Below are 94372 nucleotides of genomic sequence, written 5' to 3'. Positions count from 1 at the left end.
CTGGGCGCGGGCGGGTTCGCCGCCGCGCACGCCGCGGGCGCGGCGATGACGCGGGCCGAGGCCGAGGGCCTGGTGTCCGCGGTCGTCACCGCGCCCGCGGCGGGGCGCCCCGATCAGCCGGCGTGAGCGGCGTCCGGTACGGGCTTGCCGAACATCGCGCAGGTCACGGCGGTCTGGAAGGCGTCGGCGGCCTCGGCGAGCTTCGGGTCGGCATCGAACTCGGCCCAGAAATCCGTCGAGATGAGGAAGCTCGCCGTCCGTCCCCCGGCGCGGTCGGTGAGGGTGGCCGTCAGGTAGCCGGGCATGCCGCCGTCGTGCCCCCAGAACGTGCCGCACGGCGTCGTCCCAGTCGCGATGCCGAGCCCGTAACCGGCGTCCGGCCGCGCGGGGTTCGACGGAACCGTGGTGCGCATCTCCGCCAGCTGCGCGGCGGGCAGCAGCCTTCCGGACATCAGCGCGGTGTGGAACCGGGCCCAGTCCCGCGTCGTGGACACCACCGCCCCGGCCATCCCGCCCCACCCGGGGTCGATGCCGGAGACGTCGACGTGCCCGTTGCGGTGCGGTCCCGCGAAGTCCCGGAACTCGGTCGGTACCCCCGGCGGCATGTGGGCCGCATCCGGTTCGTACCCGTGGGCGTAGGGGCCGCGCCAGGTGCCGTCCGTGGCGAGGTAGGTGTGCTGCAGACCGAGCGGCCGGGCGATCCGGTCGCGGACCAGGTCGGCGAGGCTCGCCCCCGTGACCCGCTCCAGGACGGCGCCGATGGCGGCGTACCCGGTGTTGCTGTACGCCCAGCGCGTGCCCGGCGCGAACAGGGGGTCATGCTTCACCCCCACGGCGAGGAGCTGCGCCGACGTCCACCGCCGCCGGTCCTTGCCGAGCATGGAGGGCAGCAGCTCGGCGTCCTCGGTGTAGTCGAACAGCCCGCTCGTGTGGTTCAGCAGCATGCGCAACGTGATCGCCTTGCCGTTGGGCACCGCGCCCGGCAGCCATTTCTCCACCGGGTCGGTCAGGGCGAGCCTGCCCTCGGCGACCAGTTGCAGGACGATCGTGGCCGTCATCGTCTTGGTGTTGGACCCCACCCTGAACTCGTCCCCCGCGGCGAGCGGGTGGTCGCGTTCGGTCCAGGGGGCGTGTTCGGCGATCTCGAACGGCCGGCCGCCGCCGTCGTCGACCCGCACGATCACACCGGGCGCCCCGGCCTCCACCAGGTTCCGCGCCAGCCGCTGAAGCCGGTCGCGCGGCGTCTCGGTTCCGTTCCGGGACGCGGGCGGCGCGGGCGCGGCGGCGGCCGGGAGCGCCGCGGACACGGCCAGGCTCGCGGCCAGCGCCGACGCGGCGAGCGCGCGCGGCAGGCGGCGCCGCGAGACACGGCCGGACGAGAGATCTCGTTGGGACATGAACCCGTTCCTCCGGGTAATGGGTGACACGGACGACCTCACCCTCCGGCCCACCGCTCACAAACCGCACACAGCCCGCTGTCAGCCGCCCGCCACGCCGCCACGCGGGAGTCTCGCCCCCGCACCGCGCCGCACGAGTGGCCATGACACGACAGGTCCGAACGGATCGATGAACAGACCACCCGGTCCGCGGGTCGTGGGCACGCTGGTGGCTGGGCTCTCCCCGGGCCCGCGGGCTCAGCTTTCGGCGGGTCGGGCCAAGGCTCTCTGAAGTGAGTCCCGGAGCCGTTCCGCGTCCTGCGGATCGAGCGGTGCGAGGAAGGCGCGCTCGGCGGCGTCGCTGGCCTCGGTGCCCCGCCGGAGGGTCTCCCGGCCGTGGTCGGTCAGCTCGATCACGTTGCGGCGCCGGTCACCCTCGTGCGGACGGCGGGCCACCAGACCCTTGCCCTCCAGCACGTCCAGGAGGGCGACCATCGTCGTGCGGTCGACGCCTCCGCGTGGGCGGGGACGACGCGATCGACCTCTGCTACGTCAAGGACACCGCCCGCGCGATCGCCCTCCTCCAGCTCACCGACCGGCTCGGCCACCGCACCTACAACGTCGGATCCGGCCGCGCGACGACCAACGCCGAAGTCATCGACGCCATCAGGACCGTCGTCCCGGACGCCCACACCGAACTCCCCACACGCGGAGCCGGCCCGCAGGCCCACCTCGACATCACCCGTCTTCAGCAGGACACCGGCTACCGTCCCGCCTACGACACCGAGCACGCGGCCGCCGACTACATCGCCTGGCTACGCGCCGGCAACGACGCCTGAGCGCCCCGTCCCCGGAACGGGTGAAGCCGGCAACGCCCCCAACGACGCCGAGCATGTCGAGCGGACTCGAGTATCAGAGCTCTCCGGATGCCTCATGGCCGGGCGGCGACCAGATGATCGACACGATCTGGAGGGCCGCCGTCGCGAGGTGCCGGTCGCCGTCGATGCGGGCGTGCTCGCCGGCCTGTTCGGGAGTGATGCCGCGGGTACATAGGCGCCAGGCGGTGTCGGCGTCGAGTTCGAGCCGCGCGGTGGGCCGGGGGTGCGGCCGGCGGTCCAGCCGCCAGCGGTCGGGTCCGCGGGTGCAGGTCCAGTCTCCGGCACCGGGCGTGGTCACGCTCACCTGGAGGACGGTGCCCGGCGGGGCGGTCACATCGCGCAGCGTGTGCGGCAGAGCCCGGAGGAAGGTGTCCAGGACGGGACCGATGTAGTACGGGTCGGTGAGTCCGGGCCGCCCGGTGGCGTCACAGATCTGCTGGTGGTGCGTCCAGTACTCGGTGTAGTCGCGGGCGACGTCCAGCCACTGGGAATGCGGTTCGGGTCCGGCCCAGCTCACCGGCCGGCCGAGGGCGTCCAGGTCGACGGTCTGCCAGAACTCGACGATCTGGGTGCCGAAGGCGGCCATCAGTTCGACGAGCATCAGCGGGCTGACACGGCTCACGGCGATCACCCACTCGTCGTTGATGCGGTCGAGGAAACGGGGGAACGCCTCGCCGTCCCGCGGATGAAGGACGTGGTGACCGTCGCGGTGGATGGACAGCCGTCCGATGTGGTCGCCGAGCACGTGCGCCGCGACATCTTTGACGCTCCAGCCGGGGCAGACCGTGGGCCGGGACCAGTCATCGGGACCGAGCCCACGCAGCAGGTCGACGAACGCGGCCTGCTGGTCGGCGAGCACGGGCCGGACATCGATGGCGGGCCCCAGCCAGGAGGTATCGGTCATCGCTTCCCCTCAGTGGTCGTTGACGGTGGCGCGTCGGGTGGCTGCGCGGCTGGTCCAGTCTCCGTGCAGACGCGTGGCCAGATGACGGCGCCCCTGCTGTGGACGCCGAGTTCGCGCCTTCCTTCGGCGGGACGGAGGAGCTGAGCGGACGTTTGGGCCGGCGCCCCGGAGCCGCGTGGTCGTCAGTGGTCGGTGGGGTGGGCCCCAGCGCTCGCCTCAGCGGTCTTCTTCAGGGCGCGCAGCCACGCTTCGAGGCCCTGGCCGAGGATCTCGGTCGCGTAGTCGACGTTCGCATCGACCAACTCGCCCGTGTGGGTCTCCTCGGTGCGCACGAGGACGCCGCCCTCGACCTTGACGAAGTTCCACACGTGGACGCCGTCGATCCGGATGCCCTCGCCGATCGCCGGGCCGGTCCAGCGGATGCAGGAGCCGTGCTTGAGCTGCCGGACGGTCGAGGTGATGACCAGGGTGGTCTCGGGCGTCACGGGAGTGGCGGGCACCGGGGTCGTCCACCGGAACGCCGAGCCCTTCCGGAGGGAGCCGTGGTGGTCGAGGCGCTCGCTGGTCTTCACGGGCGCCTGCCAGGACGGCCAGCGCTCCACGTCGGTCTGCACCTTCCACACGGTCTTCAACGGCGCGTGGATCATGACCTCGGTCCTGTAGCGGACGCGGGCCTTGGGGTCGACGCCCTCCCCACGGCACGTGAGCGACCTGGCGGGGTGGGCGGCGGCTCCGGCGGGCACGGCGACAGCGCTCAGGACGCTGACGACGAGCGGGACGGTGAGCAGGGCGGTACGGACGCTGGTCTTGCGGATGCCGGGCATGACTTTCCCCTTGTCAGTTCGAGGCGGCGTTCGCCGTCTGCGCTAGAAGCCGCTGTGTTAGTTAGAGGACGCCGTGTTCGTTAGATAGCACTGCGTTCGTTAGAAGCAACTGTGTTCGTGAGAAGTTATAACTAGCCGAGCCGAGGGACGTCAACCCCGATCGTGATACCTTCTAACTAAATCTTCAGCTTCTAGCTCCCCCGGCCGGAAGGGTGGCACGGCCAGTGGCTCGGACGAGCGACACGACCCCGCGCGAGCGCTACCGGGCGCAGTTGCGGGCGCAGATCAAGCAACACGCCTGGGAGCAGATCGCCGCCGCCGGCGCGTCCGCGCTGTCCCTCAACGCCATCGCCAAGCAGATGGGCATGAGCGGCCCCGCCCTCTACCGCTACTACTCCGGCCGCGACCAGCTGATCACCGAGCTCGTCACCGACGCGTACCAGAGCCTCGCCGATGCCCTCCGCCCGGTGTCCGGCGACGGCCTCGCCGCCCTCGGCCGCGCCTGGCGCGCGTGGGCCCTCGCCGATCCCCAGCGGTACCTGCTCATCTACGGCACGCCCGTCCCCGGCTACCGGGCGCCCGACGACACGACGGCGATCTCGTCCGAGATCATGGCCCTCCTGCTGGACGCCTGCGCCGCGCACTACGGCGACTCCCCCGCGGCTCCGTTCCACGACCACCTCGACGACCACCGAGACTGGGCCGGGGACCATCCCGCCCCGTCGGCGACCCTGCACCGGGCCCTGACCTTCTGGACCCGGCTGCACGGCGTCCTGTCCCTGGAACTGGCCGGTCACTTCACCGGCATGCGGTTCGACCCGGCCCTGCTCTTCGAAGCCGAGCTGGAGAACCTGCTGGCGCACTGACCGCGGACGCCGGCCACCGTCGCCTTGTGACATCGGCGACGGGTGCCTCACGCCACACGGCCTCGCCGTCACGGGATCCAGGCCACCGGCATCTCCATGGATGTCAGGACGCCGCGCGGACGATCGGCGCGGCACCGAACTCCACGAGTGAGGACCATGCCATGGATCCCCGAATGAACCTGATGGCCGGCGAATTCGGCCTCAAGGTGAGCAAGCGGTTCGCCGGCGTCAGTCTCCTGATCCAGCAGTCGTCCCTGCCCCGGGACCTTCAGGAGCTTGTGATGCTGCGCACCAGCCAGATCAACGGCTGCGGCTTCTGCGTCGACCTCCACACCAAGGAGGCGGCGGGTGCCGGTGAGACCGCGCTGCGGCTGCACCTGGTGGCCGTCTGGCGTGAGGCGACGGTGTTCACCGACGCCGAGCGGGCCGCGCTGGCGCTGGCCGAGGAGGGCGCCCGCCTCGCCGACGCCCACCAGGGCGTGTCCGACGAGACCTGGGCCAAGGTCCGCGAGCACTTCGACGACGACCAGCTGGCCGCCCTCGTCTATCTCGTGGCCCTGATCAACGCGGCCAACCGGCTCAACGTGATCGTCCGCAACCAGGGCGGCTCCTACGAGCCCGGAATGTTCGCCGAGTTCGTGAAGTGACCGGCACCGCGAACTGACCGGCATCCCGGACGCGGCCCGGCCCGGAGCGGGGGCGCCGGGCCGCGTCCCTGACTCGGCCAGGGGCATGGGGGGAGCACCCGGCCGCGGGCACTGCGGTGGGCTGCGGGCGGGTGCCTAGCTCCAGGGGTCGAGGGCGTGCTTGCCGCGGGTCTGGCGGGCTTCGAGCCGCTGCAACACCGCCGGCCCCTCGGCCAGGGGGTGAACCTGGGGGGTACCGGGCGGATACACGCCTTGGGCGATGAGCGCCTCGATCTCCACGATCAACGACTGGTAGAGGGACGGTGCCGCCGCCGCGAACCCGGCGATGTGCAGGCCCTTGACCTGGACCGGGTAGGTGAAGATCAGATCGTGGGTGGTCAGGGTGGCGTCGCCGGACGCGGCGCCCAACACCACGACGCGTCCGGTGACGGGCTTGGTGACCGACAGGCTGGTCTCGAACGTGGCCCGTCCCACCGACTCCAGGACCAGGTCGACGCCGCCGGTCAGGCGGGTGATCTCGGCCGCCAGATCGGGGAGCGCGCCGTCCAGGACCTCGTCGGCGCCGAGGGCCTTGACGGTGTCGTGCTTGGCCGGTGACGCCAGGGCGATCACGCGCGCGCCGTAGTGGCGGGCCAGGCGGACCGCGGCCTGCCCCACGCCTCCGGCCGCGGCGTGGACGAGCACCGCCTCCCCCGCCTTGATCTCACCCAGCGGCTTCAGGGCCGCCAACGCGGTCGCCCAGTTCAGGACCAGGCCGAGGGCCTCGGCGTCGCTCCAGCCGGACGGCACGGGGAGCACACCCGCGGCCGGCATCGTCATGAACTGCGCGAAGGCCCCGGGGCCGACTCCGACGACATGGGTACCGAGCTCAAGCGGGCCATCGACGTCCGGGCCGATGCCCACGATCTCGCCGGCGGCCTCGAAACCGGCGGCGTAGGGCGCCTGCGGGCCTCCCTTGTAAGTCCCCCGGGTCTGCATGACGTCGGCGAAGTTGACCCCGGCGGCGCCCACGCGGATCAGGTACTCGCCGGGCCCCGGGGTGGGACGAGGCCGGTCGGTCGTGAGGGTCAGATCCTTCGGCCCCCGCTGTGACCGCTGGACCAGTGCCCGCATCCCCTGCTCGGCGTCGTGCCCCTGCTCATTGATCTCCATGGACCGGACGGTAGGAGTCTCACACTTATGTCAAGGTCAAGCGCCGGTCATCGATCAGTCCGGCGGGCCTCCCGCAGGTAGGCGTCGAGTGCCGCCTGCTGCCCGCGGAGAACGGCGATACGCGCGGCCAGCCGGTCGCGGTGGCTCTCCACCTCGTCCAGGAACTCCGTGCACACCGCCTCCGCGCCGGCGAAGGCCCCGGCGGTGTGGCCGGGGAGAAGCTCCCTGATCAGCCGTACGGGGAGCCCGGACTCCAGCAGCGAGCGGATGACGAGCACCTGGTCGATCGTGGACTGACAGTAGTCGCGAAACCCGTTGTCGTGACGGCCGGGGACGATCAGCCCCTCGTCCTCGTAGTACCGCAGCGATCGCGCGCTCGCGCCGCTGGCCCTGGAAGCTTCGCCGATCCTCATGTTCGCAATAACCTCGCCGGCACCCCCGGTCTTCCGGCGCCCCCTCGGTTCGCCGGCGGCGGGGCCCGACGGTGATCTGGACCGGATCGTGGGGCGCGGGTACCGTACGGCTTGCAGCTTCGGTGATCTTGCCTTGGGCACCCAGTATTTCCTACTATTTCCATAGGTTTAGTGGACAACTCGCAAGGAGGACCACAGATGTGGAGATCACGGCTTCTCGCCGTCGCGGCCGGTGCGGCCGGCGTCCTGCTGACCGCCACCGCGGCCGTCGCCGACGCCGGGCCGGGCGCGCCGGGCATCGGCGACCCCTACTATCCGGACTACGGAAACGGGGGTTATGACGTCTCCCACTACGACCTCGGCCTGAAATACCAGCCCGCCACCGACACGCTCCAGGGCACCGCGAAGATCACGGCGCGGGCCACCCAGAACCTCACCCGCTTCAACCTCGACTTCCTGCTCGACACGCGGACGGTCACGGTCAACGGCCGCAAGGCCGCGTTCACCACGTCCGGCAAGCACGAGTTAGTGATCACTCCCGCCCGGACCGTGCGCAAGGGGACGAGACTCGACGTCACGGTGACCTACTCCGGCGTGCCGTCGACGAAGAAGTACAACGACTACGTCGGCTGGACGAGGACGCCCGACGGCGCGGTCGCGGCCCAGGAGCCGGAGAGCGCCTGGTGGTGGTTCCCCAGCAACGACCATCCGCTCGACAAGGCCGCCTACGACATCGCGATCACCGTCCCGGCCGGCCTCCAGACGATCAGCAACGGCGAGCCGCGCGGCACCCGCACGGCGAACGGCTGGACCACCCACCGATGGCACGAGGCCAAGCCGCAGGCGACTTATCTCGCCACCCTGGCCGTCGGTAAGTTCGAGGTCCACCGGAGCCGCGCCAAGGGCGGCCTGCCGGTGATCACCGCCTACAGTCCCGACGTCGACCCGGCCCTGCTCAAGTCCGCCAAGGCCAGCATCGAGACCACGCCCGAGGTCGTCGCCTGGGAGAGCACGATCTTCGGGCCCTACCCCTTCACCTCGATCGGCGGCTACGTCCCGAACGTCAAGTCGCGCTTCTCGCTGGAGGAGCAGACCAGGGTCTTCTACAGTCCCGCCGCCTTCGCCCGCGGCGTCCGGCCCTACCTCATCGTCCACGAGAACGCCCATCAGTGGTTCGGCGACAGCGTCTCGCTCACCACGTGGCGCGACATCTGGCTGAACGAGGGCTTCGCCAGCTACGCCGAGTGGCTGTGGTCGGAGAAGACCGGTCAGGGCACCGCCGCCGAGGTCGCGCGCAAGACCTATGACTCCTACCCCGCCGGCGACCCGTTCTGGCAGGTCAAGCCCGGCGACCCCGGACCCGGCGACAACCAGTTCCACAACGCCGTCTACGACCGCGGCGCCCTGACGCTCCAGGCTCTGCGCGCGACGGTCGGCGACGCGAAGTTCTTCGCCGTCATCCGCGCCTGGGCGACCCGGCACCGCTACGGCAACGCCACCACCGCCCAGTTCGAGGCGCTGGCCGAGAAGATCTCCGGGAAGGACCTGGGGAACCTCTTCCGGACCTGGCTCTACACCCCGGGCCGGCCCGCCGCACCGCCGCAGCAGGTCACGTCGACGTCCACTCCCAAGAGCTGGCAGGAGATCCGCCAGACCCGCACGCTGGAGGCCCATTGACCGCGTCGCGATCCCGCTGACGCTCCGCGGGGCCGCTGACGCGCTGTAAGCCTCTTGGTGCGTCGGCTGTCGGTGGTCATGCGGTCCGCTCTGCGGCGGGCCGCATGACCACCGCGAATCCAAATCCCCGGCGTGGCCGCGCCTCGGTCATCTCGTGGGCGGCGCGCCGTCCGCTCCTGGTTCGACGGCTTCCCAGTCCCACTCGGTGATCGTGGTGCGCATCAGGCGGGCGACGGTGGAGACGTGGCTGCCGGCGCCCCAGAGCAGGGTGAGCGTGCGGCGGCAGTCGGGGCTCTCGACGGCGATCCAGTTGACGGAGGCGGGGTTGGCGGCGCGCCGGGCGAAGCCCGGGATGAGCCCCAGCCCGAGCCCGGCGCTGATCAGGTCGGCGATGGCGCTGGGCTCGTCGCCCTCGCAGACGATCCTCGGCGCGACGTTCCGTCCGGCGAAGAGGCGGTCGAGGAGACCGCGCTGCCAGTGTCCCGGACGGGTGGTGACGAACGGCTGGCCGGCGAGTTCCTCAATGCTCACCGACGTGCGGCCCGCCAGCGGATGGTCGAGCGGCGTCGCCAGCCACACCGGCTCGTCCAGCAGCTCGACCGCCTCCAGGCCCTCGGTGGGAAGCGCCTGGGAGGTGACGCAGAGGTCGATCTCCTGGGCGCGCAGTGCGCGCGCCATCTCCTCGGCGGCCATCTGGTGCAGGACGACCTCGGCGTGGGGATGGGCCCGCTTGAACGCCATGAGCGGCCCGATGAGGGTGAGGAAGGTCTCCGACGCCAGCCGCACGGCGCCGATCCCCTCGCTGGTGGCCTCGGCGACCGCGCGCCGTCCCGCCTCGAGCTCGCCGAGCGACCGTTCGACGTGATCGCGGAAGATCCGCCCGGCGTCGTTCAGCCGGAGCCGACCGGCCCGGTCGAACAGCGGGGCGCCGAGCTCGGCCTCCAGCCGGGCGATGGTGCGGCTCAGTGAGGGCTGGGCGACGCGCAGCTCGTCGGCGGCGCGGCTCAGGTGCTCCAGCCGCGCGACCACGAGGAACTGGCCGAGCGCGTTCAGGTCCATGGGCCGCTCCTCGTCCCGATCGTGTCCCCGCCCATGCTCCCGCCCATGTGCCCGCCCGTGCGGCCGTGAGCGGACGCGGCGCGGTCATGCGTGTACGGACATAGCGTCATAGCAATATAGATCTTAGACAAGATAACTCGCTAGGCATAACGTCGTGGCCCTGAACGTCGTGGACACAACGTCCTGACGATCGCGCATCGAGACCAGCGTGAGGAGGACGGGACATGGCCACCGCGACCGACGGGCAACGCTCGGCCCTGCCGGACCGGGAGGGTGCCGGGAATCGGAGAAGGACCGGCGAGTGGGTCCTGCGGGCCATCGTCGGCGCCCACGTATTCGTCATCTTCGGCCAGCCGGTGTTCGCCGGGGTCTACCTGAGCGGCGACTACGACGGCCTGCGCTGGCACGCGGCCGGCGCGAACATCGTCACCTCCATCGGCTACGTCCAGCTGGTCGCGGCGATCGTGATCTGGGTCCGGGGCCGCGTGAGCTGGCCTTTCCACGCGACGCTGGCCCTGGTCGTGGCCGAGACGGTCCAGTACCTGGCGGGCCAGGACGGGGCGTTGTGGCTGCACCTCCCGCTGGGCGTGATGACCATCGCCGGCCTCGTCGTGCTGTTCATCGCCGTGTGGCGCCGGCCGCTCCGGCTCCGGCCGCGTCCCCCACGCACGCGGTCGAAGGCCACGGCGGCACCGGAGCGGCGGGAGACGGGCGATGAGTGAGCGGGACGACCGCACCGCTCACGATTCCGAAGAAGGCGACCGAGTGGGCAAGGGCATGGACGATGACGTGGCCGGTCGCGCGGGCGACGGCATGACCGACGGCTTGGGCGGCCCCGCCGACCCCGATGTGGACCCCGGTGCGGACGACCGTGCGAGCGGGGGGTTCGGCCGGCGGCAGGTACTGGGTATCGGGGGAGCGCTCGGCGTGGTGGCCGTGACCGGGCTGACGACGGCGGCCGCGCTGTCCCGGCGGCCCGCGGCGACGGGCGCCGAACTGCGCAGCGCCGTGCCGCTGCCGCCCGCCTACCAGGTGCCGCTGCCGATTCCCTCCGTCCTGGCGCCGGTCGGCACCTCGGGTGGCATCGACCGGTATGAGGTCGTCCAGCGCGAGGCGACCGCGGAGATCCTGCCCGGTGTCAGGACGCCCCTATGGACGTACGGGGGCACCTTCCCCGGGCCGACGATCGAGTCGCGCCGCGGCCGGCCGATCACCGTGCGGCATCGCAACGAGCTGCCGGTACCGACCGTCGTGCATCTGCACGGCGGACGGAGCACGCCGGACTCCGACGGGTACCCGACCGACCTCGTCCTCCCCCAGGGATGGCCGGACGAGGGCACCGCCGCACCCGCCGCCGCACCCGCCGGGCCCACCGGCCACGGGCACGGCGCGCGGAGCGAGCGGGGCATGCAGGGCATGAGCGATCCGCGGGCGGTGCGGACGAGGCTGACGCGGGACTACACGTTCCCGCTGGAGCAGCGGCCGGCCCTGCTCTGGTACCACGACCACCGGATGGACTTCACGGCTCCCGCGATCTGGCGGGGCCTGGCCGGGCTGCACATCGTCCGCGACGACGCGGAGGACGCGCTCGGCCTGCCCTCGGGACGGCACGAGCTGCCCCTCATGATCGCGGACCGCGCGTTCGCGGCCGACGGCGCCCTCGTCTACCCCTCTCTCGACCCCGGCCTGCGCAAGCGTCCGGGCGTCCGCGAGCCCTACCTCGGCGGAGTCCTCGGCGACGTGATCCTCGTCAACGGCGCTCCGTGGCCGGTGCACGAGGTCGACGCGGTCCGGTACCGGCTGCGGATCCTGAACGCCTCGAACGCGCGCCACTACGACCTGGAGGCCGTCACCGACGACGGACGGCGGCTCGACCTCGTCCAGATCGGCGCCGACCAGGGGCTGCTCGCGGCGCCGGTCACCCACACCCGGCTGCCGATCGCCCCGGCGGAGCGCTACGACGTGGTCGTCGACTTCTCCGGCGTCCCGGTCGGCGGCCGCGTCAGGCTCCTCAACCGGCTGGGCACCGGGCGCACCCGCGACGTCATGGCGTTCCGGGTCGCGCGCAAGGCCGCCGACCGCGGCCGTGTCCCGGCCGTCCTCTCGCGCGACCTTCCGGCCTGGCGCCGGGCGGACGCGGTCCGGGTGCGCGAGTTCTCCTTCCGGGCCGGGCGCATGCACGGCGGCCACGGGTGGCTGATCGGCGGGCGGCCGTTCGACCCCGCCCGCACCGACGTCACCGTCCGGCTCGGCGACGTCGAGGTGTGGCGGCTGGTCGCCGACGTCCACCATCCCGTCCACCTGCACCTGGTCGGCTTCCGGGTGCTCTCGCGCAGCGGCCGTGCGCCCCGGCCCCACGACGCCGGCCTGAAGGACACGGTCTCGCTGCGGCCGGGCGAGTCGGCGGAGATCATCACCCGTTTCGACGGCTACCGGGGCCGTTACCTCTTCCACTGCCACAACGCCGAGCACGAGGACATGGGGATGATGGCCAACCTCGAGATCATCTGACCTTCTCCTCCCGGAAGCCGTCTCCCCGTTTCATAGAAGGAGCTTCACCATGCCCGCCGATCCCGGCATCGTCATCATCGGAGCGAGCCTCGCCGGAGCGAAGGCAGCGCAGGCCCTGCGCCTCGGCCACGGCTACGACGGGCCGATCACCCTCGTCGGCGACGAGGCCCACCTGCCCTACCAGCGGCCCGGCCTGTCCAAGGGCTACCTTCTCGGCACCGAGAAGGCCGCCGAGCTCGACGTCCTGGAGCCGCAGTTCTACGCCGACCAGGACGTCGCCCTCGCGCTCGGCGCGCCCGCCACCGACCTCGACCTCGACGCCCGGCGGGTGCGGATCGCGGGCGGCGAGGAGCTCGCGTTCTCCCAGGTGCTGATCGCCACCGGCTCGCGTGCCCGCCGGCTCACGCTGCCGGGCGCCGATCTCGACGGCGTCCACTACCTGCGCAGCCGTGACGACAGCGACCGGCTCGGCGCGGCCCTGCGCGCGGCCGAGCGCGTCGTCATCGTCGGGGCCGGATGGATCGGCTCGGAGATCGCGGCGGCGAGCCGCACCCTCGGCAGGCACACCACCCTCATCGACCCGCTGCCCACGCCGCTGTACGGCGTGCTGGGCGAGCGGATCGGCGGGCTCTTCGCCCAGCGGCACCGCGACCAGGGCGTGGAGCTGCTCACCGGGGAGGGCGTCGAGTCCATTCTCGGGACGGGCACCGTCGAGGCCGTCTGGACCACCGGCGGGCGCCGGATCCCCGCCGACCTCGTCATCGTCGGCGCCGGAGCCGTCCCCAACACCGGTCTGGCCGAGGCCGCGGGCCTGCGCGTGGACGGCGGGATCCTCGCCGACGAGCACCTGCGCACCTCGCACCCGGCGGCGGTGACCGCGGGCGACGTCGCCCGCCACCGGCATCCGCGCCTCCCGGACGCCGTGCGGATCGAACACTGGGACAACGCCGTGGTCCAGGGGACCGCCGCGGCGGCCGCCCTGCTCGGCGAGCCCGCGACCGTCGACGCGGTCCCCTACTGCTTCTCCACCCAGTACGGCTCCACGCTCGAATACGTCGGGCATCCGGCCGCCTGGGACCGGGTCGTCACCCGCGGCGCGCCCGATGCGCCCGGCTTCACCGCCTTCTGGCTCGACGGCGGCACACCGGTGGCGGCCATGACCATCGACAACTGGGGCGCCGCCGACCATCTCCGTGCCGTCGTCGCGAACGCGCGTCCCATCGACGCGCGGCTGCTCGCCGACGTCGACACTCCCCTGGAGAACCTGGCGGTACACGGCCTGTCGCAAGACCTGCCCGTCTGAGCCCCCCTGACCTCCTCGTCCTGGCGCCGCCTGCCGTGGAGACCGGCCTGACCGGTCCCCACGGCATCGGCATGTCCGGCGCCGGCCACCGAACGGCTCCTTGATCTCAAGCGCGGTCGAGGTTGCAGGATGAGCCACCGAGCCCATCCCCGCACCTGAGGAGGAGCCTGCGCATGACCACGCACATCGAGGACCGGATCGCCGCGTTCCGCGGGCGAAGCGCGACCGGGCGGCGTTCCCGCGCCGCCTGGGGACGCCCATGAAGGTCGAGGTCTACGCCGATGTGCTGTGCCCCTGGTGCTACATCGGCAAGAGGCGGATGAGCGCGGCGCTGGCCCAGGTCGGCGACCGGGACGGCGTGCAGATCATCTGGCGCGCCTTCGAGCTGGCCCCGGACGGCGGCCGGGTCCCCGGCCCGACCGCCGCCGAGGCCATGGCCGAGTGGTGGGGCGACCGGGCACCGGCTCGCGTCGCCCGGATCCGGGCCCTGGGCGCGGCGGAAGGACTGGAGCTCAACCTTCACCTGGCCCGTCCGGTCGGGACCTTCGACGCGCACCGGCTGTGCCGGCTGGCCTCCGCCCGCGGCCGGGGCGACCAGATGATGGAACGGCTGCTGCGCGGCTACCACACCGAGGGGCTGAACGTCGCCGACCCTCGGGTCCTCTTGCGTCTGGGCGGCGAAGCCGGGCTGGACGAGTCCGAGGTGGAAACGCTCCTGTCCGGCGACGGGCACGCCGAGGACGTCCGCGCCGACCGGCGCCGCGCCGCCGCGCACGGCATCACCGGCGTCCCCTCCCTCGTGATCGAGGGCGGGCCGCCGGTGTCGGCCGTCCAGTCCCCCGGCGAGCTGCGGCGGCTGCTGGAGGACGGCCTGGCCCGCACGCCCGGCAACATCGGCCCACTGATCCCGCCGCCGCATTGAGCACACGCCGGCCTCTGACTCGCATAGCAGGCACCACCATTCATGGAACGCGCCGCCATTCTCGAAAGGAACAGCATGGACATCGGTATCGGATTGCCGGGGCACGGCCCCTGGAAGGACGGCCGCATTCTGGTGGAATGGGCGCGCCGCGCCGAGGCGCGCGGTTTCTCCACCCTCAGCGTGAGCGACCGCCTCGCATGGACGACACCGGAACCGCTGATCACGCTGGCCGCCGCAGCCGGTGCCACCTCCCGCATCAGGCTCCTGACCAGCGTGCTCATCGCGCCTTTGCGCGCCAATCCCGCGCTGTTCGCGAAAGCCGTCACGAGCCTGGACCAGCTCGCGGGGCCGGGTCGCCTCAACCTGGGGCTTGCTCCGGGCGTCCGAGACGACGACTTCGTCCTCAGCGAGGTGGACTACAGCACACGGGGAAAGCAATTCGACCGGTTCCTGAATCGCCTGACGGTCGCCTTCACATCGGATGACCCCGTAGGGCCGCGCCCCGCGACACCCGGCGGCCCACCACTGTTGTTCGGCGGCACCTCCGCGTCGGCATTGCGCCGGATCACCTCGCAGGGGACGGGGTGGATCGCCGGGGACGCGACCGTCCAGAGCGTGCGGGACTTCGCGCCGCGCGTCCGCGAGGCATGGGACGGGGCGGGCCGAGCCGGGGCACCGCACGTGGTCGCGTCGGTCATGTACGCGCTCGGCCCGGACGCCCGAGCCGCCGTCTCCAGCGCGATTGGCTCGTACTACGCCTTCGCGGGGGACGAGTACGCGCGGTACGGGATCTCCATCGCCCACACCACGCCCGCCCAGATCACCTCGGCGGTCGCCGAGTTCGGCCGGATCGGGTGCGACGAACTGATCTTCATGGGGAACGATCCCGATCCGGAGCAGGTGGACCTCCTGGCCGACGCGGTCGGCCTCTAGGAACGCCGGGCGCGTTAGAGACAGGCCCTTTGACCGGTGGGCGACCGGGCTGAATCGGGCGTCCACGCTTGCCTCTCCAGCACACGGCGCCCTGTCCAGAACCGGAAAAGATTATCGATTTACGGTGCGGGGCCGGGGTGGTGGGCTTCCCGTGAGGCCCACTGGAGGGTGGGCCGCCCGCAGGAGGGAACAGCACACCATGATCCAGTTCGCATCTCCCGGCCGCCGCGCGCCCGGACTCACGACAACCCGGCTCGCCACCACCGGGCTCATGATCACCGCCCTCGCGGCCGTTCTCCTCGCGATGGCGCAGGGCTTCGCCGCCGCCGCGCCCGCACGCGCGGCGGCCGGCTCCAGCGTCTATCTCGTGGAGACCCGTGGAGAGAAGGTCCTCTGGTTCAAGGACGCGGCGGGCGTGGCCAACGACGTCACGATCTCGGTCGAGGCGAGCGGAGCCAAGGTGGTCGACTCCGCCGGCCCCTTAGTCGCGGGGGCGGGCTGCGTCAACGCCGACGCGCACACCGTCACCTGCGCGAACGCGAGTCCCGTCCAGCAGATCTACCTCGGTGGTGGCGACGACCGCGTCCTCGACCACGGCTCCGCCGGCCGTACCGCCGTCCACTACGTGTACGGCGAGCAGGGCGACGACGTCATCCGCGACCTGGCCACGGACGGGCGGGTCTACGGGGGGCCGGGGAACGACACCCTCGACATCCGCGGCAGCCGGACCAGCGCCCTGGGCGGCCCCGGCAACGACTGGCTCGACGGGCGGAAGGGGTACGAGGTCTGGCTCTGGGGAGACGAGGGCAACGACGTCCTCATGTCGGGCGCCAGCGGCAAGCTGTACGGCGGGGACGGCGACGACTGGCTCGACGGTCTCAACCCCACCCGGCCGAACGGCGCGCTGCTCTGCGACGGCGGCACCGGGGCCAACCTGCTCGAAAACTGCCCTGTCTGATAACTGCCCTGCCTGACACCTGCCCTGCCTGACACCTGCCCGCCCCCACCCGGCACCCGGGGCCCCTGGCCGACGACGTGGTCAGGGGCCCGCCGGCCGGCGTTCGCGAGGACCGGACCAGCGGCTATGACGCGGAGAGCTGTGACGGTGGGGACTGCGGCGCGGGAGGTCGCGGCGGGGACGGCACGGCGGCGGCCATGACCGTGGTGACCATCTTGCGCACGGCCTCCGGGTCGGGCGGGGTGCTCTTCCGGTCGGCGAACAGCAGGTGCCCGGCTCCGACCAGCGTGGGCGCGAGAGTGCCGATGTCGGCGTCCGCCGCGATACGGCCCAGCTCACGCTCCGCGGCGAGGTAGGAGGCGATCATGGCGACGGCCTCCGTCGCGAGCGGGACGCCTCCGGACGGTCTGGCCGCGCGCAGCCGGGCGCGCAGCTCGTCCCGGAAGGTGACGAGCGCGACGATCGCCACGGCGACCGACGTGAACACGGTGGTCACCGCGTCGGAGAGGTTGCCGATGAGCGAGCCGGTGCCCGCGGCGCCGCGCAGCGCGGCGGACTGCGCCTCGATCTTGGCGATGCGGTCCAGGACGAGCTCGGTGAGGAAGCCGTCGAAGTCGGTGAAGTGCCGGTGCAGGACGCCGTTGGCGCAGCCCGCCTCCGCGGTGACCGCGCGGGTGGTCAGCGCGCTCGGCCCGTCCCGGAGCAGGACGCGCTCCGCGGCGCCGAACAGCTGCTCGCGCACGTCGCGGATCGCCGTCCCCGTCGGCACCGGCGCCCCCTTCCCTGCGAGTGGGCGTGCATACACGGACCCTTCAGCCTATCCCCCTGGCCAGTGGACCCGGCGCGCCCGGAGCAGCCGCTCACCTGCGCCTCGTCAAACGCGCTCGGCGGTGACGGCCACGGTCGTGTACGCCATCGTGAAGGCGCCGCCCACCGCGTCGACGGCGGCGCCGATGCCGTCGAGCAACCGCCGCAGGACGTCCGGCGGAAGGCCGGCGTTGCCGCCGAAGGTGGGCACCTGCTCCAGCCACTCATCGCGGGTGTAAAGCCGTTCCCACTCGAACCGCCAGTGCTCGGGCTCGCCGAACGCGCCCGTGCCGCGGATCGCGTCGGCGGCCGTGGCGAACATCCCCCCGTAGACGTCGAGGGCGGGCGTCGCGATGGTCCTCGCGGCCGGCGAGTCGGGCAGGATCCGCCGGTAGACCTCGGTCATGCCCTCCGTCATCTCGGGCGGTGCCTGCATGACGTTCCAGAACAGGGCCAGCCGCCCGCCCGGCCGCAGCACCCGCGCCGCCTTGGCGGCCCCCGCCACCGGGTCGACCCAGTGCCAGGTCTGCCCGGCCACGACGGCGTCGAAGGTGCGGCCGGCGCTCTCCCATTCCTCGAACGTCGCCACCTCCGTCTCGATCCCGCTCCGTTCCGCCCACGCGGCCATCCGCGCGTCGGGGTCGACGCCGAGGACGGCGCAGCCCGCCGCCCGGAGCCGCCGGGCCACGATGCCCGTCCCGCAGCCGACGTCCAGGACGCGCGGACCGGCGGCGGCGATCCGCTCCATCAGCTCGCCGGGGTAGTCGGGGCGCGTGCGGTCGTAGCGTTCGGCGTCCGCGCCGAACGACTCGGCTATCTCGCGGTGCCGGTGGGGCTCGCCGGGGACGGCGTTCGCCGTTGAAGTGGACATACGTCCACTCTAGTGAACGCATGTCCACTCCGGCAAGGGCCACGGGGGCGCGAGCGCCGGGCGGACGCGACGATTAACCTGATGACCAGGGCTTTCGTCAGGAACGGTGGTGAGGTGAGTGGCGGCCCATGAGACGCCGGAAGGAGCCGATGGCCAGATCCCCGACGGCGTGCTGGCCATCGCCGCACGGCTCTTCTCCGAACTCGGGTACGACGCGGTCACGACACAGTTCATCGCGGACGCCTGCGGGATCGACGCCGCGGTGGTCACCGACGTCTACGGGGGCAAGGCGAACGTGTTCCTGGCGGTGATGGAACGGCTGACCCGTGAGCGGATGGAGTACCTCTCCCCGGCCCTGGCCGCCTTCACCCCGGACGCCGAGGGCGTGATCCGCCTGATCGACCGCTACCTGGACTACTCCCTGGAGCACCCGGAACTACCGTCGATCTGGATGCATCGCTGGATGTCCGACGCATCCGACTTCCCCGATATGGAGCTCCGGTACGGCGCGCGGCCGGCCGGCAGCCTGATCCAGTTGATCGGCCAAGCCCTGGACGAGGACGTGGACCCGGAGCTGTTCACCTGGCATCTGATCTGGGCGATCCGCGGCTTCACCAAGGGCGGCGTCCTCGGCGCCGACGGCGTCCGCCGCCGCTCCGAGGACACCGAGATCCAGCGGCGCTTCCGGGACTCCCTTCACCTGCTGGTACGGCGCGTCGCCACCCGCTGAACCGCCGGCTCGTCCACCACGCGCTCGTCCACCACGCGCTCGTCCACCACGGGCTCGTCCACCGGCCGAGGGGCCCGGCGCGCCGTCACCCGAGGGTGCCGCCGAGCTGTTCCAGCGCGCCGCGCAGATCCCAGTGGAACCATGCCTCCGCGATCTTCCCCTCCCGGAAACGGAGGGTGACCTGGCCGGTGGTCTCGAAGGAGCGGCCGGTCGGCGCGTTCCCCTGGTACTCGCCGACGTGCCGTCCGCGCACCCGGAACCGCGCGCTCACCAGGTCCCGCTCGGCCAGCATGCCCTCCACCGAGTGCCGCAGCCGGAACGCCGCGACCAGTTCCCGGTAGGTCTCCCGGGCCTCGTCCAGGCCCACCGACTCCAGCGGCATCGAGGGGTCGTGCTGGACGTAGTCCGCGGTGCACAGCACGCCGTACTCGGCCACGCGGTCCCCGTCCCGGTCCTCCTCGATGAAGCAGCAGGCCGTGGCCTTGTGGCCGGTGAGCCGGTCGAGCACCATGTCGCCTCCCAGGACGCGGCGTGCCGAAGCGTGTCCTCGCCTGACATGTCCGGCCACCGGTCGCCATAAGCCCACCTCCCCGCCATGAGGGCTTGGCCTTAGCCGCCCGTCCAAGGGGCCGCCCCGTCCGAGGGCCCGGCCGGGAGCACACCGGCCCGCCGTTCTGACGGACGCCGTTCGGTTCACCCGTCCTTGTGAAAAGCAGGCGGTTGCATCGAACGGGTCATCGGACGGATCGTCAGTCATGCCAACGGACGGGCCGCCGGGCCGGGCCAGCGGCCGGGCCACGCAGCCAGGCCACGCGGCCGCGTCATTGCGCAGGTCATCGGTGGTGATGTGGGCGGCTTACTCGACGGTGAAGAGGCGGTGCTCGACGTCGTCCAGGGCGAGGCGGGCGGCGCCGAGGGCCACCGCGCGGTCGCCGAGCGTCGACAGGGCCAGGGCCGGGCGGACGAGCGTGCGGCCCTGGAGGTGGCGTTCGATGGCCTCCAGCAGCGGCGGCCCGGCGCGCACGACGCCGCCGTCGATGATGACGAGGCCGGGGTCGAGGATGAGGATCAGCGGCGCGAGGCCCTCGACGAAGCGCGCGGCGATCGTGTCGAGGACCGCCAGCGCGGCCGGATCCCCGGCGCGGGCGGCGGCCAGGGTCGCGCTCCCCGGATCGTGCGGCGTGGCGTCGTCGCCGGCCAGTTCCGCGATCGCGGTCGCGCCGACCCGGCGTTCGAACGGGCCCAGGCTCGCCGTGCCGATGGAGGGGCCCTGGCCGGCGGGCAGGAAGCCGACCTCGCCGGCGGCGCCGTGCGCGCCGCGCAGCAGCCGGTCGCCGACGAGGATGCCGGCGCCGACGCGGCCGCCCCACCGCACGGCGACCACGATCTCGGCGTCGCGGCCGTGGCCGCGCCAGCGCTCGGCGAGGACGGCGAGGTTGACGTCGTTCTCCACGACCACCGGGCAGTCGAACGCGGGCCGGAGCCGGTCGGCGAGGTCGATCGAGGTCCAGCCGGGCATGTCGGGCGCCTTGACGACGACGCCGTGCTCGGTCTCGACGATGCCGGGCGTGCCCGCGACGACGGCGCGCACCGTCTGGCGGGACACGCCCGCGCGGGCGAGCGCCTCGGCGACCCGCGCGTGCACGTGGTCGATCATCTCGTCGCGGGTGGTGAGGCCGCTGCTGTCGCCGCGCTCCTCGGCCACGATGTCGCCGGCCAGGTCCGCGACGACGACGAGGGTGCGGTGCGGGCCGATGTCGATGCCGACGACGTGCGCGGCGTCGGGGCGCAGCCGGACGAGCCGGGCGGGCCGGCCGGGCGCGCGCGGGCCGGGCTCGGCGGCCTCGCCCGCCTCGACGTACTCGACCAGCCCGCCGGCGGCGAGGGAGGCCACGACCTGCGCGATCGTCTGGCGGGACACGCCGGTCCGGTCGCTCAGATCGGCCAGCCGGAGCGGTCCACCCTCGTGCAGCCGGGCCAGCACGGTGGTCTCGTTGATGCGGCGCAGCAGTGCCGGCCGTCCGGCGCCCGCGATCATTTCGCCGTCCCCCCCTTGACCTCGGCCTGAAGATCGCCGAATATTGCAATGTTCTTAACCAAATCGGATCCGCAGGTGGGAGGGACCGGGGGCCCCGTACACGCGAGGATGGTGGGAGCATGACCGAAGGACACGGACGCCGGCACTTTCTGATCGGCGCGGCCACCGTAGGGGCCGGGTACACGGCCGCGTCGGTGGCCGGGACCCCGGCCGAGGCCGCCGCGGCGCCGGAGGGCGGCGACGCGACGACACGGGTCTTCGTCAACAACGTGGGATACGCCCCCGGCGACCCCAAGCGCGCGGTGATCACGGCGCGGCGATCGCCCGGACGGTTCCGGCTCGTCGACGCCGGCACCGGCCAGACCGTCCACGGCGGGCGGCTCGACCGCGGCGGCACCGTCGCCGACTGGGACGACCGGGTCTACTGGACGGCCGACTTCTCGCAGGTCAAGCGGCCGGGCGACTACTACATCTCCGTCGGGTCGGCCCGGTCCGCGCAGTTCAAGATCGAGGCCGATGTGCTCGAGCGCTACACGCTCTCGCACGTCGTCCACCACTTCAAGGGCTGGCGGAGTTCGGGCCAGTTCGACAAGTTCGACCACCGGCTGCCGCTCGGGAACACCGGGAAGACCTACGACGCGCACGGCGGATGGTACGACGCGACCGGCGATTTCGGCAAACACTTCACCCAATTGTCGGCTCTCTCCTATTTCAATACGCTTCAGATCCCGCTGACGGCCTGGGCGCTGTTCATCTCCCACCGGGAACTGACGGCCCGCAAGAACGAGAACTTCACCCAGCTGCGCACCTGGCTGCAGGACGAGGCGCTGTACGGCGCGGACTATCTCCGGCGCGTCCACGTCGCCGGGGAGTCCTTCTACAGCTCCGTCATGCAGCCCGGCCCCCCGAAGGACCCGGTCAAGCGCACCCTCGGCACCGCCCAGGTCAACTACCGCGAGGGCGGGGGCGTCGCGATCGCCGCGCTGGCCATCGCGAGCACCCACGACGTCTCCGGCGACTACGACTCCGCCGAGTACCTGTCGGCCGCCAAGGACGCCTTCACCTATCTCCAGGCCAATAACGTCCGCCTCACCAATGATGGAAAAGAGAACATTCAGGACGACTACAACGCCCTGCTCGCGGCGATCGAACTGTACCGCGCCACGCGGGACGGCTCCTACCGGAAGGTCGCGGACGAACGCGCGGCGAACCTGGCGGCGCGGCTGGCGTCCTGGGACCGCTACCGCGACTTCTGGCGGGCCGACGACAAGGACCGGCCGTACTTCCATCCGTCCGACGCCGGGCTCCCGGTCGTCGCCCTCCTCACCTACGCCGGCATCGCCGAGGGCGAGGCGCAGAAGCGCGCGCTCGACGCCGTGCGCCGGTCGCTGCGGTTCGAGCTCGCGATCACCCGGGAGGTCCGCAACCCGTTCGGGTACGCCCGCCAGCTCGTCCAGGACAAGGACGGCAACCGCGCCGCCCGGTTCTTCTTCCCGCACAACGTGACGCCGCGGACCAAGGACCAGTGGTGGCAGGGCGAGAACGCGCGCATCGCCTCGCTCGCCACCGCGGCGCGGCTCGCCGCGCGGCAGTTCTCCGGCGAGCGCGCGTTCGCGGCGGAGCTGCGCTCGTACGCCGCGGACCAGCTCAACTGGATCCTGGGCGCCAACCCCTACGACGTCTGCATGCTGGACGGCTCCGGTCGCAACAACCCGCAGTACCTCTGGCTGGGTTCCTGGCAGTTCCTCCAGGCCCCGGGCGGCATCGTCAACGGCATCACCGGCAAGAACGAGGACGGCAGCGGCATCCTGTGGAACCACGGGTACGCCGAGACCGGCAAGGACGACGACTGGCGCTGGGGAGAGCAATGGCTCCCTCACACCAGCTGGTACCTGGCGGCCGCGGCCATCGGCTGACCGACGGTCCCCGGACCGGCGGTGAACGCGCCGGACGCCGTGGCGGGCGGGTGCGGGCCCGCCCGCCACGGCGGCTCGGTGAAAGGCACCGGGACGTGTTCCAGGAGAATTCCGGTGGTCAAAGTAATCCTCGCTGCGCGGCGTGGACGCCCGCCTGGAATCGGGTGCGGGCGTCGAGTGTGCGCAGCAGCCGGGCGACATGCCGGCTGACCGTCCGCGCACCCATTCCCGTGTGCCGGGCGACCGCCTCGTCCTTGAGCCCGGCGGCGAGCAGTGTGAGCAGATGCCCGTCGGCGTCGGAGAGCCGGGGCCAGACATTGCCGGCGCCCGCCTCGTCGCCGACGTGGAGCGGGGCGGCCTGTTCCCAGCAGGTATCGAAAACGGTGATGAGAACGTCGAGCAGCGTGGACGGGCGGATCAGCGCAGTGACACCGGGCTCGTCGCCCTGGAGCGGCATCAATGCCATTTCGTCGTCCACGATGATGAGCTTGGCCGGCGGATTCTCCATGACGCGGGCGCGTTCACCGAAACCTGAGTCGTGCCGGGTCATTTCGAGTCGCTCGGCGATGGCGAGGGCCTCGGGGGTGTAGATGACGCGATACTCGACGCCGTTCGCGAGCCGTTCCAGCTCGATCTCGTTGGGACGGGTCGGGTCGACGGCGTAGGGCGGTTTGTCGATGGCCTTGACCTGCTTGAGCGCGCCGCGCTGGACCTGTTCGAGGCGCTGGACCACGGCCTCCACCCCGTCGACGATCTCCACCACCTTCTCGGGGTTCGTGCGCTGCTCGGCGGCCAGCAGGTCACCGCTGAGGCGCTTGGCCTCCAGGCGCGCGCGGATGAACTCCGTCTCCCGCTTGCGGATGAGCGTCTCGACGACGGCGTCGGGCGGATAGGCGAAGTACTTGGGGACGGCCGAGGCGTCGACCATTCCGAGCGCCTCCAGCTGGATGAGGAGTCCGGCCAGCCGGAACCAGGGCTCGTCCGACAGCGTCACCAGCTCGCTCAGCGTGCTGCCGGGGTTGTACAACAACGTGGTGTAGAGGGCCTGCTGCACCGTGGTGACACCGAGCGCCGCGAATGGATTATCACCGGTGGCGGTCGCGGAGATCATGAACCGGATTATCCAGGAGTGGCGGGAGACGGCCAAGCCCCCGGTGGCCGGGCCTCGCCAGGCCCGGCTCCGGCTTCGCGTCCGGCCGTAGGTTCTTTCTCGCGGATCGGTGGCCGCGCCATCTTTTCATGATCTTCGAGGGTTCGTTGCGTTCCAAATACGGCAATGCGACATCCCGCCTGACCGGCCATCGGAGCCGGGCGCTCGCTGGCGAGTTGCCGACACCGGCGACAACTCGCCAGAACGCGGCACGATAGAGGGCTTCTCACCTTCTGAAAAGAGATCTACGTTTGCCGCACCCCCACCCCTAGGAGAGACCATGTCTCACAGACGCGGCTTGAGCGTCGCCGTTCTTTCCGTCAGTGCGCTGAGCCTGGCCGGATTCCAGGGCATCGCGGCCGCCCAGCCCAGTCCGTCCACGGCCGCGCACCCGGCGCCGTACTCGGCGGAGGCCGCCGCGAACGTCCCGGCGGTCGTCCTCAAGGCGATGCAGCGCGACCTCGGCCTCACCGCGGCCCAGGCGAAGGAGTCGCTGGCCAACCAGGTCAACACCGGCGCCACCGCCGGCAAGCTCCAGCTGAGGCTCGGCAAGAGCTTCGCCGGAAGCTGGGTCACCGGCAAGACCGGCGGAACGTTGCACGTCGCCACCACCGACGCCGCGAAGGCTGCGGAGATCACCCGCCTGGGCGCCCAGCCGCAGATCGTGGGCCAGAGCCTGGCCGGTCTCACCGCGACGAAGGCCAAGTTGGACCGTGCCGCCGGGAAGAGGGGACCGGCCCACTCCCCGGTCTGGTACGTGGACGTCCGCAGCAACAAGCTCGTGCTGCTGACCTCCGCGCCCGCGAAGGCCCGCCAGTTCGTCAAGTCGGCCGGGCTGACGGCCGCCGACGTCACCATCCAGCAGTCGAGCCTCCGGCCTCGCACGTTCCACAACATCCGGGGCGGCGACGCCTACTACATGGGCGGCGGCGGACGCTGCTCGGTCGGCTTCGCGGTCACGCGGAGCGGGCAGTCCGGGTTCGTCGACGCCGGGCACTGCGGACAGGCGGGCCAGAGCACCAGCGGCTTCAACCAGGTCCAGCAGGGCACGTTCCAGGGGTCCTCGTTCCCCGGCAACGACTACAGCTGGATCGCCACCAACAGCCAGTGGACCCCGACCGCCGCGGTCAACGGCTACGGCACGGTCCAGGACCGGGCCGTGAGCGGCTCGACCGTGGCGCAGACCGGCACGCAAGTGTGCCGCTCCGGCTCCACCACCGGCTGGCACTGCGGGACGATCCAGCAGCTCAACACGAGCGTCACCTACCAGGAGGGCACCGTCTACGAGGTGACCCAGACGAGCGTGTGCGCCGAGCCCGGCGACTCGGGCGGCTCCTACATCTCCGGGAACCAGGCGCAGGGCACGACGTCCGGTGGCGACGGCGACTGCTCGCGCGGCGGCACCACGTTCTTCCAGCCGGTCAACGAGCCGCTCTCGGTGTACGGCCTGACGCTCTACACCGGCAACTCCAACCCGCCGGACGACCCGCCCACCGGCGGCTCGTGGGCCGAGGGCACCGTCTACAAGATCGGGGACGTCGTCACCTACAACGGCTCCTCGTACCGCTGCATCCAGGGTCACCAGGCGCAGCCCGGCTGGACCCCCGCCGCCGTGCCGGCGCTCTGGGAGAAGATCTGATCAGTCTGAGCACGGAGGCCGACCGGCGTCCGTGAAGCGGCGCACCTGATCCGGTAAGCCGCCTCCCGGCCCTTCCCCCAGCGCCACCCGCCTGGGGGGAGGGCCGCTCCTCGTTCTCCGACCACGCCGCCGCCCGGTCAACAAGAGTCCATGCAAGCTCTGTGCTCATTCAAGCCCGGCGTTCAAGCCCGATGTTCATTCAATGGATAGAGGTTCGCTCAATGGACAGTGTCGGACGACGATCCCGCCGACGGGCCGCCCCCAACGGCTGCGCCCTCCAGAGCAGGGCCCCCGGACCGTGCCCGACAGGCCGCGCTCTCCGGACCAGTCCGTCCAGGCCGTGCCCGCCAGGCCGATGCCCCGCGGGCCGTGTCCCTAGAGACCGTCCGCCGTCTCGCGGATCCTGACCCCGGGGCGCCAGCCGAGCACGCGGGACACGCCCAGGCCGCTCGCGACCAGCGTGGGCAGCGCCGCCTGGTGGTTCACCGACCCCGAGCGCACCACGACGGACAGGGCGGCCACGACGCGGCCCTCGCCGTCCACGACGCGGGCGGCGATCGAGTCGGCGCCGGGGGTCAGCTCGCCCCGGACGACGGCGGTGCCGGTGCGGCGGCACTCGGCCAGCTCCGCCCGGAGCGCGGCCGGGTCGACGACGGTCTCGGGCGTGTAGCGGCGCAGCCCGCCCGCCAGCACGGCGTCGATCAGGCCGGTGCCGCCGTGCGCCAGGATGACCTTGCCGACGCCCGAGCAGTGCAGCGGAAGCCGGCCGCCGACCTGGGACACCAGGCCGGGCGCCCGGGGCGCGGACAGCCGCTCGATGATCACCGCTTCGGTGCCGTCGAGGACGGCCAGCTGCACGTGCTGGTGGAGCGCCGTGTAGAGGTCCTCCATGAACGGCTGGGCCTTCGTGCGCAGCGACTCGGTGAGCGGCGCCAGCGTGCCGAGCCGCCACAGCCGCAGGCCGATGGTGAAGCGGCCGTCGTGCCGCCGGCTGAGCGCGCCGGCCTCGGTCAGCTCCATGGCCAGCCGGCGGACGGTCGCGTGCGGCAGGCCGGTCGTGCGCACGAGGTCGGCGAGGCTGAGGACGCTCTGGCCCGGTTGGAAGGCGAACAGCACCTCCAGGAGCCGGGAGCTGACGCTCCTGCCGGGCTCGCTCGTCCGGGGCATGCCGTGGCCCTCCTCTCCGTGGTGGTGCGGGCCGCCTGCGAAGGGCCCGTCCTCGTGATGCTACCCACAGTGTTCATAGGATGGTCAACCACGCGCGTCGCGACCGAGGCCCCCGGCAGCATGACGCTGTCATGCCGGGTCACACCGGGGAGCGGGAACGACTGCGGGAGCCGAAGAGATGGTCGGGTCGAACACGCCGGAGATCGCGATTCTCGGGGCCGGGATCGGCGGCCTCGCGGCCGCCGCGTTCCTCGCCCGCGCGGGTCTGCGCTGCACCGTCTACGAGCAGGCGCCGGTGTTGAAGGAGGTCGGCGCGGGGCTCGTGGTGGCCCCCAACGCGGCCCGGCTGCTGCGCCGGCTCGGGGTCATGGAGGATCTCGCCGGACGCGCCGTCCGGCTGGACGTCGGGTGGGAGTTCCGGCGCTGGCGGGACGGGACGGTCCTGTCGGCCGAGGATCTCGCGACCGCCTGCGAGCGGCTCTACGGCGAGCACACCTACACGGTCCACCGCGCCGACCTGCTGGAGGCGATCCGGCGCGCCGTCCCGGCGGGGACGCTGCGGCTGGGCAGGCGCTGCGTCGGGCTCGGCACGCGCGGCGGGCGCCCGCTGCTGCGGTTCGCCGAGGGCCCGCCGGCCGGGGCGGACGTCGTGATCGGCGCGGACGGCGTCCATTCGGTGGTGCGCGCCGCGATCGCCGGGCCGCGGCCCGCCGCCGACTCGGGCGTGTGCGCCTTCCGGGCGCTGGTGCCGAGCGAGCGCGCACCGGAGTTCGCCCTGCGGCCCTCCCAGACGCTGTGGATCGGTCCGGGCCACCACCTCGTGCACTACCCGATCTCGGCGGGCGGGTTCGTGAACCTCGTGGCCTTCGCTCCGGCGGGCCACGGCTCGGTGGAGTCGTGGACGGCGCGGGCGACGGTCGAGGAGTTCCTCCACGAGTTCGACGGGTGGGATCCGCGGCTGGTCGATCTCATCCGGGCGGCGGAGACGCCGGGCCGCTGGGCGCTGCTGGACCGCGAGCCGCTCCCGCGCTGGAGCCGGGGGACGGTCACGCTCCTCGGGGACGCCGCGCATCCCATGTTCCCGTTCTTCGCCCAGGGCGCCGCGCAGTCGATCGAGGACGCGGCGGTCCTGGCCCGCTGCCTCGCGGAGGGGATCGGCGACCCGGCCGAGGCGCTGCGGCGGTACGAGGCGCTGCGCCGTCCCCGCACGGCCCGGCTCCAGTCGGCCAGCCACGCGCGGTCGGACGTCAACCACCTGCCCGACGGGCCCGAGCAGCGGGCCCGGGACCGTTCCTTCGCCGGGACCGACCCGCTGGTCGACAACGGCTGGATCTACGCCTACGACGCCGAGGCCGTACCGGGCCCGGGGGCCGTCGCGGGCTGACCGCGCCCACCGAAATTCGCCGCCAATTCCGGGGGCGTCCATTCAACGGACCAGGTGAGGCGCCCGCCGGTCACCGCGTCCTAGGCTGCGACGAAACCCGCCGGAATTACCTTCCCTTTCACCCGGCATATTCGCCGAACCATGGAAAACACAGGAGCAGGCAGCATGAAAGTGTTCAACGTACGGGACGTCCCGGCCGGGGTGGACGCGGCGCTCGCCGTCGTCGAGAACCCGAGGCATCGGCACATGCTGAAGAACTACCGCCGGCACGCGCTGCTGGAGGTGTCGGGGCTGTGGGAGGACATCCTGGTCCCGGAGATGATCGTCGATGATCCCGTCTACCGGCTCACCGAACGCGGCAGGACGCTGGTGTGCGACGGCATGGACGAGGTCCGCGCCTTCTACGCCGGCATCACCGGGAGCGGCGGGAACGTCTTCGGCGCGCTGGAGGAAGAGGTCGCCGTCTCGGACTACGGCGTGTTCATCGAGGCGATCTTCGCCCAGGTCGTGCGGGGCACCGACCCCGTGCTCGCGGACGAGGGCGTCGACCCGGACGGCACGTACCAGGTCTCGCACCGGTTCGCCTCCGCCTGGCCGTACCGCGACGGGCGCCTGGTCGGCGAGTTCATCTACGACGACACGGGCAGCTGGCACGTCGACGAGGTGGAGCCGGCGGCGCTCGTCTCGCCGGCCGGGGCCCGCGCCGCGCTGGCGCCCTACCTGGAGCAGAGCCCGCTCTCCGAGATCGAGGAGGGCCTGAAGCTGTTCGCGGGCTAGAACACTTCACGGACTGGACCTGTTCATTGCCGAGAAAGGCGTTCCCGCGACGCCACGGAACGAATGGAGGACGAACGGGATGGGGCCCGAGATGGCCGAGACGCAGACCCGAAGCGGCGGCCCGTATGTCGATGTACATGCGCATTTCGCGCCACCGAGCACGGCGGAGGAACGCGTACGCGCGTGGCAGGCCATGCTGGGGAGGGGAATCTATTTTCCGGAGCCCTTTGAATGGTCTTTGGAGCGGACCCTGGCGTACATGGACGCGTCGGGTACCGCGATGCAGCTGCTGAGCACCATCCCGAACGATCTGCCGCGCCTGCGCGCCTCGAACGACTACGGCGCGGCCCTCGTGGCGGATCACCCGTCGCGGTTCGGCCTGCTGGCCGCGCTGCCCACGGACGATCCCCGAGCCGCCGTGGCCGAGGCCCGGCGTGCGCGGGACGTCCTCGGCGCCGACGGGTTCGCGGTGACGACGAACTACAACGGGGTCCACCTGGGCGACGCGTCCCTCACCCCGCTGTGGAAGCTGCTCGACGAGTGGGAGGCCGTGGTGTTCGTCCATCCGGACGCGCGGCTGCCGCCGACCCTCGACCATCCCGCCCCGCTGTACGAGGTCGCGTTCGACACCGCGCGGACGGTCTTCGACATGATCTTCCAGCGGACGTTCGCCCGCCATCCGGGCATCACCTGGGTGATCGCCCATTGCGGGGGCGCGTTCCCCGCCCTGACCGGACGGCTCCGGCTGCTGGGGAACGAGTCGTGGGTCCCCCAGGGCGTGCCGGCGAGGGACGTCGACGAGCAGGTGTCCGCCCTCTATGTCGACACGGCGGCGACCGCCGCCGTGGAGTCCCTGCTGCCCGCGATGGCGGCCGTCGGAGCCGGCCACATCGTCTACGGGAGCGACTGGGGCGCCCCGTGCACCACCGAGTCGTCCGCCGAGCTGAACCGCCACGGCCTGCTGCGATGCGGTGCCCTGTCCGCCGCGGAGGCGGCGGGCGTCGGCGGCCGGGCGCTCGACCTGTTTCCCGCGGCGGCCCAGCGCGTGGCCGCCGCGACGGCACTCGCCGACGAACCCGCCGGCTAGGGCGGCCCGCCCTCACGCGGCCCGCCCTCACGCGGTTCGTGCTCCCCGGGAGTGACACCCCTGTCCGACCCTTCCCATGGGGAGTCACCATGCACGTCATCGAACCCTCCCGCCGCCCCGCCCCGGGCGTTCCCGGCGCGGCGCGGCAGAACACCCTCGTCGCCATCATGTTCTTCGCGGCCGGGATCGTGTTCCTCGACCGCTTCGGGATCACGTTCCTGTTCCCCCAGATCGGCGCGGACCTCGACCTCGACAACAGCCGGCTGGGCTCGCTCGTCTCGGTCACCGCCGTCGCCTGGGCGATCTCCAGCCTGATCTTCTCCGTCCTCGCCGACCGGCTCGGCGGCGGGGCCAAATGGATGATCGTCGCGAGCCTGGTCCTGTTCTCCTGCGCGGTCGGCCTGATCGGGCTGGCGCCGAACTACGGGTCCCTGCTGCTGCTCCGCGCGGTCATCGGGTTCTGCGAGGGGCCCGCGCTGCCGCTGATCCAGGGCGCGGTCGCCCGCGCGTCGTCGCCGGAGCGGCGCGGGCGGAACATGGGCATCGTCATCGCCGGGACGCTGCTCATCGGCAGCGCGCTGGCACCGGGCATCATGATCGGGCTCGCCACGGCGCTGGGCTGGCGGCTCGCCTTCCCGCTCGTCGCGGTCCCGGGCATCGCGGTGGCCGTGCTCGTGGCGGTCTTCATGCGCGAGGACGGCCCGGCCGCGGCGGACGCCCACCGGATCAGGGCGCGCGACTTCCGCCGCGTCCTCGCCGACCGCAACGTCCCGCTGGCGCTCGCGGGATCGACCGTCTGCATCGGATCGAGCATCGGCTTCGGCACGTTCGCCCCGGCGTTCCTCCACGACGAGGGGCTCTCACGGGGGACGTCGACGCTCGTCCTCACCGTGTACGGCCTCGTCATCGCGGTCGGGAGCATCCTCGCCCCGGCGGTGTCGGACCGGATCGGGCGCCGGCCGGCCCTGCTCGCGGCGGCGGTCTGCAGCGGGCTCGTGCCGGTGTGCTTCGTCCTGTTCGCGCACTCGCTCCCGCTGCTGCTGGCGTCGCTGGCGGCCGGCCTCATGGCGGGCGGGTCCCTCACGCTGATCACCTATGTGGTGCCCGGCGAGTCGGTCCCGCGCGAGCTGATGGCCACGGCCTTCGCGCTGCAGATCGCCGTCGGCGAGACGGTCGGCGGGGCGCTCGGCCCGCAGCTCGGCGGCGCGGTCGCCGACGCGACCGGCGACCTCGGCGACGCGCTGCTGCTGTACGGCGCGGCACCGATCCTGCTGGCCCTGGTCGCCGTGCTGCTCAGGGAGACGGCGCCCCGCGCGACCGGGCGGAAGGCCGTCCCGGAGGGGCCGCCCGAGGCGGGCGGCGAGGTCGTCCTCCCCTGATCCGGCGGCGTCCCACGCACCGGCGCGCTGCCGGTGCGTGGGACGCCGGACCGAACCGAGCCCGGAGAGGTGCGGCATGGAGCTTCACATCGCGGAGCCGCCGGAGTTCCGGACCGGCCCCCTGTCAGGTGTTCTCAGGGAAACCGAGGTCGAGCCCACCGCGGACGGGCTCCGGCCACCGGCTCGTGACGACCTTGCCGCGGGTGAAGAAGTGCACGCCCTCGGTGCCGTGGGCGTGCGTGTCACCGAACAGCGAGTCCTTCCATCCGCCGAAGCCGTAGTACGCCATCGGCACGGGGACGGGCACGTTCACGCCGACCATTCCCGCCTCGACCTCGTTCTGGAAGCGCCGGGCGGCGCCGCCGTCCCGGGTGAAGACGCAGGCGCCGTTGCCGTAGGGGCTCGCGTTGATCAGCGCCATCGCCTCGTCGAAGGAGCCGGCCCGCACGACCGACAGCACCGGCCCGAAGATCTCGTCGGTGTAGACCGTCATGGCGGGCGTGACGTGGTCGAGCAGCGTCGGGCCGAGCCAGAAGCCCCCTTCCGCCCCGTCCGGGCGGACCCTGCGCCCGTCGAGGACGACCGTCGCGCCGTCCAGCTCGCCGGAGCCGACGTAGGCGGCGACCCTGTCGCGGTGCTCCGCGGTGACCAGCGGGCCCATGTCGCAGGAGCGGGTGCCGTCGCCGGTCCTGATGGCGGCGGCCCGCTCGGCGATCCGCGGGACGAGCCGGTCGGCGACGTCCCCGACGGCCACCACGACGCTGACGGCCATGCAGCGCTCCCCGGCCGAGCCGAACCCGGCGTTCACGGCGGCGTCGGCGGTGGCGTCGAGATCGGCGTCGGGCAGCACGAGCATGTGGTTCTTCGCGCCGCCGAGCGCCTGGACGCGCTTTCCGTGCGCGCTCGCGGTGGCGTAGACGTACCGGGCGACGGGGGTGGAGCCGACGAACGAGACCGCCCGGATGTCGGGGTGGGTGAGCAGCTCGTCGACCGCCGTCCTGCCGCCTTGCAGGACGGCGAACACGCCGTCGGGCAGACCTGCCTCGGCCCACAGTTCGGCGAGCCAGATCGAGGCGGACGGGTCCTTCTCGCTCGGCTTGAGCACCACGGTGTTGCCCGCGGCGATGGCGAGCGGGAAGAACCAGAGGGGGACCATCGCGGGGAAGTTGAACGGCGAGACGACCGCGACCGGGCCGAGCGGCTGACGGATCGAGCACACGTCCACGCCGGTCGAGGCGTTCTCCGTCATCGAGCCCTTGAGCAGGTGCGGGATCCCGCACGCGAACTCGACGACCTCCTGGCCCCGGCTGATCTCGCCGAGGGCGTCCGCCAGGACCTTGCCGTGCTCGGCGGTGATCAGCCGGGCCAGCTCCGGCTTGCGCCGCTCCAGCAGCTCCCGGAAGCGGAAGAGGATCCGGGTGCGCCTGGTCAGCGAGAGGTCCCGCCAGGCGGGGAAGGCCGCCGCCGCCGAGGCGATCGCGACCCGCGCGTCGGCGGCACCCGCCAGCACGACCCGTCCGGTGACACGGCCCGTCGCCGGATCGGTCACCGGCGCAGTGTCCCCAACAGGCGCAGTGTCCGCAACGGGCCCGTGGACCTCCTTGCCGTCGATCCAGTGCCCTATCTCGCGGATCGGCGCGCTCACGCGTCCTCCCCCTTGCCGGAACCCGTGCCGGGTGAGGACGGCGCGGCGAGCAGGTCGCCGAGGAGACCGGTCAGCTCGGACACGGCCGCGCCCGCCGCCGGGGACAGGCCGGGCATGCCGAAGAACGGGTGGATGAGCCCCGGGTAGACGCGCAGGGCGGTGGGCACGCCCGCCTCCAGGAGCCGCGCCGCGTAGACGATCCCGTCATCGCGCAGAGGGTCGAACCCGGCCACCCCGACGACGGCCGGGGCGACGCCGGTCAGGTCCGGTGCCAGGGCCGGCGAGACGCGCGGGTCCGCCGCGCGGGCGTCGTCGCCGCCGGTGTAGAACCGCTTGATCGTCGCCAGATCGTCGCCGGTCAGGAAGTAGCCGTCGGCGTTCTCGGCGACCGAGGGGTACCGGACGGTGAAGTCGGTCACCGGGGAGGCGAGCAGCTGGCCCGCCACGGGGATCCCCGCGTCGCGGGCCCGCAGCGCCGTGACCGTCGCGAGGTTCGCGCCGGAGCTCTCCCCGGCGAGGCCGACGCGCGCCGGATCGCCGCCGAGGTCGGCGATGGACTCGGCCGCCCAGCGCAGCGCGGTCATCGCGTCCTCGACCGCGGCCGGGAACGGGTGCTCGGGGACGAGCCGGTAGTCGACGGAGACGACGCAGGCGCCGAGGTCGTGCGCGAGGCGCCGCGCCACGTCCTGCATGAGGTGCGCGCTGCCCATGACGAAGCTGCCGGGGTGGAAGTAGAGGACGGTGGGCACCGGGCCCGGCTCCTCCGCGTCCGGCTGGACGATCATGAGGCGCAGCCCGCCGACGACGGCGTCCTCGACGCTCTTGACCGGGGCGAACGCGGCGGGATCCCAGTTCGCTTCGATCCCGGCCCGCATGCGCTCGCGCATTTCGGCGGGGGTCCCGGACATGCCGGGCGGGACTCCGGCGGAGCGGAGCGCGGACAGGAACCCGGCGATGTCGGGGTCGAGTGACATGGTGGCCTTTCTGAGAGTGCTTTCGGAGAGTGGCGCGAAGGGGGTTCAGGCGCCGAGAAGGCGGCGGTGGGAGGCCAGCGCCAGTTCCCGGGCGCGGTCGATGGCGTCACCGGTGAGGGCGCCGGCCCGCTTGCGGACGACGCCGTCCACCAGGACGGTGTCGACGTTGCCGGGATGCGCGGAGCACACCAGGGCGGCCACCGGGTCGGTGACCGGGAAGAGGTTGGGATCGGTCGCGCGGACGAGGACGATGTCGGCGCGCTTGCCCGGGGTCAGGCTGCCGACCCGGTCGCCGAGCCCCAGCGCGTCCGCGCCGCCCTGGGTGGCCATCGCGAAGACCTCGCCGACGCCGAACGGCGCGAGCCGGTCGGTGAACCGGGACCGTCCGCCGGCGAGCTGGCTGCGGTGCGCGGCCAGGCCCGCGCGCATCTGGACGAACAGGTCGGCGGCCCCGGCGGTCTCGGTGTCGGTGCTCAGCCCGGTCGTGATCCCGAAGGCGCGCGCCCGGTCGAGCGGGGTGTGGCCGATGCCGGGGAGGGCCTGCTCGTGCTGCGGGGCGAGGACGAGCGCGCATCCGTTCCCGGCCATCATCGCGAACTCGTCGTCGGAGGACTCGCTGCAGTGCACGAAGGCCAGGTCGGGGCCGAGCAGCCCCGCGCGCTCCAGTTGCGCGATGGCCGCCATCGCGCCGTACTCGGGTCCGCAGCCCATGTGGATGGAGACGCGGATCCCGAGGTCGCGCGCCATGGCGAGATCGGCGCGGGTCGCCGCGAGCGTGGACAGCTCCGGGCCGCGCCCCGCGAGCTGCAGGGTGACCAGGGCGTCGTCGTCGGGCAGCAGGTCGCGGCGGATCCGGCGGACGTCCGCCGTGTGCGGCCGGTCGCTGCCCGCGATCCAGCCCGTGAGGTCGGTGAGCGGCCAGCCGTGCCCGAAGACCGCGCGGATCCCGCTGTCGCGCAGCGCCGCGACGGCCCGGTCGGCGTGCTCGGGCGAGTTCTGCACGTGCGACCAGTCCATCAGCGTGGTCGTGCCCGCGTCGAGGGCGGACAGGGCGCCGAGCAGGTTCCCGGCGTACACGTCCGCGGGGCCGTAGCGCGGGCCGAGCCCGGCGAACATCTCGCCGAAGTAGGTCCGCAGGTCCATCCCGGCGCAGCGGTGCCGGACGGCGGACTGCCAGGTGTGCTTGTGCGCGTCGACGAGCCCGGGGATGACGATCATGTCGCGGGCGTCGATCACCTCGGCGCCGGTGCCGGGCAGGTCCGGGCCCACGGCGGCGATGAGGCCGTCCTCCACCAGGACGTCGCACCCGGTGAGGGTGCCGCGCGACGGGTCGCCGGTGACGACCCAGCCGTTCTCGATGAGCACGCGCCGTTGCGCGGTGCCCCTCATGTCCGTCTCAGCCGTGTCGGTCTCGCTCATATCGGTTCCTCCTCTCACGCGTGCTCGGGCTGCCGGGGCGCGGCGGCGACGCCCGCCTCCGGCGGTTCGGGGTTCTCCTGGCGGGTCGCCGCCCGGTAGGCGTCCGCGACCTCCACCGCCGTGGGCCGCGCGGCCCACGCGCGCGCCACATAGGCGTCGGGACGGATCAGGACCGCGGCGGCGCCCGCGAAGGCGTCCGCCAAGGCGGCGGCAGGGGCCGTCACGACCGTGACGGCGTCCGGCACCGCGCGGAGCCCCTCGGGACCGGAGTCCTGGGAGCCGAGCTCCTGAGAACCGAGCTCCTGAGAACCGGGCTCCTGGGAACCGGGCTCCTGGGAACCGGTGGCCTCGGCGAGGACGAACCCGGCGCTCCGGGCGACCTCCGTGTAGCTCGTCGTGGAACTCGTCCCGGACGGGGAGGTGACGGGGAAGTCGCTCACCCGGGTGCCGTCCGCCGCATGGCCGTCGGAGTCGCGGTGGTAGGACGTGCCGAAGCCGCTCAGCCGGTCGCGGAGCACGGCGTTGACCTCGGGGATCGGGATCAGTTCCCGCTCGACCAGGTCCTTGAGGGCCATCCCGGCCGGAGAGAAGTCGAAGTGCAGGCCGCACTGCGCGGCGACGTCGTCCATCAGCGCCCGGAGAACGGGGTGCCGCTCCTCGTGGTAGCCGTCGAGCAGCGCGTCCGGTGCCCGTCCCGTCGCGACCCAGCCCAGCTTCCAGCCGAGGTTGAAGGCGTCCTGGATGCAGTAGTTCATCCCTATGCCGCTCGCGGGATAGTGGACGCGGGTCGCCTCGCCCGCGAGCAGCACCGGCCCGCGGCGGAACTCGGGGACCATGCGGTGCGCGTCGCCGTAGCGCGACAGCCAGGTCGCCGATCGCACCCCGAAGTCGTCCCCGACGATCAGGCGCAGGGACTCCCGGACCTCCTCCATGGTCACCGGCTCGGTCTTGTGGACGTGCCGGCGGTGCTCGGCGACGATGATGAACCGGGTGATCCCCCGGCCGAAGGGGTAGGCGAGCACCCAGCCGTGCTCGTTGCGGCGCATCCGCATCGACGCCTCCCAGGGGAAGGACAGGTCGGCGTCCACGGCCACGGCGGTCATCCGCGTCGGGCGGCCCTCGAACGGGATGCCGGCGACCTCGCGGACGAGGCTGCGCGCGCCGTCCGCGCCGACCAGGTGGCGCGCGCGGAGCTCGTGCGCCGCGCCGGCGGCGTCGCGCACGGTCACCGCGACTCCGTCCGGGGTCACCTCGTGGACGAGGTAGGTGAGGCCGCGGCGCAGGTCGGCGCCCTCTTCCACGGCCCACTCCGCGAGCAGGTGCTCGGTCGTCATCTGTGGCAGGATCAGCGCGTACGGGAACTTGCTGGCCAGCTGGTCGTAGCGGAGCCCGGTCAGGCCCGCGTAGATGTAACGCGGCACCTCGAAGTCGGGCCGCCACCGCCGCGCCGCGTCCCGGAACCGGCCCATGAGCCCGCGGGCGTCGAGCAGCTCCAGCACGCGGGGCTGGATCACCCCGGCCCGCGAGTGGGTGTCCTCCGTGCGCCGCTCCACCACGATGACGCGGGCCCCGGCACGGGCGGCCTCGGCCGCGACCGTCAGTCCGGCGGGGCCGCCGCCGATGACGATGACGTCGGCTGACATGGCGCTGGCTGACGGGGCACTGGCTGACGCGGCACTGGCTGACGGGGCGCTGTTCGACATGTGCTTGCCTCCACTGAAGCGACCGTTGTACGGCTACTTGACCGAAGTACGGTCAATCAGGCCGGGTACTGGCAGCATTGAACGCGCCTCCGGGGCGGTCAAGGGACCCGTTCATTGATTGCACTACCTCTTGACCTGCACACCTGAGATCACCGAGGCGAAATCCGGCTGAACGGTCACTTGACCGGAGGACGGTCAGATCTCCTATGCTGGGTCGAGAGCCGGCGGGCCGCGAGCCCGCCGCCGGGAGGGAGCGACATGCCGCGCGACGACGCCGGCCCGGACTTCATCGAGGCCCTGGCCCGCGGTCTCGACGTGCTCCGCTGCTTCGGCCCGCACCGCGCGCCGATGTCGCTCACGGAGATCGCGACGGCGACGGGGCTGGCCCGTCCGACGGCCCGCCGGATCGTCCGCACGCTCGAACACCTCGGGTACGCGCGCACGACGCCCGAGGGGGTCGTGCTCACCCCGCGCGTGCTCGAACTCGGCGTGGCCTACACGCTGTCCGCCGGTCTGTGGGACGTCGCGCTCCCCCACCTGCGCGACCTCGTGGAGGAGACGGACCAGGCGGCCTCCATCGCCCAGCTCGACGGCTCGGACATCCTCTACGTCGCCCGCGTCGAGGTGCCCAAGGTGGTCGCCGTGAACGTCCGGGTGGGCGCGCGCCTCCCCGCCGCCAGCACCGCGCTCGGCAAGGTCCTGCTCGCGTCCCTGGACGCCGCCGCTCTCGGCGAGGCGCTGCGCACGCCGCCGCGCTCGCCCGTCCGGGCGCACCGGCCCCGGCCGCCCGGCGAGATCGAGGCCGAGCTGCGGGAGGTGCGCGCCCGCGGCTGGGCCGCGACCGACGGGGAGGTGGCGCCCGGGATCCGCTCGGTCGCCGCGCCGCTGCGCGACGGCGACGGGCGGACGGTCGCGGCGGTCAACCTCACCGTGATCGCCGCCGAGGTCGGCCACCGCGAGCTGATCGACGACCTGCTCCCGCTGCTGCTCCAGACGACCGGCGTGATCGGGCGCGACTACGAGCTGATCCACACCGCGCCGCAGCGCGCGGTGCGCGGGTCGTGACGACCGCGGACCCACACGAGAGGCGATCATGGACCTACACCCCGTCCCCGACCCCGACCCCGCCACCTCCCCAACGGGCACCTCCCCGTCGGGCGCCGTTCCCCCGGCGGCCGAGCTGTTCTCCGAGGAGCGGTCGGCGGAGGTGGTCGCGGCGAGCTTCGCCGCGACCGCGGACCCGCGCCTGCGGCGGATCCTCACCTCCCTCGTCCGGCACCTGCACGACTTCGTCAAGGACGTCGAGCTCACCGAGCGGGAGTGGGCGGCGGCGATCGAGTTCCTCACCGCGACCGGGAAGACGTGCTCCGGCACCCGGCAGGAGTTCATCCTGCTGTCCGACGTCCTCGGCGCCTCGATGCTGGTCGAGACCATCAACAACCGGGCCGGCGGCGGGCTCACCGAGTCGACCGTGGAGGGGCCCTTCCACATGGTCGAGTCCCCGGCCCGCGAGCTGGGCGCCGACATCGCCGAGGACGGCAAGGGCACGCCGTGCCTGGTCACCGGCAGCGTGAGGGGCTCCGACGGACGCCCTGTCCCCGGGGCCGTGGTCGACGTGTGGCAGGCCAACGCCGAGGGCTTCTACGACGTCCAGCAACCCGACGTGCAGCCGCCGCGCAACCTGCGCGGGCTGTTCACCGCGGACGCGGAGGGCCGGTTCTGGTTCCGCTCGATCGTCCCCCGGTACTACCCCATCCCGCATGACGGCCCGGTCGGGCGGCTGCTGGACGCGACGTCCCGGCATCCGAACCGGCCCGCGCACGTCCACTTCGAGGTGTCCGCCCCCGGATACCGGACGGTGACGACGCATCTGTTCGTCGCCGGGACGCCCTACATCGACTCCGACGCCGTGTTCGGCGTGAAGCCCAGCCTGGTGCGCGAGTTCCCCGAGGTGGACGACCCGCGGCGCGCGGCCGAGGCCGGTCTGTCCAACCCGTTCCGCACGGTGAACTTCGACATCGTCCTGCGCGCCGACGACGCCCAGGAGGTGTGAGCATGTTCCAGACGTCCTTCTCCTACGACGCCCTCCCGATGCGGGTGCGGTTCGGTTCCGGCACCATCGCGTCCCTCCCCGAGGAGGTCGCCCAGTTGGGGGCGCACCGTGCCCTCGTGCTCTGCTCGCCCGAGCAGCGCGCGACCGGGGAGGCCATCGCGGATGCGTTGGGCGAGCGGTCCGCCGGAGTGCTCGCCGAGGCGCGCATGCACGTCCCGGTCGAGGTGGCCCGGCGCGCCCGCGCGCGCGCCGCCGAACTGGGCGCCGACGCCTGCGTGGCCGTCGGCGGCGGGTCGGCCATCGGGCTGGGCAAGGCCATCGCGCTGGAGCACGACCTGCCGGTCGTCGCCGTCCCCACGACCTATGCGGGCTCGGAGATGACCGCGGTGTGGGGGCTCACCGAGAACGGCCGCAAGCGCACCGGCAAGGACCGGCGGGTGCTGCCCGCGCGCGTCCTGTACGACCCGGACCTCACCCTCGGGCTGCCGGTCGCCATGTCGGTGACCAGCGGCTTCAACGCCATCGCCCACGCCGCCGAGGCGCTGTACGCGCCGGACCGCTCACCGGTCATCTCGCTGATGGCCGAGGAGGGCGCGCGGGCGATGGCCGGGGCGCTGCCCGCCGTGGCCGCCGACGGCGGCGATCGCGCCGCCCGGGAGCGGGCGCTGTACGCGTCCTGGCTGTGCGGCGCGTGCCTCGGCGCCACGACCATGTCCCTGCACCACAAGCTGTGCCACGCCCTCGGGGGAACGCTCGACCTCCCGCACGCCGCGACCCACACCGTCGTGCTGCCGCACGCCCTCGCCCACAACCTGCCCGCCGCCCCCGACGCGGCCGAGGCCCTGTCACGGGCACTCGGCTCGGACGACCCGGCGCGCCGCGTCTGGGACCTCGCGGGCACCCTGGACGCGCCGCGGTCGCTGCGCGACCTCGGTATGGGCGAAGGCGACATCGATCCCATCTGCGACCAGGTCGTGGCCGCCCCGTACGCGAATCCCGCGCCCGTGACCCGCGAAGGCGTGGCACGACTGCTGCACGCAGCCTGGAACGGCGACCCCCCGCTCAAAGCCGCGCCCCACTAGAAACCGGCCGGTCTAAAACCGCGCCAGCCTAAAACCGAGCCGGGCTGCGCCCCACCAGGCAGACGTCTCCGCCAGGAATCGCGACCTCATGCAGGACGTGGGCGAGAGGTGCCGCGAAGCCGCCCCTCCCCGGCCCGCCTGTCCTAGCCGTCGAACGCGCCCCTGTGGTGGGTCTGGAATCCTGGCGTTCGTCCAGTGCAATGGGTGGCGAGTTGAGCGGGGAAGTGCAGGCCATGTCCGAGGACGCGGATGACGACGATCTGCTACTCGATGCGAACCTGCGGCGATACGGGCTCGGCCCGGACGGTGACCTGCTCGCCGAGGTCCGTGAGAATCTGCGAGAGCGCATCGCCGCGGAGCATCGCGAGCAGGGGCTCGGGAACACCGAGCTGATGAGGCTGTGCTGTGTTCAGCTGTTCAACGCCGGGGATCTGGAGGACGTACTGCTCATCTGGCAGGCGAAGACGTCGAGCTGGGACGCGCAATGCTCGGTGGACGTCCAACTCCTGTGCGGAGCCGGGCTGCCGGAAACGAAGGCGTTCCTCGCCGGACGAGCCCATATCGAGGAGGCTGGCGAGGCGTTGACATGGGTGAACGAGTGCGAGGCGGCGGGCGATTTCGACGGTTTCTCCGTCCAGGAGTACGCCGAATTCCAGGCCGCCTACTATCTCGGCGGGCCGTCCGATCCCGGAGAAGGGCTTAGCTGATCTCCAGGGACACCAGGTCGACGTAGGCGTCGTTGTACACCCCGGACTTGCGGATGAACTGCATGCCCACGAGCGCGTAGGTCACCCACGGCGGCACCGGGCCGGTGACGCCCCGGCGCAGCAGGCCGGTCCTGCCGTGGCGCTCCGCGGCCTTCACGAACCTCAGCGTGTGGGCGGCGAACCTGACCTCGCCGCCGTCGGTCCCGATGAACTCCAGGCTGATCCCGGCGTAGTCGTCCTGGTGTCCCCACCCTCCGGCCAGCGCCGAGAACGCGTACTGGGCGGTCCCCCCGCGGATGAAGTCCCGGAGCCCGTCCAGCATGATCGCCTGCTTGCACGCGGCGAGTTCCACCCCCGGGCCGCCGGCGAAGAAGTTGGTCCCGCGCTCGGACGGGCCCACCTCGTCGGGTTCGGGGAACGGAAGGCCCCGCGGGTCGACCGCGCCGTACTGCACGATCACCGGCAGCGGGTAGCCGTCACTCTCCCAGCCCGGCACCGCGCCGGACCCCTGCACCCGCCCGTCCGGTGAGCCGGGGCCGCCGGCCTCGGCGTCGCCGTTGACGATGAGATTCGCCATGTCGCTCTCCTGTTCCCGGCCGCATCGGACCGGACCTCGTGATGATCGGACAGGGCCGTCCTGATCGGACGCCCGTGTCCCGGCACGCTCGTGATCAGTCGCGGCGCGCCCGCGCGGACGCGGCGGGCCCGCCGCCGGGGCTGGTCAGCGGCGGGTCGGTGGGGGCCGGTTCGGTGTGGTGCTCGGTGGTGTAGAAGCGGATCTCGTGCCCGTCGGGGTCGTGCAGCTGCGGCAGGATCCACCCGATGGTGGCGTGGTGGACTCCCGCGTGGTCCTCGCCCAAGGCCGTCAGGCGCGCGGCGAGCCGCTCGATGGCGGGCCGGTCGGGGACGCCGATGGCGAAGTAGTCGAACCCGGCGGAGGCGGCGGCGCGCTCGGCGTCCAGCCGCAGGGCGAACCGCGGCCCGCCCGCCGGGTGCCGGAGCGCGTACCCCATCAGCGCGCCCTGCTCGACGAACTCGATCTCGATCTCGTATCCCAGCCGGGTGCGGTACCACTCCAGCGAGCGGCCCAGGTCGGCGACCGGGAGCTTGACGTGGTGGACACCGTCCAGGCGCGGCGGCCCGGGGTCTTCCGGCGGACGGGCGGGCGAGGGGGCTCCGGCGACGCGAACGTCCGGCATGGGATCTCCTTGCAGTTCGACTGCATCTATGCAGTTATACTGCAACGCATGACCGACCCCGTCAATCCTCCGGCCGAATCCGGTCCCCCCGCCAAGCCCGACCTGCGCGCCGCCCGCGTCGCCGAGACCGAGGAGCGGATCCTGCGCGCCGCCACCGAGCTGTTCGTCCGGGACGGCTACACCGCCACCACGCTGACCGCGGTCGCCGAGCACGCCCAGGTGGGCGCCCGCACCGTCTACGTCCGGTTCGGCACCAAGGCCGCGCTGCTCAAACGCGCGGTCGACGTGGCCTTCGCCGGAGACACCACCGAGATCGACATCCGCCACCGGGACTGGTACACCCGCGCCGGCACCGCCCCCACCGCCGCCGAGCGCATCGCGGCCCTGGCCGGCGGGACCCGCCAGATGATGGGCCGCGCCGGCGACATACTCGCCGTCGCGCTGCAGGCCGCCGCGGTCGAGCCGGAACTGGCCGCCGCCTCCCAGGCCGGCCGCCGCGCCACGCACGACAACATCCGCGCGTTCTGGACGAAGCTCGCCGGCGACGGCCTCCTGCCGCCCGGCCGGGACGTCGACCGGCTGACCGACACCGCGGCGCTGCTCGTCCACGCCGAGACCTACCTGCTGGCCCGGAACATGATCGGCTGGACGCTCGACGCCTACGAGGACTGGCTCACGCGCACGCTCATCGAGCTCGTCACCCCGTGAACACCGAAGGTCCCCGGCACGCGCCGGGGACCTTCGGGCGCGATCAGGGGGCGGCGGGCCCCAGCGGAGCGCGTCCGGCCGGCGCGGGGGCCGGACGCGGCTCCTTGAGCTCGATGAAGATCGAGTGGGTGGGGGTGTCGCCGATGTTCTCCCCGGCGTGCTCCTGCGCGTCCAGCCACCGCGCCTGCCCCGCGGTCAGCCCGAGCTCGACCGTCCGGCCGCCGGACGTGAGCCGCCGGGTGAACGAGCTCAGCGTGACCATGACGCTGTCGGGGTGGCCGTGCGGCTCGGTCCTGTCGCCCGGCCCGTCCCTGTACTCCAGGACGCGGACGCGGTCGTTCTCGAAGAGCACCGTGTAGAGCTCGGGGTTGGTCGCCGTTGGATCCCGGTACGCCGTTGGGTTCTGCTGCATGGCCGCGCCTCAGGCTCGCCGTCGAGATGGGACTGCAGTCCCATGGGACGAAGGTACCATGATGGAAATGTCAGTACCATATGAAGCGTCCGGACGCCGGGAGCAGAAGGCCCGGACCCGGGAGGCGCTGGTCGCCGCGACCCAGTCGTTGATGGCGCGCGGGGTGACGCCCACCGTGGAGGAGGCCGCGGCCGAGGCGCGGATCTCCCGGACGACGGCCTACCGCTACTTCCCCAACCAGCGGGCGCTGCTCCTCGGCGCGCATCCGGAGACCCGGCGGAGCTCACTGCTGCCGGACGACGCCCCGGACGACCCGGAGACGCGCCTCGACCTCGTCATGCGCTCGTTCACCGACCTCACCGTCGCCTGGGAGCCGCAGCTGCGCGCCTCGCTGCGGCTGTCGCTGGAGCCCGGCGCCGAGCAGCCGCCGCTGCGCCAGGGCCGCGCCGTCGGCTGGATCCTGGACGCCCTGGACCCGCTGCGGACGAGCCGCCCCGGCCTCGACGTCCACCGGCTCGCGGTGGCGATCCGCTCGGCGACCGGCATCGAGGCGCTGGTCTGGCTCACCGACATCGGCGGCCTTCCCCGCGACGAGGCGACAAGGGTGATGCGCGAGTCGGCACGAGCCCTCCTGCGAGCGGCACTCGCCGACCCCTCCTGAAGCAACACCGACCGAGCAGCACCAACTGAGCCCCACGAACCAAGCAACGCCCACCCAGCAGTGCCGACCGAACCGTAACCACCCACCCGCGCACGCCCAGCCCGCGCACGCCCAGCCCGCGCACGCCCAGCCGTCCCAGCAAGCCGCGCCCACTCAACCGTGCCACCCAGCTGTGCCACTCAGCTGTGCCACCCAGCTGTGCCACTCAGCTGTGCCACTCAGCTGTGCCGACAAACCGCGCACGTCGGACCGCGCCCACTCAACCGTGCCAGCCAGCCGTGCCCATTTAGCCGTGTCGGCCGGGCGTCTCGCTGGGTGGGCGTCGCGGGGGGCGCGTCACCAGGCGACCGGGAGTTCCTCGGGACGGCGGACGAAGCGGTCGACGAGCCAGGAGACGCTGTCGGCGGGTTCGGCGAGGCGCAACCCGGGGAGCCGCTCGGTGAGAGTCTCCAGGGCGACCTGGAGTTCCATCCGGGCCAGGGCGGCGCCGAGGCAGCGATGCATGCCGTAGCCGAAGGCGATGTGCGGGTTCTTCTCCCGGGCGAGGTCGAGCGTCTCGGGGTCGTCGAAGACGTCCGCGTCGCGATCGGCGGCGGACAGCTCGACGAACACCTGGTCGCCCGCGCGCAGGGGCACCCCGCCGACCTCGACGTCCGTCAGGACGAACCGTGTCAGCGACCCCTGGGTGAGCAGCGGCAGGTACCGCAGCAGTTCCTCCACCGCCGCCGGGATCAGCTCCGGCTCCGCGACCAGCCGCGTGTACTCGCCGCTGACCAGCAGCACGAAGACGAAGTTGGGGATGTGCGCGGCGGAAGTCTCGTGGCCCGCTCCGTGCAGGATGCGCAGCAGGTTCTCCACCTCGCCGTCGGTGAGGTGGTCGCCCTCGATCCGCGCGTTCACCAGCGCGCCGATGAGGTCGTCGGTCGGCTCCCGCCGCCGCTGCGCGGCCAGGTCCCCGAGGTAGGCGTTCATCTTGTCCAGGCCGTCCATGGCCTGTTCCACCGACGCCGTGCCGATGAGCAGGTCCTCGGACCAGACGCCGAAGCGGTCCCGGTCGGCGAGCGGCACGCCGAGGAGGTCGCAGATGACCTGCAGCGGCAGGCTGAGCCCGAGCCCCCGGAACAGGTCGGCCGGCGGCCCCTGGGCGATCATGTCGTCGACGATGCCGTCGGCGATCCGCCGTGTCCCGGGCCGTAAACCCTCCACGCGGCGCGGGGTGAACGTGCGGTACACGAAGCGCCGCAGCCGCGTGTGGTCGGGCGGGTCCACCGCCAGGAGGGTCTGGGTCGTCGGATCCACGGGCGTCGCCCGGGCGACGCGGTCGCCGGGGATTCCCACACGCTCGCAGTCGCGGCTGAAGGCGGGGTCGCTCAGGACGAACCGCGCGTCCTCGTAGCGGGTGACCAGCCAGGCGGGATCCCCGTACTTGAGCTGGACGCGTACGGGTGCCCCTCCTTCACGGATGGCCGCGAGCTGGGGCGAGGGACGCAGGGCATGCTCTGCGGGGAAGGGAAAGCTGGCAGGAGAGGGCACCACGGACTCCAGCCGTTTGGGGATGTATGTCACACAATGCCCGCGCCCTCCGGCCCTAACATCACCCGTGCGTCAGTCCTCACTGGCGACCACACCACGTCACATTCACCGGCTCGCGGCCACCACCGCGATGGCCTCGCCCAACGGCACGTCAGAACGCGGCGTGCGCTGGCCCGGTGCACCAGGGCGACGCCGCCGCGGCCACAGGTGACCGTCAGGGGACGCGTGAATGCCCCGGCCCTGGACCAGCATTCCGATCGCTCCCGCGACCGAGTTCACCACCCAGCCCAGCCCCCGAAGCCGCCTTACCGCCCACGTGCCCTACCGCCCATGGAGGGACCGCAAGAACCCGCATGCCCGCGCGTCCGCGCGCAGAAGAAGATCGGGGTCGGCCTGACCGACCCCGATCACACGACGCGCCCGAGCGCGCGGGGCACCGGCGACCCCGTGGTCGTATGCGGGGTGTCCGCGACCACGGGATCGACGTGCGCTCGGCGAGCCCTCGTCAGGCCCTCGTCAGGCCGGTATGGGGGTGAGCCTGGGGAGGAGGTACTCGCCCACCCGGTACGCCTCCTCCAAGTGCGGCCAGCCGGACAGGATGAACTCCTCGATCCCGAGGTCCGCGTACTCCCGGATCAGGCCGGCGACCTCGTCGTAGGAGCCGACGAGCGCCGTCCCGGCGCCCTCGCGGACCAGGCCGACGCCGGCCCACAGGCCGGGCGAGACCTCCAGGCTCCGCACGTCCGCGCCCTGCCCGCCGTGCAGGGCGGCCATGCGGTTCTGGCCGGTCGAGTCGAACCGGGCGAACCGCTTCTGGGCGGCCTCGATCCGGGCCGGGTCCATGCCCGCGAGCAGGCGCCCGGCCTCGGCCCACGCCTCCTCGGAGGTGTCCCGGGCGATCACGTGCAGCCGGATGCCCAGCCGCAGCGCCCGGCCCTCCCCCGCCGCCAGGGCGCGCAGCCGGGCGGCGCGCTCGGCGACCGCGGCGGGCGGCTCGCCCCACATCAGCGCCACGTCCGCGTGCGCGGCCGCGACCCGCTCGGCGGCCGGGGACGCGCCGCCGAAGTAGATGTCCGGGACGTCCGCGAGCGGGACGGCCAGGCCGCCGCCCTGGAGCCGGTAGTGCTCGCCGTGGAAGTCGTACGGCTCGCCGGTCCACTGGCGGCGCAGCACGTCCAGGAACTCGGCGGTGCGGCCGTAGCGGGCGTCGTGCTCCAGGAAGTCGCCGTAGGCCCGCTGCTCCACCGGGTCCCCGCCGGTGACCACGTTGAGCAGCAGCCGCCCGCCGGAGACGTCCTGGAACGCCTGCGCCTGCTGGGCCAGCAGCGTGGGCAGCGTGAACCCCGGCCGGAACGCCACCAGCAGCTTGAGCCGGTCGGTGTGCTGGGCGACCGCCGCGCAGACGATCCACGGGTCCGGGCATCCCGCGCCGACCGGCGTGAGGGCGGCCTCGAACCCGGCGTCCTCCGCGGCCCGCGCCACCTGGGACAGGTAGCGCACGCTGCCGGGCCGGTCCGAGGGCCGGTGCGCGTCGGTGCTCATGATCGCCGTACGGACGTCGTGCCCGTCGCCCGTGGTGGGAAGGAACCAGTGGAAACGCACGGAAACACCTTTCTGATCAGCGGGGATCACGCTGTGGGGGCTCACGCTGTGTTGATCACGCTGGGGAGATCACGCTGTATTGATCACGGGGGTACGGATCACGCTGTGTGGACGGTCTTTCCGCCGACGATCGTCCGCAGGACCCTGATGTCCTTGATCTTCTTCGGGTGCGCGGTGACCGGGTCGTCGGACAGGACGACCAGGTCGGCGAGCTTGCCGGGCTCGATGGAGCCGCGGCTGTGCTCCTCGAAGTGCTGCCAGGCGGCGTCGATGGTCACGGCGCGCAGCGCCCGCAGCGGGGTGATCCGCTGCTCGGGGCCGAGCACCCGGCCGCTGCGGGTGATCCGGTTGACGGCCGACCAGACGGCCTGCAGCGGGCTCTGCGGGACGACCGGCGAGTCCAGGTGCACGCTGGAGCGCAGGCCGCGGCGCTGGGCCGAGCGCAGCGGGCTGATCCGGCTGGCGCGCTCGGGGCCGAGGAAGATGTCGCGGTGCTGGTCGCCCCAGTAGTAGGTGTGCGAGACGAAGAAGGACGCCTGGACGCCGAGCCGCCGCATCCGGTCGAGCTGGTCCTCGCGGGCCGTCTGGGCGTGCTCGATCCGCAGCCGGTGGTCGCGTTGCCCATGCTTCTTGATCGCCGCCTCGTAGGCGTCGAGCAGGTCGTCGATGGCCGCGTCGCCGTTGCCGTGGATGCGGATGGCGTACCCGTCGGCGTACAGCCGGTCGACCCGGGCCTTCAGCAGGTCGGGGCCGTAGTTGGTGTAGCCGCGGTAGCCGTCGGGCAGGCCGTCGGCCAGCTTGTGGTACGGCTTGGTGAGGTAGCCGGTGTAGCCCTGGATCGACCCGTCGTACACCGATTCCCCGTAGCCTGAGACCCGGACCCACTCGTCCCCGGTGCCCTCGGCGAGGGGCAGCCCGGCGAGCGGGTCGCCGCTCAGCATGAGCAGGCTGCGGAAGCCGATGACGCCGGTCTTGTGCCAGGCGCCGAGCGCCGCGTAGAGGTCGGCGCCGCCGCCCGCGATGACGCTGGTCGTGACCCCGGCGGCGGTGAAGAGCTCGCTGGTGGCGCGGGCCCCGGCCGTGAGCTGGTCGGCGCCGAAGGCGGGCTGCAGCCTGTTGACCAGGTTCTGGGCGGACTCCTGGAGGAGCCCGGTCGGCTCGCCGGTCGCCGGGTCCTTGACGATCACGCCGCCGGCGGGGTTCGGTGTGTCCTTGGTGATCCCCGCGAGCTTGAGCGCCACCGAGTTGGCGACGCCCATGTGCCCGTTGGTGTGCGCCGCCCAGATCGGCAGCGTGGAGCTGGCCCGGTCGAGGTCGGCGGCGGTGGGGTGGCGGCCCTCCGCCAGGAGCGTCTGGTCGTAGCCCCAGCCGCGCACCCAGCCGCCGGGCGCGGTGCCGTCCGCCTTGGCCTTCAGCGCGGCGACGAGGGACGCGACGTCGGTGACGGTCCCGACGGGCGGGCTCGACAGGTCGGCGAAGTACAGCTTGACGAGGCCCGGGTACGGCGCGTGGCTGTGCGCGTCGATGAAGCCGGGCAGCACCGTGCGGCCCTTGAGGTCGACCAGCTCGGTGCCCGGTCCGGCGAGCCGGCGGATGGCGTGGTCCTTGCCGACCGCGACGATCCGGCCGCCCTTGACGGCGATCGCCTCGGCCCTGCGGTGGCCGGGCCCCATGGTCAGGACCGCGCCGCGGTGGTAGATGGTGTCGGCGGCCGCGCCGGGGGCGGTCCGCTCACCGGCGGCCGCCGGGAGCGCGGGCAGCATCGCGGAGGCGACGGCGGCCAGCGAGCCGCCGATGAGCGCGCGGCGGCCGACGTCGCCGCACAGGGTGCACATGATCGTTTCTCTCCTGGGTTCGGGGGTCAGGCGGCGGCCGCGCGGACGGTGGCCGCGACGCGCTCGCGGCGGCCGGGGAAGTCCGGGTGGGTGTGCGGGTCGTCCTCACCGGGCAGCGTGGACGTCTCGTCGAGGACGATCCGCCCGGGGCGCCTGCTGAGGGCGATGATCCGGGTACCGAGGAAGACGGCCTCGTCCACGCTGTGGGTGACGAACAGGATGGTCGTGCCGGTGCGCCGCCAGATCCGGCGCAGTTCCTCCTGGAGGCGCTCGCGGGTGAGCGCGTCGAGGGCGGCGAACGGCTCGTCCATGAGCAGGATGCGGGGGCCGGGCGCCAGGGCCCGCGCGATGGCGGCGCGCTGCTGCATCCCGCCGGACAGCTCGTGCGGCAACCGCCCGGCGGAGTCCGACAGGCCGACGAGGTCGAGCAGCTCGTCGCTGCGCGCGCGCCGCTCGGCGGCGGAGGCACCGGCCGTCCGCAGGCCGAACTCCACGTTCCGCCGGACGGTGAGCCAGGGGAAGAGCCGGGGCTGCTGGAACACGACGCCGCGGTCGGGGCCGGGCCCGGTGACCGGCGCGCCGGCCACCGCGACCTCGCCGCCGGTCGGCCGGGCGAAGCCCGCGACCAGGCGCAGCAGCGTGCTCTTGCCGCAGCCGGACGGCCCGACGATCGTGACGAACTCGCCGCCGGGGATGTCGGCGTCGACGTCGCGCAGGGCGTCCACCGGGTCGGCGCTCTTGAACGCGCGCCCGAACACGCCGCCGCCCCGCCGCTTCCCGCCGTAGGTCAGCGAGACCTCGCGGAGGGAGACGGCCGCGGCACGCTCATCCGCGGCCCGCTCGTCCGGGGCCCGCTCATCCGGGGAAGGCATCGGCGAGCTCCTTGGCGGCCAGGCCCTGCTGGAAGACCGTCTGCTCGGGCACGGAGGGGATCTTGTTCTGCGCCTTGAGGAACTGGGCGGCGCTGAAGAGGTTCTGCGCGAACGCGCCGGGACGGCCCGGCGCGCCGATGTACTGCGGGCCCGCCTGCTGCCGGCCGTCCAGCAGGACGAGCTGGTCGATCTGCTTGCCGGCCTGGTCCGGGGGCAGGTTGAGCTGGCGCCCGACCGCGGCCGCCGCGGTGGCCTTGTCGGAGCGGATCAGCTTGATCGCGCGGTCCTGCTGCTGGAGCCACAGGGTCAGCGCCTTGGGGTACTTGCCGGCGAAGGCCGTGCGGACGACGGCGAGGTCGGCGGTGACCTTCCCCTTGGCGGCGAGGTCCTTGCTGGTGACGAGGACCTTGCCGGTCTTCTCCAGCTCCGACAGCACGGGCGTCCAGACGTAGGCGGCGTCGATGTCGCCCCGGGTCCAGGCGGCCTGGATGTCCTGCGGCTCCAAGTCGACGATCTTCACGTCGGACTCGGTGAGCCCGCCGTCCTGGAGGGCGGCCAGCAGGCTGTAGTGCGCGGTCGAGGAGAACGGCGTGGCGATCTTCTTGCCGCGCAGCTCGGTGATCTTCGTGGCCTTGCGGGCCACCAGGGCCTCGTTCTCGCCGATCACGTCGAAGATCCACGGCACCTTGTAGGGGATGTTCAGCGGCGCCGACAGGCCCTTGGTGACCGGGCTCGACCCGGCCAGCCCGATGTCGAGCGATCCGGCGATCATCGCGGTGTTGACGTCGCCGCCCGAGTCGAACCTCGACCAGGTGATCTTCGTCTTGGGCAGCGCCTGCTCCAGCCACTTCTGGTCCTTGACGACCAGGTCCCCGTTGGGGATGAGCTGGTAGCCGATGCGCAGGGTCTTCGGGGTGCCGTCGGAGTTCTCCCCTCCGCCGGACGCCTTGGCCGCCCCCGTGCCCGAGGAGCAGGCGGCCAGCCCGAGGCAGAGCACCGCGCCGAGCGCCAGGCCGTACGTCTTGTTCATGGTTCTTCCTGTTCTTCGGGGTCGTGCGAGGTTTCGCGGGTCGAGCGGCGGGGGGAGATCAGGACCGGCCGCGCCACGGGACGAGGCGGCGTTCGGCGAGTTGGAGCAGGGCGTCGATGAGCAGGCCGGAGGCACCGATGGTGAGCAGCCCGAGGACGACCACGTCGGTCTGGTTGTAGCGCTGGGCGTCGCGGATCATGCCGCCGATGCCCGGCACGCCGTTGACGGTCTCGGCGGCGACGACCGTGGTGTAGGCCACGCCCACGGCCACCCGGACGCCCGTCATGATCTCGGGAAGTGCCGAGGGCAGGACGATCCGCAGCGGGATCTGCCAGCGGCGCGCGCCGAGCGAGCGGGCCGCGAAGACGTAGTCCTCGTGCACCCCGCGGACGGCCTCGGCCGTGGCCACCGCGACCGGCGGCAGGGCCGCCACGAACAGCAGGATGACCTTCGGCGACTCGTCGATGCCGAACCAGATGATCAGGAGGCTGAAGTAGGCCAGCGGGGGCAGCGTGCGCACGAACGTCACCAGCGGGCCGAGGAGCGCCCGCACGGTCGGGACCAGGCCGATGACCAGCCCGAGGACGATGCCGCCGACCACGCCGTAGAGGCTGCCGAGCAGGATGCGGCGCAGGCTCGCCCACAGGTGCTCGTAGAGCAGGTGGCCGGCGTAGCCGCGCTGCCCGTCGTGGGTGGTGGAGGTCTGGAGGAGCTGGTGCCAGACGGACCCCGGCGAGGGGACGAAGACCTCCGACCACAGGTGCGTGGCCGCGACGGCCCACCAGATCGCGAGCAGGGCGAGCACCCCGCCCGCTCGCAGCGCCACGGCACGCAGCACGCCGCACCCCTCTCCATATAACCGACCAAAATAGTTGGAATAGGAAGAGTAAGTGCCGATGTGGTTCCGTGCAAAGAGCCAGTTTCCGCCGATCGGCTGGTACCAGCCGCCTAGCCGAGCATCCTCTTCGTCTCGTCGGCGATGACGGCGACGCCCTCGGAGATCCGCTCCGGGGCCAGCGCGCCGAACCCGAGCTTGATCCAGTGCCGCGGTATCGGGCCGCCGCCGGTGCCCGGCGAGGCGAAGAAGAAGGTGTCGCCCGGCTCGATGAGGACGCCGCGCGGCTCCAGCCGCGCGGCCAGCTCGCGGGTGTCCAGGCCGTGCGGGCCGCCGATCCAGACGCTGACGCCGCCCGCGCGGGGGCGCATCGCCCAGTCGGGCAGGTGCAGGCGCACCGCCTCGACCGTCCGCTCCCAGCGCCGCCGCATGGCGTCGCGCAGGTGCCGCACGCCGCGCCGGTACTCGCCGGACGCGATGAGCAGGGCCAGGGCCCGCTGCTGGTGGCCGGACGGGTGCCGGATCGTGTACCGGCGCAGGTCCCGCAGGTGCTCGATCAGGGCGGGCGGGCCGGACACGAAGCCCAGCCGCAGCCCCGGGGCCAGGAACTTGGAGAAGCTGCCCAGGTAGATCACGGCGTCGGGGTCGAGCGAGGCCAGCGCGGGCGAGGCGCGCCCCACGAACCGCAGCTCGGTGTCGTAGTCGTCCTCGACCAGGACGATCCCGCGCTCGCGGGCCAGCGCGACCAGCCGCTGGCGGCGCTGCCCGCTCATCGTGACGTTCGACGGGTAGTGGTGCGTCGGCGTCGTCACGGCCAGCTCGACGTCCAGGAGCCGCTCGTCCACGATGAGCCCGCCGTCGTCCACCTCACCGGGCACCAGCGCGGCTCCGGCGCGGGCGAGGATGTGCCGGGCGTCCGGGTAGCCGGGGTTCTCGACCAGCACCCGGCTGCCCTCGCGCACCAGCGCCCCGGCGACCAGGTGCAGCCCCTGCTGCGACCCGACGGTGACCAGCACGCGGTCGGGACCGGCGGCGATCCCCCGCGCGGCGAGGATCTCCCGGCAGATCACCTCGGCCAGCAGCGGGTCGTCGGCGTCGATGCCGTCCTGGAGACTGAACCGCCGGTGCTCGCCCTGCAGCGCCTCGCGCAGGGAGCGCAGCCAGGCGCGCTCGGGGAACGCCTCGGACGGCAGATGCCCGGTCACGAACGCATAGGGGTAGCCGTCCCAGTCGGTCGGCTTGCGGATGTGCGGCAGCTCGGCGGCCCCGGGCGGCGGCTCCAGCCGGGCGAGCCACCCGGGCGCGTCCGGCGCCGCCGGGTCGGTGACCCGGCGCGCCGTCAGCTCCTCGTTCACGACGTGCCCGGACCGCTCCCGGGCGATGACCACCCCGTCGGTGATCAGTTCCTGGTAGGCCAGGTTGACGGTGTTGCGCGACACCCCGAGCTCGGCCGCGAGGTCCCGCGACGACGGAAGCCGCCGCCCCTCGAACCGCCCGGCGAGGATGGCCTCCTCCAGCCCGCGCCGCACCCTCCGGTACAGCGGCTCGTCCCCTTCTTCCCCGACCGGGAACAACAAGCCCACGCCCGCAAGCCTAAGCGCCCCCGCACACCGCTCTGACCTGCCATCACATCCCACCACCGCCCGCGCCCGTTCCCGGACGACGTCCGGGGTCCCTCGGCCCCCGGCCGCCTTGGCGAGGCTTAAGACCCGGCTGCGATCTTGCTTTCAGCGATGGCGCGGCCGTACGCACCGGGTCGGACCAGTGACGACGCCCCGCGTACCGCCCCGGACCATCGTCAAAGGGAGAGGTAGGGAATCATGCGCAAGCTCGCCATGATCGCGGCAACGGCACTCACCATCGGCGGACTCGGAACCTCGGCCCTGACCTCCGCACAGGCGTCGGCTCCTCCGGCACCCGCGCGGAAGGCGATGCACTGCACCGTGGTACTGAAGAAGCCGCGTCCGGGCCAGGCGTCCTCACCGGTCGTCTCGCAGACGTGCGGCGACACGAAGAAGGACCTCCGTGCCCTCGATGACACCCTGCTCATCACGCTGTACCAGCACGCCGACTACGGTGGCGCCTCACTGGAGGTCAAAGGGCAGGACGGCCCCTGCGACAAGGCGGGGTACAAGTTCCCCGTTGTGCCGTGGCCATGGTTCGAGATGGTGTCCTCGTTCCGGGCCACCAACGACTGCCACTGGACGTCGGCTTGGAGCGAATTCAACTTCGGCGGCGGGACGGACGGGTGGTACGCCCAGAACGTGCCCTATGTCGGCATCTTTCTGAACGACAACTTCCGCTCGTTCACCATCCGCGGTCTTCCCTAGCCGCCCGCCAGGCCTGACCGTCCGTCAGGCGACGGTCCCGGTGGTCTTCAGGAGTGCGCGCGCCGCGGCGCGGTGCTCGGCGGCGGCCACCGGGTCCGTCTCGTCGAGGACGGTCGCGATCCCCTCGTGGGCCAGCGCCTCCTCGTTGCGGTGGCCGAGCCGCGGGGCCAGGTCCAGCGCCTGCCGGTGCAGGCGCAGGGCCTCCCCGGGCAGGCCCGCCGCCCGGCAGGTCTCGGCGTAGCCGTTGAGGAAGTGGATCTTCCAGTGCTCCTCGAACAGCTCGTCCAGCAGCGCGAACGCCTCCCGGTGGCTGTCCAGCGCCTCGGCGTGCCGGCCCATCCGCCGCAGCGCGACTCCCAGGCAGTTGAGGCACCACGCCTCGTTGTGCCGGTGCCCGTCCTCGCGGGCCAGCGCCAGGGCCCGGCGCAGGTGCCCGGTCGCCTCGCCGGGGTCCTCTCCCGCGATGGCCACGCCGAGGGTGATCCGGGCCGTCATCGCGGGCGGCCACGCGGGGTCGGGGTGCGCGACGTCCAGCGCCTCCCGGGCCAGCCGCGCCGCCTCCGCGTGGCGCCCCAGCTGGAGCATCGCCCACCCCTCGTAGGCGGTCGCATGGGCCGTCCCCATCGCGCATCCGGCGTCGGCGTAGAGCCGGCCCGCCCGCCGGAAGAGGTCGAGCGGCTCCTCCACCTCGCCCTCGTCCCAGCGCAGGAAGCCGCGGCGCATGGTCAGCTCGGCCTCGGACCTGCTGTCCCCGGCCCGCGCCAGGAGGGGCGCCGCCTGCTCGTACGCGGAGTCCGCCTCCGCCATCCGGCCCGCGTTGTAGCGGGCGAAGCCGAGGTCGCTGTGCGCCTCGGCCAGCCGTAGCGGATCGCCCAGCCGCCGCGCGGCGTCCAGCGAGCGCTCGAACAGGACGTTGAGGTGGGTCGTCCCGCAGCGCCGCGCGAAGAAGGCCCGCATGGAACGCGGCAGCTCGCACACGTGAACGTCGGCCCCGGCGGCGTCCGCCGCCTCGAAGGCCGCCATCAGGTTGGTGTACTCGGTGACGAACCAGAACAGCGCGGCGTGCTTGCCCGCGAACTCCGGCAGCGCGGCCGGCGGCGGGCCCGCGGCGAGCTCCCGGCCGGACGACGGGTACGACATCGCGGCGTCGGCGGCGGCCGCCGCGTGCACGTAGTAGCCGAGCACCCGGCGCAGGGCCCGGTCCGGCTCGGCGGGCGGGTCCTGCTCGGCGGCGGCCCGGCGCGCGTGCTGGCGCACCAGGTCGTGCAGCCGGTAGCGGCCCGCCGCGGGCTGCTGGACGAGGTGCGCGTCCAGCAGGTCCTCCAGCATCGCCCGGACGTCGCGCAACGGCAGGTCCGCCAGCGCCGCCGCGACGTAGGCGTCGAAGGTCGAGCCGGGCAGCAGCCCCAGCAGCCGGAACAGGCGCCGCTGGGCCCGGTCGAGCTGCCGCACCGACATCGCGAACGCGGTGTGGAACTCGGTGTCGAGCTCGGTGGCGCCCTCCGCCATCCGCTCGACGAGCACCCCCACGGTCCAGCCCGGCCGGTGCCGCAGCCGGGCCCCGGCCAGCCGCAGGGCCAGCGGCAGATGGCCGCACAGCCGCAGCACCTCGGCGGCGGACTCCGGCTCGCGGGCCAGCCGTCCGTCGGCGCCGCTGGCGCGGGCCAGCAGCTCGGCGCTCTCCGCCGGGGACAGCACGTCCAGGGACACCGGCGGGACCTCGTCCAGGCCGAGCAGCCGGTTACGGCTGGTGATCAGGACGACGGACGGGCCGGCGCCGGGCAGCAGCGGCCGGACCTGCTCGGCGTCCGCCGCGTTGTCGAGGACCACGACGGCCCGCCGGTGCGCCAGCTCCGACCGCCAGCACGCGGCCAGCGGCTCGACGCCGCCCTCCTGCGGGATCCGCTCCGACGGCGTGCCGAGGGCCGCGAGCAGGGTCCGCAGCGCCGGGTCGGGGCCGAGCGGCTCCCGCCCGGCGGTGAACCCGTGCAGGTCGACGTAGAGCTGGGCGTCGGGGTACTCGGCGGCGAGCCGGTGCGCGGCGTGCACCGCCAGGCAGGTCTTGCCGACGCCCGCCATGCCGTCGACGGCGACGACCCGGCCGCCGTCCACCGCGGCGAGCACCGCGGCGAGCTGCGCCTCACGCCCGGTGAAGTCGGGCACGTCGCGCGGCAGGTCGTTGCGGGGCGGGAGCGGCGCCCCCGGCGGCGGGGACGGCGGCTGAACCTGGCGGCTGGTCTTCGGCGGCGCGGGCAGCGGCGCCATGGCCCGCTCCCACAGGGGACGCAGCGGACGGGGGTCGCGCTTGACGAGCCGGCACAGGGCGATCACCGCGCCCCACGGCGGCACGGTCCGCCCGGCGAGGTAGCGCGACAGCGACGACGAGCTGAGGCCGGTGTCGCGGGCCAGCGCCCGCACACCGAGCCCGGAGAGTTCCTGCAGCAGGCGGAGCCGGCCGGCCAGTTCCTCCCGCGGATCTGCCGTGCCCTCCCGCCGGGCCTCCCGCCCAGCCTCCCGCCCAGCCGCCCGCCCGGCCGCCTGCACAGCCGCCCGCCGCTGCTCGACCACCGTTCCCGTTCCTCCCCGTCCCACCCGGCCGGACGTTTCCCGGCCCGCGTCGTCGCTGCTCAAGGGTGTTGCAGCTGTCCCACGGTGTCCCATCGCCGTCGCCATGGCAAGCCCGTCCGGCTGTGATGGAGTCACGCCCCGGGGGAACGGGGCACTGGCTCACGAAAGAGGAGAACACCGAGATGCAGGCTCGTATGCAGAACCCCGCCTTCGTCCTGTCCGGCGCGATGCAGCCCATCCAGGAGATCTTCAAGGCCGTCCACTCCGGCGGGGTGGACGCGCAGACGCTGGAGCTGGTCCACCTGCGGGTCAGCCAGATCAACGGGTGCAGCGCCTGCGTCGACGCGGGCGCCAAGACGGCCCGCAAGTCCGGGGTGAGCGACGAGCGGCTGGCCACCGTCGCCGCCTGGCGGGAGGCCCCCTACTTCACCGACGAGGAGCGGGCCGCGCTCGCGCTGGCCGAGGCCGCGACGCGGCTGGCCGACCGTCCCGACGCGGTGAACGACGAGATCTGGGACGGCGCCGCGGCCTTCTTCGACGAGAAGCAGCTCGCCGCGATCGTCCTGATGATCGGAGTCACCAACCTGTTCAACCGCCTCAACGCCACGACCCGCCAAATCGCCGGCGCCTGGGGCTGAAGACCACGGGCCCCGGCGAGGAGTCGCCGGGGCCCGCTCCGTCCCGCCGTTCAGGGGCATCGGCGCAGGCCGCGAACGGCGGCGAAGCCAAAGGGCCCGGAGCCGTAACCGCGCGCACACTCATCGCAGCAAAGTGGCCGCGCCATTCAAAGGGACGCCACACCCCTTTGTCAATCCATTTAAAAGTCAAGTGTGATCTACATCTACAAAAAAGTAGATCTTCTTCTCTTGCTCTCACGTGGCCATTGGATGAAGCTTTACAAAAGCCTTGACAGATGAGGTGAAGAACACGCATCCGCCCCAGTGGTCCCGAGAAGAAGGAACGTCAAATCCATGGGCACACGTTCGCTATGGCGTACGCACATTACGCTGATGGCACTGCTGGTCTGCCTGGCAGCGCTCATCGCGTCACCGCCGGGCAAGGTCGGGTCGGCCGGAAAGGCCCACGCCGATACCGGTGGTGACTCCCAGTTCCACACGATCACGCCCGCCGTGCTGGCCGACACGCGCAGCGGCACGGGTGGCGTCCCGACGGCCAAAGTCCCGCCCGGAGGATCGATCACCTTCCAGGCGGCGGGAACGGCGGGAATACCGGCCACCGGAGTCTCCGCGATCGTCACCAACGTGTCGGTCTACGCCGCGGACGCCTTCGGCTGGATCAACGCCTACCCGTCCGACCAACCGACAACGATCAGCACATTGACCTACGCCGCCGGTGAGACCACCAATACCGAAGACTTCACGCGCCTGACCGCTACCGGCCAGATCACCGTGAAGAACAACGGCAGCGGCACGGTCGATATCGCCGTCAGCGCCCGGGGCTACTTCCTCGACGCGGCGTCCTCCAACTCCGGGAACGAGTACTACCCCCTCGACAGCGCCTTCCTGTACGACACCCGAGCGGGCAAGGTAACGGGCTCGCCCGCGCACAGTGCCGCCCCCATTCCGGCGAACTCCTCGGTGACCGTCGATGTCGCCGGACAACTGGAGATACCCGCGACCGGCTCCACCGCCGTAGCCCTCAACGTGGCCGCCCTCAATCAGAAGGCGCAGGGGGCATTGACGGTGAGCCCGTCGGATCAGACCGACACCGGGCTTCCGGTGGTCAACTACAACCCGAACGAGACCGACAGCAGCTTCGTGGTCGCACAGCTCACCGCAACCGGCAAGCTCGTTTTCCATAACAAGGGGACGACTCCCGTTGATCTCGCGGTCAGCGTACGGGGGTACTTCAAGGGAGCGGCGGACGGGGACGGCTCGACCTACAAGCCGACTCCCACCGGTCTCCTGATCGACACTCTCGCCGGCACCAACACCGAGGGCGGAAGCACCGCGGCTCTCGCGGCCGGCAAGACCCTCACGTTCAATGCCGTCGAACTGGCCGGGCTCGGCACCCTGGACACGGACGTCTCGGCTCTGGCCCTGAACATCGATGCTCGGCAGCCGACGGCTCAGGGATGGCTGTCGGTCTACTCGGCCGAGGACGGCGACCCCGGCGTCAACAGCGTCAACTTCGACGACAACGGCGAGAGCGCCAACGGCTTCGACCTGGTCATGCCGGACTCACACGGCAACGTGTCCATCACCAACCACAGCGGCGGCACCGTCCACCTCCAGGTCTCCCTGCGCGGATACTTCACCGGTACCGCCCCGCCGGCGGAGACCGCGGAGAGCGTCGACGACGAATCACAGGAGATTCCGGAAGGCGGAGTGCAGGCACAAGGGGGCCGCTACATCCAGCTCGTTGACGTCGTCCTCAACCGGCAGCGCGGCCAAGGATGGGGCTGGCTCTACTGGGGCGGCAACGCCCCCTACAGCATCTCCACCAAGTTCACGGTCCAAGACCAGGATGCGGACGGCTACTGCGTGGCCATGGTCATATACGGCGACGGCAAGAACCTGACCAACAAGAACTGGGCCATTTGCGGGAAGGCGCAGCAGCGAACCTTGTCCTACAGCATCGGCCGCCGGCTCTACAACGCCGGAATCAGACTCTGCCGGGCCAAGTGGAGCAAGAGCATAAACAACTACAAGTACAGCGGCTGCACGTCGCCCGCCTAAGCATCAGATGAGCTCGGTTCGCCCGGTTCCCTTTCCGGCACGGGAACCGGGCGAACCCATGTCCCTATGGCCGCTGTCCGGCATCCGGCCCGGTGTTGAGTGATTTCGGCACGAGGCTGCTCGCGGGCTTGTTGGTCCACTCGGCGGTCTCGATCACTTCGTAATACCAGCGAACACTCGCCGGCAGCCCCGCGTTGAGCCGTCCGGGAGCGACGAGGATCTGCTGACTCGCGGTAAGCCTTCCATTCCGCGGATCTATCAACAGTTGCCAGTCCACCGTTCCGGACGCGCTGGACGTCTCGCGCATCGATATGGCCTTTCCGGAACGCCCCCGAGCATCGGTCGCGGTGCCGAGGCGAACGTTCTTCAGGCTCGCCAGGAGCCGATAGGTCGCGATGCGCACCTTGTCACTGACAGGCGCGTCCACCAGCAAGAAGGACGCGCTCTGGAACAGGAACAGATCCGGGTCGCGCAGGCGCTTGTGGTCGGTCCGGGTGGCATGGTTCAGCAGCCAGGCGCGGAGTTCGGCGGGATCAGTGGGGAGCCTGCGCGCCGTCTCATCGCTGACGTCCAGCACCGTCCCCCCTCCCATGGCCGGGCCGATCGACCTGCCCGGGGCCTCGACGCCCAGTTCATCAGGCTCGGGCCGGAGGTCGGTGTTCCATTCCTTCCGTGCGGCGGCGGTCGCCGGACGGCCCCTCAACTGATCACCGGGCCACTCGAGATGGGTCGTCGGATGAGCGGGGGCGCTTCCGGTGAACGGCTTCGAGGACGCGACGAGGAATTCGTCTCCCTCGATCTCCATCGGATACGTCACGCCCTTGCGATAGGGCGACTTCGCCATGACGGTGCCACCGGCCACGGCATGTCTGTACCACACGGCTCCCGCACCGCCTTCACGCGCGCGCGCATCCGCTGCGGCGAGCAGAAAATTCGCCGCCGGCCCACTGTAACCGGCCAATGGCTCGGGAGAGTAGAGCGGGCGGTTGTACCACGAGATGACTCCCCATCCGGCCACCGCTACCACCGCGGCCGTCAAGCCGGAAACCAAAGTCACCCGCCATTTCTTTGCCGACGGCCGCCCCGCTCCCGGACGCCTGAGCCGGGGCCTTCCAGGGCGATTCATCTCGGACATCAGCCGGGCGCGGGCCGTTTCCTCCGTCTCCGGCGATGGTGACCTGTTCGCAGTGTGCAGCTCGGCAATCCGATCGTTCAGGTCAGGCATCAGGCTCTCCCCCGTGAGATGACGCTGCCGCCGCCTGTGGCAGTGCGGCCTTCAGTTGGCGGCGTGCACGGTTGAGACGTGAACACACGGTGCCGTAGGCGATTCCAAGGGCCTGCGCGACCTCGACGTAACTCAGGCCCCCCAGAACATTGAGCAGCAAGGCGTCCCGGTCGCCATGTTTGAGCTTGGCCAGCGCATCGCTCAATGGCCCGTCCACCGTATTGGACGCGCTGAGCGCATCGTCTTCGTACTGGTCTGATGACGTTCGCGCCTTCAGCCGCACGATCGCCTTGTACTTGCGCATCTCGCTTCTGCGATGCCGGCTTATGAGATGGGTGGCGATGCCGTACAGCCAAGGCCGCGCCGTACCGGTGCCCGGATCGAACTTCCGGCGAGAGCGGAAGGCGATCAGGAACGTCTCCGCCGCGATGTCGTCGGCGATGTCGGGGCCGAGTCGCCGGTCCACGTACCGATGGATCTCCGCGTAGTACCGGTCGAAGATCACGGCGAAGCTCTCCGGGCGGCGCCACGACGCGACGATCGGCTCGACGTCCGATGGCGGCGCCGTGGTCAACTCCGCCCCGGGGCTGTCCAGAGTCTGATCATCGACGCTCCTTGCGAGGGTGCGGGAGGGCTTGAGCACACTGTTGATTGCCCGCTGCGACCTCGATCCTTCTCGGCGGCCTCATCTTCGAGGAAGCCACGCCGCGACCTCAGCACCGAGCGGCGCTCGGGGATGCGACGCCAGGACACCCACCACTACCCTGAAATGGGAATTCGTCCTCAGACTCACCGAGCACCGAGGACTGCCCACACACGCGATGTGATGTACATCACCCTTGCCATGCTTTAACCCGGTCCCCGATGAGCCACGACACCGAGGTGGCGCGCCGCCTGGCTGGCCCACGTCGGCGGCCTAGGCTGAGCCTCGGGCGGACCGGCTTCGCTATTGGCGTTGCCCGTCGTCGGCCTTTACATCGAGCGATTTCGGCAAGAGGCTGCTCGCGGGCTTCTCGGTCCACTCGGCGTTCTCTATCACTTCGTAGTACCAGCGGACGCCTGGCGGCAGCACGGCGTTGCGCTGTCCCGGGGCGACGACGATCAACTGACTCGCGGTGAGCGTTCCGTTCCGTGGATCGATCAGGAGTTGCAGGTCCACGGTTCCGGCCCCGTTCGATGTCTCTCGCATCGATACGGCCTTTCCGGAACGCCCCCGAGCATCGGTCGCATTGATGAGGCGAACGTTCTTCAGGCTCGCGAGCAGCCGATAGGTCGCGACGCGCACCTTTTCGCTGACGGGCGCTCCTCCCAGCAAGAAGGATGCGCTCTGGAACAGGAAGAGATCCGGATCGCGCAGGCTCTTGGGACCGGTCCGGGTGACATGGTTCAACAGCCAGGAGCGGAGTTCGGCGGGATCAGTGGGGAGCCCACGCGCCGTTTCATCGCTGAAGTCCAGCGCCGTTCCCCCTCCCATGGCCGGGCCGATCGACCTTTCCGGGGCTTCGGTCCGCAGGCCGTCAGCGCTCGGCCGGCGGTCGGCGTTCCACGCGCTCCGTGCGGCGGCGGTCGCCGGACGGGCCCGCAGCCGCTCACCCGGCCACTCGACACGGGTCGTCGGGTGAGCGGCATCGGATCCGGCGAACGGTTTCAGCGGGGACGCGAGGAGGAAATCGTCTCGGTCGAGTTCCATCGGGTACATCACGCCCTTGCGATGGCGCGACTTCGCCATGACGGTTCCACCGACGGCGGCGTCGATACCACACGGCTCCCGCGTCATTGTCACGCGCCCGTGCGTCCGCTGCGGCGAGCAGGAACTTCGCAACCGGTCCGCTGTAACCGGCCCATGGCTCGGGTGAGTCGACCGGCCGACTGTGCCAAGAGAACAGTCCCCACCCGGCCACCGCCACCGCCGTAAAGCCGGCGGCAACATGCACACGCCATTTCCTTGCCGACAATCGCCTCGCACCCGAACGCCTGACCCGAGACCTTCTCGGAGCACCCGTCTCGTACATCAGCCGAGCGCGGGCGCTTTCCTCTATCTCCGGCGACGGCGACCGGTTGGCGGTGTGCGGCTCGGCACCACGGTCGCTCAGGTCATGCATCAAGCTCTCCCCGTGAAGTGACGCTGCCGCCGCCTGTGGCAGTGCGGCCTTGATTTGGCTGCGTGCACGGTCGAGACGCGAACACCGGGGCCATAGGCGAGATCCCGACGACCCGTGCGATCTCGTTCGGGTTCCTCTCCCACGAGAACATGCGCGCTTGCAGGTCGGCGGCTCTTCGTTGACGGCCCGGGGTCGCCCGGTCGCTGCCTCGGCCACCTCGCGGCCCCGCCCTCAAAGCCCGGCCCCCGAAGCCCTGCCCTCAAAGCCCCGCGACGAGGGGCCGCCGGGGGTGGCTCGGCGGCCTCATCACCTGACCGGGGCGGGCGGTCCGGATGCCGGTGCGGGACGGCACCCGGACCGCACGGCCCCCGACCCTCAGGTCAGTGGAACGACGGCGGCTCGGCCGGCAGCACCGGCTTGGCGTCGGTCCACTTCGCCGAACGGAGGGCCTGGTACTCGATGATGAAGCCGGGCTTCATCTCCGCGTAGCGTCCGCCGGGCTTGACCAGCTCCTCCTGCCGGGACAGGAGCGCACCCGTCTTCTTGTCGAAGATGAGAACTGCGCGGGTGCTGTAGGTCCCCTGCTCCTCCTTGGGGTTGCCGAATTCGCCCGTGGCCGTGATGGTCTGGGCATCGGTCGCCAGCGCGATGCCCTGCCGGCCCAGCGGGTCGGTGTCACGGCCGATCTCGTGGATTCCCGGCTGGGCGGCCAGCGCCCGCATCAGGGCCGCCCTGGCCTTGGACGGGATGGGGCTGCCCAGGATCGACGACACCCTCGAGACCTTGGCGGCGGGGGTGTAGGGGAGGCGCGCGGCGCCCGCGCGCTGCGCAGGGGTGAGGTGCTTGAGGCCCGCCGGGTCGCCCCTGTCCGACAGGTACAGCCTGGTGAGCTCGGCCGGGTCGGTCGGGAACTTCTCCATGTCCTGGGCCGACCGCCCGTCCAGGAAAGTGCCGCCGCCTCGAGAGTCCGTGCCGACCTCCGGGCCGGTCACCCGCCACTTCTGCGCCTGCGTGGTGAAGGTCAAGTACTTGTCGCCCGACCAGACACGGAGAGTCGACGGCGACCCGGCCTTGCGCCACAGTGCCGCGTCCTGGGCGGTCAGCGGGTGGACCGGCAGGTCACGGATGTTGAACGACTCCCCCATGCCCTTTTTGGCACCGGACCAGTGAAACGACTCGCTGGCGGCACCGGTGACCGCGTAGGTCCCGGTCTTGGCCCGGATGATGTACGACTGGCCGGAGACCACGTTGGCGTGCCAGTAGTTGCCGGTCGGCTGGCGTTCGGCGTTGTACGCCGCGACGAGGAACGCCGACTTGCCGTCGAGCTTCACCCCGCCGGGCCCGGACGGCGAGGGGCTGTTCCCGCCGACGGTGGCGATCGCCACGGCCGCGGCGGCACCGGCGGCGACCAGACCGCCCATCCCCCACAGGCCCCAGCGAACCCGGGGCAGCGAACGGCCCTTCGGCCCCTCCGTCAGCGCCGCCTTCGTCTGGGCGATCTCGCGGGCGATCACCTGGGCCGACGGTGGCGCGGGCTCGGGGTAGAGGTCGCGGACCATCTGAATCTCATCCATGCTGTTTCTCCAGAGTGAGCATCGGGTTGGTCCCGCCCAGCGCCTTGCGAAGTTTGGTTCGGGCACGGCTCAGCCGGGAGCCGACCGTGCCATAGGAGATCCCCAGCGCCGCGGCCACTTCTTCGTGGCTCAGATCGGCCAAGGCCACGAGCAGCAGGACGTCGCGCTGCCCGCGCGGCAGCGAGGCGACGGCCCCGGCGAGCTCGCCCCGCAGGCTCTGCGCGCTGACCCGGTCGTCGATCCGGTCGGCGTGCTCGTCGCCGTCGCGGTCCGGCCCCACGCGGGCGCGGGCCCGCAGCGCCCGCGTCTCGGTCCGCAACTGCTTGCCGATCACCTTGGTCGCGATCCCGTACAGCCACGTGCGCACGTGGCCGCGGTCGGGGTCGTACCGCCGGCGCTGCCGGAACGCCTCCAGGAACGTCTGCGACGTGGCGTCGGCGGCGGCCTCGGGCCCGAGCCGCCTTGCCGCGTACCGGCGGATCTCGGCGAAGTAGACCTCGATCACCTCGTCGAAGTTCTCGGCCGGGCGGGGTGGGGGCTCCCCTGTCATGTGGTGCCTTTCCATGGCGTGGATGGCGGTCACATGGGTATCTCCCAGATCCGGCTACCGCTTTCCCTTTTTCTGGCGCATGCCTGACAGACGCCCGCCGCAGCCGAGATTACTGCGAGACCCCCCAGGTCAGCCCCGCCTCACAGCGGCCTCAGCAGGGAACGCGAGCGCGCCCCCTGACCGGCGGGGGCGACGCCGAAGGCGAGCCCCCGTCGGGAAGATCGCGAAGCGATTCGCGGTCGCACAAGCCCGGTCACGAAGCGAGCGCCAGCGAGCGCAGTGGGCCGGGATTGCAATGAACACAGCGCGCTCGCACAAGCCCGGTCACGAAGCGAGCCCCGGCGAGCGCCGTGGGCCGGGATTGCAGTGAACACAGCGCGCTCGCACAAGCCCGGTCACGAAGCGAGCGCCGGCGAGCGCAGTGGGCCGAGCTTGCAATTCAACACAGCGACGCGCTGCGGACCAGGTCGCGGATCGCCTCGCTCATCGTGACCGGATCGATCTCTCCGAGCGGCACCGAGTCCGTGGGGGTGGCGGCCGGCGCCGGGCCCGCCCACAAGGTGTTGATCTTCTGGTCCTCGCCTTCGCCGTACATGTAGTGGCCGAGTCCGGGGCTGAGGTCCGCGACGACGTACAGGCCCGCCGGGTCGCGCCGGGCGAGCCAGCCGCCCGCGAACTCGCCGTCCGGGGTCATGGACTCCCAGCGTCCCTGCGAGTGGCCCTTGGCCTTGCCGTAGGGCAGGACGAGTCCCTCCACGCGGGCGAGGCGGTGCGCGGCGCGCTCGTCGCCGGTGAGCCGGTGGACGGACCGTCCGAGCTGCTCGAACGGCTGGAGGATCTCGTAGTCGGCGAACAGCTCGGCCCAGGCGGCGAGGTCGTCGCCCAGCTGTAGCGGGTGGGCGACTCCGACGCGGTCGTCCGGCGCCGGGGTGAACGGGTCGTCGCCGAGGTCGGCGTAGGTGCGGTCCTCCGCGACGCGGAAGGCGGTCCCGCCGCCCGTTATCCACACGAGCCGGCGGCCGACGTGCCCGAGCAGCGGGTGCTCGACGAACAGGGCGCGGACGTCGCCGGGCGTCCAGCTCCGCCGGGTGATCATGGCGAGTTCGAGGCGCTTGATCTCGCGGTCGGCGACGGTCCGCACGTCCTTGCGCAGGCCCGTGAACAGGGCGTGCGCGGCGGGGGCGAGGGCGGGGTCGTCCTTGGGGCCGGGCTTGGGCGCGCTCTTGCGGACCTTGCCACCGGCCTCCACGACCAGCGGGACGAGCTGCTCGTCGAACGTCACGGTGAACCGGCGCGGCCCGTAGTCCAGGACGAGGGCGCCCCGGTCGTCCAGACCGAAGTCCGGGACGGCGCGGTCGGCCAGGGCCTCCCGGGTCATGCCGCGCGCGGCGGCGATCTCGTCGATCTTCTGGGCCGCCCGGGATTTCAGGCCCTTGTACCTGCCGCCGCGGGTCAGCTCGAACAGGTGGGTGAGGGCGACGTCGGAGCCGATCGCCGCGTAGACGTCCAGCGCGGCGTTCGCCCGGCTCGCGCCGCCCTCGCCCGGCCAGGCGCGGACGAGCGGGCCGAGCCGCCGGACGGTCGTGTCGTCGCCGATCAGGCCGAGCTGCGCCAGCGCCCAGTTGTGCCGGGAGGGCGCGCCGAGCGCGTACCAGCGCTGGAAGAGCGCCCAGGAGAACTCGGCCAGCGAGTGCCGGTCGCAGATCTCGCGGACGTCCGCGACCTCGGGGGCCTTCGCGGCCAGCAGGTTCACCAGGTTCAGGGTCGCGTTCGCGGGCAGGGCCCGGTCGCCGCCGCGGGTAAGGATCGGCGGGAGCAGCGCGGGATCGGCCCAGGCGACCTTCGCGCTCTGGGCGGGCCGTCCCGTGAGCGGAGCGGGCAGGTCACCGGCCTCCGGGACGGCCGGTCGCGGCAGCAGCGCCTTGATCTTGGGCGGGAGGCCCCCGGACGACAGGTCGTCCGCCAGGCCGGGGTCGGCGTACAGCAGCGCCCGCAGCAGCCCGGCCGCCCGCAGGCCGCGCGTCGTGCCGTCGTCCGCCAGTGGTGCCAGCGCCCGGACGGCATGGGCCGGGTGCCGCGCGGCGGCCTCTTGGAGGGCGGCGGGCACGCCCTTCTCGGTCATTCGGCCGAGCAGGAGAGGAAACACCGCCTCGTCGGGGATGCGCGTAAGAGCCGTCAGCACGGCCGGACGCATCTCATCGGGATCGCGGGACCACAGGAGCGCGTCGCGAAACAGTGGAAACGCCGCCGCGCCCATCCCGTCGAGAAGGGTGGCGATCACGGCGAGGCCGTCCGGCGTCCAGTTGACGTGGGTGAGCTGCGCGGCGGTGGAAAGCGAGGAGAGCACATGATCCCCGCCGAGGATCCTCAGGTTGAGGCCGACGAGCGACTCGTCCGCCCAAGCCGTTTCGGTCGGGACGAGATAGGAGACGACGGTGCGCCGCACGGCGTCGCCGCGATGGGCCGAGAGGCGCTCGACCGCGGCCCTGTACTCGGCCTCGGGCGCCGCGGCCAGCAGCGTCCGGAGCCGCTTGACCACCGCGTCCGCGGCGACCCAGTCGCTCACGAAGAAGAAATCGTCGGCGGTCACGCGCCGCATCTCGCCGCGCCATCCCTGGGACGGCTCGGCGAGGACGTAGTACCCGACGCGCCCCCCACCGGCGGCGGGCAGCACCCGCGCCGCCGGGCCGAGCTGGACCGACGACGCCTCGGTGACCGCGCAGGCGGCGAACGCCAGGCCGTGGTCCAGGACCCAGGCGTCCAGGAAGGCGGCGGCGTCGGCAGGGCCACCGGTCGCGCGGTCGGCGATCTCGCCGTACTTCACCGCGACGGTGGCGACGGCCGCCGCGCCCACCGAGTCGGGCTCGCCGTCCAGCCACGCGCGGACGGCCCCGCCGAACTCGGGGGCGGCGTTCACGTGCGCCGCCATCTCCTCGGCGATCGGACGGGCCGCGCGGTCCCACTCCCGCGCCCGCCGCGCCGCCTCCTCGTCGAGGACGACCTCCGGCCCGGAGACGCCGCCCCACCGCGGATGGATGTGCTCACGCCACTCGACCGGAAAGTCCACCGTCTCGACCATGGCACCGGAAATTAGCCCCCGCACCCGACAGTTTCAGTACCCCGTGGCCGGCCCTCAGGGCAGTGTCCTCGGGGCCGATCCCGCCGGGCGCGGGGCCTTCAGGGCTACACGAAGCCGGCGAAGTCCGCGTTCGCGAGCTCCAGGTTGGCGGCCATCGACCCCGCTTCTTCGAGGGGGATGCGGGCGGCTTGACCGGGGGTGTCGTACAGGTCCACCACCAGCAGGGGATGAGCCGGGTCCGCGAAGGTGACGGCGTCGGCGAGCGCCACCATGACGGCGTGCTCGTCGGACGGCACCAGGGCCGGAACCTGACCCGGCTGAAGGTGCTCGAACGCCCTGTCGTCGACCACCGTGGCGGGCAGGTCGACGATGAGGAGACCTTCCCGCCGGGCCACGGCCGCCGGGCCGGGGTCGTTCAGCTCGGCGAGCGCCTCCAGCAGGTCGCACCACCGCTGGTCGTCGCCGAAGTCCGTCCGCACGAGCAACGTCACGCGAGTCGCCGGGAGGGACGGGAACCCGGTGCGGACCACCGCCGTCGGCGTGGTGATCGCCGGAGCGCCGTGGTCGCCCCGGTAGATCCCGAACGTGTCCATGCCGCTGACGAGCTCGTCGAAGCGAACGGACCCGTCCCGCAGGTCGCCGAGGACCCGGCCGAGGTCGCCCGGCTTGATCCGGACGCCGCGCCCGGGGACGTCCTTCAGGTCGACGGCCAGGAGAGGGGAGCCCCCATATGCCACGGGGATGTCGGCCAGTAACACGACCGCCGGAGCCGGACGTTCCTCGACGAGCGCGGGGAAGTTCCCTCCATGGAGGAAGTTCCAGCGAGGGTGCTCCACGGGACGAAGCCGTACCTCGCCGCCTTCCAGGACGATGATGTCGCCGTCTCGCCGTCCGTCCAATGTCTGAAAGACGTCGCCCCAACGGGCCTTGCCTTCCTCATAGCACGTGCAGACGAGCAGCACTTCACCCGGCGCTGCCACGGGAAGCTTCGGATACGGCATGGGCACTCCGTCTCGGCGGGGGGCTGACAAGGGAGCGACGCCGGGGAACCTCCCCGCCCGTCACGCCCATCCTGACAAGCCCCTCTGACATCGAGAGCACCCCAGAGTTACGCCACTTCCGGGATCTCTCCGCCGAGCGTCGCCCTGATTCTGGCGAGCCCCTCCGGCATCGAGGACGTCCCGACACTTACACTCTCTGTAGTTGATCACTTACGTATCGTCCTGAGGAGCCGGTGTGAAGATCTGGACTCGAACCGTGCTGTGTCTGGTGGCCGCGTGCGCGGTGTCGCCGGGGGCCGCCGCGGCGGCCTCGGCGCCCGAGGCGGCCGGGTACGACGACTGCCCCCAAGGCAGGATGTGCATCTGGCACGAACGGGACGGTGGCGGCGCGCGGCTGTCGTTCGCCCACAAGGCGCGGGACCTGACCGAGCTGGAAGGACATATGAACGACCATGTGCTGTCCGCCTGGAACCGCACCAAACGGCGGTGGTGCTTCTACGAGCACGCCCGTTTCAAGGGTGACAGGCGCGCGGCCCAGCCCGAGCCGCTGGTCTGGTCGAAGGGGAACACCAACGAGTTCGGCTACAAGATCAGTTCTCTGAAGCCCTGCTGACCTGGCCCGCTCCGCGCCGCGCGCGTCCGGCCGGGCTCACGCCACGCGGTTGGGGGGCTCCTCGCCCCTGAGAAAGGCGTCGAGGTTGTCCAGGACGAGCATGCCCATCGCGGTGCGGGTCTCCAGGGTGGCGCTGCCGAGGTGCGGGAGCAGGACGGCGTTGTCCAGCTCGCGGAGCGTCTCGGGGACGCACGGTTCGTCCGCGTAGACGTCGAGTCCGGCGCCCGCGATGGCACCCGATCGGAGGGCGTCGACCAGGGCGTCCTGGTCGACGACGTTGCCGCGCGCCGTGTTGATCAGGAACGCGGTGGGTCTCATCCGCGCCAGCCGGGCCGCGTCGATCAGCGGCTCACCGCCGCCGGGGACGTGCAGGGAGACGAAGTCGGCCGCCTCCAGAACCTCCTCGACGCTGCCGAGCCGCGTCGCGCCGGGCACGTCCCCGACATCGCTCCGGTTGTGGAAGACGACGGGCATGCCGAACCCGAAGTGCGCGCGCCGCGCCACGGCCCGCCCGATCCGGCCCATCCCGATGACGCCGAGCGTCCGCCCGCCGACCTCGGAGCCGAGCAGGTGGGTGGGCCCCCAGCCCGCCCAGCGACCGGCGCGCAACTCGCGCTCACCCTCCCCCGCGCGGCGGGCGACCATGAGGATCAGCGTCATGGCGATGTCGGCCGTGGACTCGGTGAGGACGCCCGGCGTGTTCGTCACGACGACGCCGCTCCGGCGGGCCGCCTCGACGTCGACGTGGTCGTACCCGGCACCGAAATTGCCGAGGAACCGGGCGCGCACCCCGCCCTCGAACAGCGCGGCCGGAAGCCGGTCCGACACCGTCGGCAGGACGGCGTCCGCCTCGCGCAGCGCGGCGCGCAGCCCGTCCGGGCCGAGGGGCCGGTCCGCCTCGTTGAGACGCGCCCCGGGGTGGCGTTCGCGCAGCGCGTCCTGCACGGCCTCCGGCCACCGCCGCGTCACGACGATCACGGGTTCCTCACTCATGGCCCTCCTCCGTTCGGCACGGCACCGGCGCACGCCTCCAGGACGCCGCATCCCGGCACGACATCGCGGCCGACCACCCCGGCGGGACCGCGACCTGTTTCACCGGCGCCCCCAGTGTGCCCATGAACGTCCGCAGCACATCCAGCACCACATCAAGACGCAGTGCAACCCCACGCAGCGATCCGGCCGCGCGGCGCTGGGGCGGGGCTGGTCAGGGGGTGGGGGCGCTGGTCAGGAGGATGCGGTCTAGGACGGGGAGGGGGACCAGGCCGTAGGCGTAGTAGTCGACGGTGTCCGCGCCCGAGGTGCGGGCGGCGGCGGCTTTGGCGGCCAGGTGCTCGGCCGAGGTGGTGTCCGGGAGGCCGGGGCGGAGGACGGCGCGCAGCGTCGTCTCCGCGCCCAGCGCCGCGCGGTAGGCGGCGACGTCCTCGGCGATGCGGGTGGTCTCCTGGGCGTAGCAGAGGATCGCGTACGACGGGACGGCCGCCGCGAGGTCGGCCGGGGCGACGCCGATCCGCCAGGCGTCCTCGGCGGCCGGGGCGCCGGTGGGGAGCCCGTCGGCGTAGCCCTTCACGGCGCCGCTCAGGTCGAGGAAGGTCAGCAGGGAGCCCTCGGCGGCGACGGCCTCGGCGACCTCGGCGGCGAGGGAGGTGACGACGGGCGTCCGCGCTCGGGCGTAGTCGGCGAGGACGCCGGGCAGGTCGCTCGCGGGCGGTCCGCCGTCGAGGACGGCCCCCACCAGCCGGGACGCGGCGGCGCGTGCCGCCTCGGCGTCCGGGACGCGGGCGCGGCAGTGGTCGCAGAAGCACAGGCCGAGGGCGAACTCGGCGGCGGGGCCGAGGTCCACGAAGGACCGTTCGTGGTGGTAGCCGTGCCCGAACGTCCCGAAGTGGAGGGACTCCGCCACGACCGAGTCCACTCCCTGCCTGGCTATGGCGCGGCCCAGAGCGACGGCGTAGGCGCGGACGTCCGGGTTGGACGGGCACAGGTCAGCGGGGGCCGCGCGGTCGCCGAAACAGTTCTCCTGCGTGACGTCCGGGAAGGCTAGGCCGAGGGTCGTGTTGTGCAGGAAGACCCCCCAGCCGTGGAGGGGAACCCCAAGGTCGCGGGTCTGCTCCCGGAGCGCGCGCAGCGGCTCCCGGTCGGCGCCATCCTGGACGGGCGGGACGAGGCGCAGCCCGTCGAAGAGGTCGCCCAGCGGGAAGTGGACGCCGTCGCGGCGCAGAGTGACGCGCGTCCGCCCGTGGGGCGTCACGTCGCGGGCGCGGTGGTAGGCGGCGCCGAAGGTGAGGGACGAGACCCCATGGGAGAGGATCCGCGCAGCGTCCACGCTGTGCCCCTCAACGCTGTGCCCATCCACGCTGTGCCTATCCACGCTGTGCCCATCCCGGCTGGGCAGATCCTCCGCCAGGACATAGAGCGAGGAGTCCATCGGCTGTCACGTTCCCTTCAGCGGGTGACGGTGTCGTCCGCGGTCTGCAGCAGTTCCAGGTCCGAGCGGCTGGGCAGGCCCTCCCAGTCGCCGCGGACGGTCACGGCGTAGGCCCCGGCGGCCGTGGCGGTCGCCAGGCGGTCGGCGACCGGCCGGCCGCGAACGAACTCTGCCAGGTATCCGGCGGCGAAGGCGTCGCCCGCCCCGACGGGGTCGACGACGTCGACGCGGTGGGCGGCCCGGACGTGCGGTTCTCCCTCGCAGAGCGCGACCACCCCGGCGGCGCCCCGCTTGACGAGGACCTCCCCGGGGCCGAGCGCGGCCAGGGACGCGGCGAGCGCGGCGGCGTCGTCCCCGGCGGCGACCAGCCGCGCCTCCTGCTCGGTGGCGAAGACGAGGTCGGCGCGCTTGACGAGGTCGCGCAGGTGCTCACCGGCCTCGGCGGGCGTCCACAGCGCGCGCCGGTAGTTGAGGTCGAGGGACACCGGGACGCCCGCGCCGCGCGCCGTCTCGATCGCGTCGTCGAGGGCCCGCCGGGCGGTGTCACTGATGGCGGCGGTGATGCCGGTGACGTGCAGGACGCGCGCGGAGCGGACGAGGTCGTGCGGGACGTCGGCCGGGCCGAGCCGGGAGCCCGCGCTGCCCGTCCGGTAGTAGCGGACCCGGGTGAGCGTGCCGGAGCGGCGCTCCTTGAACAGCAGCGCGGTGGGGGCGGCGCCGTCCACCACGGCGTGGTCGAGGCGGACGCCCTCCCCGGCGAGCGTGGTGACGATCAGCCGGCCGAACTCGTCGTCGCCGACGCGGCCGAACCAGGCGGCGGTGCCGCCGAGCCGGCGCAGCCCGATCGCGGTGTTCGACTCGGCGCCGCCTACGCCGAGGTCGAGGGTGCGGGCGTGCCGCATCGGCCCGACGACGGGGTTCTCCAGCCGCGCCATGGTCTCGCCGAAGGTGACGAGATCGACGCCCGGCCCGGTCATCGCGCGGCCGCCACGGCCGCCAGGAGCCGTCCCGCCCGGTCGGCCAGCGCGTCGAGCGGGCCGCCGTCGAGGGCGTCGCCGATGAGGGAGCCGCCCGCGCCGACCGCGACGGCGCCGGCCGCGATGTAACCGGGGGCGGTGTCGGGGCCGATGCCGCCGGTGGGCAGCAGCGGGATGTCGCGGAACGGCTCGGCGAGGGCGCGCAGGTAGCCGGGACCGAACGCGCTCGCCGGGAAGACCTTGACGGCGGTCGCGCCGAGGTCCCAGGCGCGGGCGACCTCGCCGGGGGTGAGGGCGCCCGGGTAGTAGGCGAGGCCGCGGTCGCGGGCCGTCGCGGCGACCTCGGGTCCGCAGTCGGGCGAGACGAGGAAGGTGGCGCCCGCGTCGGCGGCGGCGGCCGCGCCCTCGGCGGTGCGGACGGTCCCGGCACCGAGCTCGACGTCCGCGGGCAGCCGGTCGCGTGCCGCGCGGAGCCCGTCCAGGGCGCCCGGGGTGTTGAGGGTGATCTCCAGGCAGCGGACGCCGGCCGCCACGAGGGTGTCGAGCACGCCGGCGAGGCGGTCGGCGCGGGTGCCGCGCACGACCGCGACGACTCCGGTCGCCGTCAGCGCGGCTCCCGGCGCCAAGCGGGGGATCATGGTCGTCCTCTCAGAAGTACGGGGGGCTCTCAGAAGCTCAGAAGTACGTGCGGATCAGGTCGGTCACCGTGTGGTCGTCGTCGACGACCGGGATGACCTGCCATTTGTCGAAGGCCGTACAGGGGTGGGAGATGCCGAAGCAGACGAGGTCGCCGGGGCGCGGACGCGGCCCGGCGGCGTCGACGGCGAGGTAGGCGTGGTGGTCGTTGACGGCGGTGACGCGCAGGCCGTCCGCTGAGTGGAGGGTGCCGGCCCGCCCGTCCGGTCGCGGTCGCCGCAGCCGCAGCGGGACGGGCAGGCCGACGTCGTAGGGCGCCTCCCGCTTGCCCATGCCCACGATCGCGAGGCCGGGTTCGGGGACGGAGGTGACCTGCGCCCAGATCTCCAGCGCCGCGTCCAGCGAGCCGGGGACGCGGGTGAACGGCGTCCGCTCGGTGTAGAAGCCGTCGTCGTGGGAGACGTAGGCGCCGCTGCGCAGGATCACGGTCAGCTCACGGCCGGGCAGCCAGTCGCCGGCCAGCCGCTCGGCGACCTGGTCGAAGTAGCTGCTGCCGCCCGCGGTGACGACGACCTCGCGGGGCAGCAGCCCGGCCTCGGCCAGTTCCACGGTGGCGGTGCGCAGCGTACCGAGGTAGGCGCCCGCGGACGCGACGTCCGGCAGCCCGCCCTCGTACCCGGCGACGCCGGCCAGCTCCGTGCCCGGGGCGTCCGCGACGGCGCGGGCGACGGCGGCCAGTTCGGTGGTGGTGCGGCAGCCGGTGCGCCCGCCGGGGTGGCCGAGCTCGACCAGGACCCGGAACGGGCGCGGGCCCGCCGCCGCGGACAGCACGGCCACGCCCTCGGCCGAGTCGGCGTACAGGAGGAGGTCCAGGCCGTCCGCGACCTCGCCGCCGAGCCAGCGCAGCGCCGCCGCGTCGAGCAGCTCGTTGGCCAGCAGGACGCGCGGGACGCCGAACCGCCGGCAGGCGAGCACCTGGTTCGCGGTCGCGGCCGTGATCCCCCAGGCGCCCGCGTCGAGCTGGGCCTGGAACAGCGACGGGGCCATGGTCGTCTTGCCGTGCGGCGCGAACGCCAGGCCGTGCCGGGCGCAGAAGGCGGCCAGCTCGGCGATGTTGTGCTCCAGCGCCGGCCGCCGGGCGACCATGACCGGCCAGGTGAACGGGCCGCCGAACAGCGGGTGCCGGGCGGCGGCGAACTCCGCCAGGGGGACGGGCTCGCCGGGCACCCAGAAGCCCTTGGTCCGCCAGTCGACGTGCTCGGCGGGACGGGTCAGGCCGCTCACGGACGACTCCCTTCGGATCGGCCGCCCGCGCGGCGGTCGGGTCGGCGGCGGGGGTTGGCGGAGCCGAGGACGCGGGAGATCTCCAGCCCGGTCCGCTCCACGAGCGGGCCGACCTCGCGGACCCGCGCCGGGGTCATCCGGGACGTCAGCCCGGACACGCTGAGCGCCGCGACGGCCCGGTCGTTGTGATCGAAGATCGGCGCGGCGACGCAGCGGACCTCGGGCTCGTTCTCCCGGTCGTCCACGGCGTACCCGGCGACCCGCACCCGCTCCAGCTCGGCGGCCAGCCGCACCGGGTCGGTGATGGTCCACGACGTGCGCGGTTCCAGACCCGCGGCCACGACCATGTCGAAGTCGTCGTCCCCGAGCCAGGCGAGGACGGCCTTGCCGACCGCCGTCCGGTAGGCGGGCATCTGCATGCCCACCCGCGAAGCCATCCGGACGTTGTGGTCGTTCTCCACCTTGTCGACGTAGACGACGTTGGGCGCGTCGTAGACGACGAGGTGGCAGGTCTCCCCCACGGTGTGCTGGAGGCGGCGCAGCGGGTCGGCGGCGACGGCGCGGAGGTCCAGCGTGGACAGGTACGCCTGCCCGAGCCGCAGCGCGCCGTGCCCGAGCCGGAACCAGCCGGTCTCGCGGTCACGGGTGAGGAGGTCGCCGTCGACGAGCGGCGCGGCGAGCCGAAGCACGGTGCTCTTGGAGATGCCGAGGTCCTCGGCGATGCGGGTCAGCGAGACGCCGCGCGCGTCGGCGTGGTCGCGGACGTGGTCGAGCACGGCGAGGGCGCGGCGCAGCGACGACGACTGGTTACGGGCCGGCGGCCGCCCCCGCGCGCCGCCGGCCGTCCCCCCCTTCGCACCGGGAGCCGCACCCGCCCCGACATTCCCGGCCACGTTCCCAGCGCCGCTAGCGCCCATGTTCAAGACCGCGTTCCCAGCACCACTCTTGGGGACGCCCACAGCAGTGTCCCCAGCCGCGTTCACGTCCGCGTTCCCGACGTCGCCTTGGGGGACGCCCGCAGCAGTGCTCCCAACCGAGTTCCCAGCACCGCGCTTGGAGGTATCCCCAGCCGCGTTCCCGGCGCCGCCCTTGGAGGCGCCCGCAGTGGTGCTCCCAGCCGCGTTCACCGCTGCGTTCGCGGCGGCGCTCTTTGGGGCGCCCGTAGCGAGGTCCCCAGCAGTGTTTCCGGTCGTGTTTCCGGCCGTGTTTCCGGCCGTGTTCGCGGCGCTGCTCTTCGGGGTGGCCGGGGTGGTGTTCTCAGGGGCGCTCGCGGTGGTGCCGCGGGTCCGCCCGGCGGCGGGGTTCTCTTCGGCGCTCATGTGGTGCTCTCCGGAAGAAGGCCGCGGGACAGGACGTCCCGGGCGGCGGCCAGATGGCGGCCGCCGCGGGCGAGGGAGATCTCGTGGTGGCCGGGCAGCAGCGCGTCGACGTCCAGGCCGGCGAGCCGGACGAGGCTGGCGGCGTACTCGGGGACGCGCGCGTCGTGCAGGTTCTGCAGCGAGATCCGTCCGCCGGTGAACACGCAGTCGCCGGAGAACAGGGCCCGCCCGCCGGGGGCGTCGAGCAGGTAGCAGGTGTGGCCGTCGGCGTGCCCGGGGGTGGCGACGGCCCGCAGCGCGACCCCGCCGCCGAGGTCGACCACCTCGCCGTCGGCGATGGGACGGACGGCGGGGCAGGCCGGGAACGCGTACTCGGGCGGGTAGACCCCGGCCGCCTTGCCGCGGTCGACGCTGAGCTTGTCCTCGGCGCCGCACGCGATCCACCGGTCCGCCGGGGACCCGGCGCGGACGGCGAGCCCCGGCACGAGCCGGGCCAGCTCCGCGGCGCCGCCGGCGTGGTCGGCGTGCCCGTGCGTGAGCAGCAGGTGTCGTTCCCCATCGGGCCCGGCCGCGGCGAGCAGCTCCCGGGCGAGCGTCCCGGCGGAGGCCCCGGCGCCCGCGTCGATCAGCGCGGCGCCCCGGGTGCCGCGCACCAGGTAGACGTGGCAGTCCAGCGGGTCGGTGAGGTCGAAGCCCGCCGCGCCGCTGCCGACGAGGTCGACGGCCGGTGTCAGCCTCATGCGTCCTCCCCGGGGGCCTGCCCGGTGCCGGCGAACAGCGTGCCGACGGACGGCGTGCCGGCGGGCAGCGTGCGGACGGTCTCCACGATCGCCCGCGCCGCCGCCACCACGTCGTCCAGCGCCACCGACTCGCCCGCCGAGTGCGCGTTGGCGATCGAGCCGGGCCCGAACACGACCGAGGGCACGCCGGCCAGCGCCAGTTTGCTGGCGTCGGTCCCGAACGGCATCCCGCGGACGGTCCCGTCCCGTCCCGCCGCGGCCAGCGCCGCGCACAGGGCGGCGGGCACGGCCTCGCCGGCGGGGGTGTCGAGGGCGTGGTCGACGGTGAACGGCTCGTCCACCTCGATCCGGCCGGGGATCAGCGCGGTCAGCTCGGCTCGATCCCGCCGCCAGACCTCGATGGGGTCCTCGCCGGGGAGGGTGCGGCGGTCGACGTCGATCTCGCAGCGTCCCGGCACGGTGTTGGGGCCCTCGCCGCCGCGGATCCGGGTCACGCACCGGGTGGCGGCGCCGAGCAGCGGGTGCGCCGGTGGGCCCGGTACCGGGCCGGCGAGGTGGCCGACGACGCTGGCCATGAGGGTGACCGCGTTGACGGCCTCGTCCGGCCGCGAGCTGTGCCCGGCCTCGCCGAGCACCCGGACCGTGTAGCGCACGCAGCCCTTGTGCGCGGTCGCCGGGACGAGCCCCGTCGGCTCCCCGACGACGGCGCCCACGACCCGCGTGCCCACCAGTTGCTCGATCAGGCCGAGGACGCCGCGGTAGGCGTGCTCCTCGTCCACGACCCCGGCGACGACGACGCCGAACGGCGGCGGGCCGCCCGCGGCCAGCTCCGCCGCCGCCAGCATGAACGCGGCGAGCGGCCCCTTGGCGTCGCAGGCGCCGCGGCCGTACAGCCGCCCGTCCCGGATCGTCCCGGCGAAGGGGGCGACGGACATGCCGCCGGTCTCGACGGTGTCCAGGTGCGATTCCAGCAGCACCGCGCGCGGGTCCCGGCCCGGCACGGTCGCGACGACGTTGGGCCGTCCCGGCAGGACCTCCCGCAGCTCGGCGCGGATCCCGCGGGCCGTGAACCACTCGTGGACGTACCGGGCGACCGCCGCCTCGCCCAGCTCCCGCGCGGCGCCCGGGCCGACGGGCCCGCCGCGCGGGTTGACGCTGGGCACGGCGACCAGGTCCCGCAGCAGTTCCCCGGCCTCCTCCGCCGTCGCCATCAGGACCGCCGTTCCCTGGCGTAGGCCAGCAGCAGCGCGATGATGAGCAGCCCGAGCGTGATCTGCCGGACGCCCTCGGACATGTTCCATGCCGCGAGCAGCGCGGTGAGCAGCGTCAGCAGCAGCGACCCGGCGACCGTGCCGAGCACGTGCCCGCGCCCGCCGAGGATCGACGTCCCGCCGAGCACGACCGACGCGATCGACAGCAGCTGGTACGGGTTGCCCATGGTCAGCGAGCTGGTGGAGGTAAAGCCGAGCAGCACCAGCCCGGACACCCCGGCGAGCAGCGAGCAGGTGCCGTAGGCGATGAACGCGGTCCGGGCGAGCGGCACGCCGGACGCGCGGGACGCGCGCTCCCCGTTGCCGAGCGCGAACACGTACCGGCCGACCCGGGAGGCGTGCAGCAGCCAGGCCGCGACGGCGGTGATGCCGATCCACAGCACGAAGGCGAGCGGCACCCCGGCGACCCGGTCGTTGGCCAGCGCCCCGAGCAGCGGGATCTTCGCCGACTTCGGCGACCCGTCGGTGTAGACGAGCAGCGCGCCCGCGACGATCGTCCCGGTCGCCAGCGTCATCACCATCGGCGGCACCCGCAGCCAGGTCACCCCGGCGGCGTTGGCGAGCCCGACCAGGACGCTGGCCGCGAGGGCGACGGCGATGCCGGCCGTCCCACCCGCGCCGGAGGCGACCTGCGCGCACACCACCGCCGAGAGGGCGACGACGCCCGACACCGACAGGTCGATCCCGCTCATCATGATCACGAGGGTCTGGCCGACGGCGACGATGCCGAGGAACGCGGCGGTCTGCACCAGGTAGCGGACGCTGGAGACGCTGTCGAAGCCCTTGGCGAACAGGATCGCGGCGATCCAGGTGACGAGCAGGACGCCGAACGCCAGCGCGGCGCGGTTCTCGCCGAGGGCCCGCGGCAGGGTCGCCGCCGGGCGCGCGGGCGCGGTCTGCGATGGGGCGGTCATCAGTCCGTCCTCTCCCGGGTCGCCAGAGTCTTGACGGTGATGGCCACGATGAGCACCACCCCTTGCACGATGAGCTGGTAGAAGGGCGACATGCCCGTGAACAGCAGCAGGTTGGTCAGCAGCCCGATGAGCAGGGCGCCGAGGACGGTCGCGCGCATCTGCCCGACGCCGCCGAAGAAGCTGACCCCGGCGAGCACCGACGCGGCGATGGAGTTCAGCGTGTAGGGCGCGCCGATCGTCGCGTCGCCGGACCCGGTCTGGATCGCGAGGCCGATCCCGGCGAGGCCGATGAAGACCCCCGCGAACGCGTAGGTACCGATCTTCACGGTGCGGGTGGCGATGCCGCTGGCGTAGGCGCCGTGCTCGTTGCCGCCGACGGCGTACAGCGACAGCCCGAACCGGGTCGTCCGGACCGCCTTCCACAGCACCAGGACCAGCGCGATCGCCACGAACGGCAGCGCGATGCCGTTCCAGCCGTTGTTGTAGGCGTTGACCAGCCCGGACGGCACGGCGCCGCCCGGCTTCGGCAGCACCACCAGCGTGACGCCGCCCCACACGAACGACGCCGCCAGTGTCACGATGATCGGCGGCAGTCCCGCGTAGGCGACCAGGACGCCGTTGGCGGCCCCCGCCGCGACCGCCGCGGCCAGCGCCAGGACCCCGGCGAGCAGCACCCCGTCCTCGGCGCGGACGGCGAACACCGCCATCGCGAGCGCCAGCACCGAGCCCAGTGACAGGTCGATGCCGCCCGCCAGCATGACGGTGCTCTGCGCCATCGCGGCCAGGATCAGCGGCAGGAACTGCGCCGAAAGGATCGTGATTGACGCCGGGGTGAACAGCTCGGAGTCGTAGTGGGCGTACACGGCCAGCAGGACGACCAGCAGCGCGCCGAGCCCCGTGACGTCCAGGTTGCCGCGCAGGACGCCGGTGAGCCGGTCAGGCATGCGACACCGCCCCGATGACGGAGGCGCGGACCAGCCGCTCCTCGGTGAGGCCGTCGCCGGACAGCCGGTCCACGACGGCGCCCTCGTACATGACGGCGACCTCGTCGCACAGGCCGACCAGTTCCATGGTGTCTCCCGAGGTGACCAGCACCGCCACGCCGCTGTCGGCCAGCCGGCGGAGCAGGTGGTAGATCTCGCGCTTGGTGCCGACGTCGATGCCGCGGGTCGGCTCGGCGAGCAGCAGGATCCGCGGCCGGGACGGCAGCCAGCGGGCCAGCGCGACCTTCTGCTGGTTGCCGCCCGACAGCCGGCGGGCCTGCTGGCCCGGCCCGGCGACCTTGATCCGCATCCGCTCGACGAGGTCGTCGACCAGGCGCGCCTCGGCGCGGCGGTCCACGGTGAGGAGCCGCCGGCCGGGCGTCACGACGTCGAGGTTGGTGAGGGCGAGGTTGGCGCGGACGCTCTGCCCCACGTGCAGCCCCTCGACCTTGCGGTCCTCGGGGACGTAGGCGATGCCGCCGCGGATCGCCTCGCGCGGGGACGCCGTCCGCGCGGGCCGCCCGTCCAGCTCGACCCGCCCGGTGTGCCGGACGAGGCCGAACAGGGCGCGCAGCACGGCGCGCTGCCCCTGCCCCTGGAGCCCGCCGAGGCCGATGATCCGGCCGGGCTCCAGGTCGAGGTCGACGCCGGCGCACGCGCCGGGGACGGTCAGCCCCCGGGCGCGCAGCCGCGGCGTCCCGGGCGGGCCGGCGGCGATGGCCGGGCCGGGCTCCGGGCCGGACGCGGCGGCGGGGATCTCCCCGTCCGCCGGGCCCGCGACTCGCCGGTCCCCGGGCAGTCCGCCGTCCGCCGCCTTGGGCGGGAACAGGTCGGAGAGCTCGCGCCCGATCATGAGGTGGACGATGTCGTCGTGGCCGGTCTCCGCGCGGGCGCGGGTGGCCATGACCGCGCCGTCCTTGAGGACGGTCAGCCGGTCGGCGATGGCGAACAGCTCGGCCATCCGGTGGCTGACCGTGATCACCGACGAGCCCGCGTCGCGCAGTTCGTCCACGACCGCGAAGACGGCTCTGACCTGGTCGTCGTCCAGGGCGGAGGTCGCCTCGTCCAGGATCAGCAGCCGCGGCTCGGAGGCGAGCGCCTTGGCCAGCTCGACGAGCTGCTGCTGGCCGAGGGGCAGCTTGCCCGCCCGGGTGAGCGGGTCGACGCCGAGGCCGACGCGCTCCAGCAGCGGCCGGGCCCGCCGGGCGAGGTCGCGGCGCGTGATCAGGCCGCGGCGGGACGGCCACTGGCCGAGGAACACGTTCTCGGCCACCGTCTGGTGCGGGTTGAGGCTGAGCTCCTGGTGCACCGAGCCGATCCCGACCGCGCGGGCCCGGTGCGGGGACCAGGCCCGCACCGGCTCGCCGTCGTAGACGACGCGTCCGGAGTCGGGCGCCAGCAGTCCGGTGATGAGCGAGAGCACGGTGCTCTTGCCCGCGCCGTTCTCGCCCACCAGGGCGAGCACCTCACCGGCGCGGACGTCGAAGCTCACCTCGTGGAGCACGCGGTTGCCCGCGAAGGACTTGGAGACCTGCTCGACGGCCAGGAGCGTCATGGCTACTTGCCGATCAGCTTGTCGATCTCGGCCTGGGGCAGCTCCTGGATCGGGTAGGAGTCGTCCGGCTGGTCGGCCTTGACGTACTCGCCGAGGTTGTCGTCGGTGATCTTGGGAAGCGGCACCATGATGCTGCTCGGCACCGTCGCGCCGCCCGCCTTGGCCACCGCCGCGCGCAGCGCGATCACGCCCAGGTAGTTGGGCTGCGCGGTCGACAGCGAGGAGAAGCCCTTCGCCTTGTTGTCGTTCCACATCTTCAGGAAGCCGTTGTAGTTCTCCCCGGTGATCGGGACGAGCTTCTTCTTCTGCTTGACGAGCGTCTGCAGCGCGGCGGCCGACAGCGCGCCGCCCTGGGAGAAGACGCCGTCGATGTCGGGGCTGGCGGAGTAGGCCGAGGCGAACGCCTGCGCGGCGGGCGCGAGGTTGTACTCGCTGTGCACGTTCGCGGCGATCTTGATGCCGGGGAACTTCTTCAGCGCCTCCTCGGCGCCCTGCCAGCGCTCCTCGCTGACCGCGACGCCGGCCGGCCCGTTGAAGGCGATGATCTTGCCCTTGCCGCCGAGCTTCTCACCGAGCCACTGGCCGGTCATCCGGCCCCACTCCTTCTGGTCGGTGCCGACGCGCACGACCTTCTCGGAGGTGACCAGGCTGTCGAAGCTGACGACGGTGATGCCGGCCGTCACGGCCTGCTCCAGGGCGGGGTTCAGCGCGGTGGACGAGCCCGCGTCGACCAGGATCACGTCGTACTTCTGCTGGATCATCGCCCTGATCTGGGCGATCTGCTGGGAGGTGTCGCCGTTGGCGTTGAAGACCTGGTACGAGCCGATCTTGCCGTCGCTCTTCAGCTTGTCGACGTCGGCCTTCATCATCTTGTCGGTCTGCTGCATCCACGACGGGGTGAGGTAGATCGTGGACCAGCCGACCTTGAGCGCCTTGGACTTGCCGGCGTCGCCGGACGAGCCCTTGTCGTCAGAGTTGACGCCGCACGCGGTCGCGGCGGTCAGCGCGCCCAGCGCCGCGGTGGCCACGACGGCGCGCGAGAACCTTCCGATCATGGAGGGACTCCTTGTGACGGTCCGGGCCCGGGAGGGCTCCGGCGAACGGGGTGGGAAGGTCGGGGTGGGAAGGAACGGTCAGGCCGGTATGAGGGCCCGTCCGGGTGGGCGATGCAAGGCGGACCCGCCGGTAAGCACTCCACCGGTAAGCACTCCGCCGGCAAGCACGGGGACGCCGTTGACGAGGACGTGCTCGATGCCGTCCGCGGGTGCCCGTGGTCGTTCGTAGGTGGCCCGGTCGGTGATCGTCGCGGGGTCCGCGACGACCAGGTCGGCGGCGCGGCCGGGCTCGACGCGGCCCCGGTCGGCGAGCCGGAACCGGTCGGCGGCGCGCCCGGCCAGGTGCACGGCCGCCTGCTCCCACGTCCAGTCGCCGAGGTCGCGGACGTGCCGGGCCAGCAGCCGGGCGAACGCGCCCCAGCCGCGGGGGTGCGGGTGGCCCCCCTGGTAGATGGCGTCGGAGCCGGCGGTGTGCGCGGGGTGGCGCAGCAGCGTCCGGACCGACTCGTCGGTGTTGCCGGGCGGCTGCGCGAACACGCAGCCCGCCTCCAGCCGGGTGGCGACGAGCAGGTCGCAGCAGAACTCGCCGGGGGTCGTCCCGGCCCGCTCCGCCGCGTCCGGAAGGGTCATGCCCTCGGCCCACCGAAGATCGTCGGAGGGCACGTGGGACAGGGTGATCCGCGGCCAGATCTCCGGCCGGCGCGCGAACCAGTCGCGCTCCAGCCGGTTCCGGACGGCCGGATCGGCGAGATCGTCCAGCACGGCGTCCAGGTCGGCGACGGGGAGCCAGTCCGGCAGCGTGACGAGCGTCAGCGTGCTGGATCCTCGCAGGTAGGGGTAGCTGTCGAAGGTCAGGTCGATGCCTTCGGCGCGCGCGCCGTCCATGAGCGCGATCAGCTCGTCCGGCGGGCCGTGCAGGTGCGAGACGTGGGGGGCGGCACCGCTCGCGCGAGCGATGTCCAGGACCTCGGCCATCGCCCCGGCCGCCAGCGACTCGTACCCGCGCATGTGGGTCACATAGGGCAGGCCCGCCGCGCCCACCGGGGCGCACAGCGCGGCGATCTCGTCGGCGGCGGCGTAGGCGCCGGGCACGTACTCCAGCCCGGTCGACAGCCCGGCCGCGCCCTCGGACAGGCCGCGCTCGACCCGCGCGCGCATGGCGGCGATCTCGCCGTCGTCCGGGGCACGCCGGGCGCTCCCCATGACGCCGTGCCGGATCGTCCCGTGCGGCAGCAGGTAGACGGTGTTCAGGGGGACGCGCCGGTCGTAGGAGGCCAGGAGGTCCGCCACCGAGACCGGGCCTCCGTCGAGCCCTGGGTGGGTTCCGTTGACCGGAGCGAAGTAGCGGCTGACGTAACGGAGCGTCTCCGGGTCCGCCGGAGCGTAGGAGACGCCGTCCTGGCCCAGGACGAACGTGGTGACGCCCTGGCGCAGCGCCGCGAGCTGAACGTCGGGGTCGAACACGGCCGCGTCGCCGTGCACGTGGGTGTCGATGAAGCCCGGCATCACGTACCGGCCGGTGGCGTCGATCTCCGTGACGGCCCGCGTCCCCTCCGGGACGCCCACCGCGGCGATGCGGCCCGCCGAGACGGCCACGTCGGCGCGGCGCGCGGGGGCGCCGGTGCCGTCCAGCACCGTCCCACCGCGAACCAGAAGATCGTACATTGGACCTCATTCACCCCAGAGAGTGCGTTACCGGACTTCCGTGCCGGTAGTCGTGGAGGTTATGCGGTGGACCGAGCGCCGCACCAGATTTGCAACACATGATTTTGCAGTGCACAACAGCCCTCTGACCTGCGGATCTTCGCCTTAGGCCGCGTCATGGCCCCGCCCGGAGGCTTCCCGGCGGTCCCGCGCGGGCGCGGAACGCGGCCCTGGCCCTTCCCCGTCCGGTATGCGATCTTCTAGGGGCCGACCGCCGTGATCACGGTTGCTCCCAGGCTCGGCGGACAGAGATGGGAGGTCCGAGGAACGGTGACCGACTTCGACGACCTGGTGTCGGCCGAACGCCGCGGAATCGACGCGCAGGCCACGGCCGACGGGCGGCGGCGAGCGGCCGAGGCGTCCGAGCACGAGCTGTGGGCGCGAGACGAACAGGCCGCCTGGCGGGCCGCGATCGACCACATGAACGGCCTCTTCGCCGACTCGCTGCGGCATCTGCGGGACGCCCGGGTCGCCCCCCTTCCGACGCTGGAGTCCCGCAAGCCGCGCCCCTTCCAGAGCGTCGACCGCGTGGTGATCACGGGCCACCGGTGGCAGTTCGGGTCCTTCGCCCTGGACGGCGACGGCCGCGTCTACCTGGCCGCCGGCGTCACCACCCTGATCCCCAAGCACCCGAACGACCTGGCGACCGACCCGTTCATCCGCAAACAGCTCCGCAAGGCGCGGCTGCGCACCGGCCTGAAGGCCGACGACCAGGTGATCTGGACGGGCACAGAGACGCTGCGCACCCCCCTCGTCCTCGACCCGGCCAAGGCCGTCCAGACAGGCCGCATCCACTGTTTCGGCAAGGCCAACGACGGCACGCCCCTTCTGCTGTCGCACGACCCCAACGGGCGGCCGGAAGAACTGGAGCCCTACCTGGCGAGGACCGTCGCCAGGCGCGTGGAGGAGAACAGGCGGCGCTGACACCGCCCCCCAGCCCTACTGATCCCGAAATACTGGCTGATCCTGAGATACTGGTCGTGAGCCATCGGACTGTTCTGACGGGGAGCAGCTGTGGGCCCTAAAGCCAAACGCGGAGTCGCCGCAGCGGGCACGGTCGTCCTGGCGGCCCTGACGAACGTGACGACGGGCATGCTCACCCAGAAATGGGACCTGGCGTGGTGGGCGTTCACCGGTGTCGTCGTCCTGGTCGGCGGAGGGCTCCAGGCGTGGCTGACCGTGGCGGGCGGGCCCGCGCCCACCGCGCACCAGAACGTGCGGGGGACGAAGGTCACCGGCTCGGTGCGGCAGACGTTGAACCGGCCCGGCACGCAGGAGGTCACCGACTCGGAGATCGGCGCCGACCTGGACCAGCGGCAGGATGGGTGAGCGGCCGGGCCGCCGGTGGCCCCGCCTCCGGCGGCGCCCCCTGGTGGAACTGACCGTCCGCGACACCCAGGTCGGGGGCGACCTCCGGCAGAGCGTCACCATCGCCCCCTCCGCGCACGGCCTCCTCGACCGCGACCGGCTGGAGAACAGCCGGGCGGAGATGCTCAACAACCTGGAGACCCTCGCCGAGGGCCTCCTGCGCCAGTCGGTCTACCGGCGGGTCCTCCTCGATCTCGGCCTGGAGGACCGGCCGGACCTGGTCGACAGCTCCTGGGACGTCCTGGTCGAGGAGGGCGAGCGTGAGCCGGTCATGCTCGCGCCGGACGAGACCGCGACCGCGATGGTCGAGTCACGCAAAGGCGTGCTGATCCTCGGCGAACCGGGCGCGGGCAAGACCACGATGCTCCTGGGAGTCCTGCGCGACCTCGTGGACAGGGCCAAATCCGAACGCACCCGTCCCATCCCTGTCTACTTCCACCTCGGGACGTGGTCGGGACAGAAACGGCTCGACACCTGGCTGGTGGACGAGCTGACCGGCCCCTTCTACGGAATCCACCGCGACGTGGCACTGGCGTGGGTCCAGAAGGAACGCATCGCCCCCCTCTTGGACGGCCTGGACGAGCTGGCGCTGAACCGGCGGGCCTCCTGCGTGGAGTCGATCAACGCGTTCTCGGCCGCCCACGGCGTCCTGCCGGTCGTCGTCTGCTGCCGGGTCGCCGACTACCGCGCTCTGGGACGCGTCCTGCGGCTGCGGACCGCGCTGCTCATCCAGCCGCTCAGCCGCGCCAAGGTCCAGTCGCATCTGGAGCGGTTCGGCAAGCGGCTGGCGGGCGTCCGCGGCGCGCTGCGCGCCGACCCGACCCTGTGGGAGCTTCTCCGGACGCCGTTCCTGCTCGGCATCGCGGTCCGCGCCTACGAGGGCCTTCCGGCCGAGGAGATCTCCCTGGAGCGGGGCTCGCTGTACGAACGGCGTGACCGGCTGATCGCGGCCTTCGTCGAGCGGACACTGCGGGCCCGGCGAGGCAGGAGAAAGCTCGACAAGGGCAAGGTCGTCCGATGGCTCACTTACATGGCCAGGGCGCTCGCGTCGAACCTGGAGACCGCCCTCTACGTCGAGTCCATCACTCCGGCCTGGGTCCCCGAGCGCACGCGCCGCTCGGTCGCCAGGACGGTCGCCCTGATCTCGGCCCTGCTGACCGCCGCGACCGCGTGGCTCCTGGCCGGCCTGTACTTCTCACCTTGGGCAACGCTGGCACTCAGCGCCGTCTCCGCCTCGATCACGGGCCTGGCCATCCTCGGAGCCGAGAACCAGTTCAGGAAGCCGGACGGACGGAGCAGGCCGCGCCGCGTCACCTCCGCGCTGGCCAGCATCATCAGCACCGGTCTCGGCGTCGTCGCCCTAACCGCCATGATGACGGCCAGCTTCGGCGGGTTCGCGCACGACATCGCCGAACAGTTCGGTGCCGCGGCATGGACGTTCTCCGACTTCGTCCATGTCGTGACACCCGTCGTCTTCGCCGCCCTCGTCCTGGGCTTTCCCCTCGTCTTCGCGGTGACCGCGAGCCTGGACAGGCTCACCACCCGCGAACTCCGCGAGCTTCCGTACGGCGGCGGGCGCAGGGCCACCTGGTGGCTGAGCGTCGATCTCACCTTGGCCGTCGGCGTTCCCCTGGCGGCCGGGCTGTGGACGATCACCGGTCCGCGCGGGCTGCTCACCGGCGCCCTCCTCGGGTTCTGCGCGGGCTTCCTCAGCTCGGGCCGCAGGCTGCTGACCTACTGGTGCGTCCGCGCGGTCCTCGCCCGGAACGGGCTCGTCCCCCTGCGTCAGCGGGCCTTCCTCGACATGGCGATGTCCAGGACGCTGCTGCAGAAGGTCGGCGGCAGCTACGCCTTCGCCCACCGGTTCCTGCTGGAGTACTTCGCCCGGCTGGACCTCGAAGACACCCCGGACCGCTATCGGAGCGGCGGCCTGCAATCGGCGGACGTGCGCCCCGAGTTCCTTCTCGAAAAGGCGGGGGAGGTCGCCCACGACGCCCCGTCCTCGGCCCTGCGTTATCTCCGCTACGCGGGCTCGCATCTGCCCGCCGAGACCTTCGCCCCGGCGGCCTATGCCGCCGCGAAGGCCATGAAGGGCGGACCGGCCGGATACGCGGTCGACGTCCTCAAACTGGTCGTCGACGCGGGGCACACCAGCCTGTCCCCCGCCGCGGCCGTCGACGTGGCCCGCCACTTGATCAGCGACAACCGGGACGGCGAGTTCTACAACCCGGGCGACACCTGGTGGGACACCGCCAAGACCTACCTCCAGCTGGCTTTGGACTCGGGCGACCCCGAATCCGCACAGCGCGCCGCCGACGAACTGTCCACCATGCCACCGAAGCCGCCACCCCCGCCGCCCCCGCCACCCCTCGACCGCAGGGACACGAACTACCCGCCCCACTCCCTCTTCTGAGCCGAACACGCTCCGCTGTAACGAACACGCTCTTCTCCTACGAACACACTCTTCTCCCACGAACACGCTCTTCTTGAAAACGAACACGAGGGGGCCGAGGGAACCGGTTCCGGACGGGGCGCGTCGGGATTCTCGTGATCGTTGCGGGGAGGACATCATGAGCGGATATCCGGCGGAGGCCGTCGCGCTGTACGAGCGGGGACGGGAGGCCGAGGGCGAAGGCCGGCTCGCCGAGGCCGAGGAGCTGTACACGCGGGCGTACGAGGCCGGGCATCCGGGCGGCGCCCACCGGATCGGGGCCATGGCGCTCGACCGGGGCGACAAGGACCTGACCGAGCGGTGGTGGCGGCGGGCCGCCGAGAAGGGGCACCCCGAGAGCGCCTTCGAGGTCGGCTACATCGAGGAGAGCGGCGGCGACCCCGCCGAAGCGGAACGCTGGTACCGGGTCGCGGCCGAGGGCGGCGACCGCGGCGGAATCCTGAACCTCGCGACCCTCATCGAGAAGAGCGCCCGCGACGAGGCCATGGACCTGTACCGCCGCGCCTGGGACATGGGCTCCGACCGGGCGGCGTTCAACCTCGGCCGGATCTACGACGCCGACGGTAAGGGCGACCTCGACCAGGCCGCGACGTGGTACTCGCGCGCCGCCGAGCGCGGCAACGGCGGCGCCGCGTTCAACCTCGGCTTCGTGCGGATGGACCAGGGCGACACCGAGGGAAGGCTGGCGTCGTGGCGGCTGGCCGCGCGGCTGCGCCACCCGAAGGCCGCCTTCAGCCTCGGCGTCGCGGCGGTCGAGCGCGGCGACGAGGACGAGGCGATCACCTGGTTCCGCGCCTCGGTCCAGGACGTCGGGTCCGAGCACGCCGCGCGCCGCCTCGCCGACATCTACCGGCGGCGGGGCGACGCGCGCCGGGCCGGATACTGGAGCGGCTACACCGCCGGTCTCGGTGCCTACAGCACGGAGTTCGAGGCTTTCGCCGCAGGAGGATCCGCCGCCGCGATCCAGCGCCAGGACCTCCTGGACGAGGTCGTGGGCCTCGCGTACGCCGAATGGGACCTGGACGCGCGGACCCTCACCACGGACGGCCGCACCTACCACGGCGTCACCCTGCTGGGCAGTTTCTCCCACCTCAGCAAGACCTGGCTGTGGGCGTGGGACAACGCCAACCTCTCACCCGACCGGCCGGCCATCGCCCCGCTCCGCGCCGTCCGCGACTTCGGCGCGGAGCACACCGTCCCCGAGCTGATGGCGGGCGGGCTCGACCTGTCCCGCTTCCCGGACCCGGGCGGCGCCGCCGACACCCTGGCCATCGCCGCCGGGACGCTGCTGGGCGGCAACGGCGTGCGGCGCTACTCCATCAACGGCGGCGACGGGTCCAGCTACTTCCACCTCGACGACCCCGCGCTGCCCGCCGCCCGGTTCGACCACACCACCGCCGCGCGGCTGCTCATGCGGGCCGCCGAGGTCTTCCCGGCCGCCCAGCGGGCCGTCGTCCGCGGCCTGCTGGCCCACTACGGCTTCGAGATCAGCGAGTCCCCCGACGCCATCGAGGGCCGCTCCCCCACGAACGGCCGCCTGGCCGCGGCCTTCACCCCGGACAATCTCATCAAGGCAGTATCGGCTGAGAGAAACACTTCCGCTGAGAGAAACACTTCGGCTGAGAAAAACGTCTCCACCGGAGAGGACTTCTCCACCGGGCAGGACGCCTGACCCCGCACTTCAGAGCAGAGTGGCGGCACGAATCCGATGGAGGTGGATCAGCACATCGTGTGAAGCCCCCAAAACGATGGGCCTGGGCTCGTCCGGGTAGTCGGTGCCGATGTCGCGGGTGGGACGGACCCGGCTGAGCCAGTCCCGCAGCAGAGCGGGTGCCGTGCGCATGTCGAGCACGTAGTCGCGATACCGGGACTGATCGAGCGTGAACTCGTTGCTCCCCCTCTCGGGGGCACCGACCGTCACGGGCAGCAGGTCATCGCCACCGGGCGGCGCGGCGTTGAACGAGCCATGGTGGAAGGTGAAGCCCACGCTGACATAACCGCGCCCCAACTGCTCGCGCAGAAGGTCTCCCTGAATGCGATAGGGATAGTCCGGACGCGAATTGAAATACGTGACATGGCCATTGTGAGCCGACAGCAGCGTGCGCCCGCCGGTCCGCCGGTTCCACCACACGGTGTTGTCCGCCATCGCCTGCTCGCGATGCTGGAGCGCCTTCAGCAACTCGGCCCGGTCGTCCAGATCATAGGAGTACAGCGTGGCGACCTGGGAGATGAACTCGGCGTACTGCACGACCATGTCCTCGGCCCCGTGACGCCTCAGCAGCGCCACGACCTCCCGCGCACGCGAAGCAAGGGTTTGCCGCTCGGCCAGGGGTTTCCGCGGGTAGTGCGTCGTCCACACGTCCATGCCCGCGGTGGGACGCAGGCCGGTGTAGAGTCCCCCGACTACCGGCACCAACTCCGGATAATGTCCCCGCAGATACCCATCCACCCGGACGAACAACTCCTCGCCCGGATAGTCCACATCGTTGCCGACGTACCGCAACTTCTGCCGATGCCGCGCATTGTAGGCGCGCATCCACTGGAAGAGCCCGAGGTATTCGCGAGTGTTCCACAGACGCGTGGCGCTCTGGAACTCCTCGTCCATGATCTGACGGATATCGCCCTGACCACTGACGACATAGTCGTCGATACGCAGTGCCGCGCCGACGTGCACCTCCTGGGCAAAGGCACGGAACCCCTTGGCACGCACCAGGTACTGGAAGACCCGGTGCTTCATGGTGAAGAACTCGTGCGAATTGTGCGTCGCCTCCCCCAGCCCCACCACGCTCGCCCCGTCCACCATCTGCCCGAACGCCCGCAGATCCCCCAGATCCCCAGACGGCTCGGTCGACCGCAACGGCCGGGCATGGGCGTCAATGGCCCGGACCACCCCGCCCCCGCCGCTCGCCTGCGCCGCCCGAGGCAGCGCCGGAAGCAACCCCGCGCACAGCACCGGCACGGCCGCCTGCCACACCTGCCGCCGCGTTGGTCTCATGAGCATTGAAGCCACCCTCCCCGCGTGATCGGAAGCCCAGCATCACGCACAGACGACCCCCCGCGCAGTACGGCCACCCCCAAGACCGCCCTACGGCAAACCCCACGTCCGCCCGCGGACCCTGGAGAACCACACGCCCGCGATACCGGAGGTCAGGCCGCAAGGGGTGACGCCGTTGGGCCGCAGCGATCGGAAGACGGCGCCACCCCAGCTCATGCGGCGAGCGGACCCTACCCGCACAAACAGGCGGCGTGCGACCACCCATCCGCTGGATGGAACGTCCCGCGGGCCCGGGGTCGGCGCTCTCGTGACGGCGCAGCAACGGCAGCGTGCCCAGCCCCGCACGTGTAAGGCAGCTGCGGCAGACGGAAAGGCGCGGCGGTGCGAGGACTCTCGGGGGCGGCGTCAACCCGCACCACCGCGCCGGTCTTAGCGGCCCGCGGATGCTCAGGCGAGTGGCAGCCCGAGCACTCGCCCAATCTGCTCGGCGGCCTGCTCGGCCGTCGCCCCGAGCTGCGCCCCATGATCAGGCCCGCAGTACCAGAGGAACGCCTCCCGATGCCGAGCCCACACCACATAATGCGGCCCTTTCCCGGGCCGGATGAGATGCAGAATCTCCGTCCCGTGCGGCAATATCGGCGCCACACCCGAAAACCGCCGGCTCACCAGCAACGCCAACTCGGCCAATCGCTCACCCGGTGAAGCGAACGCGGGGGGCTCTGCCGCATCACCCGTCCCCCCGCGCCCACGCCCGAACTCACTCACCGGCACACCCATGATCGGTCGGCGCGCCGAGAGCGGTGGCCACGACCAACGCCGCGTCCACGATCCGATCGGCCTCGGCGATCGGCTCACCCCACGAAGCGAAAGAACCACAACCGCCCACCGTCCTCCTCACGCACCTTGCACGTGACCGTGTCCGCCGGATGCGGCACCTCCGCACAACACCCCGCCACCCTCGCATTGACCACGATCAACCCGCGCGGTTGAAGATCGGTCTCCAGCCCATAGGCGTGAAGCCGGGACATCAACGCCCCAAGCCGCCCAAAAGCATCCGGACGCTCACCATCATCAGGCCGTTCACTCATTCCCACCTCGTCTGCCAACTGAGCCAGCCCATAGCCGGACCTACCTTCCGATAGGCCCCGTAACCCCCGGTGTTGACCCACCAGACCGGAGCCGTTTCATGTCACGAATAGTGAATCCGCGGACACGTCACGCAGGCAGAGGCATGATGAGGAGCGCAGTGAAGCAGCACCGGAGCAGCGCGAACCGAAAGGCATCCGCCAATGGCCACCGACGCCCCGCAACCCGAGGACCGCCCACTCTCGACACCGGCCATGCGCCTCCGCGCCGCCCGCAAAAGCCGAGGCTGGTCGTACGCCAAGACAGCCGATCGACTCGCCCGCCACGTCCCCGACCAATGTCCCGACCGCGACACCCTGATCTCCTACATCAAACGCTGGGAAGCGGGCAAAGTCACCCGTATCTCCGACCGCTACCAGTACGCCCTGGCCGCCACTTTCGACACGACCGAAGAAGCCCTGTTCGCCCCCATCGCACCCCCCACGTCCGACCCGCCCCCCGGCCCTACAGGTACCGTGGAGCGCAGTCCTACTACCGGATCCTGGGACGACGATGTGAAGCGTCGCGAACTCATCGGGAACAGCGCCGCCGTCGGCGTGAACGCCGCTCTTGCGCCCGTGCTGGCCGCACTCTCCAGCTCATGGCAGAAAAGCCAGCCCCGGTTACCAGGCGCCAGCGTCTCCCAGGCCGTGATCGATGACTGGGAAGACGCCTACCCAATTCATGTGCGCAGGTATGTGAACGCCGCTCCCAGCATCACCTTGACCGGACTCACGCGGGACTGGGTCGAGATCGCACCCCACCTGCCCCGCCGACAACCCGAGGGTGTCAAACGCGACATCGCCCACGCGGCGGCCAAACACGCAGGGCTCATCGCGGCCACAACGGTCCAACTTGGAGACGAGCGTCTGGCAAGGCGCTGGTGGCTCACGGCACGCAACCTGGCCGACCAATCTGGGGACCGTCATCTGTCCGCCTATGCCCGAAGCTGGGAAGCCACAAACCGGGTCGTCAATGTGAGCGAACACCTCCCCGAACTGGCCAGGCTCGCCCGAGAAGCACGAGAACTCGCAGGGAGCAAGCCCACCGGAACGCTCGTTTACGCAACCCTCACAGAGGCAGAAGTCCTTGCATCCATGGGCAACCACAGCGCCGCAGTCTCAGCGATTCGACACGCCGAGGAAGTGTTCAGCCGAATCCCATCGAGTCAATCCGACAGGAAAAAGAACCTCCACCTAGCCCAAAGCCTCGTCTACTCACTTGCCGGTTCAACCAAAAACGCAGCAGAAGCCCGGCAAGCCGCACAACACCTTCACAACCCTGCCACACACTTCTACTCGTCAATCCAACTCAAATTGCACGAAATCGTTCTTCACACTTCGACCGACCCGTCTAACGCACTCAAGGAAGCTGTGACGATACTGGGAGAGCTTCCACAGGAACGGCGGATCGCACGGGTACGGGTGAACGCCCGGCGAGTCATCAACGCCCTGCCCGAGCCAGCGCGCACTCTCCCCGCCGCACAAGACCTAAGCACCCTGATCTCCACATAAAGCCCGACCGCCCACCCATGACCACGCGGACTCGCTCGATCATTGACTGAGGCGCCTGCGTGAATCCGACAACCCGTGCGGCACGGTCGGCAGCGACGGCGAGTCACAGGCACACGGCTCGCTCACCCCGCACCTCGGACGCATCTGCGAGTACCGCAAAGCAGACTCCTACCTACTCCCAGACCATGGGACGACAATGTGAAGCGTCGCAAACTACTCGGAAACGCCGTAGCCCTGGGCGCGAGCGCCACTCTCACCCCCATGCTCGCCGCACTCTCCAGCGCACGGCAGAACAGCCGATACCGGCCACCAGGCGCCAGCGTCTCCCAAGCCGTGATCGATGACTGGGAAGTGGCATACGACGCCCACGCACTCAGCTACCGACTCGATCCACCTGCGGCCGTCCTCACAAGCCCTACTTCGGATTGGCTAGAACTAGAGAGCTTCAATAGTTGGGGTTATCGACTGTGTCTTGGTGGTGACTGGCCTGTCGGGTGTGGGCGGGTTTCCCTTGGTGGATGCGGTATGGCGAGGGCGGCGGGTTGACCGCTGTGGAGCGGGCGCGGCGGGAGGCGCTGCGGCGGGAGGCGGCCGGGCTGTTCGATGTGGGGTTGTCGGATGCGGAGATCGGGCGCCGGTTCCGGGTGTCGCGGATGTCGGTGAACCGGTGGCGGCG

81 protein-coding genes and 1 pseudogene are annotated in these 94372 nt (G+C 72.2%); 33 read left to right on the top strand and 49 right to left on the bottom strand.

The genetic code is table 11. The annotated features are described in order from the left end of the window. Positions 1-113: 113 nt before the first annotated feature. Together E1291_RS02375 and E1291_RS02370 are read right to left on the bottom strand one after the other, a co-directional pair. Positions 114-1397: a serine hydrolase domain-containing protein gene (locus E1291_RS02375; protein ID WP_131735850.1), complete on the bottom strand. Its 1284-nt coding sequence runs from the start codon at positions 1395-1397 to the stop codon at positions 114-116. Between the two features lie 237 nt (positions 1398-1634). Further along, positions 1635-1880 (bottom strand): annotated as a pseudogene (locus E1291_RS02370) (MarR family winged helix-turn-helix transcriptional regulator); the annotation flags it as partial. 14 nt (positions 1881-1894) lie between these two features. Here E1291_RS02370 and E1291_RS02365 point away from each other — a divergent pair. Further along, positions 1895-2215: an NAD-dependent epimerase/dehydratase family protein gene (locus tag E1291_RS02365; RefSeq protein WP_207400510.1), complete on the top strand. Its 321-nt coding sequence runs from the start codon at positions 1895-1897 to the stop codon at positions 2213-2215. A gap of 73 nt (positions 2216-2288) precedes the next feature. Here the strand turns inward: E1291_RS02365 and E1291_RS02360 are convergent, their stop codons facing one another. Both E1291_RS02360 and E1291_RS02355 read right to left on the bottom strand, forming a co-directional pair. Further along, positions 2289-3158, bottom strand: coding sequence for a maleylpyruvate isomerase family mycothiol-dependent enzyme (locus E1291_RS02360; RefSeq protein ID WP_131735848.1), 870 nt, complete (start codon positions 3156-3158; stop codon positions 2289-2291). Between the two features lie 182 nt (positions 3159-3340). Further along, positions 3341-3982, bottom strand: a complete 642-nt coding sequence (locus tag E1291_RS02355) for an SRPBCC family protein (RefSeq protein ID WP_131735847.1) — start codon at positions 3980-3982, stop codon at positions 3341-3343. A gap of 224 nt (positions 3983-4206) precedes the next feature. On the opposite strand from E1291_RS02355, the gene E1291_RS02350 reads away from it, so the two are divergent. Continuing rightward, positions 4207-4848: a TetR/AcrR family transcriptional regulator gene (locus tag E1291_RS02350; RefSeq protein WP_131735846.1), complete on the top strand. Its 642-nt coding sequence runs from the start codon at positions 4207-4209 to the stop codon at positions 4846-4848. Between the two features lie 161 nt (positions 4849-5009). After that, complete coding sequence (locus E1291_RS02345) at positions 5010-5495, top strand: carboxymuconolactone decarboxylase family protein (protein WP_131735845.1); 486 nt, start codon at positions 5010-5012, stop codon at positions 5493-5495. A gap of 135 nt (positions 5496-5630) precedes the next feature. Here E1291_RS02345 and E1291_RS02340 read toward each other — a convergent pair whose 3' ends face one another. Both E1291_RS02340 and E1291_RS02335 read right to left on the bottom strand, forming a co-directional pair. Continuing rightward, positions 5631-6647: a zinc-binding dehydrogenase gene (locus tag E1291_RS02340; protein WP_131735844.1), complete on the bottom strand. Its 1017-nt coding sequence runs from the start codon at positions 6645-6647 to the stop codon at positions 5631-5633. Positions 6648-6694: 47 nt separating this feature from the next. Then, positions 6695-7060, bottom strand: a complete 366-nt coding sequence (locus E1291_RS02335) for a MerR family transcriptional regulator (protein WP_131735843.1) — start codon at positions 7058-7060, stop codon at positions 6695-6697. A 198-nt stretch (positions 7061-7258) separates the two neighbouring features. Here E1291_RS02335 and E1291_RS02330 point away from each other — a divergent pair, with 198 nt between their 5' ends. Further along, entirely contained in the window at positions 7259-8737 is a 1479-nt protein-coding gene (locus E1291_RS02330) for a M1 family metallopeptidase (protein WP_131735842.1), read from the top strand. Positions 8738-8884: 147 nt separating this feature from the next. On the opposite strand, the gene E1291_RS02325 is transcribed toward E1291_RS02330, so the two are convergent. Then, a complete protein-coding gene (locus E1291_RS02325) occupies positions 8885-9796 on the bottom strand; it encodes a LysR family transcriptional regulator (RefSeq protein ID WP_131735841.1) in 912 nt (303 codons plus the stop codon). A gap of 224 nt (positions 9797-10020) precedes the next feature. Between E1291_RS02325 and E1291_RS02320 the strand changes: the two genes are divergently transcribed. The 6 genes from E1291_RS02320 (at position 10021) to E1291_RS02295 (ending at position 16423) form a co-directional block, all read left to right on the top strand. Continuing rightward, positions 10021-10518, top strand: coding sequence for a hypothetical protein (locus E1291_RS02320; protein WP_207400509.1), 498 nt, complete (start codon positions 10021-10023; stop codon positions 10516-10518). Next, complete coding sequence (locus E1291_RS02315) at positions 10511-12307, top strand: multicopper oxidase family protein (protein ID WP_207400508.1); 1797 nt, start codon at positions 10511-10513, stop codon at positions 12305-12307. The genes E1291_RS02320 and E1291_RS02315 overlap by 8 nt, the downstream gene beginning before the upstream one ends. Positions 12308-12356: 49 nt before the next feature. Further along, positions 12357-13610, top strand: a complete 1254-nt coding sequence (locus E1291_RS02310; RefSeq protein ID WP_131735840.1) for an NAD(P)/FAD-dependent oxidoreductase — start codon at positions 12357-12359, stop codon at positions 13608-13610. A gap of 259 nt (positions 13611-13869) precedes the next feature. Continuing rightward, entirely contained in the window at positions 13870-14532 is a 663-nt protein-coding gene (locus tag E1291_RS02305) for a DsbA family oxidoreductase (RefSeq protein WP_131735839.1), read from the top strand. Positions 14533-14607: 75 nt separating this feature from the next. Beyond that, positions 14608-15465: an LLM class flavin-dependent oxidoreductase gene (locus E1291_RS02300; RefSeq protein ID WP_165494922.1), complete on the top strand. Its 858-nt coding sequence runs from the start codon at positions 14608-14610 to the stop codon at positions 15463-15465. A gap of 199 nt (positions 15466-15664) precedes the next feature. Continuing rightward, positions 15665-16423 carry a hypothetical protein gene (locus E1291_RS02295; RefSeq protein WP_131735837.1) on the top strand — a complete coding sequence of 253 codons (759 nt, stop codon included), beginning with the start codon at positions 15665-15667 and terminating at the stop codon, positions 16421-16423. 124 nt (positions 16424-16547) lie between these two features. On the opposite strand, the gene E1291_RS02290 is transcribed toward E1291_RS02295, so the two are convergent. After that, on the bottom strand, positions 16548-17192 hold the full coding sequence (locus tag E1291_RS02290) for a TetR/AcrR family transcriptional regulator (protein WP_131735836.1): 645 nt from the start codon (positions 17190-17192) through the stop codon (positions 16548-16550). 105 nt (positions 17193-17297) lie between these two features. Then, the gene (locus E1291_RS02285) at positions 17298-18101 is read right to left on the bottom strand and encodes a class I SAM-dependent methyltransferase (protein ID WP_131735835.1); all 804 of its coding nucleotides are present in this window, start codon (positions 18099-18101) and stop codon (positions 17298-17300) included. A gap of 118 nt (positions 18102-18219) precedes the next feature. Here E1291_RS02285 and E1291_RS02280 point away from each other — a divergent pair, with 118 nt between their 5' ends. After that, positions 18220-18831 carry a TetR/AcrR family transcriptional regulator gene (locus tag E1291_RS02280; protein WP_131735834.1) on the top strand — a complete coding sequence of 204 codons (612 nt, stop codon included), beginning with the start codon at positions 18220-18222 and terminating at the stop codon, positions 18829-18831. 85 nt (positions 18832-18916) lie between these two features. Here E1291_RS02280 and E1291_RS02275 read toward each other — a convergent pair whose 3' ends face one another. After that, positions 18917-19342: an ester cyclase gene (locus E1291_RS02275; protein ID WP_131735833.1), complete on the bottom strand. Its 426-nt coding sequence runs from the start codon at positions 19340-19342 to the stop codon at positions 18917-18919. 345 nt (positions 19343-19687) lie between these two features. Beyond that, positions 19688-20869, bottom strand: a complete 1182-nt coding sequence (locus E1291_RS02270) for an ROK family transcriptional regulator (protein ID WP_131735832.1) — start codon at positions 20867-20869, stop codon at positions 19688-19690. 119 nt (positions 20870-20988) lie between these two features. On the opposite strand from E1291_RS02270, the gene E1291_RS02265 reads away from it, so the two are divergent. Further along, positions 20989-22785, top strand: coding sequence for a glycoside hydrolase family 9 protein (locus E1291_RS02265; protein WP_131735831.1), 1797 nt, complete (start codon positions 20989-20991; stop codon positions 22783-22785). A gap of 118 nt (positions 22786-22903) precedes the next feature. Here E1291_RS02265 and E1291_RS02260 read toward each other — a convergent pair whose 3' ends face one another. Then, positions 22904-23896 (bottom strand): helix-turn-helix transcriptional regulator, encoded by a 993-nt coding sequence (locus E1291_RS02260; protein WP_131735830.1) that lies wholly within the window; start codon positions 23894-23896, stop codon positions 22904-22906. Between the two features lie 319 nt (positions 23897-24215). On the opposite strand from E1291_RS02260, the gene E1291_RS02255 reads away from it, so the two are divergent. Then, on the top strand, positions 24216-25574 hold the full coding sequence (locus tag E1291_RS02255; RefSeq protein WP_131735829.1) for a carbohydrate-binding protein: 1359 nt from the start codon (positions 24216-24218) through the stop codon (positions 25572-25574). A gap of 375 nt (positions 25575-25949) precedes the next feature. Here E1291_RS02255 and E1291_RS02250 read toward each other — a convergent pair whose 3' ends face one another. After that, a complete protein-coding gene (locus E1291_RS02250; protein WP_131735828.1) occupies positions 25950-26741 on the bottom strand; it encodes an IclR family transcriptional regulator in 792 nt (263 codons plus the stop codon). Between the two features lie 178 nt (positions 26742-26919). Between E1291_RS02250 and E1291_RS02245 the strand changes: the two genes are divergently transcribed. From E1291_RS02245 to E1291_RS02230, 4 genes are all read left to right on the top strand, one after another. Further along, positions 26920-28125 carry an FAD-dependent monooxygenase gene (locus E1291_RS02245; RefSeq protein WP_131735827.1) on the top strand — a complete coding sequence of 402 codons (1206 nt, stop codon included), beginning with the start codon at positions 26920-26922 and terminating at the stop codon, positions 28123-28125. 165 nt (positions 28126-28290) lie between these two features. Beyond that, entirely contained in the window at positions 28291-28902 is a 612-nt protein-coding gene (locus E1291_RS02240; protein ID WP_131735826.1) for a hypothetical protein, read from the top strand. 79 nt (positions 28903-28981) lie between these two features. Beyond that, positions 28982-29989: an amidohydrolase family protein gene (locus E1291_RS02235; protein ID WP_207400507.1), complete on the top strand. Its 1008-nt coding sequence runs from the start codon at positions 28982-28984 to the stop codon at positions 29987-29989. Positions 29990-30078: 89 nt separating this feature from the next. Next, positions 30079-31368 carry an MFS transporter gene (locus E1291_RS02230; protein WP_165494921.1) on the top strand — a complete coding sequence of 430 codons (1290 nt, stop codon included), beginning with the start codon at positions 30079-30081 and terminating at the stop codon, positions 31366-31368. 124 nt (positions 31369-31492) lie between these two features. Here the strand turns inward: E1291_RS02230 and E1291_RS02225 are convergent, their stop codons facing one another. Genes E1291_RS02225 through E1291_RS02210 form a run of 4 tightly spaced genes read right to left on the bottom strand, consistent with a single transcriptional unit; the run spans position 31493 to position 37049 of the window. Then, complete coding sequence (locus E1291_RS02225; RefSeq protein WP_370770927.1) at positions 31493-33001, bottom strand: CoA-acylating methylmalonate-semialdehyde dehydrogenase; 1509 nt, start codon at positions 32999-33001, stop codon at positions 31493-31495. An 8-nt stretch (positions 33002-33009) separates the two neighbouring features. Next, positions 33010-33987 carry an alpha/beta hydrolase gene (locus tag E1291_RS02220; protein ID WP_131735823.1) on the bottom strand — a complete coding sequence of 326 codons (978 nt, stop codon included), beginning with the start codon at positions 33985-33987 and terminating at the stop codon, positions 33010-33012. Positions 33988-34032: 45 nt separating this feature from the next. Next, on the bottom strand, positions 34033-35406 hold the full coding sequence (locus E1291_RS02215) for an amidohydrolase family protein (RefSeq protein WP_207400506.1): 1374 nt from the start codon (positions 35404-35406) through the stop codon (positions 34033-34035). 14 nt (positions 35407-35420) lie between these two features. Continuing rightward, positions 35421-37049: an FAD-dependent oxidoreductase gene (locus E1291_RS02210; RefSeq protein WP_165494920.1), complete on the bottom strand. Its 1629-nt coding sequence runs from the start codon at positions 37047-37049 to the stop codon at positions 35421-35423. Positions 37050-37367: 318 nt separating this feature from the next. Between E1291_RS02210 and E1291_RS02205 the strand changes: the two genes are divergently transcribed. The 4 genes from E1291_RS02205 (at position 37368) to E1291_RS02190 (ending at position 40951) form a co-directional block, all read left to right on the top strand. Further along, entirely contained in the window at positions 37368-38174 is an 807-nt protein-coding gene (locus tag E1291_RS02205) for an IclR family transcriptional regulator domain-containing protein (protein ID WP_131735821.1), read from the top strand. Between the two features lie 28 nt (positions 38175-38202). After that, positions 38203-39162: an intradiol ring-cleavage dioxygenase gene (locus E1291_RS02200; RefSeq protein ID WP_131735820.1), complete on the top strand. Its 960-nt coding sequence runs from the start codon at positions 38203-38205 to the stop codon at positions 39160-39162. A 2-nt stretch (positions 39163-39164) separates the two neighbouring features. After that, positions 39165-40244 (top strand): maleylacetate reductase, encoded by a 1080-nt coding sequence (locus E1291_RS02195; RefSeq protein ID WP_131735819.1) that lies wholly within the window; start codon positions 39165-39167, stop codon positions 40242-40244. Positions 40245-40477: 233 nt separating this feature from the next. Then, positions 40478-40951 (top strand): hypothetical protein, encoded by a 474-nt coding sequence (locus E1291_RS02190; RefSeq protein ID WP_207400505.1) that lies wholly within the window; start codon positions 40478-40480, stop codon positions 40949-40951. Here the strand turns inward: E1291_RS02190 and E1291_RS02185 are convergent. Next, positions 40944-41528 (bottom strand): hypothetical protein, encoded by a 585-nt coding sequence (locus E1291_RS02185; RefSeq protein WP_131735818.1) that lies wholly within the window; start codon positions 41526-41528, stop codon positions 40944-40946. The genes E1291_RS02190 and E1291_RS02185 overlap by 8 nt on opposite strands. Positions 41529-41622: 94 nt before the next feature. Beyond that, positions 41623-42150: a VOC family protein gene (locus E1291_RS02180; RefSeq protein ID WP_131735817.1), complete on the bottom strand. Its 528-nt coding sequence runs from the start codon at positions 42148-42150 to the stop codon at positions 41623-41625. Between the two features lie 48 nt (positions 42151-42198). Here E1291_RS02180 and E1291_RS02175 point away from each other — a divergent pair, with 48 nt between their 5' ends. Beyond that, entirely contained in the window at positions 42199-42858 is a 660-nt protein-coding gene (locus tag E1291_RS02175; protein WP_131735816.1) for a TetR/AcrR family transcriptional regulator, read from the top strand. Between the two features lie 43 nt (positions 42859-42901). On the opposite strand, the gene E1291_RS02170 is transcribed toward E1291_RS02175, so the two are convergent. Further along, positions 42902-43270, bottom strand: a complete 369-nt coding sequence (locus tag E1291_RS02170) for a cupin domain-containing protein (protein WP_131735815.1) — start codon at positions 43268-43270, stop codon at positions 42902-42904. 67 nt (positions 43271-43337) lie between these two features. Between E1291_RS02170 and E1291_RS02165 the strand changes: the two genes are divergently transcribed. Further along, complete coding sequence (locus E1291_RS02165) at positions 43338-43931, top strand: TetR/AcrR family transcriptional regulator (protein ID WP_131735814.1); 594 nt, start codon at positions 43338-43340, stop codon at positions 43929-43931. A 336-nt stretch (positions 43932-44267) separates the two neighbouring features. Here the strand turns inward: E1291_RS02165 and E1291_RS02160 are convergent, their stop codons facing one another. The 7 genes from E1291_RS02160 to pdxR form a co-directional block, all read right to left on the bottom strand. Next, positions 44268-45464 (bottom strand): cytochrome P450, encoded by a 1197-nt coding sequence (locus E1291_RS02160; protein ID WP_131735813.1) that lies wholly within the window; start codon positions 45462-45464, stop codon positions 44268-44270. 516 nt (positions 45465-45980) lie between these two features. After that, complete coding sequence (locus E1291_RS02155; RefSeq protein ID WP_131735812.1) at positions 45981-47066, bottom strand: LLM class flavin-dependent oxidoreductase; 1086 nt, start codon at positions 47064-47066, stop codon at positions 45981-45983. Between the two features lie 98 nt (positions 47067-47164). Next, entirely contained in the window at positions 47165-48901 is a 1737-nt protein-coding gene (locus E1291_RS02150; protein ID WP_131735811.1) for an amidohydrolase, read from the bottom strand. Positions 48902-48927: 26 nt separating this feature from the next. Further along, positions 48928-49773 (bottom strand): ABC transporter ATP-binding protein, encoded by an 846-nt coding sequence (locus E1291_RS02145; protein ID WP_131735810.1) that lies wholly within the window; start codon positions 49771-49773, stop codon positions 48928-48930. Further along, positions 49757-50803: a taurine ABC transporter substrate-binding protein gene (locus E1291_RS02140; RefSeq protein ID WP_131735809.1), complete on the bottom strand. Its 1047-nt coding sequence runs from the start codon at positions 50801-50803 to the stop codon at positions 49757-49759. Before E1291_RS02140 ends, E1291_RS02145 begins: the two co-directional genes overlap by 17 nt. Before the next feature lie 58 nt (positions 50804-50861). Continuing rightward, a complete protein-coding gene (locus tag E1291_RS02135) occupies positions 50862-51641 on the bottom strand; it encodes an ABC transporter permease (protein WP_207400504.1) in 780 nt (259 codons plus the stop codon). Between the two features lie 110 nt (positions 51642-51751). Then, on the bottom strand, positions 51752-53221 hold the full coding sequence (gene pdxR, locus E1291_RS02130) for a MocR-like pyridoxine biosynthesis transcription factor PdxR (protein ID WP_131735807.1): 1470 nt from the start codon (positions 53219-53221) through the stop codon (positions 51752-51754). Positions 53222-53458: 237 nt separating this feature from the next. On the opposite strand from pdxR, the gene E1291_RS02125 reads away from it, so the two are divergent. After that, positions 53459-53968: a hypothetical protein gene (locus E1291_RS02125; RefSeq protein ID WP_131735806.1), complete on the top strand. Its 510-nt coding sequence runs from the start codon at positions 53459-53461 to the stop codon at positions 53966-53968. Positions 53969-53992: 24 nt separating this feature from the next. On the opposite strand, the gene E1291_RS02120 is transcribed toward E1291_RS02125, so the two are convergent. After that, positions 53993-56536 (bottom strand): ATP-binding protein, encoded by a 2544-nt coding sequence (locus tag E1291_RS02120; protein ID WP_242613888.1) that lies wholly within the window; start codon positions 56534-56536, stop codon positions 53993-53995. A 182-nt stretch (positions 56537-56718) separates the two neighbouring features. On the opposite strand from E1291_RS02120, the gene E1291_RS02115 reads away from it, so the two are divergent. Both E1291_RS02115 and E1291_RS02110 read left to right on the top strand, forming a co-directional pair. Beyond that, the gene (locus E1291_RS02115) at positions 56719-57174 is read left to right on the top strand and encodes a carboxymuconolactone decarboxylase family protein (RefSeq protein WP_131735805.1); all 456 of its coding nucleotides are present in this window, start codon (positions 56719-56721) and stop codon (positions 57172-57174) included. Between the two features lie 372 nt (positions 57175-57546). Then, entirely contained in the window at positions 57547-59235 is a 1689-nt protein-coding gene (locus tag E1291_RS02110; protein WP_131735804.1) for a hypothetical protein, read from the top strand. A gap of 64 nt (positions 59236-59299) precedes the next feature. On the opposite strand, the gene E1291_RS02105 is transcribed toward E1291_RS02110, so the two are convergent. From E1291_RS02105 to E1291_RS02075, 7 genes are all read right to left on the bottom strand, one after another. Then, complete coding sequence (locus E1291_RS02105; RefSeq protein WP_131735803.1) at positions 59300-60460, bottom strand: hypothetical protein; 1161 nt, start codon at positions 60458-60460, stop codon at positions 59300-59302. Next, positions 60453-61103, bottom strand: a complete 651-nt coding sequence (locus E1291_RS02100) for an RNA polymerase sigma factor (RefSeq protein WP_242613887.1) — start codon at positions 61101-61103, stop codon at positions 60453-60455. The genes E1291_RS02105 and E1291_RS02100 overlap by 8 nt, the downstream gene beginning before the upstream one ends. 303 nt (positions 61104-61406) lie before the next feature. Then, on the bottom strand, positions 61407-62189 hold the full coding sequence (locus E1291_RS02095; protein WP_131735802.1) for a hypothetical protein: 783 nt from the start codon (positions 62187-62189) through the stop codon (positions 61407-61409). A 753-nt stretch (positions 62190-62942) separates the two neighbouring features. Continuing rightward, positions 62943-64136: a hypothetical protein gene (locus tag E1291_RS02090; protein WP_131735801.1), complete on the bottom strand. Its 1194-nt coding sequence runs from the start codon at positions 64134-64136 to the stop codon at positions 62943-62945. Further along, positions 64129-64686, bottom strand: coding sequence for an RNA polymerase sigma factor (locus E1291_RS02085; RefSeq protein ID WP_131735800.1), 558 nt, complete (start codon positions 64684-64686; stop codon positions 64129-64131). Before E1291_RS02085 ends, E1291_RS02090 begins: the two co-directional genes overlap by 8 nt. A 439-nt stretch (positions 64687-65125) precedes the next feature. Next, positions 65126-67765 (bottom strand): DUF4132 domain-containing protein, encoded by a 2640-nt coding sequence (locus tag E1291_RS02080; RefSeq protein WP_131735799.1) that lies wholly within the window; start codon positions 67763-67765, stop codon positions 65126-65128. A 104-nt stretch (positions 67766-67869) separates the two neighbouring features. After that, positions 67870-68766, bottom strand: coding sequence for a DUF6924 domain-containing protein (locus tag E1291_RS02075; protein WP_131735798.1), 897 nt, complete (start codon positions 68764-68766; stop codon positions 67870-67872). Between the two features lie 235 nt (positions 68767-69001). On the opposite strand from E1291_RS02075, the gene E1291_RS02070 reads away from it, so the two are divergent. Then, the gene (locus E1291_RS02070) at positions 69002-69379 is read left to right on the top strand and encodes a peptidase inhibitor family I36 protein (RefSeq protein ID WP_131735797.1); all 378 of its coding nucleotides are present in this window, start codon (positions 69002-69004) and stop codon (positions 69377-69379) included. A 36-nt stretch (positions 69380-69415) separates the two neighbouring features. On the opposite strand, the gene E1291_RS02065 is transcribed toward E1291_RS02070, so the two are convergent. From E1291_RS02065 to E1291_RS02005, 13 genes are all read right to left on the bottom strand, one after another. Continuing rightward, positions 69416-70372 (bottom strand): 2-hydroxyacid dehydrogenase, encoded by a 957-nt coding sequence (locus E1291_RS02065; RefSeq protein WP_131735796.1) that lies wholly within the window; start codon positions 70370-70372, stop codon positions 69416-69418. A gap of 211 nt (positions 70373-70583) precedes the next feature. After that, on the bottom strand, positions 70584-71702 hold the full coding sequence (locus E1291_RS02060; protein ID WP_131735795.1) for a hypothetical protein: 1119 nt from the start codon (positions 71700-71702) through the stop codon (positions 70584-70586). Between the two features lie 119 nt (positions 71703-71821). Continuing rightward, positions 71822-72781: a sugar kinase gene (locus tag E1291_RS02055; RefSeq protein WP_131735794.1), complete on the bottom strand. Its 960-nt coding sequence runs from the start codon at positions 72779-72781 to the stop codon at positions 71822-71824. Beyond that, the gene (locus tag E1291_RS02050) at positions 72778-73419 is read right to left on the bottom strand and encodes a bifunctional 4-hydroxy-2-oxoglutarate aldolase/2-dehydro-3-deoxy-phosphogluconate aldolase (RefSeq protein ID WP_131735793.1); all 642 of its coding nucleotides are present in this window, start codon (positions 73417-73419) and stop codon (positions 72778-72780) included. The genes E1291_RS02055 and E1291_RS02050 overlap by 4 nt, the downstream gene beginning before the upstream one ends. A gap of 37 nt (positions 73420-73456) precedes the next feature. Then, positions 73457-74701 carry an alanine racemase gene (locus E1291_RS02045; RefSeq protein WP_131735792.1) on the bottom strand — a complete coding sequence of 415 codons (1245 nt, stop codon included), beginning with the start codon at positions 74699-74701 and terminating at the stop codon, positions 73457-73459. Further along, entirely contained in the window at positions 74698-75594 is an 897-nt protein-coding gene (locus E1291_RS02040) for an IclR family transcriptional regulator (protein WP_242613886.1), read from the bottom strand. The genes E1291_RS02045 and E1291_RS02040 overlap by 4 nt, the downstream gene beginning before the upstream one ends. Positions 75595-76016: 422 nt before the next feature. Continuing rightward, positions 76017-76760 (bottom strand): MBL fold metallo-hydrolase, encoded by a 744-nt coding sequence (locus tag E1291_RS02035; protein WP_131735790.1) that lies wholly within the window; start codon positions 76758-76760, stop codon positions 76017-76019. Next, positions 76757-77971, bottom strand: a complete 1215-nt coding sequence (locus E1291_RS02030) for a M20/M25/M40 family metallo-hydrolase (protein WP_165494919.1) — start codon at positions 77969-77971, stop codon at positions 76757-76759. Before E1291_RS02030 ends, E1291_RS02035 begins: the two co-directional genes overlap by 4 nt. Next, positions 77971-78945: an ABC transporter permease gene (locus E1291_RS02025; protein ID WP_131735788.1), complete on the bottom strand. Its 975-nt coding sequence runs from the start codon at positions 78943-78945 to the stop codon at positions 77971-77973. Before E1291_RS02025 ends, E1291_RS02030 begins: the two co-directional genes overlap by 1 nt. Further along, positions 78945-79889 (bottom strand): ABC transporter permease, encoded by a 945-nt coding sequence (locus tag E1291_RS02020; RefSeq protein ID WP_131735787.1) that lies wholly within the window; start codon positions 79887-79889, stop codon positions 78945-78947. The genes E1291_RS02025 and E1291_RS02020 overlap by 1 nt, the downstream gene beginning before the upstream one ends. Further along, positions 79882-81483 carry a sugar ABC transporter ATP-binding protein gene (locus E1291_RS02015; protein ID WP_131735786.1) on the bottom strand — a complete coding sequence of 534 codons (1602 nt, stop codon included), beginning with the start codon at positions 81481-81483 and terminating at the stop codon, positions 79882-79884. Before E1291_RS02015 ends, E1291_RS02020 begins: the two co-directional genes overlap by 8 nt. 2 nt (positions 81484-81485) lie before the next feature. Beyond that, a complete protein-coding gene (locus E1291_RS02010) occupies positions 81486-82538 on the bottom strand; it encodes an ABC transporter substrate-binding protein (protein WP_131735785.1) in 1053 nt (350 codons plus the stop codon). A 78-nt stretch (positions 82539-82616) separates the two neighbouring features. Next, positions 82617-84203, bottom strand: coding sequence for an N-acyl-D-amino-acid deacylase family protein (locus tag E1291_RS02005; protein WP_165494918.1), 1587 nt, complete (start codon positions 84201-84203; stop codon positions 82617-82619). Positions 84204-84512: 309 nt separating this feature from the next. On the opposite strand from E1291_RS02005, the gene E1291_RS02000 reads away from it, so the two are divergent. From E1291_RS02000 to E1291_RS01985, 4 genes are all read left to right on the top strand, one after another. After that, positions 84513-85166, top strand: a complete 654-nt coding sequence (locus E1291_RS02000; RefSeq protein ID WP_131735784.1) for a hypothetical protein — start codon at positions 84513-84515, stop codon at positions 85164-85166. A gap of 90 nt (positions 85167-85256) precedes the next feature. Continuing rightward, positions 85257-85571: a hypothetical protein gene (locus E1291_RS01995; protein WP_131735783.1), complete on the top strand. Its 315-nt coding sequence runs from the start codon at positions 85257-85259 to the stop codon at positions 85569-85571. Beyond that, on the top strand, positions 85564-88023 hold the full coding sequence (locus tag E1291_RS01990) for an NACHT domain-containing protein (protein WP_131735782.1): 2460 nt from the start codon (positions 85564-85566) through the stop codon (positions 88021-88023). The genes E1291_RS01995 and E1291_RS01990 overlap by 8 nt, the downstream gene beginning before the upstream one ends. A 157-nt stretch (positions 88024-88180) precedes the next feature. Next, positions 88181-89734 (top strand): SEL1-like repeat protein, encoded by a 1554-nt coding sequence (locus E1291_RS01985; protein WP_131735781.1) that lies wholly within the window; start codon positions 88181-88183, stop codon positions 89732-89734. A 9-nt stretch (positions 89735-89743) separates the two neighbouring features. Here the strand turns inward: E1291_RS01985 and E1291_RS01980 are convergent, their stop codons facing one another. Continuing rightward, positions 89744-91063, bottom strand: coding sequence for an erythromycin esterase family protein (locus E1291_RS01980; RefSeq protein ID WP_131735780.1), 1320 nt, complete (start codon positions 91061-91063; stop codon positions 89744-89746). Between the two features lie 1283 nt (positions 91064-92346). Between E1291_RS01980 and E1291_RS01975 the strand changes: the two genes are divergently transcribed. Both E1291_RS01975 and E1291_RS01970 read left to right on the top strand, forming a co-directional pair. Continuing rightward, a complete protein-coding gene (locus E1291_RS01975) occupies positions 92347-93696 on the top strand; it encodes a helix-turn-helix domain-containing protein (protein WP_131735779.1) in 1350 nt (449 codons plus the stop codon). A 518-nt stretch (positions 93697-94214) separates the two neighbouring features. Next, on the top strand, positions 94215-94372 hold a 158-nt coding region (locus E1291_RS01970), incomplete at its 3' end, for a helix-turn-helix domain-containing protein (protein ID WP_131735778.1).

Origin of the sequence: Actinomadura roseirufa, from assembly GCF_900659635.1 — a bacterium.
In the GTDB taxonomy this organism is placed as follows: Bacteria; Actinomycetota; Actinomycetes; order Streptosporangiales; family Streptosporangiaceae; genus Spirillospora; species Spirillospora roseirufa.
The sequence above is the reverse complement of the archived record's forward strand: the minus strand, read 5'-3'. Positions and strand labels throughout refer to the sequence as shown.

What these genes read in the sequence shown, in the direction of transcription:
- E1291_RS02170 (WP_131735815.1), bottom strand. Translation starts at nt 43,270, where the DNA reads ATGCAGCAGAACCCAACGGCGTACCGGGATCCAACGGCGACCAACCCC.
- E1291_RS02105 (WP_131735803.1), bottom strand. Translation starts at nt 60,460, where the DNA reads ATGCCTGACCTGAACGATCGGATTGCCGAGCTGCACACTGCGAACAGG.
- E1291_RS02030 (WP_165494919.1), bottom strand. Translation starts at nt 77,971, where the DNA reads ATGGCGACGGCGGAGGAGGCCGGGGAACTGCTGCGGGACCTGGTCGCC.
- E1291_RS02215 (WP_207400506.1), bottom strand. Translation starts at nt 35,406, where the DNA reads ATGAGCGAGACCGACACGGCTGAGACGGACATGAGGGGCACCGCGCAA.
- E1291_RS02005 (WP_165494918.1), bottom strand. Translation starts at nt 84,203, where the DNA reads ATGTACGATCTTCTGGTTCGCGGTGGGACGGTGCTGGACGGCACCGGC.
- E1291_RS02285 (WP_131735835.1), bottom strand. Translation starts at nt 18,101, where the DNA reads ATGTCCACTTCAACGGCGAACGCCGTCCCCGGCGAGCCCCACCGGCAC.
- E1291_RS02190 (WP_207400505.1), top strand. Translation starts at nt 40,478, where the DNA reads ATGTCCGAGGACGCGGATGACGACGATCTGCTACTCGATGCGAACCTG.
- E1291_RS02245 (WP_131735827.1), top strand. Translation starts at nt 26,920, where the DNA reads ATGGTCGGGTCGAACACGCCGGAGATCGCGATTCTCGGGGCCGGGATC.
- E1291_RS01985 (WP_131735781.1), top strand. Translation starts at nt 88,181, where the DNA reads ATGAGCGGATATCCGGCGGAGGCCGTCGCGCTGTACGAGCGGGGACGG.
- E1291_RS02175 (WP_131735816.1), top strand. Translation starts at nt 42,199, where the DNA reads ATGACCGACCCCGTCAATCCTCCGGCCGAATCCGGTCCCCCCGCCAAG.
- E1291_RS02200 (WP_131735820.1), top strand. Translation starts at nt 38,203, where the DNA reads ATGGACCTACACCCCGTCCCCGACCCCGACCCCGCCACCTCCCCAACG.
- E1291_RS02095 (WP_131735802.1), bottom strand. Translation starts at nt 62,189, where the DNA reads ATGGCGAAGTCGCGCCATCGCAAGGGCGTGATGTACCCGATGGAACTC.
- E1291_RS02125 (WP_131735806.1), top strand. Translation starts at nt 53,459, where the DNA reads ATGCGCAAGCTCGCCATGATCGCGGCAACGGCACTCACCATCGGCGGA.
- E1291_RS02360 (WP_131735848.1), bottom strand. Translation starts at nt 3,158, where the DNA reads ATGACCGATACCTCCTGGCTGGGGCCCGCCATCGATGTCCGGCCCGTG.
- E1291_RS02015 (WP_131735786.1), bottom strand. Translation starts at nt 81,483, where the DNA reads ATGACGCTCCTGGCCGTCGAGCAGGTCTCCAAGTCCTTCGCGGGCAAC.
- E1291_RS02310 (WP_131735840.1), top strand. Translation starts at nt 12,357, where the DNA reads ATGCCCGCCGATCCCGGCATCGTCATCATCGGAGCGAGCCTCGCCGGA.
- E1291_RS02220 (WP_131735823.1), bottom strand. Translation starts at nt 33,987, where the DNA reads ATGTCACTCGACCCCGACATCGCCGGGTTCCTGTCCGCGCTCCGCTCC.
- E1291_RS02335 (WP_131735843.1), bottom strand. Translation starts at nt 7,060, where the DNA reads ATGAGGATCGGCGAAGCTTCCAGGGCCAGCGGCGCGAGCGCGCGATCG.
- E1291_RS02340 (WP_131735844.1), bottom strand. Translation starts at nt 6,647, where the DNA reads ATGGAGATCAATGAGCAGGGGCACGACGCCGAGCAGGGGATGCGGGCA.
- E1291_RS02260 (WP_131735830.1), bottom strand. Translation starts at nt 23,896, where the DNA reads ATGATCTCCGCGACCGCCACCGGTGATAATCCATTCGCGGCGCTCGGT.
- E1291_RS02330 (WP_131735842.1), top strand. Translation starts at nt 7,259, where the DNA reads ATGTGGAGATCACGGCTTCTCGCCGTCGCGGCCGGTGCGGCCGGCGTC.
- E1291_RS02020 (WP_131735787.1), bottom strand. Translation starts at nt 79,889, where the DNA reads ATGCCTGACCGGCTCACCGGCGTCCTGCGCGGCAACCTGGACGTCACG.
- E1291_RS02075 (WP_131735798.1), bottom strand. Translation starts at nt 68,766, where the DNA reads ATGCCGTATCCGAAGCTTCCCGTGGCAGCGCCGGGTGAAGTGCTGCTC.
- E1291_RS02320 (WP_207400509.1), top strand. Translation starts at nt 10,021, where the DNA reads ATGGCCACCGCGACCGACGGGCAACGCTCGGCCCTGCCGGACCGGGAG.
- E1291_RS02055 (WP_131735794.1), bottom strand. Translation starts at nt 72,781, where the DNA reads ATGACCGGGCCGGGCGTCGATCTCGTCACCTTCGGCGAGACCATGGCG.
- E1291_RS02325 (WP_131735841.1), bottom strand. Translation starts at nt 9,796, where the DNA reads ATGGACCTGAACGCGCTCGGCCAGTTCCTCGTGGTCGCGCGGCTGGAG.
- E1291_RS02240 (WP_131735826.1), top strand. Translation starts at nt 28,291, where the DNA reads ATGAAAGTGTTCAACGTACGGGACGTCCCGGCCGGGGTGGACGCGGCG.
- E1291_RS02265 (WP_131735831.1), top strand. Translation starts at nt 20,989, where the DNA reads ATGACCGAAGGACACGGACGCCGGCACTTTCTGATCGGCGCGGCCACC.
- E1291_RS02025 (WP_131735788.1), bottom strand. Translation starts at nt 78,945, where the DNA reads ATGACCGCCCCATCGCAGACCGCGCCCGCGCGCCCGGCGGCGACCCTG.
- E1291_RS02035 (WP_131735790.1), bottom strand. Translation starts at nt 76,760, where the DNA reads ATGAGGCTGACACCGGCCGTCGACCTCGTCGGCAGCGGCGCGGCGGGC.
- E1291_RS02010 (WP_131735785.1), bottom strand. Translation starts at nt 82,538, where the DNA reads ATGATCGGAAGGTTCTCGCGCGCCGTCGTGGCCACCGCGGCGCTGGGC.
- E1291_RS01990 (WP_131735782.1), top strand. Translation starts at nt 85,564, where the DNA reads ATGGGTGAGCGGCCGGGCCGCCGGTGGCCCCGCCTCCGGCGGCGCCCC.
- E1291_RS02275 (WP_131735833.1), bottom strand. Translation starts at nt 19,342, where the DNA reads ATGGTGCTCGACCGGCTCACCGGCCACAAGGCCACGGCCTGCTGCTTC.
- E1291_RS02145 (WP_131735810.1), bottom strand. Translation starts at nt 49,773, where the DNA reads ATGCCTTCCCCGGATGAGCGGGCCCCGGACGAGCGGGCCGCGGATGAG.
- E1291_RS02085 (WP_131735800.1), bottom strand. Translation starts at nt 64,686, where the DNA reads ATGACAGGGGAGCCCCCACCCCGCCCGGCCGAGAACTTCGACGAGGTG.
- E1291_RS01980 (WP_131735780.1), bottom strand. Translation starts at nt 91,063, where the DNA reads ATGCTCATGAGACCAACGCGGCGGCAGGTGTGGCAGGCGGCCGTGCCG.
- E1291_RS02165 (WP_131735814.1), top strand. Translation starts at nt 43,338, where the DNA reads ATGTCAGTACCATATGAAGCGTCCGGACGCCGGGAGCAGAAGGCCCGG.
- E1291_RS02375 (WP_131735850.1), bottom strand. Translation starts at nt 1,397, where the DNA reads ATGTCCCAACGAGATCTCTCGTCCGGCCGTGTCTCGCGGCGCCGCCTG.
- E1291_RS02110 (WP_131735804.1), top strand. Translation starts at nt 57,547, where the DNA reads ATGGCACTGCTGGTCTGCCTGGCAGCGCTCATCGCGTCACCGCCGGGC.
- E1291_RS02195 (WP_131735819.1), top strand. Translation starts at nt 39,165, where the DNA reads ATGTTCCAGACGTCCTTCTCCTACGACGCCCTCCCGATGCGGGTGCGG.
- E1291_RS02255 (WP_131735829.1), top strand. Translation starts at nt 24,216, where the DNA reads ATGTCTCACAGACGCGGCTTGAGCGTCGCCGTTCTTTCCGTCAGTGCG.
- E1291_RS02065 (WP_131735796.1), bottom strand. Translation starts at nt 70,372, where the DNA reads ATGAGTGAGGAACCCGTGATCGTCGTGACGCGGCGGTGGCCGGAGGCC.
- E1291_RS02250 (WP_131735828.1), bottom strand. Translation starts at nt 26,741, where the DNA reads ATGCCCCGGACGAGCGAGCCCGGCAGGAGCGTCAGCTCCCGGCTCCTG.
- E1291_RS02235 (WP_207400507.1), top strand. Translation starts at nt 28,982, where the DNA reads ATGGGGCCCGAGATGGCCGAGACGCAGACCCGAAGCGGCGGCCCGTAT.
- E1291_RS02230 (WP_165494921.1), top strand. Translation starts at nt 30,079, where the DNA reads ATGCACGTCATCGAACCCTCCCGCCGCCCCGCCCCGGGCGTTCCCGGC.
- E1291_RS02270 (WP_131735832.1), bottom strand. Translation starts at nt 20,869, where the DNA reads ATGATCGCGGGCGCCGGACGGCCGGCACTGCTGCGCCGCATCAACGAG.
- E1291_RS02210 (WP_165494920.1), bottom strand. Translation starts at nt 37,049, where the DNA reads ATGTCAGCCGACGTCATCGTCATCGGCGGCGGCCCCGCCGGACTGACG.
- E1291_RS02080 (WP_131735799.1), bottom strand. Translation starts at nt 67,765, where the DNA reads ATGGTCGAGACGGTGGACTTTCCGGTCGAGTGGCGTGAGCACATCCAT.
- E1291_RS01975 (WP_131735779.1), top strand. Translation starts at nt 92,347, where the DNA reads ATGGCCACCGACGCCCCGCAACCCGAGGACCGCCCACTCTCGACACCG.
- E1291_RS02300 (WP_165494922.1), top strand. Translation starts at nt 14,608, where the DNA reads ATGGACATCGGTATCGGATTGCCGGGGCACGGCCCCTGGAAGGACGGC.
- E1291_RS02140 (WP_131735809.1), bottom strand. Translation starts at nt 50,803, where the DNA reads ATGAACAAGACGTACGGCCTGGCGCTCGGCGCGGTGCTCTGCCTCGGG.
- E1291_RS02150 (WP_131735811.1), bottom strand. Translation starts at nt 48,901, where the DNA reads ATGTGCACCCTGTGCGGCGACGTCGGCCGCCGCGCGCTCATCGGCGGC.
- E1291_RS02345 (WP_131735845.1), top strand. Translation starts at nt 5,010, where the DNA reads ATGGATCCCCGAATGAACCTGATGGCCGGCGAATTCGGCCTCAAGGTG.
- E1291_RS02355 (WP_131735847.1), bottom strand. Translation starts at nt 3,982, where the DNA reads ATGCCCGGCATCCGCAAGACCAGCGTCCGTACCGCCCTGCTCACCGTC.
- E1291_RS02315 (WP_207400508.1), top strand. Translation starts at nt 10,511, where the DNA reads ATGAGTGAGCGGGACGACCGCACCGCTCACGATTCCGAAGAAGGCGAC.
- E1291_RS02050 (WP_131735793.1), bottom strand. Translation starts at nt 73,419, where the DNA reads ATGATCCCCCGCTTGGCGCCGGGAGCCGCGCTGACGGCGACCGGAGTC.
- E1291_RS02090 (WP_131735801.1), bottom strand. Translation starts at nt 64,136, where the DNA reads ATGGATGAGATTCAGATGGTCCGCGACCTCTACCCCGAGCCCGCGCCA.
- E1291_RS02180 (WP_131735817.1), bottom strand. Translation starts at nt 42,150, where the DNA reads ATGCCGGACGTTCGCGTCGCCGGAGCCCCCTCGCCCGCCCGTCCGCCG.
- E1291_RS02305 (WP_131735839.1), top strand. Translation starts at nt 13,870, where the DNA reads ATGAAGGTCGAGGTCTACGCCGATGTGCTGTGCCCCTGGTGCTACATC.
- E1291_RS02205 (WP_131735821.1), top strand. Translation starts at nt 37,368, where the DNA reads ATGCCGCGCGACGACGCCGGCCCGGACTTCATCGAGGCCCTGGCCCGC.
- E1291_RS02115 (WP_131735805.1), top strand. Translation starts at nt 56,719, where the DNA reads ATGCAGGCTCGTATGCAGAACCCCGCCTTCGTCCTGTCCGGCGCGATG.
- E1291_RS02185 (WP_131735818.1), bottom strand. Translation starts at nt 41,528, where the DNA reads ATGGCGAATCTCATCGTCAACGGCGACGCCGAGGCCGGCGGCCCCGGC.
- E1291_RS02295 (WP_131735837.1), top strand. Translation starts at nt 15,665, where the DNA reads ATGATCCAGTTCGCATCTCCCGGCCGCCGCGCGCCCGGACTCACGACA.